This is a genomic window from Shewanella algidipiscicola (genome assembly GCF_003605125.1).
Taxonomy (GTDB): Bacteria; Pseudomonadota; Gammaproteobacteria; order Enterobacterales; family Shewanellaceae; genus Shewanella; species Shewanella algidipiscicola.
The window spans coordinates 1-84,794 of record NZ_QPQT01000020.1 but is presented as its reverse complement, the minus strand read 5'-3'; the positions used below and the strand labels follow the sequence as shown (position 1 = coordinate 84,794).

Sequence of the window (84,794 nt, the reverse complement as noted above, 5' to 3'; positions counted from 1 at the left end):
ACCATAGCATTGTGGTACCACCTGATCCCATCCCGAACTCAGAAGTGAAACGCAATCGCGCCGATGGTAGTGTGGGGTCTCCCCATGTGAGAGTAGGTCATTTCCAGACGCCTAATACGCTCAATAGAGCACGTCTCCTAGCCATGACACGTTAGCGACGATAAAAGAATTTAGACTCAGGTCTAAAGGAGCGGTAGTTCAGTTGGTTAGAATACCGGCCTGTCACGCCGGGGGTCGCGGGTTCGAGTCCCGTCCGCTCCGCCAACATTACGATAAGCCCTTAGCAGCAATGCTAAGGGCTTTTTCGTATTTGTTTTTCAGAGAAATGATAACGATGGTACTAAGTGTAGTGCGTGAGTCGTTGCTAAAGCAGTGGTCACTCTCGAGCATCCATGGTCTATGTGGCATTTATGTACCCATGCTCTTCGTCGTTCAGTTGGACCATCAAGGTTCCTAACATTGTTTGGTATTTACCCACCCCTAGGGGCTGACTCTTTATAAACAGAAATCTGCCTGCATTCTGCCAATAGCCAGTTCGACTCAATATATCCCTATATAAAAGCCAGTTCAGTGTCCTTGTTTCTCATTCGCTCGCATTTGGCTGTCGCCAAGTTGACTCTAGCTCTCGTTCATAAGCTTATTACTAGGTCATATTTTCCCTGTCTATTTCGCTGTCTATATACCCTACTCCATGTTGGTCGAATGTTTTTGTTAAGCGGGTTAGGTGCCCTTGTGACTGCTCGAAGCGGTATCTGCGGATAAGTTGGTGAATATCGAGCCACTATTTAGATAAGTTTAGGGCTGTTTTTAATGCATAGATATGACTGGGTGGCTCAATGCAGATGGGGAGGTGTTTTATGACTGCGTTTATCTGTATGTAGATAAAGCCAATGGAGAGCGGTGAGCGATGTTTACCGCTAGTTTATTGGGATAGCCCTTATTGGGTATGACTACCCCAAAGTGATGGGGTTTAGGCGTATTGCTGGAAAAAGTCAAATAGGCTGTTAAGGGCGTGATTGCGGATGTTGTCGCTCTCAAAAAGTATTTCGTGCCGCGCGCCATGGACAATGACTCGCTGGGCATTCTCCCCTATTGCCCTGTCTTGTGCCGTGTTATCGACTATGGTGTCTTCATCTGCTTGCAGAATTAACATGGGGACAGTACTGTGTTTGACGCTGTTAACGCAGTATTCAGCAGCCTTAATTGACTCGGTTAGCCAGCGATTGGTGGGTGAGCCTAACTGTAATTCGGGGCGCTCGTTATAGAGCTGTTGGTACCGCCGATAGCGTATTTGACAATGAGTAAGCTCATTTTTTTCAAAGGCTACCTGACGATAGTTGCACCCGCCAGGTACATAGTTGGGTTCGCCATCTCGTCTGAATTTGTCTAACCAAGTGGCAAGCCAGAGGATCGCCGGTTTAGGTGCGGGTAGACGTATGCCATACATGGGTGCTGAAAATGCAGCCGCGCTAAAAGTGTGAGGATTACGTGCGACATACAGGCTACTGATGGCACAGCCCATTGAATGCCCCAGCAAAAATAGGGGGCTATCTTGTACTTGTGCGGGTAGGACAACCTGTTCGATAAATTTTTCAAAGTCATCAACATAATCATCAAAATGCTCGACATGTCCCTTATGGGGATTCAATGTCAGCCGACTAGAGAGCCCTTGTCCTCGGTGATCCAGAGCATAAACATTGTAACCTTGTCGATAGCAATCGTAGATCACTTCTTGGTACTTAAGGTAAGACTCGACACGGCCATTACTGAGCACTAGGGTGCGCTTATGGCTGGGATGAGTGACTGCCATATAAGCCAGTGTGATCTCTGGGCTGACGGCCAATTCACCTGTGGTGATTTGTTGCCAAAAGCGCTGTAATTGGGGGGAGGTAAGCGTGTGCTCACTGCTGTAAGGATGAGGTATTAGTGAGCCAATTGTCCGTGTCATAGGGGTTACAGTCATTGAGTGAGCAAGATAAAAGTGGGTGCATTATAAGCTCATGAGTGTAACAGAGATAAGCTTATGATGGCGATCAATCTTGCGTGCTAGCCTTGGGGCTCACCAAGGCTAGCAGTTAGGTTAACCGAGTTGACCTGCGATCATCAGTTCTTTTGTTTCAGGCACTTCGTTATAGGAGAGCACATGTAGTCCCCTGGCAAAAGCCAGTGCATAACGAGCCAGCAGCGGCCTTAGTTGTGGCGATACCAGTAAGATAGGGCTGTGACCTTTCTCTTTAATTTCGCTCAGCAGTTGTGGCATGCGCTGTTGCAGCTGGGCGAGTAAACTCGGTTCTACCGGAAAACTGTCGAGTGCCACTTTGCCCTGTTGCTGTGACTGGTTGAGTGCAGTCATTAGGGTCTGCTCTAATTCCGGCGCCAGGGTCAGTACATTCAATTTCGCACTGGTTCCCACTATCTGCTGTAAGATACTGTTGCGCAACGCGCAGCGAACATCGGCGGCCAGTAGTACGGGATCTTTGGTCTGCTCGCTGCACTCAAGTAACGTGGTGGCGATGGTGCGAATATCTTTTAACGGCACCTGTTCTTTTAGCAGTAAACGAAATACTTTCAGTAATTGCACCGGAGTTAACGCTGTGGTTAAGGCCTCTGCCAGCTTAGGCGCTTGCTTACTGAGGCGATCGCTCAGATGCATAATATCATCGTGTTGCAGTAAGTCGGCCAGCGATTCTCGCAGCTGTTTGCTCACGTGGGTGGCAATGACAGTCGCGTTGTCGACCACCGAGTAGCCTAAGTTCAGCGCCTTGGCCTTAATGTCGGTCTCTATCCATACCGCATCCATTTGATAGGCTGGTTCCACCGTTAAGATACCATCTATTTTGCCGTACACTGGGCCACTTTTAATGGCCATAAGGCGATCGGGCTCTAACTCGGCATAGGCCACCTGAGTACCCATAAAATTGATTTGATAGGCGTTAGGGGCGAGAGTGAGGTTGTCTCGTACCCGCACTTCTGCAAGCAAGAAGCCTGCTTGTTCTGACAAGGTGCGTCTAATCCCCGTGAGGCGTTTTTGCAGTTCGGCGCCCTTGGTTTTTTCCACTAAATGCACTAGACGATAGCCAAGGCGAACCTCGATAATATCTGTGTAGGGCAGGGCGTCCCAGCTCGGTGCAGAGGGCTCAGTGAGGGTGTTCTCAATGGTTTCATCGGCGCTACTCTCGGCAATGGGCGTCACATTACGGCTTTGTCGCCATGAGGCGAAGCCCAGTAACAGTGCAAACGACAGGAACACTGCTGCAGGCATGCCCGGGGTGATGCCTAAGATAAACATCACTACTGCCGCCGTCGCTAAAGTCTTTGGATTGGCCAGTAGTTGTCGGGTTAATTGCGCCGGCATCTCCTCAGCATCAGAGACCCGGGTTACTATGATGGCTGCCGCTGTGGCTAACAGTAGCGAGGGGATCTGCGCAACTAGGCCGTCACCTATGGTGAGTAGCGCGTAAGTTTTAAAGGCATCGGCGGCACTGAGATCGTGCATAAAGATACCGATACTGATACCACCAATAATGTTGATCGCGAGGATCAACAGCCCGGCAATGGCATCACCACGGACAAACTTAGAGGCACCGTCCATCGAGCCATAGAAATCGGCTTCTCTGGCGACATCTTGGCGGCGGATGCGGGCCTGTTCATGGGTGAGGGTGCCAGCATTAAGATCGGCATCAATCGCCATCTGTTTACCGGGCAAGGCATCGAGTGTAAAGCGCGCAGATACCTCAGAAATACGTTCGCCACCTTTAGTGATCACCACAAAGTTGATGATCATTAAGATGAGGAAGATAACCGCACCGACAACATAGTTGCCGCCAATGACCACTTCACCAAAAGCTTGAATGACTCGACCCGCAGCGTCGCCGCCTTCGTGGCCTTCAATTAACACCACTCGGGTGGATGCCACGTTCAGCGTCAAGCGCATCAAGGTGGCTAGCAGTAGGAGCGTTGGGAATACCGAAAACTCCAATGGCCGGCGGATCGACACACTCACCAACAACACCATCACCGCAAGGACGATGTTGAAGGTAAAGAGGACGTCGAGCAACCAAGGTGGCAGCGGCAAAATCACCATGGCCAGAATCGCTAGCAGCATCACAGGGATGCCGATAGCGCTATAGTTTCCTGAAAAGGTGCGTGATAGCCAGTTCATAGGTTAAGCAATCCTTTAATCGTGTCGTAAATGGGGAGGAATGAAGAAATGAGGCAAAGGCTCAGGCTTTTGTTGTTTGCCTTGGCGAGACGCCTTAATCTGCATTACATAGCTAAGTACATGGGCAATCGCGGTAAATAGCGCTGCCGGAATTTGTTGATCGACCTGTGTCGTATGATAGATAGCGCGGGTAAGCGCCGGGATCTCAATCACTTCGATATTATGTTGCTTGGCGAGCTTACGCATATACAGGGCTAACTCTTCGGTGCCCTTAGTGATAACGTAAGGGGCATCGGCCAAGTTGGGGTCATATTTTAAGGCCACCGCATAATGGGTGGGGTTAACCAAGAGCACATCGGCTTTTGGAATCACGGTATCGGCACGAGATCGCGCCATACGTTGTTGTAATTGACGTATTTTCGCCTTAATTTCGGGCTTACCTTCCTGCTGCTTATGTTCATCTTTAAGATCTTGATGAGACATGCGCAGCTCTTTACGGTGATGCCAATATTGATAAGGCACATCAATCAGCGCGATGGCCAGCAGGCCTGTACCTAAATAAAGCATCCCTTCCGATAGCAGAGTCATACCGCGGCTAATCGCCTCATCGATGGGCAGTTGACTGTAGTTCAGCAGCTCTTGTAAATGGCCGCTTAAAAAGGCAAACATGATGCCAATCAACAACACAATTTTAAGCACAGACTTAAGCAGCTCAATCAATGATTGCACCGAGAAGATGCGACCAATGCCAGAGACAGGATCGATGCGGCTATATTTAAATCCCGCATTACTAAAGCTCAATAGGGGGCCACCGGGCAGGGCACCAGCCACGGCAGCTAATAGCGCGACCATAATAAACAGCGGCCCCAGAAGCTCGAGCATATGCATCAGGCTCGCGCCTAAGTGGCGTGTCATCATATCTGGCTGGTTTAGATCGGCCTTGGTCAGGTACATATTGTATTTGAGCAGCTCTTTGACTTTCTCGGCAAACCAGTCGGCACTGCTGGTGAGCAGTAAAGAACAGCTGATGATCAGTGCCGCCGCCGCCAGATCTTTCGATCGCGGAACCTGGCCCTCTTCTCTGGCCTTGCGCAGTTTCTGCTGGGTGGGTTCCTCGGTTTTATCGTGTTTATCGTTCTGACTCATGCGCTGCCACCGATAAACTGATACATAGCGGTGAGCGCATCGAGGCACACATCGCTGTAACGACTGGGGATGCCACTAAAAGAGAGCAATACGCACAGTAGGCCCATCAGCATGGTCATAGGGAAACCCAGTGAAAAAATATTCAATGAGGGCGCGGCGCGGCTTAATACTCCAAAGGTAATGTTAACCATCAGCATGGCTAATACCGCCGGAATCGCCAGCATTAATGACGCCGCAAAGAGCCAGCCAACACGATGGATCAGCCCCATTAACGGCAGATCAAAAATGCCCGTGCCAATCGGCCATAGACGAAAACTGTCGACCAATATGCCAATCGCCACTAAGTGACCGTCTAAGGCCAGAAAGATTAAGGTGCCAAACATTAAGAACCATTGGCTTAAAATCGGATTAGAGTTGCCATTGGCTGGATCATTCATAATGGCCATTGCCAAGCCCATCTGCATCGACATGATAGTGCCCAGCATACTCATGACATGCAGCAAAATACTGAGAAACAACCCCAACATAAATCCAATTAACAGCTGTTCAATCGCCAGTAATAGGGCTCCAGCGGAGACGGCATCCACCTGAGGCACAGGAGGTAGCATAGGGCCCAGCAGCGCAGCTAGGCTGAAAGCCAGTAAAATTCTCACCGTCACAGGCACGAAGGCATTCCCTAGCAAAGGCATCACGATAAATGCCCCCATTAGACGACAAAAAGGCCACCAGAAGCTGCCAATCATGGTGCTTATCTCGATTGAAGTGAGCGAAAGCATGTCAGCCTATGATGTGGGGAATGTTCATAAATAACTGGTCGAAGAAATCCATCAGTTTCTGAATTAACCAATGACCAGCAAAAAGTACCATTAACAGGGTCAAGACCAAGCGGGGTAAGAAGCTCAAGGTTTGTTCATTGACCTGTGTCGCCGCTTGAAATACGGCGATCAACAAGCCGAGCAGTAAGCCAGGGGTCACAAGTACCATCACCATGGCGACCACAAGATACATGGCATCGGCGAATAAAACTGTGAGTTGATTGGTATCCATTATGTTACCCAAAACTCGCAGTCAGGGTACTGACCGTCATAGACCAGCCGTCGACTAAGACAAAGATCATCAGCTTAAACGGCAACGAAATGATCAGTGGCGACAGCATCATCATCCCCATAGACATCAACACACTGGCCACGACCAAGTCGATCACCAAAAAGGGCAAAAAGAGTAAGAAGCCAATTTGAAACGCCGTTTTGAGCTCACTCAACACAAAAGCGGGCATCAGTACAAAAAATGGCACCTCTTCAGCCTTAAGATTGGTAGGTTCACCCGCAATCTTAAGCATCTGCTCTAAGTCGGTTTCTCGGGTTTGTGCCAGCATAAACTGACTCAAGGGGACTTTGGCAATAGCGACAGCTTCGGTTAGTTCAAGCTGACCTTGATCGTAAGGCAGGTAGGCATCTTGATAGATACGATCCCCCACAGGGCGCATGATAAAAATCGTTAGTACTAGCGCGATACCGATAAGTACCTTATTGGGCGGACTTTGCTGTAACCCCAATGCCTGCCTTAAAATCGCCAATACCACGACGATGCGCGTGAAGCTGGTCATCATCATTAGCAGCGCAGGCAACAGGCTTAGCGCCGTCATCAGCGCCAAGATCTCCAGCTTTATGTTGACCGCTTGGCTCTCTTGAGCCCCATCGAGCGTGAGTAATGTGAGGCCATCAGCGGCAAATGCCTGAGGGGCTAAAAGGCAGAGGCTCAGTATCAACGCTCGCAGTAGCATTAGTCGCTTGCTCCGCCTAAACCGATATCTTCTACTTCAAGTAGGCGTACACCATAGCGTCCGCCCACTTCAACGACTTCACCCTTACCTAGCAGCGCACCATTGACTCTGATATCTAAGGGCTCACCCACCATACGGTCTAGGGCTATGACATCGCCTTCACCCATACGTGTCAGCTCGCCAAGACACATCTCTGCGCTGGCCAATTCAAGTGTGACCTGCACCGGAAGTTGTTGAAAGAATGAAATATCTTTCAATGGTTTATTCTGAGCCTTAGGCGTAGAAAAGTTATCTTCGGCGAAAATGTCATCGTCGAGTAAAAACTCGTCATTCGATAGTAAGTCCTGTTCAGCCAATGTTGCTGTCCTCATGTTGAAATATATCTTGGGTCAATTTGGCGACCATTTGGCCTTCATGACTATGCACGGAAGCCTGGAATAAGGGGCGGTTACCCACATTAAGCTGGCCCTTAGGGTTTAAATTCATTGGCAGTATGTCGCCAACATTAAGCTGGTTAAGCGAACGCACTGGCATGGCGTGTTGGCCTAAGGTCATCTGCAACTTAATGGGTAATTGTTGTAACCAAAGCTCGAGCTTTTTCGCCAGATCTTTGTTGGCTACAGATTCCTTGGGTTGTTCAGACATTAGCCCAAGCAAGTGTTCGGCCATGCAAAACAGCATAGGAGCCACGCAACGCTCTTTGCCAAGGTCGATAGACCAGACTGCTGGAGCATCAAGTGACATTGGCGGTTTAACCAACTCTAGCTCAACTTGCTCGGGGTCTATTTTCCCCATCGGTAGTGCGCTTAGGGCTTGGAGTAATAAGTTTTTCACCAATCTAAATTCCGACTGGCTAGGCTCACGCAGCGGTGAACTCAGAGGGGTTGCAAGGCTACCGTAATAGCAACTGGCCAGCTGATCTAAGGTACAACTGTCGATTCGCCACCACCCAAGGGTCTTTTGCTGATAACGACACACAAACCAAGCATGATAACTTTCGGGCTGCAGCGGACTATCCTGCTCTGTCAATGTCACGTTATACACGGCGCCATGACCATTACGGGTTAAGGGGGCCAGTACCGTATTGATGGCATCCAGTAATGGTCGTCTGCTAAGGATGAGTTGCTGCAGCAAGCGTGCCCGAGCAAGTTTTTCCTGTACTAGCATCACTGGCCTAACCTTATGGCCTGAGCCTGCCTTTAGTAGGCGAGATTTTGTCGTTGTTTTCATTTTTTCTCCGCATTGAAAGCAAGATTCGCCTAACTGATCACGCTTAGTATTGATTTATATAAAGGTCGAATACTAAAAAATCACTAACATCTGTCTATAGACATGTCATCTGTTTTGTCTAAAGTAAAAACTGAGCAGTCGATCACATTTTTAAAATAAAGCTCAATTTCGAGTTTGTTTTATTTTTGCTCACTAACATCTATTCATTTGTTAAATAAAGATTGCTAATTATTTATCAGTGAACATTTCATTTTCAATTTGCTATTTTAATTATTGAATTGGCGCCAAATAATTGTCGATAGTTATTTTATTGACTCTTTAGGTGGTATTTTTTTATATTTAAAATGCAGCCAATCTTAATTTGGCGCTAAACATACCAGTCAAGTATGTCGGTTTCAATCTTAAAAGATCACCAATAGTGAACTATTTTTTAATCAGTGTGTAATTGACATACTATCTGTCATACTAGTAAAGTACTTTGCGTTTATATCGAGCTGTCATCGATAAAACGACCTAAATAGATGAAATACCTACTAGCTGAAAAATAAAGTTTTTTACCAACTTCATGATCGTTAGGCTCCCAATGGACTAGGTATTAATTAATGAATCAACTAATTGATTTTCATTGATTGATGATTAGTTTTTTTTGGATGAAAAACTATCAACATATATAGTTTGATTAATCTGAGTTAATCGGTGCTGCTTTATTACTAAGTGTTTGATTAACTATTTTGATGTTTGCGCCAATTCATTTGCGATGGACCGCATTACGAGTTATTAACAAATTGTGTTCCAGAGTAATTATTGCCAAAGATTAAGCTTTAGGAGTGTCGATCACGCCATAAGAATAAAGGCATTGAGGTTGTTTATGCGTGGTTTTGTTAGTTTTTCTTTATTCTTATTGCTTGTGCTGTCGGCTCCTGTGGCATTATCTAACCCTAATGTGACCGTTTATAAAACGCCGCTTGAAAAAGCCCAGTGGCTGTATCAAGGTGATCGCTTTGGTTGTGAGCTGCGCCACCCCGTTACGGGATTCGGCGCTATGGCGTTAGTCGCCCAACCTGGTCAGCCGATCCGCTTGACGCTTAATGCCGATTGGCTTGCACTTGACAGTCTAGAGATCACCGCCAGTATCGAACCTTCTACATGGCAATCCCAGACCAGTATTTTAGCCCGCACGACCTTGCAAGGTCAGGGTAAAAGTGCTGTAAGCACCTCTTCAGCAGACCTCTTTCTCGAAGCATTAGAAAGTAATTATGCGTGGCAAATCTTGCTTGCCGAGCAAGGCGAGTCGCTCTATCGAATAGACTCGAGCGCGGTATCGACCCAAGCCGGAGCGCGTCAGATGAGTCAATGCATAGGTAATCTGCTGCCTCAACCTTTTTCTTATGTTCGCCAGCGTGAATTGTTGTTTGCCAAAGGTTCAGACAGCTTAACTGCGGCACAACTGGCCGATATCCAAGCGATCGCCGCCTACGTCAAGGCCGATAAACAGATTAACCAAATTTTGGTCGATGGCCACGCCGACAGTAACGGTGATCGACTGGCTAACTTGATGTTAAGCAGACAACGCAGTGACGAAGTGGTCGCACGCTTGATTGAGCTGGGCATAAGCCGAGCCATGATACAGGTGCGCAGTCATGGCACCCGCTACCCCAAAAGCAGCAACACGACTGAGGTGGGTCGGCAGGCCAATCGCAGAGTCAGCATACGTTTAGTTAAGCAGACCTCAAAGTGATAGGTTCCGATTGGAGAGCATCGATATGAATTCCCTCAGTATTAGAACCCTAGGTATAGAGCTACCAGATGATATCCAACAACAACTTTTAAGTGCTGGATTTAGTCTATGGCAACAAGGTAACTGCCAGCCTTGGTTGACCTTGGTTAACTTATCACAATGCGAGCCCAACGAGGTTGCAGCGCAATTAACCGAATATCAGGCCGGTAATCTGGTGGCATTGTTGGCACCAGAGCAAAGTGAATTAGCGGCGGCGGCGATGCAAGCTGGCGCGCAGGATTACTTATTACTACCTGTGATCGGCGAGTCACTGTTTGCGCTAGTGAACCGTTTACGCCGTCTCGAGCAACCAGACACGAGTCTAGTGGTCGCCGCGGCAGTGAGCCGCCAACTATTGATGTTAGCCCACCGCGCTGCCGCAACCGAAGCCAGCGTCTTACTTTGTGGTGAAAGCGGCACAGGTAAAGAGCCGCTAGCCCATTATATTCATCGCCACTCATCACGAGCTAATAACGCTTTTGTCGCGATTAACTGTGCGGCCATTCCTGAGAGCATGTTGGAGTCGGTACTGTTCGGTCACGTAAAAGGGGCCTTTACCGGCGCACTGAGCGACAAAGCCGGTAAATTTGAACAGGCTAACGGTGGCACCTTGCTGCTCGATGAAATTGGCGAAATGCCACTATTGCTACAAGCAAAATTACTGCGGGTATTACAAGAGCGTGAAGTTGAACGCTTGGGTGGCAATCAGCTGATCCCGTTAAATATCAGATTAATCGCCTCAACTAATAAAGACTTACGTAAAGCGGTTGAGATGGGCGCCTTCAGAGAAGATCTCTTCTATCGTTTGGATGTGTTACCGCTAACCATTGCTCCCCTGCGTGAGCGCAAGGCCGATATTTTACCCTTAGCCGAACATTTTTTGTGTGTATATGACACGCCCGGTTCGGCTGCGCCGTGTTACTTCAGCGAACCGGCTAAGCAACTGTTAATGGCACACGACTGGCCAGGCAATGTGCGCGAGTTAGAAAACTGCATTCAGCGCGCACTCGTAATGCGCCGCGGACAGGCGATACAAGCGGCAGAGTTAGGCTTAGCCGTAGAGCTGCTGATGTCGCCAGAGCCGGCCGACACGGGTGATGGTCTTAAGGCGTCTAAGCGTCAGGCAGAGTTTCAATATATCGTCGACATCCTCAAACGTTTCAATGGAAATCGTAACAAAAGTGCCGATGCCCTTGGGATGACCACGCGAGCGTTGAGGTACAAGTTGGCACAAATGCGCGAGTCGGGTATCGACGTCGATCAATTACTACAACGTGCCGGTCAAGCGGCATGAAGCAACTAAAGATGAATAGGAATTTTTATGGTTAATGGGACGCACGTCAGCTCGACTGGATTACTCGACACCCTGAGCGTGCATCGTGAGATAGCCAAGGGAGCCATCAATATTAGCGCCAATCCTGCCGATAATGGCATGGCAGTTGGTTCGTTTACCGAGCTGATGAAACACAAAATCTCGGCGATAAACCAAGATCAAAACCACTCATCAATGATGATGAAAGCGGTAGATAGCGGCGCGAGCGACGACTTGGTAGGTGCCATGGTCGCGTCACAAAAGGCTAGCCTATCCTTTTCGGCAATGATGCAAATCCGTAATCGATTGGTGCAAGCCTTCGACGATGTAATGAAGATGCCTTTGTAAGGAAATTGTTGTATGTCTACTTCTGTTATTCAATCTAGCCCGGACATCAATGGAGATGCCCGCACTAGCCCATTGGCGAGTGTGACGCAAAAGTGGCGTCAATTCACCAGTGGTGACCGTCAAGTGATGGTATTGGCACTGCTATCCACTGTGGTGGCTAGCGTGATCGTGCTTATGTTATGGACAGCCAGTCAGGGGTATCGTCCTCTGTATGGTAGCCAGGAAAATGTTGAAACCTCGCAAGTTATCGAAGTGCTGGAGGCCGAAGGCGTTAATTACCGACTCGAAGCCAATACCGGCTTAGTGCTGGTGGCCGAAGACCAACTCGGCATGGCGCGAATGTTACTGGCTGCCCGCGGTGTAAAGGCTAAAGTGCCATCGGGGATGGATCAGCTCGACAATTCAGGCCTAGGCACCAGCCAGTTTATGGAGCAGGCGAAATACCGCCACAGCCTCGAAGGTGAATTATCGCGCACCATTATGGCGCTTAAACCAGTTCGCGCTGCGCGAGTGCATTTAGCCATACCTAAGCGCACCCTGTTTATTCGTCAGCAACCCGAGCTGCCAACGGCGTCGGTGATGGTGCAACTCTATTCAGGTTCGACACTGAACGAAGTTCAAGTCGAATCGATTGTTAACTTAGTCGCGGGCAGTGTCACAGGTATGACGCCAGCGAACGTTAAGGTGGTTGATCAAAACGGTAATTTCTTAAGTGCCGCTATCGCTGATAATCAAGATATTACTCAGGCGCGCGATCGCCAACTGCAGTACACCCGCGAACTAGAGCAGACCTTAATTGCTAATGCGTCGTCAATGTTAGCCCCCGTGCTTGGCGCTGACAATTTCCAAGTCAGAGTCAACGCCAAAGTTAACTTTAACCAAGTGGAAGAGACCAAAGAGTCACTCGATCCCCAGGCGGTGATGACCCAAGAACGCACCAGTTTAGACGACAACAATGCCGCTATTGCAGCGGGGATCCCAGGCGCATTAAGCAATCAACCACCGCAACCTAACGAAGAGGGTGCAGGGACAGATACCAACCGTAATGTACGCCAAGAAGAGAGCCGTCAATATGACGTTGGCCGTTCAGTGCGTCATATCCGTTATCAGCAGATGCAGTTAGAAAACCTCTCGGTGTCGGTATTGGTCAATAGCACCACCATCACAGATGCCGCGCAGGAAGAGGCTCAGCTACTGAAATTAGGCAACATGGTGAAAGATGCCATCGGCTTTTCAGCGCCGCGAGGCGACAGCTTTAGCATTAATGCGTTTGCCTTTGCACCAACGACCGTGGCTGAATTTAGTCCAATGCCCTGGTGGCAAGCAGAGCATTACCAAACATACCTGCGTTACCTGATTGGTGGATTGCTGGGCATAGGCCTTATCTTCTTCGTGTTGCGTCCGCTGGTGACACACTTGACTCGCACCTCGCAGAAGCAAGCCGATGAGGCCGAAAGCCAAGCCGCCGCGCTCCCTGTTGCAGCCACCAGTGAGCCCGCGCCCGCAGCCTTACCGCCCAAAGCCGGCGGTGATAAACAGCTTGCCGACGCCGACTGGTTGGGGAGTCAAGGGCTGCCAGAGCCTGGTTCACCCTTAACGGTGAAGATGGAGCATCTCAGCATGCTTGCAAATAAGGAACCGGCACGGGTTGCCGAAGTGATAGCTCATTGGATAGGTAATAAAGACGGTGAATGATAATAACGATCTCGACATCAAGATGGACAACTATTCGCAAGCGGCCATGTTGCTGCTGAGCATGGGCGAAGAAGGCGCTGCGATGGTGATGGCGCATCTAGACCGTGATGATGTCCAGCACCTGAGCCACAAAATGGCCCGCCTCTCCAGCATTACTCAACATAAAGCGGAAGCGGTATTGAGTCGCTTCTTCGAACGCTATAAAGAGCAGTCGGGTATTGCCAGAGCCTCGCGCTCCTATTTACAAAAAACCCTCGATATCGCCTTGGGCGATCGCGTGGCAAAAAGCCTTATCGACAACATCTATGGCGATGAAATTAAGGTACTGGTGAAGCGCCTCGAATGGGTTGAGCCTAAGCTGCTTGCCAGAGAGATTGCCCACGAGCATAGCCAACTACAGGCGGTGCTGCTGGGCTTGCTGCCGCCAGAAAGTGCGGCCGAAATCTTAAAAATGTTGCCAGGCGCCAGCCAAGACGAGGTGTTAATTCGTATTGCTCAGCTGGGCGATCTCGACCGCCACGTGGTCGATGAACTGCGTCAGCTCGTCGAGCGCTGCATGCTAATGGCGATGGAAAAGAGCCATACTCAAGTGGCCGGTGTTAAGCAAGTGGCCGATATTCTTAACCGCTTTGAAGGCGACCGCGAGCAGTTGATGGAGATGATTAAACTGTTCGATAAGCAGTTGGCCAGCGATGTCACCGATAACATGTTCGACTTTATTATTTTGGGACGTCAAAAGTCAGAGACTTTGCAGACCTTGTTAGGGCAAGTGCCAGGTGAAACCTTAGCCCTAGCCCTAAAAGGGATCGACTTAGAACTTAAAGATGCGCTACTCGAGGCCTTGCCTAAACGTATGTCGTCGGCCATTGAAACTCAGGTCGACGCCCTAGGTGGTGTGCCGGTAAGCCGCGCCAACGGTGCACGTAAAGATATTATGACGCTCGCCAAACAGATGATGGCAGATGGCGAAATTGAGTTGCAGCTATTTGAAGAGCAGGTGGTGAGCTAATGGCGGACAAACCAAACCGCTGGCGCTTAGATGACAAGCTAGCACGGCGCTATCGATTCCCGCCGCTCTCCAGTACAGGCGAGCCGGGAAGTGAAGGCGCTGGCTGGCAAGATTATCAGCAAGCGTTCGAGCAAGGCTACGATGAAGGCATGCAGCAAGGCCGCGATGCCGGCTATGAAGTAGGCTTGCAAGAGGGCACAACCGCTGGTCATGCCGCCGGTTTTTCGCAAGGTAAACTTGAAGGTCAGCAAGCAGGCAAAGCCAGTATCGATGAGCAGCTCAATGAGATAATAGCTCCCCTGGGGGCGCTCAAAGCCTTGTTAGAAGAGGGTCATTGTAAACAGGTCAATGAACAGCAGAGCCTGATTTTAGATCTGGTTCGCCGCGTCTCACAACAGGTGATCCGCTGTGAGTTAACCTTGCAGCCGCAGCAGATCCTTAAGCTAGTGGAAGAGACCTTAAGCGCACTGCCCGATGATCAAAGTGACGTTAAAATTCACCTTGAGCCTTCGGCCGTGACCAAGTTAAAAGAGCTGGCCGAAGATAAAATCCGTGGCTGGAACCTAGTAGCAGACGCCAGTATTTCAGCCGGTAGCTGCCGCATTGTCAGTGATAAATCTGACGCCGACGCCTCGGTAGAAACGCGGCTCGATGCCTGCATGCAGCAGGTAGAAGCCAAATTGAATGAGGCGGATCTTGAAGCCTGAGTTAGCACCGCAGGACTGGCCTAATGTGCCAGTTGCCCGCGTTTATGGGCGGTTGACCCGAGTCAACGGCCTGTTGCTAGAGGCCGTAGGCTGCCAGCTTGGAATGGGCGATCGCTGCCAAATCGAAGGACGTAACGGCCGGCTTATCGAAGCCGAAGTGGTGGGCTTTCATAAGGATGTGCTCTGTCTCATGCCGATTGAAACCACCCAAGGGCTGATGCCCGGCGCCCGCGTGTTACCCATGGTCGAGCAGCAAACGCTAACCATAGGTGAAGGGTTGCTCGGACGGGTGCTCGATGGATTAGGCCAGCCGCTAGACACCTTAGGCGAGTTAACCGGTATCGCCCGTGTGCCACAATCAGATACCAGTTATAACCCCTTGTTGCGCCAACCCATCAAACAAGCGCTGGATGTTGGCGTGAGAGCCATTAACAGCTTATTGCCCATAGGCCGAGGCCAACGCTTAGGTTTGTTTGCCGGCTCTGGTGTGGGTAAGAGTGTGCTCTTGGGTATGATGACCCGCTTCACCGAAGCCGATGTGGTGGTCGTGGGATTGATTGGTGAGCGTGGCCGAGAAGTACGCGAATTTATTGAAGAGACCCTTGGCGAAGCTGGCCGGCGCCGCGCGGTGGTGATTGCCGCGCCTGCCGATACTACCCCCTTGATGCGCCTGCGCGCTATGCGTCTATCCCATGCCATTGCCTGTGGTTTTCGCGATCAGGGCAAGCAAGTATTACTGCTGGTGGATTCGTTAACTCGCTACGCTCAGGCGCAGCGAGAAATCGCCCTCAGCTTGGGGGAGCCGCCAGCCACTAAAGGTTATCCACCCTCGGCATTTGCCCAGCTGCCTCGATTGGTGGAGATGGCCGGTAATGGTCAACATCCACAAGGTACCTTAACCGCCTTCTATACGGTACTAACCGAGGGAGATGACCAGCAAGATCCCGTGGCCGATTCGGCTCGTGCGATCCTCGATGGCCATATTGTGCTGAGTCGTAAACTGGCCGAGCGCGGTCATTTTCCCGCTATCGATGTGAATGCATCAGTGAGCCGTTTAGCCACTCAGATCGCCAGTCCAAGTCAGCTAGAACAAAGTCATATCATGCGTCACCTCTTGAGTCGCTATAATGAGGTGCGTGAGTTATTGCCATTAGGGGGTTATCAGGCGGGGCAAGATCCCGAGATGGACTTGGCTGTGCAAGCGTATCCCGAGATGGCCAAGTTTTTACGGCAAGCGGCCGAGACCAAAATCAGCCGCGCCGATAGTCTGCAACAGTTAGAGCAATTAATGGAAGTGATGGGTTATGCGCCAGCGTCAGCGACAACTGTCTAGATTGTGTCAACAGGAAGAGAAAAAGCTCGCGCAATTAGGGCAAAAGCGTGATGAGGCGCTGCGTCGTATGCTGCAGGCTCAGCAACAACATCAAGCCTTAAGTGAGATGATCAGCGATTATAGCGGCCGCCAATATGGATCGCACCCGCTGTTGTGGCAAAACGCGACCCAGATGGCTCAAGCGTTAGAGCCGATGAAGAGCAAACTGGCTCAACAGCAGACCTTGCTGCAACACGAGCAGGCACGAGTCGACAATTTATGGCGTAAGCAGTTGGGACGGCAGCAAGGGTTGAAGTGGTTACAGCAGCAGACCAAGGAGGCGCTACTGGAGCAAAGCATGCGTCAAGAGCAAGCGACTTTAGATGATATGGCAGGGTTTTATACGCGGGGCAATGTGTCTCGCTAACGCAATTTAAGCTTAACGTTAGCGAGCTAGGTGGTTGCCGTAATCTATCTGTTGATGCTGGCTATCAGGATTGAGCAACCGAGTGAGGGTCTCTTGCTGCAATGCTAATAGGCGGCCATTGACTTCATTGGCCTGCTGGCTCTCTGTCACCAACAATTGTAGGTTGTCCCACAAAATTTTAATTTGCGGACGCAGCTGATTCGGCAAGGCGGCAAGCAGACGCTTCATGCCATTGCTATCACCTTTAAACCCAAGTTGGATTAAGATCTTGCTACGCTGAGCGGCTCGTTGGGCGAGTTTATCGCACAGTGCCGTTTGACGCGTATTATGCAGTGATAGCCCTTGGTTGTCGGTGCGCTGCATTAGCTCTCTTTGATGTTTAAGCATGCTTTTTAGCTGGCCGTAATCATCCACATCTAAGCGAATATCACGTAGCAGCGTCTGCACTAACAAGCGCTTATCAACTTGGGGTTTATCCATGTTGGTTGAGCATCTTATCGGCAATCAGATCTAAATCTAGTGAGAAACTACCGTCTTGCAGCGACTGACGCAGTGCGGCAATTTTGTCGTGATCCACATCGTCAAGTTGCTGTAGTGCCTGCTGAGACTGCTCAAGCGACTGCCAATCCTGGCTGATGGATAGCTGGGCTGGTAAAGGCGTAGCTGCTGATTGAGGCGCTGGCGTGGCTTGAGCATTAACATTGCTCTTCTTGGCACCAATCTCAGCACCAATCGCGCTGTTGATTTTATTGATTTCCATTGTACTCACTCGATAATTCGGCTTGATACTCTATATGAGCGACCGGATTGTGACATCGCTAAAACTTTTTTAGTGATTTTTTCAATCTAATAAGCTTAAAACTGAGTGCGGACTCGGCCTTTGGCCACCACATAGGCGGTGATCACCTTGCCTGAACTGCTATTTTTCACCCGAATAGCATCACCCTCTTTGCCTACATCTAAGGCGACACCGAGCATATTAGCATAAAAGCCCTCACTGCTGGCCTCGATAATCACCTCATCGCCGACATTAATCAGCCGTGGCGCCTCGAGATAGGCGGCGCGGATGGGTTTATTTTTACGCAGTTTGCGGGTCACTTGTTGGCCAAGTAAGTTGGCTTCTTGGGTGATCACATCTTGATCTGAGGCCTTCAGCGGTAACATTTTCCAGTGCAGATCGGCAGATGTCACTATCTCATCTCTTTGCAAGTTCCTGTTGGCGACTGGCAAATAGGCTTGCAGTGTCACTTTTGCCCTGACATACAAAGACCAACCCAGAGAGGGGCAACTCAGTTTGCGCTGCACTCGGCCAAAGGGTAAGCCTTGGGGCGGGTCTATGGTGATTTTTTGCGGGCAAGGCTCAAGGTTATCCGCCCCTGAGGGCACCCGAATCATAATCTTATGTTGTACCTTATCGATAGCCTGTTGCTGTTGCCATTGGCTCAGTTGGGTTTCGATTGAGCGCTGCATCTGTTGCTCAATTTGCGTGGTGGCGGAAGCTGTGTCTGTCTGGCTATACACAGGTAGCGGAAGTAAACCGAATACGCCTAAGAGGAAGAGGGAAGTTAGGCTTCCGATTACGGCAGGCTTCAACATCTAAGTGTTTGTTTAATTTGATTTAAAATACTTGGCATATTAATTGGATACTCAGTGCCATTAACATTGTTGAGCATACATTACTAGGAATTGAGATGGCTATCAACCTCGATACGGCGTTGGGGATCCACCCCCAAACACTGAACTTTAGGGTAGAGAGAAGCAAGGTGCTGGCGGGTAATTTGGTGAACGCCGAAACCCCAGGTTATAAGGCGCGAGATCTAGACTTCAGTAAGGTAATGGCTCGCATTGAATCAGGTGCTAGCAATGCTAATCGCTACGATATTGGTTATCGCGTGCCGTATCAAAGTTCTGCCGATAATAACACGGTTGAACTGGGTAAAGAGCAGGCGAGATATTCACAAAATGCGATGGATTATCAGACCAGCCTGACATTTCTTAACATGAAAATTGCCGGCTTAAAAACGGCTATCGAAGGTCGCTAGGAGTCCCTATGTCATTTGGAGAAATCTATCAAATAGCGGGTGCAGGCATGAATGCCCAAACCATACGCTTAAATACTGTGGCCAGTAATTTGGCTAATGCAGGTACGGCTGCTGAGTCGCCAGAGCAAGCTTACCGTGCGTTAAAGCCGGTATTTGCCACTATCTATAACCAGATGCAAGAAGGCAAAGCCGCCGGTGCCTCGGTGGAAATTAGCGACATAGTGCAAGCCGATGCGCCGCTGGATATGCGTTATGAGCCCAACCATCCGTTTGCGAACGAGCAAGGTTACGTAGCGTATTCGAACGTCAATACCGTTGAAGAGATGGCCGACATGATGGCGGCAAGCCGCTCGTTTGAGACCAGTGTTGAAGTGATGAACCGTGCCCGCTCTATGCAACAGGGCTTACTGCAATTAGGAAACAAGTAAATGGAAGTCGGACGCACTACGGACAACCAAGCGCAGCAGGGCGCTAATGTATTACAAGCACCAGGCAATGATGCTGCCTCGCTCAAAAATGAATTTATGACGTTGATGATTGCTCAGATCCAAAATCAGGATCCGACTAAACCGATCAACAGCGCCGAATATGTCTCGCAATTAGCCCAGTTCTCACAGGTGGAGAGCTTAGAGTATATGCGCGAAAACCAGTCGAACCAGATGGTGATGATGGAGAACTTAGGCATAGTGCAATCGGCATCCTTGATTGGCAAGAGTGCCATGGTGCCAGCCTCTGGGCTTGAACTAGGCAATGAAGCAGTAGAAGGCAAAGTGTTTTTAGAAAACGGTGTCGAAAACCTAGAGATTGAGGTGATCAACGAGCAAGGCGAAGTGGTGCAAACCGTTAAGCTGGGCGCGCAATCTAAGGGCGATATTGCCTTTAACATTGACCCCGAGGCTCTAGGCTTGCCTGAAGGAAAATATGAACTTAAGGCTAACGCCACAATGGGAGAGTCGGTGTTAATGGCACCCACATACATTAAAGCGCCGATCGAAAAAATTCATTTCGCGAGCGCATCAGGGATGATGATGGCCGAGATGGGCCATGGTCTAGGCACCATTTCAGTGCTGAACATTTCTGAAGTTTCATAAATTTATTTTATATTAGGGTATTAGGATGTCATTTAACATAGCACTAAGCGGCTTACAGGCCACGACACAAGATCTCAACACCATCAGTAATAACATTGCTAACTCATCTACCGTGGGTTTTCGTGGTGGACGCAGCGAGTTCGCCGCCATCTATAACGGCGGCCAAGCCGGTGGTGTCAGCGTCATGTCGACCAGCCAAAACTTTTCCAAGGGTGGTAGCTTAACTTACACTGGACGCCAGTTAGATATGGGGATCCAAGGCGAAGGGTTCTTCGTGCTAAAAGGCGTTGATGGCGGCGGTATGTATGCTCGTGCGGGTATGTTCCATCAGGATTCACAAGGGTTTATCGTCGACCCTGTGGGTAACCGCTTACAGGGCTATGCAGTGGGCGCCACAGGTCAAATCCAAACGGGTAACACCACCGACCTGCAAGTGCAAACGGCAGCCTTGGCGGCTAAAGCCACTACCACTGTTGGCTTAGTATCTAACCTTGATGCCCGCGTCGATGTGATTGATCCTGCGTTAGTGCCTTTCGATCCTGCCAACATGGACAGCTACCACTCATCGAGCACCGTCAGTGTGTATGACTCATTAGGTAACGAACACGCACTCACCCAATATCATGTTAAAACCGCTCCTAACGAGTGGAGTGTGCACTACATGATGGAAGGCGTGGATGTGACACCTGCTGGTGGCCACACCATGACCTTTGACTCTAACGGTATCCTAACCGCAGGCAAGACCTTGACCATGAATATCAACGACCCCGCTATCTTAGATGGCGCGACGGCGATGGCATTCGATGTGGGCTTTGATAAGAGCACCCAATATGCGGCGGCGTACAACAACTCTAGCCTGAACCAAGACGGTTATACCTCAGGTGATTTAAAAGGCGTGCGTCTGGATGACAACGGTTTGCTATATGGTACATACACCAACGGCCAAGAGCAGTTACAGGGTCAAGTGGCACTGGCTAACTTTGCTAATCCAAATGGCTTAGAGCCTATCAGTAACAATGCTTGGGTTGCCACAAACGGTGCCGGCCAAGCTATTCTTGGTGCGCCAGCTACAGGCACCATGGGTAACGTTACCGGTGGCTACTTAGAAGGCTCTAACGTCGATACCACCGCAGAGATGGTTAACTTGATGTCGGCGCAGCGTAACTACCAGTCTAACGCTAAAGTGTTGGACGTTAACTCGACCATGCAGCAAGCCTTACTCAACGCTATTTAAGGGCTAACAACATGGACAAGATGCTGTATACAGCCGTTAGCGGTGCTACGCGTATTATGGAAGCACAAACCATTCGCGCGAATAACTTGGCCAACGCCGAGACTACGGGCTTTAAAGCCGATCTGGAGCGAGTGAACGCCATGGCGATCCCTAACACACAAGGTAGCTTTGACACCCGAGTGTTAGCCTTGACCCAAAGCAGCGGCTTTAGCCAGCAGGGCGGCGCAGTGAACCCCACGGGTCGCAAATTGGACATGGCGATTCATGATCAGGGCATGTTCAGTGTCATGGTCGATGGCGGCGAAGCCTATACCCGTGCCGGCGCCATGATCGCCGACGGTGAAGGTCAGTTGACCGTTGACGGTCGCCCCGTGTTGGGTGTCGACGGGCCACTGGTATTGCCTGAACATAAAGACTTGTTTGTCGGTGAAGATGGCACCATCAGCATTTTGCCATCGGAAGGCGGAGTGATTGAGGAAGTCGGGCGACTAAAGCTGGTGAATAGCGATATGGCGCAAATGCAAAAAGGCCCAGATGGTCTCTTGTATCGCCGTGATGGCGCCGATCTACCGCAAGACGAACAGGTACGAGTCAAGAGTGGTTTCCTCGAGGCCAGTAACGTTCAAGCGGTGAGCGAGCTTATCGCCTCAATGGATTTGAGCCGTCAGTTTGAAGTTCAGGTGAAATTAATGAAAAGCGCAGAGAAATTGGCCGAAGTCGGCAACCGTCTACTGCGTAATGTGTAAAGGATAGTTCAGCATGCAATCAGCTTTATGGGTAAGTAAAACCGGCCTGACGGCACAAGATACTAAAATGACCACTATCGCCAACAACTTGGCGAACGTGAATACCACAGGTTTTAAACGTGACCGTGTGGCGTTTAATGATCTGTTTTATCAAGTGCAGCGTCAACCTGGTGGTCAAGTCGATGCCATGAACGAGCTGCCATCGGGTTTGCAACTCGGTGCCGGTACCCGCGTGGTAGGGACACAAAAAATCTTCACCACGGGTGATATGCAAACCACCAATCAACAACTGGATTTAGCCATTGAAGGTAACGGCTTCTTCCAAGTGGAAGAGCCTAATGGTGAATTAGCCTATACCCGTGATGGTCAATTCTATCGCAGCAGCGAAGGGATGATGGTGACCTCTCAGGGGCTCCCGTTAGTGCCTAACATAGTGATCCCAGAAGATGCGCTATCGATTTCCATCGCTACCGATGGGTTAGTGAACGCACAGATGGCAGGCCAAGCGGATCCGCAAGAGCTGGGCCAAATTACCTTGATCAACTTTACCAATCCTGCGGGCCTACAAGCGCGTGGTGATAACCTGTACCGCGAAACCGCGGCTTCGGGTGTGGCGGTTGAAGGGGTGGCTGGCGACCAAGCGTTAGGCGGTTTGCGTCAGGGCGCGTTGGAAGGCGCTAACGTTAACGTAGTTGAAGAGATGGTTGAGATGATCTCGACTCAGCGAGCCTATGAGATGAACGCCAAAGTGGTATCGGCGTCTGACGATATGCTCAAGTTCCTCAACCAGTCGTTATAAGGAAGCATGATGCGTTGGTTTTACTTGCTGATGACCTTGTTTTTATCTGGATGTATTTCACATATACCAGAGCCGTTAACTAAGCCGGGTGGCGCCGAATGGGCACCGCCAGAGATAGATTATAGTTTGCCAGATGCTAAAGATGGCAGCTTGTATCGTCCCGGTTATATGCTGACGTTGTTTAAAGACAAGCGTGCCTTTCGCGAAGGGGATCTATTGACTGTGTCATTAGATGAAAAAACCTATTCCAGCAAGAAAGCCGACACTAAAACCAGCAAAGCGCAAGATATGTCCTTTGGGCTGGCCGCGGGCTCCAGTGGTTCAATTGGCGCCAATAATATGGGCGCCGATGGCGATATGTCTTTAGGACGTGGTTTTAATGGTACTGGGTCAAGTACCCAGCAAAACCAGCTATCAGGCTCGATCACAGTGACCGTTGCCAAGGTATTGCCCAATGGTGCACTGCTGATCCGCGGCGAAAAGTGGCTCAGGCTCAATCAGGGCGACGAATACTTGCGCCTACTAGGGCTTATCCGCGCCGACGATATTGGTAACGACAATACTATCTCGTCACAGCGCATCGCCGATGCACGTATTATTTATGGTGGCCAAGGGGCGATTGCCGACAGTAATGCAATGGGTTGGGCGTCTCGTTATTTCAACAGCCCATGGTTCCCTCTTTAGGCAAGGATTTTTAGCATGCTACGTTTGTGTTTATTACTGTCAGTGTTTATCTGTGCCCAGCTTAACGCTGCTGAGCAGTCGCGCTATTTGATGGATATCGTCGATGTACAAGGTATCCGTGACAACCAGCTGGTAGGCTATGGTGTCGTGGTGGGCCTCAATGGCAGCGGTGACCGTTCGCAGGTGAAATTCACCAGCCAGTCTGTGGTCAACATGCTCAAGCAGTTTGGCGTGCAAATAGATGGTAATAGCGACCCTAAATTGAAAAACGTCGCCGCCGTTGCGGTGCACGCGACCGTGTCGCCTATGTCTAGCCCAGGCCAGACCATAGATGTGACAGTGTCATCATTGGGTGATGCCAAAAGCTTACAAGGCGGCACCCTGTTGATGACGCCACTGCGCGGCGTCGATGGTGAAATTTATGCGGTGGCCCAAGGTAACTTAGTGGTCGGTGGCTTTTCGGCATCGGGACGCAATGGCTCCTCGATCACCGTCAATGTGCCTACCGTGGGCAGTATTCCCAATGGCGCCTTACTTGAGGCCGCCATTGGCAGCAGCTTTAATGATAACGCCGATATCATCCTTAACCTTAAAGATCCCAGCTTTAAGACTGCGCGCAATATCGAGCGCGCGGTTAATGCGCTATTTGGCCCTAATGTAGCAAGAGCAGAAAACCACGGCAAAGTCCTAGTACAGGCGCCAAAGTCGAGCCGTGAGCGGGTGACCTTTATGTCGATGCTCGAAGAGTTACAGATAGAGCAGGGACGCCGCAGCCCACGCATCGTATTTAACAGCCGCACAGGCACGGTTGTGATGGGGGGCAATGTGGTGGTGCGCAAGGCGGCTGTCAGTCATGGCAACCTGACTGTGACCATAGTTGAAGGGCAAAATGTTAGCCAGCCTAATGGTGGCTATTTCGGCAACAATAATGGCGAAACTGTCGTGACCAACGATAGCCAAGTGTCGGTCGAGCAAGGTGATAATCGCATGTTTGTCTGGCCAGAGGGCATTGCTATCGAAGAGATTGTTAAGGCAGTTAACAGTTTAGGTGCTGCGCCTATGGATCTGATGGCCATATTGCAGGCGCTCGATGAAGCTGGCGCCCTAGAAGCTGAGCTAGTGGTGATCTAATGAAACTTGAAAATAATAACGGTTATCTTAACCAGTTAAATGCTGGCGATCTGATTAAAAGCAATGGCGAGCTGGGAGCCCTTAAAGTGGTGAGCCAGCAGTTTGAAGCGCAGTTTTTGCAAACCGTATTAAAGCAGATGCGCTCAGCCTCCGATGCGATGGCCGATGAAGAGAGCCCGTTGTCGTCAAAAAATGATGGTTTATATCGCGATCTACACGATGCCGAACTGGCTAGCCGTTTGAGCCAGATGCAAGGCATGGGCTTGTCTGAGGTGATGACTAAACAATTGTCTGGCGCGCTTAAGTCGAGCGCCGATCCTGTCGCCTATGATCCGCAACAGATGACAACCACAGCGATGCAGCCCGCACTTTTTGTGCCGCCGCACGCTAAGGACAATAAATGAGCATGTTAAACATAGGTAAATCTGGGCTGTTAGCCAGTATGGCGGCGCTCAATGCAACCTCTAATAATGTGGCTAATGCCATGGTGGCGGGTTACTCACGTCAGCAAGTGATGACCAGCTCTGTGGGTGGTGGTGCTTATGGCGGCGGCGCTGGGGTGTTTATCGATGGCATCAGGCGCATTTCAGATCAATATGAAGTGGCGCAGCTGTGGCAGACCACCAGTAATGTGGGCTTTGATAATGTGCGCAGCAGTTATTTAGGCCAAGCTGAGCAAGTCTTTGGCTCAGAAGGCAATAATATCTCTGCCGGATTAGATCAGCTATTTGCGTCGCTTAACTCGGCGATGGAGCAGCCCAATTTGATTGCGCATCGTCAAGGGGTGTTAAACGAGGCGAAAGCCTTAACTCAGATGATTAACGGCATCAACGATAGCTTAGTATCTCAGCGCGATCAGGTGACAGGTCAGCTTGGTACCTCGGCCAAAGAGGTCAATGCGCAGCTGGAGATCATCGCTCGTTTTAACCAAGACATAAAGGCCGCCAGTGCCAGCGGCATAGTGCCGGCCGCATTGCAAGATGGTCGGGATGCGGCTATCGACGAACTGGCAGCCATTGTCGATATACGCGTTATCGAAGATGACAAAGGCATGGTGAACATCTCGCTAGCGCGTGGTGAACCTTTGTTGTCGGGCAATACCGTGGCTAAATTATCAGTTGTGCCCGATCCGGCCAATCCGCTGGTCAGCAATGTCGACATCAATTTTGGCCATAGCCATTTTACCCTTGAAGCTTCGGCTGGTGGCAGCATGGGGGCATTACTCGATTATCGCGATAGTGAGTTAGCCAGCTCGCAAGCGTACCTCGATGAATTAGCCGTTAAATTGGCCGATGAGTTTAATGCTGTGTTGGCAGGCGGTACCGCTTTAAATGGTGCTGCGCCCACTCAAAACCTATTTAGTTTTCAGCCCGGGAACCCCGCTGGCAGCTTGCAGGTGACAGATGGTTTTACCGCGGAAGAGTTGGCTTTTGCTACCGATGGCACCCAAGGTGATAACAGCAACCTAAAAGCGCTGGTGGCCTTGGCCAACAAAGATTTGGCCTTTACCAGCTTAGGTGTGAGCACCAGTTTTTCTGAATCCTTTAGCAGCAAAGTGGGTCAGTTAGGCTCGGCGTCGCGTCAAGCCATTGCTAATGCCAAGACCAGTGTCGAGTTACAAAAAGATGCGCAGTCTCAGTGGGCCAGCACCAGTGGTGTTAACCCCGATGAAGAGGGCGTTAACTTGATCATTTATCAGCAGTCTTATATGGCCAATGCCAAAGTCATATCGACAGCCGATCAACTGTTTCAAACCATGCTAAGCAGCTTTTAAGGGGGCCTAAAAATGCGCGTGACAATGCAAAATTTGTACACTAACAATATTCACAGTCTGCAAAATACGACTATGGATTTGGCTCGCTTGAACCAGATGTTATCTAAGGGAATGTCGATACTGCGTCCCTCTGATGACCCTATTGGTGCGGTGCGCGTCATGGCTAATGAGCGTGATTTAGCCTCGATGGAGCAGTATGTTAACAATATCGACTCACTGAGCACCAGCTTAGGCCGCTCAGAGACTTATCTGTCGGGCATGGTTGAGCTGCAGCAACGGATGCGAGAAATCAGCGTCGCCACCAATAACTCGACCCTATCGCCAGAAGATCGCAGTGCCTATGCTCAAGAGTTAGATGAGTTGCTCGAGGCGATGGTCGATAACGTCAATGCCAAGGATGATGGCGGTAATTATCTGTTTTCGGGTAATCGCACCGAGCAGCAGACCATCATTCAAGATGCCGCCGGGCGTTATGTCTACCAAGGTGATAATAGCCAGCGTGAGGTGCAAACCTCGGGTTCATCATGGATGACGGCCAACGTGACGGCCGAGCAATTCCTGTTCTCTAACGCTAGCCAAGATATTTTAAATCAGACTGCCGATTATATTGCGGTGCTCAACGATCCTGCGCTTGCGCCAGATGATGCTGCCTTTGCAACGGCTGCCGATGCGATGCAAACCTCGCTTAACGATACTTTAGATAGTATTAACAGCGCGATCACCGACATGGGGGGCAAGCAAAACAGCCTGTCGTTGATGAAAACCTCTCACGAGGAGATGGTGCTGTTTAATAAAAAGGTGATTGGTGAAACCCAAGAGCTAGATTATGCCAGCGCTACCGCCGAATTTAATGTTAAACTCACGGCCCTCAAAGTGACTCAGCAAACTTTTGTTCAGGTGAGTCAGTTAACTCTGTTCAATCATTTATAAGGCGTGTGTTAGATGGTTAATGCGATAGGTGATTCGCTCAATGTGTTACGACAGAATCAGACTGTTAGCAGTAGCCATACAGCGCCAGTTGCCCCTGTACAGCAGGGGCCGCAACCCACTCGAGCCCTGCCTAAACATCGACTGGCTTCTTATGGCCGCTGGGCCAGTAGTACCAAAGAGCAGCATCAGGTGAGTGCCTCTCAGGTGGCATTGCAAGCGTTGCAACAGGCATCAAGCTCGTTGAGCCACATTCGCCAGCAGTTATACCGTGTTATTCGCTCAGGCTCTGGGGAGATGAGTCAACAGCCGTTGTTTCAAGCCGAGCAAGAGCGGCAACGTCTGAGCCAAATTCGTCCCCATTATCGTGGCCAACTATTACTCGATCACCATTTTAACCTGCTATCGCAAACCCCTGCTGCACCGCACGCTTTTGTGTTGCGCTCGGTCGACTTAACAGTGCCTAAGCAACGTGACGAGCGCATATTGGTGCAGCTTGGTCAGCGCTCATTACATGTGACCTTAGCGGCCGGCTTGGATCGGCAGCAGCTTAATAAGGTGTTAGCTAATGCGCTCGCCCCTTTAGGGCTTAATGTTGAATTGATCAATGGCGAATGTTTGTTTAAGGCGCCTAGCTCTGTGTGGCAACAAGTGCAAGAAGGCTTGCTCATGATGGGCGAGGGGCAACGTTTGCCCGCTGGCGAACTGCGTAATATCCATTTAGATGAGCGCTTTAGTTTGCAAGATCCCCGCGAGTGGGGTTTTAAGGCCGACAGCAACTTAAAGCAGACCTTAGCTAAAGTAACCAAGACACAACAAAAAATTGATGCCCAGATCCAAGGGATCTTAGCCACCCACGCCGCATTACTGAGCCAGATGCAGACATCGATGGCGACGATTCAGCCACAGGCAGAGTTACAACTACTGGCAAAGTTTATGCAGCCGCAACCCTTTGTATACCAGTTGACGTCATTGATGGCACAGGGCAATGCCAATCGCGATCAAGTGACTGCGCTATTGGGTTAAATTGTGCCCATTTCTGCTGGGATCATTTACTTCAATGAGTGAGCGAGAATATTAAGCCGACCCTAGGGTCGGCTTTTTCATGAAAATGAGGTGACTCTCGCCGTGTCGTTATGCTTTTTCTGTATCGTCTTCTTAGCATCTTTTTATTTGGGAGGGGTTGATAACCACCACAGCGGCTATGGCGATCGGCGCTCGAATGACAGGTTAGATCAATTTATTTAAAAATTTTTAGATTTTTATTTTCAGTTTTCTTTTGCACTGCCGTCTTATCTATTGTGAATCACAATGAAACATTTTAATTTCTTGGAGAATACCCATGCTTTCAGTTCACACTAATTACGCGTCACTGGTTTCACAAAATGCGGTTAATAAGAGCAACGATCTACTGACTAACGCTATGGAGCGTTTATCTACTGGTCTTCGCATCAACAGCGCATCTGACGATGCGGCAGGTCTACAGATTGCTAACCGTATGAATGCCAACATCCGTGGCATGGAAACGGCTGGTCGTAACATTTCTGATGCTACCTCTATGCTACAAACCGCTGACGGCGCCCTAGAAGAGTTGACCAACATCGCTAACCGTCAAAAAGAATTGGCCACTCAAGCCGCCAACGGCGTGAACTCGTCGACTGATATGACGGCACTTAATGCAGAGTTCCAACAACTTATTTTAGAATCTGAGCGTATTATGGGTGAAACCACTTACGCGGGTAACGATCTAATGGCTAAGCTAACTGGTGGTGTTGATTTCCAAATTGGTGCGGGCACTGCTGAAAAGCTATCTGTTACGATGACAGATCCAGTTGTCATAGATAAAGCGGCTGTCGATTTAACTACAACAGCTAAAGCATCAGCAGCCATCACTGCTGTTGATAAGTATATCGATGCCGTGGGTGTTTCCCGTTCTGAGCTAGGTGCTAACATCAACCGTCTAGGTCACACTGCGGCTAACTTAACTAGCATCACAGAAAACACGAAAGCGGCTGCTGGTCGTATCATGGATGCCGATTTCGCCACTGAATCAGCACATATGACTAAGAACCAAATGTTAGTGCAAGCAGGTACTACTATTCTGTCTTCTGCAAACCAAAACACGGGTTTGGTTATGGGTCTATTACGTTAATTGTAAGCACCTTAACCATCAAGGGGCTGCGGCCCCTTTTTTTATCCCCTTAAATTGACTTTTCTCCCCCTGCCTATTTCAGCTCCAGCCCGTTTCGGTCGCCTATTTGAGCTATCCACAACGATTGTTGCTACCCACTGAGCGCATTGGCGCGGAAGCATTACTTCCCTTTGTGTGACAACAACGGAAGCCTCCTAACCTAATAGGATCTCGCTTCTTTTAAAAATAGATTAAAAACAAATAGATAAATCTTGGTACAAGGTTTGCTTTAAGGTTATCAATAAGAGGATTTTTTCATGATTTCAGGTATGAGTGCGGCGCAGTTTTCCGAACAGCTGATTATGGTTGAGCGTGCGGGAAAAGATGCCCTATATAAGAACAACCTTAACACCTATAACGCCAAGTTAGATGCCTATAAATTGCTTGAAAAAAGTATGGACAAACTAACGGCTAAGTTAACCAGTTTCGACACTGAGGCCTTTAAGGGTAAAACCTCGAGTGTCAGTGACGACAAAGCCACTGCGACGGTGACGGCCGATGCCCCTAAGGGAAATTATGAACTGCATATTGAGCAGTTGGCGCAGGCGCAGCAATTAACCAAGACTTATGCCTCAGAAGATGAGTTATTGCCGGCTTCAGGTGTGTTTAGTATTCAGCTGGGTAGCGATCCTAGTCAGCGCCTAGAGATTGATCTTGCGACGGTTAATGGTGGTGCGTCCATGACGGTGGCGCAGTTACGCGATGTGATTAATAAGCACCCAGATAACCCAGGGATGCAAGCCTCTTTGGTACGTACGGGCGGTCAAATTGAGCTAATGATGTCGGCGACCGAGTCAGGGCTGGCTAATAGTTTAACCGTTGAGCTTGATGGGGTTGATTTTGGCATGACTGAGCGCCGCGCGGCGCAAGACGCCAAGTTAACGCTCAATGGTATCGATATCACCAGTAGCAGCAACTACCTCGAAAATGTGGTCGATGGCGTGAGCCTAGAGTTAACCAGTACTCACGGCGCCGGTGAAAGCAGCTGGGTTAAAATCGAAGAAGATTTTGAAGGTACCGAGACAGCGGTGAAAGACTTTGTTGCCGCCTTTAATACCATGTTGCAGCAGATCAATCAGCTGACTCGCTCGATGGGCAGTTCGGTGATTGAGGAAGACAGTAAGAAGGATAAAGACGATAAAGATGACAAAGATGAAGTGGCAACCACGGTAAAAGAGGGCCAAATCGGCGTCTTGAAAGGGGACTCTTCTATTCGTCAACTGCAAAGCCAGATGCGTGACTCGATATTTGCCAGCGCGCCAAACGGCATGCGTTTATCGGATATCGGCATTGAATTAGACCGCTATGGCAAGTTGAAAGTCGATGAAACTAAATTGACCGATGCGCTGAAAGGTGATGCCTCTGCCATCGAAGCCATGTTTACCGATGCCGGCAGTTATGTCGATAGGCTTGAGAAAGTGATGGAGCCCTTTACCGACTTTAAAGGGCTGATGGATCTGAAAAAAGATACCCTCGATGGCCAGATAGACAGAGTCAACGAGAACATGGAACGTCACGATTATCATATGCAGCAACGTTACCAAATTTACTTGGCCCAATTTACGGCCATGGAAGCGACTATAAACCAGCTGAGCGCAGCCAGTGGTTTGTTTTAAAAGGAAAACAGTATAAATGTTAAATGAGCACGATCCCTTTAATGCGTATCAGCAAGCCTCTTTAGATGCCCGCGTTGCCGCTGCGAACCCCCACGATATGGTTCGTATGTTACTGGAGGGCTTGCTTGAGGAGCTAGAGCGCGCCGCAGGCCACATGGAGCGAAAACGTTTTGAGGCTAAGGGTATTAGCATCAATAAGTGTCTCAATATTGTTCATGGTCTTGACTCCATGCTGGATCTCGAAAACGGCGGTGAAATTGCCACTAGCCTAAATCGCCTGTATGACTACTGCAGTCGTCAATTAATCAGTGCCAGTGTCGAGAACAGCGCCGAAGCGCTCCAGCCAGTAACCGAGGTTATTACCAATGTCAGAGAAGGATGGGCCAATCTCAATTGAGCAGTGGCACCGCTTTGGCGTAGCGTTACGTCAGTATGCGGACCAAGGCGATTGGGAGAAGGTGACTCGGGTCAATGCCACGCTAATCAGGGCGTTGACCAAGGCGGGTACGGCGAGCAGCGAGGCACAACGACAAGCCCGTGCAGCTCTAGGGCAGATCCATGCTCAAGTCTTGCGTGAATTGGAGATGGCGCGCGATGAACTCAGTGTAGAGATGCAACGCTTTAAACAGCAACAGCCGGGACTTGCGGCCTATCAATTAACCCTAAGCAGCGGAGCTGTTGATGATATCTGATTTTATAATGGCGCGACCCGTTGCGGCCGAGGCGAGTGGTAAGGCGGCGAGTGTTACGGCTAACACGTCATCGGCTAACATGTCAGAGCGCGAGGAGATGCCGCAGTTTGCCTTATTGCCTACCGATAAGGGTACGCTAGCGCAAGGTGAGCAAACTGACATCGCTTTAACCATGCTTGAGCAGGCATTAGCTCATGAGTTGAGCGACGATCCTATGTTTATGGGCGAGATGAGTTCAGCTAGCATGGCCTCAGAGATCGCGGCGGCAGTTAGCATGAGCTCTGTGAGTATGGCCCCAGCCAGCATGGCTGCAGTGAGCATGACCCCTGTGAATATGGCATCAGCCAATGTGAGCTACAGCGGCCAGCTTAATCCTGAGTTGCTGTCCCCACACAGTGCACCATTGGCCAGTGTTGTCACCACGGCAAGCCCTTATGCGGCGCAGTTGGGATTTTCAACCGCCATGGCTGACGGCGGCAGCGATATGGTAATGCGGTTCGCCGCAGCGGGCAGCGATAGCGCCACACAGGCCAACGCCTTGGCGACTTTGGTCAATCCTATGAAAACGGCAATCAGTATCCCAGTCGGTACGTTGGCCAACCAGAATCAGGCCCACACAGTGACGGCTGTGGACAATGGCGGCGTGGCATTACCGGCGTCGCTGGTTAAAGGTGGTGGCCCTGGGGCCGAGTTTATGCCACTAGCCAACATGAACCTAGCGTCAAACACGAGTGCTTTGCCTGCAACTGGCGTGACTACGCTACGCAGCGACCCCAGTTTGTTGCCTGTAATGGCCGAGCTTCGTCATGGAGAGGCGTTGGATATTGCTAGTCAGGCCACGCAGCAAGCGGGTCGGCAAGGGGCCAATGTGAGTCAGTGGGGGCCTGTATCGGTTAGCCCACAGGCCAGTGTTGCTCAGCAGGCACATGAGATGCTGACCCCGATGCGTGAACAGCTGCGTTTTCAGATTGATCAACGCATTAAACACGCCGAATTACGCCTCGATCCTCCCGAGCTTGGTAAAGTTGAGCTAAATATTCGCCTCGATGGCGATCGTCTTCATATTCAAATGCATGCGGTCAATCCGGCAGTACGTGAGGCGTTATTAACTGGGCTTGAACGACTACGCAATGATTTAGCTCAAGACCATGGCGGTCACATTGAGTTAGATATTGGCCAAAATGGCAGTGGCGGCGAGCAGCAGCGACAACAACAGAGCGCAGGCTTAAACACCCCAAGCATCAATGGGCGTGATTTTGAGCCTAGTACCGAAACTGAGATGTCGGCGCAATTGCACCAGCATCAATTGAATTTATTGGCGTAATGCCGGAGTAATTGCATGGCACTAGCGAAATCGAGTGTAGTTAAAAGTTTAGCCATTATCTGTGTTTTCCTTGGATGGACCGCAGGTGCTTTATGGTTGGGTTGGCAAGGTCCTGAGTTAACTAAACCCTATCTACAACCTGAAGAAGAGCCGGTAAAGGTCGCGAAATACTATCCATTAGAAAAATTTATCATGTCTATCCCGGGCGATAAGTACCCTCACTATATGTTGCTTGAGATGACGGTAAAGAGCCACAACCCGCTACTCGAAAGCGTGTTACTCGAGGCCGATCCAGTGATCCGTAACTCATTAATGAAGATGTTTTCGCGCAAAACATTTCAAGAGTTAAATGATCGAGATCAACTCGAAAGCCTACAGTCTGAAGCCTTAGTGATGATAGTGAAGGTATTGTCTGAAAATGATTTTCAGTCGGATATCGACGAAGTGCTCTTCACCCGTATGGTGCTCCAGTAAAGGGTCGACAATGAATACTGACGGGCAGCTAGCCTACCAACAAGTGTGCGATGAGCCACAGCAGCGCATGAGTGAAGCGCAGCTAATGCGCCAGTATTTACCTTTGGTAAAACGCGCCGTATCTCAGTTACGCAGCCATTGCGGTGCCATGTTGGCCATAGAAGATATGGAGCAGATTGGCATGATGGCGCTGCTGGAGTCGTCTCGGCGTTATCCGGGAGAGTATGACAACGGTTTTATCTCTTTTGCTGGCCAGCGCATCCGTGGTGCGATATTGGATGAGTTGCGCCGTCAAGACTGGCGTCCGCGTCCGGTGAGGCAGCAGGCCCATGAGCTAAATGATGTGGTACGTACGTTGAGCCGTCGTCTTGGACGAGAACCTAAAGATCTGGAAGTGGCCGCCGAGATGGGGTTGAGCCACGAAGCCTATCGTGAACGTCTTTATGCCTCGCAAGCTGAGATCATGAAGAGTCTTGATGAGATGTTGAGTCTAGGTAACGACCCCATTGCTGGGGGTAATAGTGTCGACCAATTTATCCTCAAAAAGACATTAATCAAAGCCATGGCAAAATTAAATGAAAGAGAACAGCTAATCCTGTCGCTTTACTATCAACATGAGCTCAATTTGAAAGAGATTGCCGCGACCTTGGGGTTAACCGAGACCCGTATTTGTCAGCTGCATAAATTAGCCGTGGCACAGCTGAAAGGCGTACTGCAGCAATAAAAGTTATTCGGAGTAAGTAAAGCGTAATGAGTAAATTAATTGGGTTACTGATCATCCTGTTCTCTGTATTTGGCGGCTATTTATGGGCAGGTGGCACGCTGAGATCCTTATGGCAGCCTGCTGAAATTTTGATTATTTTTGGCGCGGGTATCGGTGCGATTGTGATAGCCAACCCTAAGCCCGTCTTAATCGAAATGATTGAGCAAATTAAAGAGCTGTTTACCAAAGAGCAGGAAGACCCTGAGCTGTATCCGCAGCTGTTTGGTTTGATGGGGGTCTTAATGTCTCAAATTCAGATGCAAGGGCTTAAAGTTTTAGACGAGCATATTGAAAATCCGCAGGCCAGTTCGCTATTTTTGATGTATCCCGCCGTGTTAAAGCATCCCGATGTATTGCAATTTCTTATCGATAATTTACGTATACAGTCGATTGGTAAAATATCGCCTCATGATCTCGAGCACCTACTCGAAGAGGAGATCCACCGCATCGAAGAAGACAGGTTACGCCCATCAGAAGCCTTACATAAAGTGGGCGAGGCGATGCCAGGTTTCGGTATCTTGGCCGCGGTACTGGGGATTATCATTACCATGTCGGCCATCGATGGCCCCATTACTATGATTGGTGTGAAAGTCGCCGCCGCCTTGGTGGGTACTTTTATCGGGATTTTTGCCTGTTACTGCTTTTTTGATCCTCTATCAAAAGCGTTGGAGCATCTGGTTGATCGTAAGTCGGCTCAACTGCGATGTGTGGCCGCCATTTTGACCGCTTTTGTCAAGGGTAAACCCCCTATGATGGCGATCGATGCCGGTCGTAAACAGATCCAGAGTGAAAGTCGACCATCATTCATCGAGCTTGAGCGCTGGATGGAGGAGCAGAAAAACTGATGATCCAAAAAAATGAACCAGTCATCATCAACCGCCGTAAGCGTAGTAAACGTGGCGGTGGTCATGGCGGCGCCTGGAAGGTGGCCTTTGCCGACTTTACCTTGGCGATGATGGCCTTGTTTATGGTGCTGTGGATCATGCAGATTGCCGATGAAAGTGAGCGCACCATGATAGTGCAATACCTGCGCGGTGAGATGAATGAAACTGGGCCGATAAATCCGTTTAGTATGAATGACGCCTCATCGATGATCGATTTAGAGGGCTCAATGGCGGTGCAGCAAGCGGTGATCCCAACCCAAGGCACTGGCGCAGAGAAAGCCGGACCTGCGGCGTACAATAACGTGCCTGTGGGAGAAAGTGAGCCTAATGCGGGGTTAGGCCCAGAGCTTAATGCCATGGTCCCTGGACAGTACGAGACCCAAGCACAGTTAACTATGTTAGCCCGAGAGCTGAATCGTGTAGTGCAAAGCTCTGAAATGGCTGATAATATTGCCATTACCTTGGTGCCGCAAGGGATACGGATTTTAATCCATGACAATATTGACCAGTTTATGTTTACCCGTGGCAGCGCCAAGATACAACCCTATTTTGAAGACTTACTGTTGGCATTAGGACCGGTATTGGGTCAAATCACCAATGCTATGGTGATCTCAGGCCATACCGATTCAACGCCCTACGCGGGTACCGTATTTACTAACTGGGAATTATCCAGTAAACGTGCATTGTTAGCGCGGCGAGTGCTTGAATATGGGGGCGTTAAACGCCAGCAAGTGATTCAAGTGACAGGCATGGCCGATCAGGTACCTTATGTCAGTGACGAACCTGCTGCTGCAGCTAACCGCCGTATTGAAGTGCTGATCTTAACCTCATCGACCGAACAGCTGATCCGTGACATGGTCGGGGTGCCTGCAGAAGTATTGGATGCAGGAGTGGACGTACAAGAGGCAAAGCAACAAGCCAAAGCCAATCAACCTAGGGTCCGCTACCAGCAGTAAAGAAAAGGATAGCAGTGTGATTAAGTACGAAGATTTAGTTCATTTTGACGATATACCCAAGGATAGGTATAGCGACTCACAGATATCTGATGAACTAGAGCATGATAATCGCCGTGAGCATAAGCGCTTTAGTCTGCGGCCTAATCCGAGTGCTTCGCTCGTCTTGGCTTGCGACGGTGTTGCCGTCACCCTATTTGAACCGGGTTGGTTGACCGCCAAGTCATTAGGCGCAGCCAGTATTAAAGATTTTAGTTTAAGTGGTGTGGGGCTGCTGGCGAGCATGAATTTAGTGATAGGCCAGCAACTCTATATTCAATTTGAGCAGCAGCGCCTGCTATGTGAAATCACTCGCACTCATCAAGTACAGGGGCGGCTTCGATTTTGGGGAGCTCGTTGGGTTGAGGCCGATAATATGCAGTTGTTATCGCTATTGCAGCAACTCAAACGTCGTTCTGTAAATTAGAGGTTAGCATGACAGCATCTTTTAAGCGTGTAGGTACCAATAAGCTGCAGAAGTTCTTTCTTTATTTAATCCTACTCGACTGGGTGTTGTTGATCGTTACGGCGTTAAAAATGCAGTCGCTCACCTTTGGTTATGGCGCAGTTATTTCGGTGATGTTGTTTGTCTACAGCCTATTTTTAACCAACTTATGCCGTATCAGGGCTAGGCGTGCTAATGACGCTTATATGATCTACCCGGTGATCATAGGTGCCATAGTCTCGTTTCTACTGGTAGTGTATTTTTTCTTTTTAATTTAACCCTATGCGGGGTTAGTTAATGATTAAAGGTGAGCCAGATACAGGCTCACCCTCATGTTCTCAATTATCCCTTTTGCGCGGCAATAAAGTCCTCTATTTGCGCCTCGAGTACCGACATAGGTACTGATCCATTGGCTAAAACAGCATCGTGAAATGCGCGGATATCGAAGTCTTGTCCAAGCGCCGTTTCGGCCTGATGGCGTAAGCGTTTAATGGTCAGTTCCCCCACCTTGTACGACAGTGCCTGCCCAGGCCATGAGATGTAACGGTCGATCTCCGTAGTGACATTGTGCATCGACAGTGCGGTGTTACTGGCCATAAAGTCGAGGGCTTGCTGGCGAGACCAGCCTTTGGCGTGCATGCCTGTGTCGACCACCAGACGCGCCGCGCGCCACATCTCATAGGTTAAGCGGCCAAAGTTACTGTAGGGATCTTGATAAAAGCCTGCCTCTAGACCTAAAAACTCAGCATACAATCCCCACCCCTCGCCAAAGGCTGAAATATAGCTGTAACGGCGAAAATTAGGCAAGGATGTGAGCTCTTGATTGAGCGAGATCTGCAAATGATGTCCCGGCACAGCTTCATGCAAGGTTAAGGCTTCCATCTCATACAGAGGGCGTTTGTCTAAGGCGTAGGTGTTAACCCAGTAGTAACCGGGCTCGTCGTCTCGGCTCGAACCCGAGTAACGCCCTGTGGTGTACTTAGGCGCAATTTCGGCAGGAACCTGTTGAATGCCGTAAGGCATTCTGGGTAATTGGCCAAAATAACGTGGCAATATGGCATCGGCTTGCTTAGCAATATAAGCGGCTTCTTTTAGCAGCTCCTCGGCGGTTTGGGGGTAAAACTGCGGATCGGTGCGCAGGAAATGCAAAAAAGCATCAAAGTCTCCCTCAAAGCCGATATCGTCGATGATGGTTTGCATCTCTGCGCGGATCCGTTTGACCTCTTTAAGGCCAAGCTGATGCACTTCATCGGCGGTCATGGGTAAGGTGGTGTAGTAACGCACGCGGTTTTCATAAAAGTCTTTGCCATTGGGTAGGTCGCTGGCGGCGATGCTGCTGCGGGCACCGGGAATATACTCCTGAGTCATAAAGTCAAAATAGGCGCGGTAGGCGGGTAATACTGAACTGCGGATCAACTCGAGACCTTGGGCTGTGAGCTGCGCTTGTTGCTGTGGGCTAAAGTGTTCCGGATATTGAGTAAAGGGCTTGAAGTAGCCACTTTGTTCAGCTGGTACGATAAACGCGCTGATGCTGTCTTCAAAACCGGTTAACACGACTTTTGCTGGAGTGATACCTGCGGCTAATCCCTGTTTTAACCAATAGGTTTGCTGGACAAAGTAGTTTGGCAGTGCCTGCAATTTAGCTAGGTAATCTTGGTAATCTTGCGCTTGAGCAAAGCGTCCTTTAGCTATCGAGGCGATATAAGCATGAAAACCGCTTTCTGCTGAAATAGGCAGGTAGTGATCGTGATAGCGGTACATGTCGACACTGTTTTGCAGCTGGTACTGCAAGATTTGGGCGTTGATCTGCTCATCTTTAGTAAGCACGGCGCTGTCGAGTTGCTGTAAGCGTGTGAGCAAGGCTTGTTGCCGTTGAGCCTGCAAAGCTAACGCTTGCGGCGACAAGTTAGCCAGTTTGCCCGCTGCGGCGCTATCACCTAATGCGTAAGCTAGTTCAGGATCAAAGTCTAAGCGAACTTGCCAGGCGTCATCGATAATCGATTGTAATTCCTGCGAGGTTGCATTTTTTGTAGCGGGTACGCCAATAGGATGTGCCGCTGATGGTGATGTTGTTGGAGCCGATGGTTGCAACTGGCAGGCACTGAGGCTAACGAGCAAGAGACACGGGGCGAGGCGAGAGTACATGGGAGTCCTTCCATTTATGGTTATTATTAAAGGCTGTTATTAAAAGCAGTTATTGATGCTGCTAACTCATCGGAGTGAGTCGTTAGTGAAACATTATGCACGGGTGTGTGTTGCTTGTCATCGGCGCGGCTTAGGCTCCATGATGTGCCAACAGTACGCAGTGCGATAGCTGAATTAAGTCGTACAGTTGATTAAATAATGCATGTTATAGTGCTAACAACTTCAGACCAGATAAAAAATAATATTGGCTGAGGGGTTTACATAGGGGTTAAATATGATTGATACATCCATTCCGTTGGTGGACCTTCATCGTCACCTTGATGGCAACGTCAGGGTCAATACGATTTGGGAGCTTGGTCATCAACATCACATTGCGTTGCCATCCGATACATTGGAAGGGTTAGCGCCTTTTGTACAAATTCAAGGTAAAGAGTCGAGTCTGGTCGCGTTTTTAAAGAAGCTCGATTGGATGGTGGCCGTGCTTGCCGATCTCGATGCCGTTAAACGCGTAGCTTATGAAAACGTTGTCGATGCTGCCGTGTCAGGCTTAGATTATGCCGAGTTGCGTTTTAGCCCATATTACATGGCGATGAACCACAAATTACCGCTCGAAGGGGTTGTTGAAGCGGTGATCGATGGCGTTAAGGCTGGTGTAAAAGAGCATGACGTTAAAATCAATTTGATTGGTATTATGTCGCGCTCATTTGGCCAGCAAGCCTGTATGCAGGAGCTCGACGCGCTGCTGACCCATAAACAGCACTTAGTGGCGATGGACTTGGCTGGGGATGAGCTTGGCTTCCCTGGCGCACTGTTTAACAGCCATTTTAATAAGGCGCGCGATGCTGGCCTTGCGGTTACGGCTCACGCTGGTGAAGCGGCTGGTGCCGAAAGCATGTGGCAGGCGATTTTGGAGTTGGGTGCGACCCGTATTGGCCATGGCGTTAATGCGGTGCATGATCCTAAGTTGATGGAATACCTAGCTAAACATAAGATAGGTATTGAGTCTTGCCCAACCAGTAACTTGCACACATCGACGGTTGCTGATTATCAACAGCATCCGCTGCGCACTTTTATGGATGCAGGGGTGTTAATTGGGCTCAATACTGACGATCCGGGTGTGAGTGCTATCGATATTGAGCATGAATATCGCGTAGTAAAAGCTGAAATGGGCTTAACCGATGCCGAGTTAGCATTATTGCAACGCAATGGCGTGGAGATGGCCTTTTTATCTGACAGCGAACGCAAAGCGTTATACGCCGCCAAAGCGTAATGACCTGAGCGTGATAAACAAAAAAGCCGATGAATTATCATCGGCTTTTTAATGGGCGGTCATTATCGCTAGCGGTTAACTGCAGCGATTAGATCACACGTGAGAACTGTTGCTGACGTGCCTTATCGCGATAGTAAACATCGAAACAGATGCAGATGTTACGAATAAGCAAGCGTCCAGTATTGCTAACGGTGATCTTTCTGTCGGTAATATCGACCAGTTTATCGTCAACAAAGGTTTGTAGCAGCTTAAGATCTTCTGCAAAATACTCTTCGAAATTAATTCCAAGTTGCTGGTCAATCTTGGCCATGTCCAGATCAAAGTGACAGATGAGCTGTTTAATCACTACGCGGCGGATCTCATCATCACGGTTAAGCTTACAGCCTTTCCATAATGCATGGCCTACGGCGTCGACAGACTCATAATAAGGACGAATGTCTTTTTGGTTTTGTGCGTAACAATCGCCAATCTGGCTAATGGATGACACGCCTAAACCCAGTAGGTCGCACTCTTCTTGAGTCGTGTAGCCTTGGAAATTACGATGCAGTCGACCTTCATTTTGCAGGATAGATAGCTCATCGTCAGGTTTGGCAAAGTGGTCCATACCAATATACTGATAGCCAGCGCCTGTGAGGGTTTCGATGGTCTGATGTAGCATCTCTAGCTTTTGCTGCGGAGAGGCTAAATCTTCATCCTTAATTTTACGCTGCGCAGCAAAGCGTGCTGGCAGGTGCGCATAGTTAAACACAGATAGGCGATCGGGCGATAAGTCTAAGACCCGCTGCATGGTTTCTGCAAAGGTTTCTGGTGTTTGGTGTGGCAGACCATAGATTAAATCGATATTGGTCGATACAAAGCCCATCGCTTTAGCTTTGGCCATAAGGTCAAAGATAAACTGTTCATCTTGTTCACGATTAACCGCGACCTGTACTTTTTTGTTGAAGTCTTGCACGCCAATCGAAATACGGTTAAATCCAGCTTCTTTGAGGGTATCGAGCATAGATAGCTCAATTTCCCGAGGATCGACTTCGATTGAATACTCACCTTCATCGGCAATATTAAAATGCTCGCGCAGTAGCGAAGAGAGTCTAAGGATCTGCTCAGGATTAAGGAAAGTGGGAGTTCCGCCGCCCCAGTGAATTTGCGTCACTAGGTAGTCTTTAAACAGGGGCGCACGCTTAACAATTTCGGCCGCTAAATATTCAATATATTGGTCAGCTTTGTGCTGATGACGAGTGATCACCTTGTTGCAGCCACAGTAATAGCAAAGCTTAGCGCAAAAAGGGATGTGCAGATAAAGCGACAACTTATCGCTTTTACTGTTCTTGATTGAAGTCAGCAGATCGTTTTCAGTAAAAGAGTCATCAAACTCGAGTGCGGTCGGATAAGAGGTGTAACGGGGACCGCTGTAATTATACTTTTCGATCATTGACTGATCCCAATTAATTTGGGTGGGCTGCTTCAAGGCGTGTCCTCCGAAGGTGGTAAATTAGCAACAAGCGAAGTATGCAATGTTATCAGATTAATAACATTGATCTGCGTTGCAAATTAACACTGCAAGTAATAGTAGCCGATGAATATCCTTGAATTTAGACCAAATGTCTGTGGTGCGAAGTAAAATTTGTGCGCCGACTCACGCCGCTATTTTGCGTAAAGGGCGTAATCCTTAATCAGTTGCTGCGCTTCTTGGTTGATATCGGCTTCAAGCGCCGCCTCTGATTTCATTCTGATCAAGTCGAGCTTCATTCGCTGCTGTTTAGCGAGTGCTTGACGCTGCTCCATGATGGGGTGCTGCTCAATAACCTCGAAATGGGCAAACAATGCAGGATAACGGCTGATGACTTGCTCTGTATGACCCAAAATACCAAACAGCTTACCGATGCGCATCACTCCCTCTGAGAGCTCACAGCGCTCCTCTAGCATCGCCGCTGCAATATAATGAATATTGCCGAGCAGCTCTTGCTCTCGAGCCTCGATAGCTTGCTGTTGAGCGGCCTGTTGTGCTTGCTGTTGCCGAGTCTGCTGCTTTAATTTTATCAGTAGGTGGGCGGCGTAGCCTGCAAGCCCAATAATAATTAAGGCACCGATAATCATAAGTGAAGTCGTCATAATCAGGTCCAAATAAGCTGTGTTAGGGGAGTAGATATAGAAATGGCATCGAATTCGATGCCATTAAGTCGTAATGCGAGTGCATTAGTCTTTACGTTGATAGTCTTTTAGCAGATCAGCGCCAGACTCAAACTTCTCAAGCAAATCATCATCAGACGTTGCAGTGGTTTTCATTACGTGCTCTAAATCATCTTCTTCATTGATACCGAGACGCTCCATTAAACGTTCGATTTCAGTCAGCTGTTTATCAAGCCAGCTCTGATCGGCTGCGTTTAATGTTTTGCCCTCTTCTAACATGTCGAGTAGCGAATTTAGACGAGGATCATCTTCTAATTTAAGTAGCTTCTGCTCATCACTCATTTTAGGAGCCGCAGGCTTTTTCTCTACTGGTTTAACGGCTGGTAGATTTAAGGCCACAGGCTTCTTACTGCCGTGACGAGGATCTTTGGCTCTCGCTGCTCCCGATTGTGTTTGCTGGATCTGCTTTTCGTCATGACGACTGCCCGGTTTGTTGCCCGAATTTTGCTTTTTGCCGGCAACTACACGGTCTTGCTTTTTCGTTCGTGGCTGTTTCTTAGGCGCATTCTCATTGATCTTGCGCGATTTGTTACGGGACATAGCAATAATCTCAACTACAAAAAATATCGTGAACTTATCTAATCAAATTAGACAAGAGAACTTGGGTCGCGTGTTATATCAGATTTTGGTGGTTTTTGCACCAAAATGAGATCGTTTGACGCGAATAATAGCTTAAATTCAGCTTGGTATGCTAGGTATTGGAACGTGGCCTGCTGATAAAAACTGACGTGGGTTAAATTATTCTTATGGTGCCATTTAGAAAAGCCAGTTAACTCGGTGAGCAATTGCGTATTTATCGCCATCCATCCGCCCGGTTTTAGCAATGAACAGAGTAAACGCCACTCCCTGTTAGGGAAGCGAAAGTGTTCAAATACTTTATAGCAACAGATAAAGTCGTATTGCTGTTTTAGCACTTTATGTTGTGGTGCAAAAAATGGGTCGTATTGATACAACTGGTGGCCATTAATCGCTAACTCATCGACAAGTGCTGGGGTCACTACACGGCCAAAATTAAGTCCGGTTAAGGGGGCTTTGCTCTCTTGTTCGATTTGACCTACTAGGCTCAATATTAGTTGGCTGGTGGCTTTATGTTTTTGGGTTGCCGTTTGGTATTTATTGAGCTCTGCCTTGGGCGGCAAGTGAGAATTAGCATCGGCAAATAGTAACATGCAGGTTTTACATCGGTATATGCAACGTTTTCTATCTTGATAGAAGGGGGCGGTATTATCGTTATGGCACAGGGGGCATCTTCGCATCGGTAACGAATGACTCTTCTAGGTGATTCCACTAGTGTACATTTTGTCATAAAAAAAGGCGACAGTATGACTGTCGCCTTCCAAAAAAGTACCCTAGGTACTCAATTCTGACTCCAAGTTTCCTTACTTGCTATGCGACTTTCCCAGTCGGATTCCATCTTATTTTTTTGTCTGCTATCCATGCAGTTTTTATCGTTTGCGGTCTTCCAGACACTTTCTTATTCACCTGTTGTCTTCCTGACCACAGTTTCCGTAGATGGTCTCAATGACACATCACAATATTGTTCGTCATCTTTGACGATAACTTAACCATCCTTGTCGGTTTAACGTTGAGTTCAGTAGTAGCATTTCTGAACGAGTAAGGTGAGTGCTAATTAGCGTATTGGCCTTCCTAACCAATAATCCTTACCAAATAGTGTATGACCGGACTTCAAACTCGAAGTGCAACTCTTATTATTTTATTAGTGAGTGGTCTTAGTATTATTATTGTTATTGTTTAGCTTTATTCTTATATCTTAAATGATGTTACATACCGAAATCTGTTTAATGTTATTAGATAAATTTTGGATAAACAGTTGGGTTCACCTCGGTACGGGCACAATTAAACCTAAATCTGTGATCTATGTCAAGCTCGATTTTTGCCAGTTGACGTAAGCGTCAACCTGGTGCGATTAAAAAGGTGGTCATAACCACCTTTTTAATTAAGCTTACTAATTACTTAATACTCGCAACGTATTTTGCTAGTGCTTCGATATCTTCGCTAGTTAATTTCTTCGCGACGTCTTGCATCATGCCATTTAAGTCGTTGTTACGAGTAGAGTCGTGGAACTTAGTTAGCTGAATTTTTATGTAATTAGCGTGTTGCCCTGCAATTGCTGGGAAACCCGCTGCTTCAGAACCTTTACCGTTAGGGCCATGACAAGCGATACAGGCGGTAATTCCACGGACAGTATCACCTCCTTTATAAAGTTGCTCACCTAATGCGGGTACATCTTTTACTTCGGTCATTGTGAGGGATTGTGAAGCATAGAATGCGGATAGATCTTCAATATCTTGGTCGCTTAGTCCGGCAGCCATCGGGCTCATTAGTGGCTCGTTACGGCCCTCTTTACCACCAGTGTGAGCCGCTTGACGTAAATCGTGTAGCTGTTTCTTCAGGTAAGTCTCTTGTTGCCCCGCAATTTTAGGGTACATGTCTATCATGCTGTTACCATCAACACCGTGACAGGCAGAACAAATGATTGCTTTAGTCTTTCCCGCTTCAGCATCACCTGCTGCAATAGCGGGAGTCGATAATGTGGCTAAAATTGATAGCGCAATAGCTAGCTTTTTCATGGCGTTCCAACTTTTAGTTAAATTTTTTGTCCTGAGCTTACGAGAGTGACCTGCAAGCGTGATAAAATATGATTTATGTGATCGGAGTAATATTTTACACGAAATTGTGCAAATGTAAGCAACTCTTCGATATTTAAACTAAAGAATGAACAAATTTTGGAGTGGGTAGTGACTGATTCTCGTATCGATTTTCGGCAGGCAAAATTTTTGATCAGCGCACCTGATATCGCGCATCTCAATGAACATTTGCCTGGAGATGTGGGTGTTGAAATTGCATTTGCTGGCCGGTCTAACGCCGGAAAGTCCAGCGCATTAAACCAGCTTACAGAACAAAAAAGTTTGGCCCGAACCAGTAAAACTCCAGGGCGTACGCAGTTAATTAACGTCTTTGCGCTTGATGAGCACCGCCGTTTAGTGGATTTGCCCGGTTATGGTTTTGCTCAAGTCCCACTAGCGTTAAAGAAAAAGTGGCAACAAGCGTTAGGCCAATATTTACAAGAGCGTGAATGTTTAAGTGGGTTAGTGGTTTTAATGGATATCCGTCATCCGTTAAAAGATCTTGATATGCAGATGATTGAGTGGGCTGTTGATAGTCATATTCCGGTGCTCGCGCTACTGACGAAATGCGATAAGTTAGCTCAAAGCGCTAGAATGAAAACCGTTAATGAAGTTCGCAAGGCGCTAATTGATTTCGGTGATGCGGTCAAAGTTGAGCCTTTCTCGTCATTAAAAGGCACTGGAAAACCTAAGGTATTAAGCATACTGAATGAATGGTGTCACCCTGACTGGTTAGTTGAGGCTTTGGCCGAAGCCGACCAAGAGTAGTATTCAAGGTGCTGTAAAAACGCTTCCTTCGTGGAGGCGTTTTTTTGCTTAAGTTAGTTGAGCTGGTGTTGCTGATAACAAAGGAAGCAGGGAGAAGTAGCCGAATTTTAAGCAAAAAAAAACCGACGGTATAAACCATCGGCGAATAAATTAGCTCTTTTGAGGAGAAGCTAAATTCAACAAGACTCAAGTTCCATTAATCGATGATCAATGGCTCTCAATAAGTTTATGATAGCGCGAATCTCGAACGACTTAAAGTATTTGCTCTAAAATAAATTTCAGGTGAAAAAAAGCCCCAGCAATTAAATTGCTGAGGCGCCATAATTCGGCTATTCACTTAATAAGTGAATTAAAAAAGGTCTGAAAGATAGAACATCTTAACCTCTGTACCCTACGCCGAGAATAATACTGTATTGGACGTAATTAGGGAAACTGTTTTTCGTTAAAAACGACAATAATGTGAGCGATATCTAAAAAATGGCGATAAAAACGCCAGCTTTTTGATCTTAAAATTTCAATTTAGCTCTTTTAAATAAGAGTTTATCGATTTAAATACTCAAAATGAAAATAAATTACTTTTCAGGTTAATGGCTCGTGCTGACTAAAGGTGAGTAGGTTGATCGTCTCTGGTGGATTAGTGTGAGGCTTATACTGCAATAAAAAGCCTCACACTAAATGAGGCTTAATCAATTCAAATGCTGCGCCTTTAGTCAGCTGGCCGTTGGAGATGTGTTGTATTAGTGCGCCTGTTCCCAGTTGTCACCAATACCGGCCTCGGCCAGTAGCTCGACATCAAGACTGGCAGTGCTCGCCATTAATTGACAGACTTTTTCTTTTAAGCTCTCGGCTTTATCGCTATCAACTTCGAAAACTAATTCATCGTGTACCTGCATGATCATGGTGATCTCGCCTTGAGTGTCGCTTGCAATCCAATGTGCCACATCAATCATCGCTTTCTTGATGATATCGGCAGCGGTGCCTTGCATCGGGGCGTTGATTGCGGCGCGTTCAGCTGCTTGGCGTCGCATGGCATTTCTATCTTTGATGGCTGGTAGGTAGAGCCTGCGGCCAAATAGCGTTGATACGTAACCTTGTTCGGCTGCCGCGGCGCGGGTTTCTTCCATATACTTGAGTACACCCGGGTAGCGCTTAAAGTAGATGTCGATATATTTTTGCGCTTCGGAGCGAGGGATATCAAGCTGGCGTGCTAGCCCAAAGGCTGACATGCCATAAATGAGGCCAAAATTGACCGCTTTTGCGCGGCGACGTTGTTCACTGCTCACCTCACTAAAATCGACGCCAAAGACTTCAGCGGCGGTCGCGCTATGAATATCTTTACCCTCGGCAAACGCGCTCAGTAAGCCTGGGTCCTGCGATAGGTGTGCCATGATGCGTAATTCGATTTGCGAGTAATCGGCAGCCAGAATTTTACGCCCTTCACCCGCGATGAAGGCGTGGCGAATGCGGCGACCCTCTTCGGTGCGGATTGGGATATTTTGTAGGTTAGGCTCACTCGACGATAAACGACCGGTTGCAGCATTGGCTTGATGATAACTAGTGTGTACTCTGCCAGTATTTGCGTCGACCATCAAAGGTAGCTTGTCGGTGTAAGTGCTTTTTAACTTTGATAAGCTTCTGTGCTCTAGCAGTATTTTAGGTAACGGATAGTCGAGCGCCAGTTCGACTAACACCTCTTCGGCTGTCGATGGTGCGCCTTTGGGGGTTTTCTTAATCACAGGGTAGCCGAGCTTCTCAAAAAACAGGGCTTGTAACTGTTTAGTTGAGCTGAGATTAAAGGTTTCGCCGGCGATGTCGTAAGCTTTTTGTTCTAGCTCATCAATTTTTCGTGCGAGTTCTTCACTTTGCTGGCCGAGTAACATGCTGTCAATTAGCACGCCTTGGCGTTCAATTTGTGATAGCACGCTTACCAGCGGCAATTCGATATCACTGAACACGCTAGCGAGTGCAGGGGCCTTGGCTAATCTTGGCCACAAATGCTGATGTAATCTTAGGGTGATATCGGCATCTTCAGCGGCGTAAGGTGCTGCTACCTCTAGCGGGATTTGATTGAAGGTCAGTTGCTTGGCGCCTTTACCTGCAATCTCTTCGAAGCCGATAGTCTTATGTCCCAGATATTTAAGGGCTAAGTCGTCCATATTGTGTTTCGAAGCGACCGAATTAAATACATAAGATTCGAGCATGGTATCGAAGGCTATGCCGCGCAGCGTGATCCCAACGTTGGCCAGAATACTCATATCGTACTTTAGGTTTTGGCCAACCTTTTTGATACTAGCATCCTCGAGTAGTGGGGTTAATTTGGCTAAAGCTTGTGCCATGTCCAGTTGTTCTGGCGCGTCGGGATAATCATGTCCAAGTGGCAGATACGCAGCCTGACCCGCTTCAATAGCAAAGGATAAGCCGACTAACTTAGCCTGCATATAGTTAAGGCTGGTGGTTTCGGTATCGACGGCAAAGAGTTCGGCACTAGCGAGTTTTTCAATCCACTCGTCCAGTTGTTGCCAGCTTAAAATGGTGATGTAATTGGCATCGATATCTTGTGGTACAGGCGTGCTATCTTCGCCCTGTGAGTCATTGGTTATACTATTAGCGCCTTTACCATCGAGCACTTCGGCAAGCCAACGCTTGAATTCCATTTCGCCATAGCATTTGATCAACTCTTCGTTATCGGCTGGAGCGATATTCAGCTGATGCCAATCTTGGTCTAATTCAACATCTAACTTAATGGTAGCGAGTTCATATGAGAGTCTTAGCATTTCGCCATGTTCGGCAATTTTGGCTGGCATGGTTTTAGCGCCCCGAAAGCCGAGCTCTGGCATTTTTTCTGGGTGAGCTAAGATCTGCTCAACCCCTCCAACACCATTAAGCATCGCCAGCGCGGTTTTTTCACCCACACCAGGTAAGCCTGGAATGTTATCGGCTTTATCGCCTTGCAGTGCTAATAGGTCGACAATCAATTCTGGGCCAACGCCAAACTTTTCGAGTACTTCTTCAGGCCCTAATATGGTATTGGTCATGGTGTTGATAAGGGTGATATTGTCATCGACTAGCTGCGCCATATCTTTATCGCCAGTGCTGATCAATACCGAGCGTCCCTCTTTGCTCGCTTGAGTCGCAATCGTGCCAATAACATCATCGGCTTCGACACCCGGCACACAGACTAATGGCAGGCCAAGTGCTCGCACAATACGGTGTAGCGGTTCAATTTGCGAACGTAGGTCATCAGGCATCGTTGGGCGATGCGCCTTATATTCTGCATACAAATCATTACGGAACGTTTTCCCCTTGGCATCGAATACAACGGCCATCTGTGTTGGCTTATATTGCTTGAGAAGGCTACGCAGCATATTAATTACGCCATAAACGGCACCAGTGGCTTCGCCTTTCGAGTTCGTTAGGTGAGGGGGGGCATAATAAGCGCGGTAAAGATAAGAAGAACCATCCACAAGTATCAGTGGGTTTTCAGCAATAGTAGGCATAATGTTTATTCATTTATCGGTATTCGATGATGGCGCTAGCATGCCACATTAGGACGATTTCGGCCACGCAAAATTACTCACTAGGCTGTGGATAAGTCTGTGAGCTAAAAAAAAATCAACGAGCAGGTTTTACAACCGCGACGACATGGTGTGATTTTAAGTTATTGATTTTATGTGGTGTTTATTTTTTGTGTGAACTAGGTATTACTTCCAAGTAAAATTTCCTAATGTGTGGACTTTTATTTTTATTCCATTTATCGGCTCTGGCTTGGCGAATTGACAACGGCTTGCTAAAGTCGAGGGACTAACTTAGCACGAAAAATAAACAGATCAAGCGATTTGTTGTTTTATTGTTAAAACTATTGGGTATATAAAAGGAGCTATTAATGAAAAAATTCGCAGTGTTATTGAGTGGTGCGGGTGTGTTTGATGGTAGCGAGCTCCATGAGGCGGTGTTGACCTTGCTATCGGTCACTCAAGCCGGTGCCTGTTATCAGTGTTTTGCCCCCGATATTGCCCAGATGCATGTGGTAAATCACCTGACTGGTGAAGTCGATGTCAAAGATAAGCGTAATGTATTGGTGGAATCTGCACGGATTGCGCGGGGGGAGATAAAGGCCACGACAGATCTGGTTATCGGTGAGTTTGACGGCTTGTTGATCCCCGGTGGCTTTGGCGCCGCCAAGAACCTGTGTAATTTCGCCGTTGCGGGTAGCGAATGTGAGGTTGCGCCTGAGGTTATTGATTTTATTAATGAGTTTATTGAAACGAAAAAGCCAGTGGGCTTTATCTGCATTTCTCCTGTGATGATCCCTAAGTTGTATAATCAGGCTCGTGGCACCATTGGGCACGACACCGAAACTGCACATGCGTTTAATTTGATGGGTGGTCAGCATGTCGAGGCTAATGTGGATCAGATAGTGGTTGATGAAGCCAATAAATTAGTTAGCACGCCAGCTTACATGCTGGCAGAGAATATTGCCCAAGCACAACTTGGTATCGACAAACTGGTGAGAAAGGTGATTGAGCTGGCTGCGTAGGCGGCAATAACAAGCCCTAGGCGCTTGCGCCTAGGTGTGTTTTTTACTATCGATAAAGCCTTGAATCACCCCGACAACCAAGCCGCCAATATGAGCGCCGTTGGCTATCGATAGGCCAAACATATCGGTAAAGCCTAATACCAGCCAAAGAAGCATAAAGCCGATATAAGCGGGTGGCAGGCCTATGCCTGCTTCTGGGCGTTTAACACCCATCACCCAAGTGTAGCCGACCACAGCGTAGACTACGCCAGAGAGGCCGCCAAAGTTAGGCCCGCTGATAAAATACTGCACAATATTGGGCAGTGTGCCGGCGATCAGCAGTAGGATAAACAGGGGGGCAACGCCGAGCTTGTTTTCAATTTTACCGCCTAAATACCACCACCAGAGCAGATTAAATAAGATATGCATGGCTGAAAAATGCATTAGGCTCGGGGTGAAGACGCGCCACACTTGCTCAAAGCCACTATTGGGGACGGCACCAAAGAATGACAGGTGTTCAAATAACACATTAGCAAAGCCAATATTAAAGCCTAAATAGATCACGGCGCAAAGGGCAATAATCCCTAGCGTGAGTGGGCCAGCGCCAGAGATAAATTGGCTCAGCAGTTGTAAGCTAGGTGCACCATAATCTAATTTTGTTGCTGGGTTGCCATTATCCCAAGAGGCTTGCAGGTATTTATCATCATGGGGATGTAGAATAAACCGCTCATATTCGGCGCGGGCAGATGCATAATCTTGTTCGTGCTCAACGGATACAATAACGTCGTGTTCACCATGGGTGAGTTGGCAGCTTACACCTTGACCTTTTAAGTAGTCGATAAGTGCCTGTGCGGCACGCGCGTTGGGTAAGCGACCAATTTCTAGCATTAGCATTTTCTCACTGGAGTTAGTTAGCTTCGCGCCACGCTTGGAAGCCGCCATCTAGGCTATATACGTCATCGAAGCCTTGTTCGTGTAAATATTGTGCGGCATTTTGGCTGCTGATGCCATGATAGCAAACCACCACTAAGGGCTGATCCATATCGGCTTCGGCAATGTAGGCCGCAAGATTGTCGTTAGTCAGGTTAGTAGAGCCTGCAATGTGTCCAGCCTCGAAACTGGCATTGTCACGAATATCGACGATCTGAATCTGACTATCTTCTTGTTGCATTTGCAGCAGTTGATTAACGCTTAAGTGTTGAAAAGCTGACATAGTAAACCTGTAGAAATAAGCAATTATAGGTGAGTGTGCAATAGGGAGCTGTAACTGTACAGCCCCCTTGCTAAAGAATTCTCGGTTAATCCCAGCTAAGGATCACTTTACCAGATTGACCAGAACGCATGGCATCAAAGCCTGCTTGGAAGTCATCGACATTGAAGTGGTGGGTAATAATGGGGGAAATATCTAAACCCGACTGGATCAGGCTGGCCATCTTGTACCAAGTTTCAAACATTTCACGGCCGTAAATGCCTTTGATGATTAACCCTTTAAAGATCACCTTGCTCCAGTCGATAGCCATCTCTCCACCCGGAATGCCTAGCATGGCAACTTTGCCGCCATGGTTCATGGTGTCGAGCATTGAGTGGAACGCTGCAGGCACGCCAGACATCTCCAGTCCCACATCGAAACCTTCGGTCATGCCAAGCTCGTGCATCACATCTTCGAGTTTGTCGGTCGCAACGTTAACGGCGCGAGTGGCGCCCATCTTTTTCGCTAACTCAAGGCGGTATTCGTTAACATCGGTGATCACCACGTGACGCGCACCGACATGGCGACATACCGCAGCAGCCATAATGCCGATAGGGCCGGCTCCGGTGATTAAGACATCTTCACCCACCAGATCAAATGATAATGCGGTATGTACTGCATTACCAAAGGGATCAAAGATAGAGGCTAAGTCATCAGAAATATCATCAGGGATCTTAAAAGCATTAAAAGCGGGGATCACCAGATACTCTGCGAAGGCCCCTTCACGGTTAACCCCAACACCTGAGGTGTTACGGCATAGGTGGGTACGACCTGCGCGGCAATTACGGCAGTGACCACAGGTGATATGGCCTTCACCCGACACCCGATCGCCAATGGCGAAACCACGGACTTCTTGGCCAATCTCAACCACTTCACCTACATATTCATGACCTACCACCATAGGGACTGGAATCGTATTTTGTGACCACTCATCCCAGTTATAAATATGTACGTCGGTGCCGCAGATGGCGGTTTTACGAATTTTAATCAACAGATCGTTATGGCCGACTGCAGGTTTTGGCGCATCGACCATCCAGATGCCTTCTTCAGGCTTTAATTTGCTTAGTGCTTTCATGTTCTACCCTATGACTGACTCACGCTGGCGGTCAGTAAAATGCCATTCAATAAGGGCTACAACACAGTGTAGCCCCTTTGGTTTTATATTAGCCGATAATGCCCATCTCTTTACCGATACGGGTAAAGGCATCGATGGCGCGATCTAACTGTTCACGGCTATGGGCGGCAGACATTTGGGTACGAATACGCGCTTGGCCTTTCGGTACCACAGGGAATGAGAAGCCAACGACGTAAATATGTTCTTCGAGTAATCGGTTGGCAAAATCGCCCGCTAACTTAGCGTCACCAATCATCACTGGGATGATGGCGTGATCGGCGCCGCCCAAGGTAAAGCCGGCAGCGGTCATTTTTTCGCGGAAATAACGACTGTTCTCCCACACCGCTTCACGCAGTGCCTGACCAGATTTGAGCATTTCAAGGACATGAATCGAGGCGCTTACAATGGCCGGTGCCAAAGAGTTAGAAAACAGATAAGGACGTGAACGCTGACGTAACCAGTCGATGACCTCTTTTTTGCCCGCAGTAAATCCGCCCGACGCGCCACCTAATGCCTTACCTAAGGTGCCAGTGATGATGTCCACTCTGTCCATCACATCACAATATTCGTGGGTGCCACGACCATTTTGGCCAATAAAGCCCACGGCATGGGAGTCGTCAACCATGACGAGTGCGCCATGCTGGTCGGCAAGGTCGCACACACTTTTGAGGTTTGCAATAACCCCATCCATGGAAAATACGCCATCGGTGGCGATAAGAATATGGCGCGCCCCAGCTGCTTTTGCAGCCTTAAGTTGTGTTTCTAAATCGGCCATATCATTGTTGGCATAGCGAAAACGCTTGGCTTTACACAAGCGGACACCATCGATAATGGACGCATGGTTAAGCGCATCAGACACAATAGCGTCCTCGGCGCCCAATAGGGTTTCAAACAAGCCGGCGTTAGCGTCGAAGCAAGAAGAGTAAAGAATGGTATCTTCCATGCCGAGGAATTCACTTAGGCTGGCCTCAAGCTGCTTGTGGATATCTTGTGTGCCGCAAATAAAGCGTACCGATGCCATACCAAAACCGTGATCGTTTAATCCTTGCTGCGCCGCAGCGATAAGCTCAGGGTGGTTGGCAAGACCGAGATAGTTGTTGGCGCAGAAATTCATCACTTCGCTGCCATTGACTTCGATTGATGTTTGTTGAGGGGAGACGATTACACGCTCGCTTTTGTATAAGCCTTCGGCTTTGACTTCAACAAGCTGTTGATTAATTTGGTCGTAGAATGAGGTTTTGGTCACAGGAGATCTCCTTCTTGGGGATAATTTTATTGTTATCATTTACGCTTGATTCATCGAGCCGACTTAGGCAATGAATGAGCGAAACCGCATCCGTTAGGAAGCGTTGTTGTTGCCGGAGTCGTGGCGTATATGTTGTTTAAATCCGTCACCCGACCGTCAATATGTTTGGATGAATTTCCCCATATTTACTGCCATAGTGACCGCATTATTGACAAATGAACACGGCGAATAGCAACCACGCTAAGCGATAGGTTGGCCGAATTCTAACCTTAAATGGGCTTGGCGCCACACTCTTTTTTTTGTCATTAACTTAGCTAGTGCAATCACAACTTTTGCATAACAAAAGGTAATGTGAAATGTCACATAGACAACAATGTTAGTTATGGTTCATGTGGGGTCAAACCATTTAGGGTGAGTGACCGCTGTTTGGCGCTTAATCTGCTTGTTGTTCGGTTTGAGCAAGCGTCTGGTAATGTTGCTCCAGTCGCATAAAGGTGGGCTTAGCGTCATCACTGGCGTAGGCTCTAAACAGCATTAATACCCTAAGCAGGCCCTCGTACAGCGAAGTCTTGGTGATTACGGTGGTTTCTGAGTGGGTGAGGCGGTTACTTATCCAGAAGCAAGCGACCATTCTAATGGTGTCAGCCAATGGGGTGATATCCCTATCCTCGATAGTTAGTACACCGTCTTGTTTTAGTTTGTTTAAAATGTTGCTCGATCGTGCTAACACCTGTTTTTGGATTTGGGTGTATTGCTTATTGAGTTCTGGGTCGCGGCCTAAAATGATCACTAAATTAGAATACATAAAGCGGAACTGCCACAGGGTATAAAATAGAGCATCGAAATAGCCAATTAATAGGTCAACATCCACTTTTTTGTCTTGATAGGGCTGAAAGCCTGAATCAAGGTGTTGTTGGTAGAGGGTGAAAATAGAGCGAATAATGTCTTCTTTATTACGAAAGTGGTAATAGAGGTTACCCGGACTGATCCCTAAATGAGTGGCAATATGGTTAGTAGTAATGCTTCTTTCGCCGTGCTCATTAAAGAGTTCTAAGCTGGCATGGACAATTTTATCGCGGGTTTTCATGCAGATCCTAAATGTGGCAGTTAAGAGTTGTGCTCAATCGCTATCTAATGGGCTATTGATCATACATCACACATTAACATGGAAATTGAAAAGGTAAACATGCCCTTAGTAAAAGTCAATTGGTGGCTAATCTGACCAGTGGCTATGCGAGATCATTCTCGTCGTTTGGCTGTCAGCCTAACTAGAATGCTTAGCAGCTTGCAGGCTATGTAGCGTTTGGTAGTGTTCCTCTAAGCGGTTAAAGGTCGCTATAGAGATAGGTGTTGCGTGTGCCTTAAAAATCATGATCACTCTAAGTATGCCTTCATACAGGCAAGTTTTGGTGATTGCAATGGAGGAAGAGTGGGTCTGTTTATAGCCAATCCAGAAACAGGCAACCATTCTCATGGTATCGGCTAGCAGCATGATCTTATCATCGTCAACATCCAGCAGACCATCGCGCTTTAGCTGCCCCAAAATATTACTTGAGCGATCAAGAGCCAATTGCTGAACTTGCAGATAGCGCTGCAGTAATGCCTCGTCGCTGCTCAAGATATAGGTCAAGTTGGTATACATAAATCGGAAACGCCATAGGATGTTAAACATGGTATCGAAATAGCCAATGAGTAGCTCTACGCTGACATGCTTATGTGCATAGGGCTGAAATCCCGCGTGAAGGTGCGCTTCATAAAGGCTGAATATAGAGCGAATGATGTCTTCTTTATTCTTAAAATGATAATAGAGATTACCAGGGCTAATACCTAAATGCGCCGCAATATGGTTAGTGGTAATGCGCCGCTCGCCCTTAGTGTTGAATAATTTTAGGCTAGCATGGACAATTTTTTCACTGGTTTTCATGCAATTACCGCTGTTATGGGAGGGGATTATTTATCTTACCCCAAATAGGAGGCCTATCGAAAATGGGGGTGTTAGCACATGTAAACGTCCTAAATGTCTCTGTTAACAGCGCTTATGTTAGTATTACGGCAACTAAGCAAACAAAATGCAATCAAGCGCACACTTTTATGAATCGAATCTTATATTCAACTCTGTTATATCTGCTTTCTCCTTTACTGCTGCTTTATTTGACGTTTCGCGCTGTAAAAAGTCCCGCTTATCGAGGCCGCTGGGCAGAGCGTTTTGGCTTAAGTCGTTTACAGGCTACCGATCTGTTAGTCCATTCGGTGTCGATGGGAGAAACCCTTGCGGCCATCCCACTGATAAATAAAATACTGACTCAGTATCCGCATCTGACTCTCACCGTCACGACCACCAGTCCTACAGGGTCGGCAGAGGTCATTAAGGCGTTTGGCGACCGAGTGCAACATTGCTACCTCCCTTTTGACCTGCCGCTATGTGTGGCTCGCTTTCTCAGCCAAGTGCAGCCTAAACAGTGCATTATTATGGAAACCGAGTTGTGGCCTAACTTACTGCATCAGGCTAAACAGCGTGGCGTTAAGTTGATGTTGGCCAATGCGCGTTTATCTGCCAAGTCGGCCAAGCAATATCAACAGCGGCGTAAGCTGGTGATCCCCATGTTGCAGGCCTTAGATGTGATAGCGGCGCAGTCGCCGTCAACCGCAGAGCGTTTTATCGCCTTGGGGGTGCCAGCCAGCAAAATTGAGGTGACAGGTAGTTTGAAATTCGATCTCACCATTGGTGAGCAGCATATCGCCAAGGCAAGGCTGCTGCGTAGTGAGTGGCAACGCCTAGAAGTACCTGTGTGGGTGGCTGGCAGCGTGCATCCGGGGGAGTTTGACGCTATGTTATCGGCGCATAAAAATGTATTGATCCGCTTTCCTCATGCGCTGTTGGTCATGGTGCCAAGGCACCCTGAGCAGTTTGAGGCCGCAGCAAGTCGCGTTAAAGCTGCGGGATTAACGCTGGCGCGTCGCAGCCAAGCAGACAAGGTTGATGCCGATACCCAAGTGTTGCTGGGCGATACCATGGGAGAACTACTCAGTTTCTATGGCGCCGCAGACCAAGCTTTTGTCGGGGGCACGCTTATTGAAAATGGTGGCCATAATCCGCTCGAACCTGCTGCCATGGGACTGCCTGTTTACGTGGGGCCCAATTTCAGGGACTTCGCCGAAATAGCGCTCATGCTACAAGAAGCAGGTGCCTTATCCGTGGTGAAATCGGCCGAGGACTTGGCACTACAATTAGTGGATAAATTTGATGACAAAGAGGCGTATCTGCTTGCTAGGGAGGCCGGACTTAAAGTGGTGGAAGACAATAAAGGGGCGCTTGCTGCCCAATTTGCGCTGGTGTGTGATTTGCTCGACCAGTAATGCAGCATCACTGGTCGAGTACCAAGGCGCTTATCGTCATAGCGTTTGTCGCAATCGTCTTGGCTTAAGCTTGTAAATAGCCTGCCATTAACTGCTGCCAATTGTGGTCGTTAAAATGCAGTGTGGCGAGTTTAGTCTTCTCTTTGTTAAATGAGCGTAATAAGCGATCTAGATTAGCCTGTTGCCATTTGGGCGAGGGCGTGCGCAGCTCACCGCGGTCGAAATCAATCAAGGTGAAGTTGTCATTGCCGATTAAAATGTTTTTGGCATTAAGATCGGCGTGGTAAACCCCGCGCTGGTGGAATGTGGCGATAAGCTTACCCAAGGCTTGCCACTGGGCGTCTGTCATGGGAGCATGAGATAGCTGAGCAACTAAGTCTTGTGCCCCTTCGATACGTTCAATAATGATATCACCGCGATAATGCATACCGTGACGCTGAATTTGCGCTGCGACGGGTTTAGGTACCGCAAAGCCCTCGTTAAACAACTGTTCGAGTAAGGTCAATTCGGCGATAGCACGGGTGCGCTTGAGTCCAGTATATAGGTAGCTGTCGTGGCTGAATTTTGCCATCACGCCGCCGCGATAGTAGTGGCGAAGCACCCACTGAGCTTTCTTGTGGCGGGTAATATGTTGTGGGTCGACAAACCAAGTGGTGTAACGGCCAGTTGAAGATCCCGTGATGTCACCCAGATCCTGCCAATAGTCAAAGGTAAACCAATCGGGTGTGATGGGTTTAAGTTCTGGCTCACAAAAGGCGATATAACCGGCGTCGGTACGTTTGATTTGCATAAAATTACAAGCTAACTCTGATGGCATTAAGCGAATGGCTTAATTGTAACTGATCTTCAGTGTCGAGCAGAACTGTTTCACCGACTGTTTAAGTGCTTGAATCACAGTGTTGATATTCTTCTCTCCTAGCTTGGACAAGCGATCACTTGCCTTGATCTCCGTGAGCCAGATTGTGAGCCTGTAGAGAGTGCTATATACGCGGAAAATTGTCAGGTTATATAGGGAATAAAGGGCGCAAGCAAAATACGCCGCCATACTCTTTGGCTGTCTGGGGCGCCTACCAATGCGATCCCTTGGATCTTTTGGCTACAGGGCAAATAGCGCGCTTAAGGCTATTTCCGCTGTTTTAGGGGCTAAACATGGAACCTAGCGGCATTCTACATTAAACTCGTTGCGGATCTTTAACGGCTATTAATCCCAGTGAACCCTGAAATCTTATGAGCTTAAATTTACAGTCCGCCCACTCTTTATGTTTGCTTCGTTTATCGGCCATTGGCGATGTGTGTCATGCCGTAGCCATGGTGCAGGCGATCCAGCGGCAATATCCTCATCTTGAGATCACTTGGGTGATAGGTAAGGTGGAATATCAATTGCTTAAGCATCTACCTGGGGTGCAGTTTGTGGTGTTCGATAAGTCACAAGGCTGGCGAAGTTATCTTAATCTTAAGCGTGCCTTAGCAAGGCAGCATTTTGATGTGTTGTTGCATATGCAGGTGGCGCTGCGGGCAACGATTGCTTCATTGGCCATTAGCGCAACATACCGTTTGGGATTCGATCGCGCTAGGGCTAAAGAGGGCCAATGGTTGGTGACCAATCGGCGGGTTGCGCCGTTAGCGACTCCCCATGTGTTAGACGGTTTTATGGGGTTTGCTAAAGCTGTAGGGGTAACCGATTTACAGCCATCGTGGAATATTCCAGTCCCAGTCTCTGATACTGAATTTGCCCAAAATTTGATCCCCAGCGGCCAAAGCACCTTAGTTATCTGCCCTGCAGCCAGTAAAGCCGAGCGTAATTGGCTACCCGAACGTTATGCCGCGGTTGCCGATTATGCGGTCGCGCAAGGTTATCACGTCATGTTGTGCGGCGGGCCGACAGCGTTAGAGCGAGACTTAGCGAATGCAATTCAAGGCTTTGCCAAGCATGAGTTAGATAATCAAGTCGGGCACACCTCTTTAACGCAATTATTGGCCGTGCTCAAACAGGCCTCTATGGTACTTGCGCCCGACACCGGCCCAGCTCATATGGCTGTCACTCAAGGCACTCCAGTGATCGGTTTGTATGCGCACTCTAATCCTGGACGCACAGGCCCCTATACTTGCTTAGATTTAGTCGTGAGTGTTTATGATGAAGCCGTCAAGGCACAAACATCGGGGGATGTGGCTTGGGGCACTCGCGCAAAAGGTGCCCAGCTGATGCAGATGATTAGTGTCGAGAGCGTGCTTGCCCGCTTTAATCAGCTCTCGCAACGATTAAGTCACTAATGGTAAACTGACGAGCACTGTGCTTACTTAGGCAAGTTGCAGTGGGTCATAATAACTAGGTACCCAGCATCTTAAGGGTTGCTTACGTGGTGAAGCAATAGGGATAGAGTGAATGTCGATAGCGCCAAAATTTCTGTTTGTCCCAGTTTCCTCCGAAGAGGGAATTGGAGAGTATATGCGCTCAAAAATTGTCGCCGATGAGGTGTGTAAACGCTGGCCTAATGCCCGAGTTGAATTTGTGCTCAATAGTCATGCTCCATATGCTCAGTCTTGCCCTTATCGTGCCCATTTAGTCGATGACACACCGACAAAACATATCACCGCCGTCAATCAGCTGATCACGCAATTTAAGCCCGATGTGGTAATTTTTGATGCGTCGGGTCGCAAAGCCCAGCTTAAACACGCCAATTTACATGGGGCAAAGGTGGTGTTTATCAGCCAGCATCGCCGCAAGCGGGCTCGAGGCATGAGGATTGAGCGCGCATTGGTGACCGACAGTCATTGGGTTGTGCAACCTGAATTTGTGATTGGCGATATTAATTGGTTGGATAAGCTCAAGCTAAATTTAATTAAACGTGAGCAGCCTATTTTTACTGGTTCAATCTTCGCTAACCCCACTCAAGCCGAGCAAGCGGCTTTGCAGCAACTCTATCAGGTTAACCCTAAGCAATATCTGCTCTACAGTGCCGGTTCCGGTGGGCATAAGTTGAAAGGTGTGTTAGCCGCCGATCTGTTTGCGCAGGCGGCGCAGGCGGTGTTTAAGCAAACTGGCGTGCCAAGTTTGATGGTGTTTGGTCCGAATTACCCTAAAGCCTTGCCTGAGTTTGAGGGGGTTACCGCCATTAAGCAGCTCAATACTGATGATTTTATTAATTTACTTGATGGCGCTAAGGCGGCGGTATTGAGTGGGGGAGATACGCTGTTGCAGGCGATCGCACTGAACGTGCCTACGCTAGCCGTGGCGGTGTCGAAAGATCAACCTAGCCGTATAAAGCAGTGCACTGCAAAACACTTGGCGCTTGGCTGTGACCCTGAAGTTGGAGCCATGAGTGAGCAGGTCATGCGATTACTGCAAGAGGATACCGCCAAGCAATTAACTCTGCAGATGCAGCAAGTAGCAGAGGCAAAAGGGTTAGATATTTGTATGGCTGAAATTTCCCGCTTACTAGGATATCCCTTGTGCAAATGAAGCGTATTGGCATCGCCATAGACAGTTTAGCGGGTGGCGGAGCAGAAAAAATTGTATTAACTCTCGCGGCTCAGCTCAAAAAACTAGGTCATGAGCCTCACCTCTTAGTGCTAATGCCTAATTGTGACTACCAGTTACCTGATGATATTCCAGTGCATTTTTGTTTCTCGCCAGAGCAGAAACAGATCGATAGTCTATGGCGCCTGCGTCATTCTGTGGCCCAAGTGCAGCAATGGGTAGAGGGGCTTATCGATCAGTTTGGTCAATTCGATCTGTTTTTATCCAATTTAGATAAGACCAATTTATTATTTACCAAGGCCAGCATCACTCCGCTTTACTGCGTGATCCATAACTCGATTGAAGAGGAGTTAACCCGCCAATTAAAGCTAGGTCCCTTGGCTTATTTTAATATGCTACGAGCCAAAAAAGCGCTTAATGGTCAGCACTTGGTGACTGTGTCCAAAGGGATTGAGCGTGAAATTGTGCAATCGAAGCGAGTAAGCCCCGCCTCAATTCGTACCATCTACAATCCGTTTGATATTGCGCAGATCCGTGCGCGAGCCGACGAGGAGAATAGCGACATTCCTCAAGGCGATTATCTTATCCATGTCGGACGAGTGGCTAAGCAGAAACGTCACGATATTTTATTTAAAGCCTTAGCCAAGATGCGCCAGCCATTGCCGTTAGTCCTATTATGTAATAATCCGAAAAAGGCGCTTAAATTGGCTAAAAAGCATGGCGTCGCCGACCGAGTGATCTGCCCCGGTTTTCAGGCCAACCCGTTTCCTTGGATAAAGCAAGCCAAATTGCTGGTGCTGAGCTCTGATTATGAGGGGTTTGGTAATGTGCTGCTCGAAGGGCTTGTTTGTAACACGCCAGTGGTGAGTACCCGCTGCCCTCATGGGCCCGATGAGATCTTAACTCAGGGGTTAGCCCAATATCTGGTGCCGAGACGAGATGCTGTGGCGTTGAGCCAAGCCATGGATAGCGCATTAATGGCTTATCCCGATATTACTCACATTGATATGTTTGATCGTGTGGCAATAGCTGAGATAACTCAGGCTTATTTGACCCTGTGTGATGTGCAATCTGAGTCGGATCAATCAAACTCACTATCCTCTAGCGGCGTGCTTTAATCATTATTACCCCACACGCTAGCTATCAAGAATGGTCAAATAATACATGTGCTTAAGCTCAGTGAGACCGTAGAGTCTCACCTTGGATGGTAACGCTCTACACCTGCGTTTAGTGACCAGTGGGTTAACGGGGCTGATACTTGCCAGTGCCGTTAAAATGAGCTTCAACTTGGCATGAAAACGCCTTACAAACTTGCTCTGGCGTCACAGATTTAGCCTTACCCTTACCCTCTAAAACTAGGCTATCGCCTAAAGGTTGCCACAGCTTAAAATCGCTCGCCATGATAGTCACTTGTGGTTTGCCCATGCAAACGGCTAAATGCGCGGTTGCAGTGTCGACACTGATCACGATATCGCACAGACCAATCAATGCCGGTAGCTCGAAAAAGTTATTAAGTGCTGTGAAGGTGAGTATGGGCAATGGTTTCAAAGCGACATCTTGACTGATCGCCTCTTCGACTGCACGTAGCTGATCTGGCGGAGTATTAATGACAAAGACCAGATTGTTAAATTGGTGATTGAGTTGCAGTAGCAGGGCTTTGACTTGCTCCCAAGGGTAGTCTTTTTTGGTTGCGGTAGAGAGGTGGTTGATAAACACCACTAACTTATCAGCATCGTTATCGGTTAACGCTGTAATAAGTGGTTTTACGCTGTCGCGGTATTGAGGTTTGATATCGATACTAAGCTGGGTTTTGCCATCAAGCAGATCTTTGGTTTCCAATCCCAAGGCGATGTTAAAGCACTGACGGTAAAGATCGGTGACATGTTGGCTATTGCTGGCAAGCTTATCGTAGTTAAAGGTCGCATCTAGCTTTTTAAAGTATTGGTGGCCTTTAATCGTACCGAGAAGGCTGCCACTTTTGGAGGCGACTATGGTGGCGGTTGGCGAAATTTGTCGAGCAATTTTGGCAAATTGCTCGGGTCTATTTTTACCAATAAAGACGATCGTATCGTATTGCTTACCTTGGGCACGCTTGATGGCCGCTTGGCGTTCATCTAGGTTGCTGACAATGGGGTAGGTTTCGTTAAAGTCACCAATGGCGTCAATCCACTCCCCTAAAATCTTATTACGTCCTGTAGCCCAGTCATGGGGTTTGGTACGGCAATCGTCAAACCAAATGTCGATGGTTAAATGTGGGTATTTTGCTTTTAAAGCGCGTAACCACACGCCTTGGTAAACAAAGTCACCAATGGCGAGGTGAGTCATATATAGAAGGCGCTTGGCGCCCTGTAAGGTTGAGTGATTAATTAAAGCAGCCACATAAATCCTTACTTCAGGCTTTTACTAAATAAGCTAAAAGCGTTATCTAATTTGGGTGTAGACACCAGTCGCATAAAGGCACGTTGCCAATTTAAATATAATTTATGCAGACGACGTTGTGGGAGTTTCTCTAGTCCACCCGTCGGGTTAATATCTGATTGTCCTTGTAAATCGACTGAGACACAATAAGGAATTAAACCAAATGGATAGATACCTAGTGACCACCACGATTTTAAATGACCATCGACCGGTTGCACCACATAGGGCATGTGTTGCAATAGTCTAGTTGCCCCCTGATGGCTAATCACCTGCGCTACCGCGCTGAGAGGAAACTTATGGTAGCTAATAAATTGGTGTTGCCGATAAGCAACCGATTGACGAATATTTTTAGGACTTCCCTTGCGTAACGGATACAGTTTAATAAAGTCCCAGTTGGCGTGAGGTAGCCCAGCCATCAGCTCGACTACATCGGCAAAGTTGCTTTCAAGATCGATATCATCTTCTAAAATAAAAGCGAAATCCAATTGGTCATCGACTATCTGTTGCCAGGCTTTTTTATGGCTTAAACTGCAGCCGACTTCGCCCTTATTTAGTGCTCTGTAATAATGTTTTCTGACTAAAGCGGCCGGTGATACGTGTTCAATCTCGGCATCTGAGAGCAAATTACCATCGACTCCTTCGATGCGCTCAAAGGGGACGTTGGCGTCTGCTAACTGCTGGCTTATACGAGCCATACGTTCTGGCGAGCGGGCCAAGTTAATCACAAATACTTTGTATTTCAGCATGATGATCTGTCTTATTCGTTAGATGGTGACGAAGCTTTTAGCTAGCGCATTGATAATTGGTTTGGGCAATTTATAGCGTTTATGCGCTTTATCAATAAACAGCTGCCATCCTGCTTGTTGCAGATCTGCTAGCATTTCGCTATCAAGGTGCTGGTCGAACAGTTCACAGAAGTCATTGATAAACCTTACTTCGCGCTTTAGCGATGAGTTGGTATATCCTCGTCCAGCATAATGAATAAAGCTAGCCTGCTTGTAACCATCGAGACCTAATACATCCATTCTGTTAAATTCGGCAGAAATGCTTTGATGCTTTAAATTATCTCTATGAATAAGGTAGTTAACATAGGTTTGCTCGTAATACTTAATGTGATTACATATTTTTTGTAAATCATCTAACTGTGCAATTTCAAATAAAGGGCACTGCTTTGAGATCAGCATGCAGCCTAAGTTGTAGTACACAGGACGTTGATTAACCTGAGGCCAATTGGGTAGGTCACCCATGATGTGGGTAATTTTATCGATAACTGGTTGGCGTTCGAGTAACTCACCTTCATTAAACAGATACAGGGTTTCGAGGTCATCGTACACCTCAAAAATATTGTTAGCATCTGGGGTTATGATGATGTCGGCATCGACATATAAAACCCGATCATATTCTTTAAGTAGCTCTTTAATATAGAGCTTTTCTGTCCATGCAGGGCTTGCAGTATGTTTAGGCTCGCTAATCGTGATCGGGTAATGCAGCTCTTTTGATACAATGAGATCGGCCCCGACTTTTTTAGCATACAGCTCAAAGCTCAGTAACGCCGCACGATACATCGGATTGTCATCGCCAATAGCAAGAGTGAAAATAGCTTTTTTCATCATTGTGTCCATGTTGCAGAATTAGGTACGGTGAACAGGCAGATCATTGGCCAATGAAATGCTGTGTTTTAAGCCAGTTTAGGTATTCAGGCACGGCCTGCTCAACAGTCTTAAACGCGTCTGTGTAGCCTGCCGCCCGTAGTTGAGTCAAGTCGGCTTGGGTGTAACTCTGGTAGGCGCCTTTTAACTTATCGGGGAAGGGGATGTACTCAATTTGGCCTTTAGCGTGATAGTCGATAACGGCGTTGGCGACATCATTAAAGCTCTGTGCTTGGCCGGTACCGCAGTTGTATACCCCTGAAATACTGGGGTTTTGCCATAACCACAAGTTAACTTTTACCACATCTTCAACATAGACAAAATCACGTAATTGCTCACCATTGTCGTAACCATCGATGCCTTCGAACAGACGACAGATGCCGTTAGCATTGATCTGATTATTAAAATGAAAAGCTACGCTGGCCATGCCACCCTTGTGTTGCTCGCGAGGTCCGTAAACGTTGAAGTAACGCAGGCCAGCGACTTGGGTGTTAACGTTTTGTCTTCTCACATATTGGTCGAATAAAAACTTAGAATAGGCATAAACGTTAAGTGGTTTTTCTAACTCACGCTGCTCGATAAACTTGTCACTGCCGCCATAAACCGATGCCGATGAGGCATAAATAAACTGGCAGTTATTTTGGGTACTAAAGTGCATTAACACCTTAGAATACTCATAATTATTGGTCATCATAAACTTGCCATCCCACTCTGTGGTAGAAGAGCACGCGCCTTGATGAAAAATCACTTCGAGTTGGTTGTCGAACATGCCACTGGTTATTTTGGCAAGAAAATCATCTTTATCGAGATAATCGGCAATTTCACAATCGGCCAGATTGAACATTTTTGTGCCATCGGTCAGATCGTCTACCGCGATAATATCGCTGCGGCCCATGTCGTTGAGGGCCTTGACCAAGTTACTACCAATAAATCCTGCTGCACCTGTCACTACTATCATATTATTCTTCCAAATTTTTTAGCAAATCTAAGGATAAGCGCAATGATGAAGCTCGATTGCTTATTGCTGATCCGCGTAATGAGTATCTAAAAAAGCCGCGATTTCGTTGGCGGCGGCATCAAAATCTATCAGCGCCATATTACGGCCGGTTCGTTTGCCTACCGGTGGGGTAAACGCTAAACGTTTGTGGCTTTGGGTTAACGTTTGCCAGCGTATCTTGGGTGCTGAGCGTCTACCCGCATAAAAGCCCACTGTGGGGACGTCATGTAAGCCGGCTAGATGCAAGGGCCCGGTTGAGCCCGCGATAAACATATCCGCCGCGACGATGGACTCTGCAAAGTCGGCTAAGCTGGGCAGTGGCTTAGCCAGCACCACTTTAATATCATCTTGGCGTAAGTTGTCATAAATTGCTTGCGCCAGCACCTCTTCGTCACCACTAAAGGTGAGAACAAACTTGCAATCTCGTTGAGTCTGCTGATTTATCTTCCGCAGCAGGGCAGCAAAATCTGCTGGCGCTAAAGCACCAGAAGAGCCTCCAGTACCAGCATGAGCAAAAATTAATAACTCATTACCTTGTTGACCATAATATTGCTGCCATTGCTGTCTGTGTTGACTCATATCCCAATATTGTTTGGGCAATGCAGGGATAGGATAGCCGTGATGACGTAAAAAGTGCTCAACAAGCATGCAGCTGCCACGCCAGCAGGGCTCATCTTTACGGTAGGTGACATTGGCTCTATGACGATAAAGATACTGAAACCAAGCGTGCTTAGGAGCCAGCTTGTAAGGCACATCTAAATGGCGGATAAGCTTATAGGTGCGCCACTCAGATAATGAAACTAAAATCGCATCATATTGGCGCTCGGCAAATTGTTGGCTGATGGCGGCGTCGTCGCCATTATCGACGATGACATGGTCAATATAAGGGCACGCTTGGGCAAAGGTTTTGACTGCTGGAGAGACAAATACTTCAATGCTGGCTTGGGGTAATGCCATTTTGAGCAGATACAAAGACGGCCAAGTGAGGACAAAGTCCCCTATCTTGTCGTGTTTTATCAGTAATACTCTTTTTATCATATAAAAATCAACCAACTACAGTTTATTACGTCAAGCGAACCCCTGTCTTGTTCGTGATTATCACTCTCGAACCGCCTGAGACAGGATAAAATTTGCAGCAGTATAACAATTATAACGGCTTTGATCTGCGTTTTAAGCACTAGATATGCTGGCGTGATCTAAGTTTATTCAGGGAAATTGATTAAGTTAGCTTAATCTGTTTGGTATGGATATCGGGATTTTAAGTCAGTGATAGCAGTAGTAACCAAGCGCGGGGTGAGGTCTCCATTTGCTGGAGATGCAGCTCAAAAAGATTGGTTCATTCTAGCGGATAAAATCGTTACACTATGCGCCATTACGGTGTGAGCTAAAGTGAGTTCATTATGCACACGAAAGCGATTTACCCAGGAACATTTGACCCTATCACCAATGGCCATGCCGATCTCATAGAGCGGGCCGCTAAGCTATTTAAACATGTGGTTATCGGTATTGCCGCGAACCCCTCGAAGCAACCGCGTTTTACTTTGGCAGAGCGTGTTGAGCTGGTTAAGTTAGTTACCGCTCACTTAGATAATGTCGAAGTTGTTGGCTTTAGTGGGTTATTGGTCGACTTTGCCAAAGCACAGCGTGCCAGTGTCTTGGTGCGTGGCTTGAGAGCCGTATCCGATTTTGAATATGAATTTCAGCTGGCCAATATGAATCGACGCCTAAGTGGTGATTTAGAAAGTGTGTTTTTAACCCCCGCCGAGGAGAATTCATTCATCTCATCGACATTAGTAAAAGAGGTGGCATTGCATGGTGGCGATGTCAGTCAGTTTGTTCACCCCGCAGTGAGCAAAGCGCTTGAAACAAAGGATTAAATCATTCGTTATGATAATCGATAAACTCAAAGCTTATTTCGCCGCGTCCGCGGTTGCGACCAGCCTGCTATTTGCCTCCGTTGTGCACAGTGCGCCTTGGGTGGATGTGTCGGATATTTACCTGCGTGCCGATATTCAGGCGCTGGCCGATGCTGGGGTGATAACGGTACCGGTTAATACTTATCCGCTTATGTGGTCAGGGATTGGCGTCGATTTGAAGAAAATCGAACCCTCTAAGTTGAGTCCTGCCTTAGCGGATGCATTTACGCGGGTTAATTTTTATTACAATAACGCCGTAGGTAACCGGGGTAACACCAGCATCAAAGCGATGGCAGCCACTGATGCCGCTAGGTTCCAACACTTTGGCTCTGATTATCGTGAAGAGGCTGAGTTACAGGCGAGCCATGAATATATGGGCGAGCGTTTTGCCTTTAAACTTGCCGCAACCGCCACTCTTGATCCACTCGATGAAGAGGAGTTTCGTCTCGATGGTAGTTATGCTGCTATGGCGTTTGGCAACTGGATGGTCACCGTCGGTGCCCTAGGGCAGTGGTGGGGACCAGGGTTTGACTCGGCGTTGCACAAGTCAAACAATGCTCGCCCCGTCCCTTCGGTGATGATCAGTCGTAATAACGCCGCGGCATTTGAAACGCCTTGGTTATCATGGATTGGCCCATGGACTTTCACGACCGGCATTAGTGAGCTCGAAGAGGAGCGGGCGATTGCTAACCCCTTATTATGGAATCTACGCGGAACCATTAGGCCGCTGCGCCAACTCGAGATGGGCCTGTCGTGGACGACCATGTTTTGTGGTGAGGGGCAAGAGTGTGGTTTGTCCACCCTATGGGATACGATTGCCGGCAATACCACCTGTATCAATGGTGAATCAAGTTGCGATCCTGCGTTGCAGTCTAAAGCAGGCAACCAAATGGCTGGTTTCGATATTCGTTATGCCGACACCTGGTTTGATATTCCCGTGGGCATCTATTTAGAGCGTACCTGCGAAGATTCTAGCGGCCCGATGCCGTGGGACTTAGCCGATTGTGCCAAGCTACTGGGTGTCGATAGCCGCCTCGATTTCGACCATCAGCAATATAAGCTGTTTTTTGAGTATTCAGATACCATGGTCGCCTGCGGGGAAAATCAAAATGCATTTAACTGCTTTTATGAACATAGCACTTACCAAAGTGGCTCACGTTACTACGGCCGTTCATTAGGCAGTACTTATGATAGCGATGCCAAGGTTTATGTACTTGGCTTGATTGGTCAATTTGCCAATAGTCATGGTTTAACGTCGGTAGTACGTTACGCTCAGCTTAACAATGACGGTGTTAACCGTGGTGGTGAGTGGGCGCCGCAGCCGCCCAAAGAAGATCTACTCATGCTGGAGTTAAGCTATCGTTTACCCCTTTGGCAAGGCATGATGAGTGTCGGGGGGACAGTATCACAGTCGAAGTTTGAGAGCGCCGACAACGACACCAATGCGACTTTATTTGGCACCTATGAGTATCGTTTTTAATCTAGGTTGCTGGTGGTAATAAAAAGGCTGACAGTGTGTCAGCCTTTTTTGTGTTTCGTCCTAACGGCGCTGGCACAAACCACAAAAGACCGTGGCTCTTTGGCCTAATTTAATCTCGCTTAACAGGTTACCGCATTGGGTACAGGTATCACCCCCGCGACCATACACATGCAATTTTTGGGCGAAATAACCGGGTTTACCCTCGGCATTGGTAAAATCTTTGAGTGTGGTGCCACCCTGTTTAATGGCATTGGCGAGGATCTGTTTCACCTCAGCTACCAGCAGTGTCAGGCGTTCATTATCGATTCGCCCAGCTTCGGTTTGCGGATGAATACCAGCGGCAAATAGGGCTTCATTGGCATAAATATTACCGACTCCCACCACGATATGATTATCCATTAGGCACAGTTTTATCGCCTTTTTCTTACCCGCCAAGGCGTGCGCTAAATAATCGACATTAAATTCGCTTTGTAGTGGCTCGGGGCCAAGTTTGGACAATAAAGGGTGCGCAGCTTCAGGCAGCTCACACCATAGCCAAGCGCCGAAACGCCTTGGATCGTTAAAACGTAATATTTTGCCGCTGGCCATGACTAAGTCGATATGATCATGTTTTTCAACCTTGGTCGAGCGAGATACGATCCTTAAGCTGCCAGACATCCCTAAGTGCACAATCGTGGTGCCAGCGTCGGTGTCGATTAGCAGGTATTTGGCGCGGCGACGGATATGGCGTATGGTCTGCCCCACAATTTGCTGGGCAATATCTGGCACGGGCCAACGTAGCGACGGGTTACGTACAATGAGTGCGGTAACCTGCTGGTCGATAAGGTGCGGCGTAATGCCTTGGCGAGTCACTTCCACTTCGGGTAATTCAGGCATGGTATTCTCTATTTTGGGCTAGCGTTGATGATGGGCACCAGTGCGCCACGTAAACTGGGAGGAATCTGATACCAATTGCCCGCGGGCGATTTTAACAGGCCCTCTTCGGGATAGATGATCCACACCTGCGGCGTGGCAATATTGGTAATTTGAATCACCAGTTCATGGGGGGGCGATTCTGGCGGGATCAGTTTGTTGATAGGTGAGACTAAAATCGTGCTCCAGGCATCGCTCCACTGACTGCAATTGAGGATCTGCGGTGCACATTGCCATGAAAATCCACCTTGGCTCAACCACACATCATCATATTGCAATTGATGTAACGGCGCGGCTTTATCAAATAGCGGCTGAGCGTCATCGGGGAGTGAAGGGGTCTCACGGTCTAAAAAGGTGAGAATTGCCACCATAGCCACCGAGGCGAAGATAATGATGTTATTCCACTTTTTACGAGATAATGCCATCGTTGCTTTAACTCAATAGTTATCGATACTGATAATGAGTTTATCATCGAAAAAGCGCTAGGGCATTATCTTAAGCGGGTCATTAGCCGCCGGTGGTATTCATAAAACGCAGGATTTGCGTCTCATCCTCGCCGCCAAAATGATGTTCTTTAGGTTTGAGCTTAATGGCAGCGATAATCGCCTGCTTTAGCCGGCTTATATCTCCAGGGTATTGACGTACTATCGCCTTGAGGTCGACCGAGTTTTCATTGCCTAAACACAGCAGTAAACGCCCCTCAACCGTCACCCTCACTCGGTTACACTCATGGCAAAAGTTATTGCTGTGTGGTGAGATAAAGCCCACATGGATAGCACTGCCTGCCATGGTGTAATAGCGCGCCGGCCCGCCGGTACGTTTGTTAGACAGCATCAGCGGGTAACGCTGCTCTATGATGGCTTTCACCTCGTCACTGCTGCAATGACGGCTCTGTTTACGTTCGTCGATAATGCCCAAAGGCATCTCTTCGATAAAGGCGATATCCAGTTCGCGCGCGCGGCAAAACTCGATTAAGTCGAGCACCTCATCATCATTTTGGCCTCGCAGGATCACCGCATTGACCTTGATTCGCTTAAAGCCTGCCGCCTTAGCCGCATCGATGCCCGCGATCACCCGATCCAGTTTTCCCTTGCGCGTCAGCTCAGTAAAACGTTCAGGTTTAAGGGTGTCGAGGCTGATATTGAGTCGATTTAAGCCAGATTGATGCATCTTGTCGGCAAACTTAGTCAGCCTTGAGCCATTGGTGGTCATCGACAGCTCTTGCAGGCCGGGTAATTTACCCAGCAGGCTCACCAACTGATCGCAATCGCTTCTCACTAAAGGCTCGCCGCCCGTGAGACGAATTTTTTTGACCCCAAGTTCGGTAAAGGCTTGGCCAATCCAGGCCAACTCTTCGAGGCTCAGCACCTGCTCTCTATCGAGAAAGCAGGGATCTTCGCTCATGCAGTAGACGCAGCGAAAATCACATCTGTCCGTGACTGAAAGGCGTAAATATTCAACGGTGCGGCCAAAGGTATCGACAATCAAACTCATACAAGCTCACCTACAACGGCCAGTGGTGTGGTGGATAGCCACTGGCCCGGCTAAAATAATGACCGCTTATAACAGGTCGGCAAAAGGCTGAATATACACAGTGTCGCCTGGGACGAGTTGTTCATCCTGTTCGCCGATGACGATAAGGCAGTTGCCCTTGAGCATAGAGCTGAGCATCCCTGAGCCTTGAGCTCCCGTGCTGCTGACATGCAGTTTGCCGTCGGCGCCCAAGTGATACACGCCGCGGCTAAATTCGGTGCGTCCGATACGGCTGCGAAGCTGACAATCGGCGATGGCGGGTAGCAGTGTGGGGGCCCATGCGGACTCGCCGGCTAATTTGCGCAGTGCAGGTTGGACAAACTGCATGAAAGAGACCATCACGGCCACCGGATTGCCGGGTAACCCAAAGAATAGGCAGTCGCCAATTTGACCAAAGGCCAGTGGTCGACCTGGGCGCATATTGATACGCCAAAAATTAATTTGGCCTACTTTGGCTAAGGCTAATTTGATAAAGTCCGCATCTCCGACTGACACGCCGCCAGAGCTTATCACGGCATCGGCCTGTTGCGCCGCGCCTTGCAGCGCTTCCACCAAGGCCGCTTCTGAATCGTGAATGATCCCGAGGTCTATCACCTCACAGCCTAGCTGTTTCAGCATAGATTTAATGGTGAAGCGGTTAGCGTCGTAGATGCAATTGGGCTTTAGTGGCTCACCAGGCTGGCAGACCTCATCTCCGGTAGAAAAAACCGCGACTCGGGGTTTGCGGTGCACTGCCAGCTGGCCAAAACCTAATGACGCTAGCATGCCTTGATGGGCCGCTTGTAGGCGGTGCCCAGCGGCCAGAGCCGTGCGACCCTTGGCAATATCTTCACCAGCTTGACGTACGTGTTGCCCTAAGGTGATATTACCGCTAAAGCTTACCTTATCACCTTGATCATCGGCCAACTCTTTCATCTGTACAGTGTCAGCGCCCTCTGGTACAGGGGCTCCAGTCATAATACGCACAGCTTCACCGTCATTTAAGCGGCCTTGATAACTGTGTCCTGCCATCACATCGGCGACAATCTGATATTGGCTCAACATAGGGTCGCTATATTTAAAAGCGTAACCGTCCATTGCCGAGTTGGTCTGCTGCGGTACATCCACCGGCGAAATGGCATCTTCGGCCAATACCCGATTGCTGCAATCATCGAGGGCTACAGACTCGATTTGCGTCACGGGCTTAACGAAAGAGAGGATATTATCCACGCCTTGTCTGACGGATAAGCTGTTGCTGCTGTCCATTTCGCAGCCACACTCTGGCGCGGCTTGAAGCGGAACCTGGGTGGTTGACGGTGTCCAGTTTTTTGCATACTGGATAACAAAATCGGCGATCTGTGCGACATTATTGATATCGAGTCGCCGCAGTTCTGACGGCAGCTGAGTGTCATCACAACAGGCGATCGCTTGAATGTTAGTGTCGTGGGTATGGATAAAGGGTTTACCGTGAGCGGCGCGGTGCAGCTCAATTTTAGGTAAGGTTAATTTTTTAAAGCCTTCGACCAAGACGATATCTATCTTATCTTGTTCAATCTGCTTAAGCAGGTGCGGTAATTCGGGGGCGTCATCCACTAAATCTTCAGTCATCAAGGCCCAGCGTACGTGAGAGGCCACCAGCATTTGCCGCGCCCCGGCCTTGCGCATTTCGTAACTGTCTTTACCGGGAGTATCGATGTCGAAATCGTGATGAGCGTGCTTAATTACCGCTAGACGGATCCCGCGACGATTAAGTTCAGGGATCAGCTTTTTCAGCAAGGTGGTTTTCCCTGTACCGCTATAGGCACAAAATCCGAGAACGGGGATCGACAGGGGATTATTAAACGCTATGCTCATGTAGACCTCTAAATTGATTGGGCAATTGCCTCTGACAACAGTTGTTTTTGTTCTGGTGTGTTGACGTTGACGAAGGCACTGGGTTGGTCAGAAAAATCGCAAACCGCGCAGTTGTGTTGGGCGTACCAGACATCAATTTTACGCTCGCCAGCATCTAAAAACGCCTTCATCGAGCTTCGCAGCTCTGGTTTGATCAGTAACACCACGGGTTGTTCTCGTTTACCGTCACTGGCCACTGCCATGTCGGCCTGCTGGGCGTCGATCGCCGCTAGCATTCTCGCCACTAAATCCCTAGGTAATAAAGGACAATCGCAAGGCACCACTAATAGGTAATCTGCTAGAGTATGGCCGAGGGCAGTGATCATGCCTGCCAAGGGGCCAAGATACCCAGAGTCTTCATCGCTCAATACCTTGTAACCAAATTCAGCATAACGATTTTGGTTACGATTTGCGTTGATCACGATCTCCTTAACTTGAGGTTTTATCCTGTCAATGGCGTGTTTAATCATAGGTTGGCCATTAAGTTCAACTAGGCCCTTATCATTACCACCCATGCGTCTTGCCATTCCGCCGGCAAGGATCACCGCATCAATTTGCTGTGACATAGTGTAATTCTCGCTTATGTTGGTTGAGTCTCGCAATGGGCGATGCTGCATCGGTAGCCATAATTTGTTGCTGTTCTATCTGCCAGCTTTGTTCACACAGGCTGGTGAGTGAACAGCTTTGGTGACTGCTGATCAGCATTCCCGTTCCCTGTGTTTTGAGGTCGCTTATCATAGTGAGCACTAATTGTTGTGACAGTATGTCCATGTTAGAGGTGGGTTCATCTAACATCAATAATTTAGGCCGCATGACCCAGGCGCGTGCTATTGCCAAACGTTGACGCTCGCCACCCGACAGGCTTGCAGCTTGCTGCTGCATGAGTGGCCCCAGTTGCGCCATCTCAATAGCGCTACTTGTACGTTGCCGTATCTCTTGGGTTGAGAGCTCGCAAAAGGGCTGTACATAGTTAAGATTGTAGGCAACGCTGCCATCAAATAGGTAAGGATGTTGATGTAAATATACGGCTTTGCCTAGTAAAGGATTGCGGCGCCACCAAGGCGATGATGAAAACCCATGGGCCTGTATGCGGCCACTGGTTGGGGTTTGTAAGCCGGCAAACAGTTTCATCAAGGTGGTTTTACCTGAGCCATTATCACCTTGCAGATGCACGGTTTGCTGCTGGGCGATACTAAGGCTGTCAAAGCGATATAATAGGCGTGAGCCAAAACGCATTTCGATATTATTCGCCGTCACTTTTACCATAATTAGTGGCTCCTTGGCTCGGCTTTGCCTCTTAATGTCCCCAGGGTAAAGTTGAGTACTAATGAGAGGATAAGTAATACCAGTCCCAAGGCGATGGCTTGAGCGAAATCACCTTTACTGGTTTCCAGCGCGATAGCGGTGGGGATATTACGCGTCACACCGGCAATGTTGCCGCCCACCATCATAGAGCAACCTACTTCGGTCAAAATGCGACTAAATGCAGCGACAATAGCCATTAACAATGGCACTTTCAATTCTCGGCAAATTTGCCATACCGAGCGTAACCATGAGGCGCCTAAGGTGCGCGAGGTTTCCCATGCGCGTTTATCTACACTGGTAAAAGCGGCTTGGCTCATGGCGATTAATACCGGAGCACAAATCATCATCTGTCCAAGGATCATCCCAGGTTGGGTAAACAGCCACCTGAGATCGCCTAGTGGCCCCATGCGAGTCAGCAACAAGTACACCAGTAAACCGATAACGACGGTGGGAATTGACTGAATCGTTTGAATTAAATTGGTGGCAAACCAACGGCCTGGAAAGGGCACAAAAGCCAGCAGAAAGCCTAAGATCAGTGATGGCAGCAGGGTGAATGCCAGTGCTGCAAAAGAAACTGAAAAAGAGACGCTTACAATGGCCCAAACATCAGGATCCAATGAAAACAGCAGGCTTAATGCCTGCTGTATAAGGGCTAACCAGCCTTCACTCATTCGCTATATGTTGCCTTAAATAGTTGCTCACCGTTTACGGTGTAGCTGTTAATCATATTTTGTGCTTCTTCGCTGATTAACCAATCACTTAATGCCTTAGCACCTTGGTGATTAAGATCGGGGTATTTTGCCGGATTAATCAGTACGATTTGATATGGATTGGCTAATGCAGCGCCGCCATCATAATCAATCGCTAGGTCAAGCTTGGCCTTATAGGCGACGTAAGTGCCGCGGTCAGATAAGGTGTACGCCTGAAGTTCATTAGCCATAAGCAAGGTTTTACCCATGCCTTGACCAACTGAGCGATAACCACTGAAGTTAGGCTCAACGTTTGCGGCTTTCCATACGATAAGCTCTTTCATGTTGGTGCCAGAGTTATCACCACGAGACACGAACGTTGCACCAGACTCGGCTATTTTAGCAAAGGCTTCAGCTGCTGTCTTACTGCTGCGGATCTTTGCAGGGTCATTTTTAGGGCCCAAGATCACAAAATCGTTTTCCATTATGCCACGAGGCATAATGCCATAGCCTTCTTCAACAAATTTAGCTTCGGCAGCAGGGGCGTGGGTCATCACGACATCAACATCACCTTGGCGGGCTAGTTTTAATGCTTTACCTGTACCCGTGGCGATAACCTGTACTTTATAGCCTGATTCAGCCTCAAATTTTGGCAGCAAGTTTTTTAACAGGCCTGAGTTTTCGGTGCTGGTAGTGGTCGCCAGTTTAATCACTTCTTGTGCTTGTAGTGGCGAAATGGTTAAGGCACTGGCGATGATGGCCAGACTGAAGATTGATTTTAGGTTTAACATTAGTACTCCTTGGCATAGTAATAAGATGTGACTTGCCGCTTTCACATGTATTTGTTTACAGAACAGTGATTCGTCAGCAAAAAAGGTGCCAATACCTAATTTGAATTAAATTTGTCGCAACCTCGCCGTAAAGTGTGAGACAGATCCCAAGGTCGATAAAATTCTACCAGACATAATGTCCCAAAGTCATATAACCCTGGTTCATGGTGACCAATTTGCTGGCCTTTGGTGCTAGAATCCATTTAATGTGTGTCAAAATGTCCAAAAGAAGACAATATGAGCCAACCAAATAAAGAGATGAAACCGTTACCGTCTGCCGTATCTGTGCTAATCGTTGATGATGAGCCTGGAATGCGCAGTTTTTTAAAAAAAGCCCTGTCGAAGAAATTTGCCTTAGTAGAGACCGCGGGCAGTGTTGAAGATGCGGAGCAATTACGCAGTCGTTGTCATTTTGATCTATTAATTGTTGATATCCGTTTGCCTGGACGTTCGGGGATCGAATGGGATGAAGCCTTAAACGATAATGAGCGTCGGTCTGACATTATCTTTATGACAGGCTACGCCGATATGGATGTGGCGATAAAGGCACTGCGCGCTGGCGCCTCCGATTTTATTATGAAGCCGTTTCATCTGGAGCAGATGATGAAGGCGGTAGATCGCTGTATCGAGCGTCGTTTGCTCAAGCGTGAAAACCTGATGCTGCGCCGCGAAGTCTCTATCGGTCAGTCATCAACCATTATTGGCAGCAGTGATGCCATGATGGAGGTGAAGCATGTGATTGAGCGCGTTGCGCCGACCAATGCGGTGATCTTAATTGAAGGTGAGTCGGGTACAGGTAAAGAGCTGGTGGCCAGACAGCTACACCTCTTAAGTGGTCGTCAAGGGCCGTTTGTACCCGTAAACTGTGGTGCCATCGCCCCAGAACTGCTCGAGAGCGAACTATTTGGCCACGCTGCAGGCTCATTTACCGGGGCTAAAGGCAACCGTGAAGGGCTGTTTAGTTTTGCCTCTGGCGGCACCATCTTCTTAGATGAGATAGGCGAGATGCCGCTGAAAATGCAGACCGCGTTATTGCGGGTGCTCGAACAGCGCACGATCCGTCCGGTAGGCAGTGAAAAAGAGATTAAGATTGATGTGCGAGTGCTGGCGGCGACCAACCGAAAACTGGCCGATGAGGTTGAGGCAGGCAATTTTAGGCGCGATCTATTTTATCGCCTCAATGTGCTCGATATCGTTATCCCCCCATTACGTTCGCGCCCCGAAGATGTGGTCGAGTTGACACACCATTTTACTCGTCAGCTGGCCGCCGAGCTTGGGGTAAAAGAGGTGGTGTGGAGCCATGAGGATATGCTGAAATTACAGCAGCATGAGTGGCCAGGAAACATTCGTGAGCTGCGTAACATGATTGAGCGTTGTATTTTACTGGGTAAGCCACCGGCAGAATATTGGAAGCAGCAACCTAAGTCTGAAATGTTAAACGAGGCGGGTTATCCGCTGAGCTGGAGCTTAAAAGAAGTAGAAAAACATCACGTTACATCGGTGGTGGATCTACATCAAGGCAATAAATCGGCCGCCGCCCGCGATTTAGGCGTCTCAAGAAAAACTTTAGATCGCAAATATAAAGAGTGGTTTGAGCCAGATCAGAGTGAGGCGGAGAGCTAACGTGGCGTTTTTTCCTCGATTGTTTGGTGTTAACTGGCAACAACTGCAAGCCAAAGTACGCTACCGCATTTTAGTGTTAACCTTGCTGCCGATTTTATTGACCTTGGTCAGTCTGGTGTTTATTACCATTTATTGGAACATTAGCTATACAGGTAAGCAGCTGTTTATGAAGGTCAAAGCCGACCTAACCGTGGCGCGCAATACCTTGGTAGCGGTGCAGGCTAAACAAGAAGATCAGCTCAAACAGGTGATGGTGTCGTGGGAGTTTCAAAACGCCTTCCGTCAACTCGAATCAAAATCTCCCATGGTGGCTGATGAGATTAGCGCCTTGTTGGGGCAACAAAAGGCAGCGTTGCATCTCGATTTTTTGCGGCTTATTAGCGTTGCTGAGGCCGCGGCCGATCCTGACTTGCGGATGATGTTATCCAAAACCAATAATGCTGAAGCCGTTTCTGGGCTCATGGTCCTTCCGCCTCAGCGCTTAGCGCGCTTGGGCGAACAGCTTGAGGCGGCAGCAGTGCTCCCGCTCGTTGATACGCCACGCTCACAAAAGCCCAGTAAGGTGGTGGAAAAGCGCGGGATGCTCAGTCGTAGCTTGTTACCCATTGTTGGTGGCGATGGCACCGTTGGCTGGTATCTCGATGGCGGTATTTTACTTAACCAAGATATGCGTATTGTCGACCATATTCGTGATTTGGTGTACGACAAAGGCACGCTGCCAGAGCGCTCTATCGGTACCGTGACGATTTTTTTAGATAACACTCGCATCAGCACCAATGTGCCATTGCATTTTTCGCCGCAAAACAGTGAGAAACAGGGGCGCGCACTCGGTAGCTTGGTGTCTGAAGAGGTGCGCCAAAAAGTCTTGGTTAATGGCCAGCTCTGGGTCGACAGAGCCTTTGTTTATAACGACTGGTTTATTTCGGCTTATGCGCCGCTGACCGATATTCGTGGCAAACGTATCGGCATGATCTACACCGGATTTTCTGAGTCGCCCTTTATTCATAATTACCTGCTTAACATTATCGAGCTAGGCACCATCTTAATGTTGGTATTACTGGTGTCAGGTTTGCTGGTATACCGCGGCGCCTATAGCTTATTACTGCCGATAGAGCGGATCCATCACGTGGTCAAAGCGGTGCAGTCTGGGCGTAATTTACGTATCGGTTCACTCGGGCTGGAGCAAGATAATGAGCTGTCGAATTTGGCAGAGCAATTTGATCGCATGCTCGATCTGCTACAGCGGCGTAATAATCAAATTCAAGCGGCGGCCGAGCAGTTAGAAGTTAAAGTCGAAGAGCGCACCCGCAGCCTGCAAGAAAAAACCGAAGAGCTACAGCGTAACGTGGCCCTGCTAAACGAAACGCGCCAACAATTGGTAACCAATGAGAAGTTAACCGCGCTCGGTGAGCTGACTGCCGGTATTGCCCATGAGATTAATAATCCGACAGCGGTGATCTTAGGCAATATGGAGTTGCTTAAGTATGAACTGGGCGAGCAGGCGGCAGACGTTGAAGAAGAGATTGAGATAGTGATCCAACAGGTTGGGCGCATCAGCACCATTATTCGTAGCCTGTTGCAGTACAGTCGTCCCGGTGAATTTAACGCGCCACTGGAGATGCATCAGCTGACGCCCATTATCGAAGAGATGTTGATTTTGGTGCGTCATTCGGTGCAGCAGCAGGAGGTGGTGTTGATCCAAGAGCTTAACGCTAGCTATCCCATTGAGGTGAATCGACCTCAGTTGCTGCAGGTGTTGATCAACATGGTGGTTAACGCCGCCCATGCGATGGACGGTCGTGGCCGTATCAAGATCCGCACCTACGACTGGTTGCAACGGGGTGAGCCTATAGGGGTTAAAATTGAGATTGAAGATGAGGGTAAAGGGATCCCCGAGGAGCAGCTCGGACGGATTTTTGATCCCTTCTATACCACACGTAAAGATGGCACCGGCTTAGGGTTGTCGCTCAGTTACGGTATTATTAAACGGATCGGTGGCACCATCGAGGTCAGTTCAATCTTAGGTAAGGGAACCATCTTTACCATTGGCTTGTACCATAAGGCTAAAGATGATCAATTAAACCCTCCTTATGGCGGGTTACATTTTTCCAGCAATATTAATAATAAAAACAGATCTTAAACTCTATCGATACCAAAAACGGCAGCCCAAGGGCTGCCGTTTTTATGACTTAAGGATAAAGGCCGATAAGGCTTATCGCTTAAGTGAAATATTGAGGGCGCCTCATTGCAGGCAAAAAAAAGCCGGAATAAGAATATTCCGGCGAAAAAGTACGTGAGCAATGTTAAGCATATAACTCAATCATTAAGCAGAGATGAAGTGCTAATTAAACTGAGCTTTGGAACACATGCAAATGATAGTCATTATCATTTAGATTGGCAAGTTATTTACGTGTAAAGAACAATCTTATTGTGTTTAATTTAATAACTTGTTTAAAAACAATTTATTATTATCCACTTGTTCCTTGTCTGTCTGCAGGCCAACCACTTTATAACCTTGCTTAATCAGCATCTGTAGCATGCTGGTAAACTGGTTGTAGGTGTTAACGGCGATGAGATCAAATCCTTGTGCTTTTGCCCAAGCCTCTTGATCGGCCAGTAAGGTTTTGGCCAGTCCCAGTTGTCTAAATTCGGGCATTACGGCACCCAGCCAGCTATAAAACTGGCCTGGTTGTTCGCTGTAACCTATTTTAAAGCCCGCCAATTCGCCCTCAACACTCACCAGCTGTACCAACATAGGTTTATTGGTTAAGCGGCTGCGATAATCTTCAATGGTATAACGACCATCAAATTCAGGCACTTGCCGCGCTAGGGTGATTAGGGTTTGCAATAAGTCATCGGTTAGTTCGCTATGACGGGCAATCGTCGTGGTGTACATCTTAAGCTCTCCAGACAACAATGCCACCAAAGCGGCACTTGGAATTGATTAAAAAAGTGCCGCGATAATAGCCCAAAATAACTGGTCAGGCCAGTTTGCTGTGTGGTTTTGAGGCCAAAATCCGATCTTGCAATACCTTAAGCAGTACGCCGTAGGCTGGCAGGAACAGGCCTAAACTGACTATCAATTTAAAGCCGTAATCTACGGTCGCAATTTCTGGCCAGTGGCTAGCCATGAAAGTATCGCTAGAGGCATAAAAAGCCACACTAAAAAACACTAAAGTATCAATGAGATTACCTATAACAGTGGATGCCGCTGGTGCCATCCACCATGATTTTGCGCTTCTGAGTTTGGCAAATACGGTAATATCCATAAGCTGTCCCACCAAATAAGCGGCAAAGCTGGCAAAGGCGATACGAAAGACAAAGCTATTGAATTCGGCTAACGACTGCGCTCCTTGAAAGCTACCTTGATGAAACAATACTCCAATAAAATAGGAGATAGCTAATGCCGGTAACATGGCTTTAAGGATGATTTGACGTGCATGCTGCTGACCGAAAATCCGCACAGTTAAATCGGTCGCAAGATACACAAACGGAAAGCTAAACGCACCCCAAGTGGTGTGAAAGCCAAATAGTTGAAAAGGAAGTTGAACTAAGTAGTTACTGGCTGAAATGATCAGAATATGAAAACTGACTAACAGTAATAGAGCACGCTGCAGTTGCGTGCGAGATAGCATTAACATCTTGTGGCCTTTTTAGTGGTTAATGCGGGGTGAGGGAACCCGCTATAGTAAAAATTATTCATTGTGTATCGCCTTAAGCTTATCGCTTATGACGACACCTTGCTCACGCACTCTACCGACTCTTACTTAAGCCTTAAGTTACCAAAGAGTGGTCAGCTGCAATGAAGTCTATCGATTTGGGCGGCAAATTATAGAGAATTAGCTCCAATGAGCAAGCACAATTGACGCTTTTATCTGCATTAAGCCAGATAATCTGCGTCCGTTGGAGGGGTAATCTGTCTATTTTACTAGGCAAAAACCAGCATTAAGTGCACTTTGTGTCAGCGATTTTTACACTTCGGTGAGTATCGAAAGTATCGTCGCCAATTTATTTTCGAGTTCGCCCCATTCTGCGTCGGCTTCGGAGCCTGCCACAATACCAGCTCCAGCAAAAAGATTGATTCTGCCCGGTTCAATCAGTGCGCTGCGAATGGCCACGGCAAATTCACTCTCATACTTGTTGAAGTATCCACAGGCACCTGCATACCAACCGCGTGTGTAGCCCTCACGCTGGCGAATAAAATTAATCGCCGAGTCTCTGGGTAAACCGCCAACGGCTGGGGTGGGATGCAGGGCCAATAAAATCTGAAAATCGTTCACCCCTGGTTTGAGCTCGGCTCTGATAGCCCGGTGCAGATGTTGAATATGGCTAAGTTTAAATACCTTAGCGAGCTCATCGGCGCCGACATAGTTACTCAATGGGGTAAGTGCATCAACAATATGTTGGCGTACCAGTTGGTTTTCATGGCTGTTTTTACAGTCATCGAGTAGCGCTTTAGCAAGTTGTGCATCTTCCTCTTCATTGAGGCCACGAGTGGTAGTACCGGCTAAGGCCTCGGTAAACAACTCGCGTTGACGTCGGCGGTATAAACGTTCAGGCGTGCAAGAGATATAGGCGCTGTCAGGGCTAAATTGAAAACCAAATTGAAAACTGTTTTGATTGCGTCCTTGCCAGCTGGCGAGCAACATCCATGGGTCAACCTTTTCGTTCACTTCCAGTTGAGTAAGTCGTGATAGCACTACTTTTGGGGTGTCTTGAATAAATTTATCTTGGGTGACCTGATTAACCAGTTCACGCCAGCGGCGCTGATTAGGGCGATCGCTGCGGCTGAGCAGGTGAATTTTATTGGGCGCCGACAAGGGCACTGGTGGCGATAATTGCTGCAGTGCATCGAGCGCTATCTGGCGCTCACATTCGATGTCATTGATCTCTATATTAAGATTAATCAATAGGCTGTAGTTATTACCGCTGCGACGTAATTCGATACGAGGCAAGATAAAGTGCGCCCGGCCATATTCTGGCCAGCAATCGGTATTGCGGTCGAACGCCACGCCGCCGTAGTAGCGGATCTCTGGATTACTCGACAGGGCACGTTGCTGCTGATATGCGGCGCACAGCTGGTTGTCATCGACAGCATCTTCAAACGCAAAGTCTTTGCATGATCCAACGGCCGCGACCTCTTCTTGGGTATCACGCCCGCGCCAATACACCTTGGGGTAACAAGACTGGCTTGCTAACCATGCAATAGAGGGTAAGGGAGCCACAGGCACAGAGAGCTGAATAATCGGCTCACCATACTGATGGATCTCGAGTTGCTTAAGTGTGCTAGTTAAGGATGCTATAGCTTGGGATAGCGAGAAAACGCTCAATAAATACTCCAGCTTTATCGAAAAGTATCTTTGTTTGATGGCAACAGTAGCGCCAAATATGCAATGCAGAAACTTATTGTGTATTGCTAATAAGAATCTTTCCCACAACCTAATGTGCCGGTAAAAGACTGTCAAGTTACAGGGGGTTAAGCTGTGAACTTGTCCAAATATTATGTATTACCATGCGACTTTAAATGATGACAAAACATTGCGTACTTTTGTCTTAAGTCGGTTTTACATTGGACAAAATGTCCCTTGGTGAATGGCTAAAGTGCAGACAAAGCACGAATTAGTCGATCTAGGTTGGTTTTTGTTTTTTGAATGCTTGAGACTACTGGCGTTAGATTGAACAATAGCACTATTGGTTTACCCAGAGTATTAATTAAAAAATGTATAAAAATCAAAAAATAATCAAATTGTCATTGATTGCTCTTGCCGTCGGAACGAGCCCCATGGTGTTGGCCGATACTGTAAACAGAGCCCCTATTTTAGATGTGTCGGACGTGATTGTGGTCACCGGAGATAAGCCGACGGCACAGCAACAGAGTACGACCACTTGGCACATCGGCGCCGATGAAATCCAAGCCCTAGGCGTGCAAAGTCTCGATCAGGTGCTGAAAAATGCACCGGGTGTTTTTGTGCGTGTCGGTGGTCAAGGTACACCTCGTGTCGATATTCGTGGTTTTAAATCGCGTCATGTTATTTACCTTATTAATGGGGTACCCGCTAATGGCGCCGAAGATGGTCAATTTGACCCCAGCGTGATCCCCGCGAGTCAAATCGCCTCGGTGACGGTATCGGTAGGTCCAACTTCAGTGCTGTACGGCCCAGGTGGGGCGGGCGGCGTGATCAACATTCGTACTAAAGAGGGCGATAATGCGCCTTTACTGTCGGGACACCTCGAGGGGGCCGACAATGATACTTTTGCTGGCGATGTAACCATGGCAGGTTCAGGGGCGCAGTGGCAAGGGTTGGTTTCGTTATCGAGACAGCAAACCGATGGTTGGCCTGTGTCTGGCGATCAACCTGATACGGCATTGCAACACGGTGATACACGTTTAAACTCAGATAAAACGGTTAATAACCTGTTCGCTCAAGGCACCTATTGGTTATCGGATCGTACCGAGCTGATGGCGAACGTTAATTTGAGTGATGGTGACTGGGGCAAGCCAGCGGTGGATGGTTCTACGAGTCGTAATCCTAAATTTGAGCGGGTCGATGATTACGAGGCGCATACCGTTCAATTGGGCATGGCACATCAATTTAATGATAGATATACCCTACGTGGCTTTGTTTATCAAAATCAATCGGACGTGTTAGAAAATCGCTACGCCGATGACAGCTATCATTTAGTCGAACAACGCTTAGATGGCCGCTCTACGGTGAGTGGCGCTAACCTACAGTTTATTGCCGATTTTAATGATGGCCAGCTGTTGACGGGCTCCATATTAGCCGAGCGCCAAAGTTGGGAGTCAAGCAGCGAAAGCTTCGATACCAGCGGCTCAGGTACGGGCGGCGGTAACGGCTCAGGCACGGGCGGCGGTA

The 84,794-nt window shown here is 48.3% G+C and carries 84 protein-coding genes, 1 tRNA gene and 1 rRNA gene; 45 read left to right on the top strand and 41 right to left on the bottom strand.

Going from position 1 to position 84,794, the window contains the following annotated elements:
• Both rrf and DVO77_RS17955 read left to right on the top strand, forming a co-directional pair.
• A 5S ribosomal RNA gene (rrf, locus tag DVO77_RS17960) occupies positions 1-109 on the top strand; the annotation flags it as partial.
• Positions 110-187: 78 nt separating this feature from the next.
• Positions 188-264, top strand: a tRNA-Asp gene (locus tag DVO77_RS17955).
• A 706-nt stretch (positions 265-970) separates the two neighbouring features.
• Here the strand turns inward: DVO77_RS17955 and DVO77_RS17950 are convergent.
• From DVO77_RS17950 to DVO77_RS17915, 8 genes are all read right to left on the bottom strand, one after another.
• On the bottom strand, positions 971-1,948 hold the full coding sequence (locus tag DVO77_RS17950; protein WP_249038209.1) for an alpha/beta fold hydrolase: 978 nt from the start codon (positions 1,946-1,948) through the stop codon (positions 971-973).
• A 132-nt stretch (positions 1,949-2,080) separates the two neighbouring features.
• Entirely contained in the window at positions 2,081-4,162 is a 2,082-nt protein-coding gene (gene flhA, locus DVO77_RS17945; protein WP_119979265.1) for a flagellar biosynthesis protein FlhA, read from the bottom strand.
• A 15-nt stretch (positions 4,163-4,177) separates the two neighbouring features.
• The gene (gene flhB, locus DVO77_RS17940) at positions 4,178-5,308 is read right to left on the bottom strand and encodes a flagellar biosynthesis protein FlhB (protein ID WP_110458451.1); all 1,131 of its coding nucleotides are present in this window, start codon (positions 5,306-5,308) and stop codon (positions 4,178-4,180) included.
• On the bottom strand, positions 5,305-6,084 hold the full coding sequence (gene fliR / locus DVO77_RS17935) for a flagellar biosynthetic protein FliR (RefSeq protein ID WP_119979264.1): 780 nt from the start codon (positions 6,082-6,084) through the stop codon (positions 5,305-5,307). The genes flhB and fliR overlap by 4 nt, the downstream gene beginning before the upstream one ends.
• Position 6,085: 1 nt before the next feature.
• Positions 6,086-6,355, bottom strand: a complete 270-nt coding sequence (locus tag DVO77_RS17930; RefSeq protein ID WP_110458449.1) for a flagellar biosynthetic protein FliQ — start codon at positions 6,353-6,355, stop codon at positions 6,086-6,088.
• 4 nt (positions 6,356-6,359) lie between these two features.
• Positions 6,360-7,091, bottom strand: a complete 732-nt coding sequence (gene fliP, locus DVO77_RS17925) for a flagellar type III secretion system pore protein FliP (protein WP_110458448.1) — start codon at positions 7,089-7,091, stop codon at positions 6,360-6,362.
• Positions 7,091-7,447 carry a flagellar motor switch protein FliN gene (gene fliN / locus DVO77_RS17920; RefSeq protein WP_110458447.1) on the bottom strand — a complete coding sequence of 119 codons (357 nt, stop codon included), beginning with the start codon at positions 7,445-7,447 and terminating at the stop codon, positions 7,091-7,093. The genes fliP and fliN overlap by 1 nt, the downstream gene beginning before the upstream one ends.
• Positions 7,440-8,321, bottom strand: coding sequence for a FliM/FliN family flagellar motor switch protein (locus DVO77_RS17915; RefSeq protein ID WP_110458446.1), 882 nt, complete (start codon positions 8,319-8,321; stop codon positions 7,440-7,442). The genes fliN and DVO77_RS17915 overlap by 8 nt, the downstream gene beginning before the upstream one ends.
• An 868-nt stretch (positions 8,322-9,189) precedes the next feature.
• Between DVO77_RS17915 and DVO77_RS17910 the strand changes: the two genes are divergently transcribed.
• From DVO77_RS17910 to DVO77_RS17875, 8 genes are read left to right on the top strand one after another with little or no spacing between them, the layout of a single operon-like run.
• Positions 9,190-10,059: an OmpA family protein gene (locus DVO77_RS17910; RefSeq protein ID WP_119979263.1), complete on the top strand. Its 870-nt coding sequence runs from the start codon at positions 9,190-9,192 to the stop codon at positions 10,057-10,059.
• A gap of 25 nt (positions 10,060-10,084) precedes the next feature.
• Positions 10,085-11,392 carry a sigma-54 interaction domain-containing protein gene (locus DVO77_RS17905; protein WP_119979262.1) on the top strand — a complete coding sequence of 436 codons (1,308 nt, stop codon included), beginning with the start codon at positions 10,085-10,087 and terminating at the stop codon, positions 11,390-11,392.
• 27 nt (positions 11,393-11,419) lie between these two features.
• Complete coding sequence (gene fliE / locus DVO77_RS17900) at positions 11,420-11,758, top strand: flagellar hook-basal body complex protein FliE (RefSeq protein WP_110458443.1); 339 nt, start codon at positions 11,420-11,422, stop codon at positions 11,756-11,758.
• A 12-nt stretch (positions 11,759-11,770) separates the two neighbouring features.
• Positions 11,771-13,453, top strand: coding sequence for a flagellar basal-body MS-ring/collar protein FliF (gene fliF / locus DVO77_RS17895; RefSeq protein WP_119979261.1), 1,683 nt, complete (start codon positions 11,771-11,773; stop codon positions 13,451-13,453).
• 22 nt (positions 13,454-13,475) lie between these two features.
• Positions 13,476-14,462 (top strand): flagellar motor switch protein FliG, encoded by a 987-nt coding sequence (locus DVO77_RS17890; RefSeq protein ID WP_110458478.1) that lies wholly within the window; start codon positions 13,476-13,478, stop codon positions 14,460-14,462.
• Positions 14,462-15,169: a flagellar assembly protein FliH gene (gene fliH / locus DVO77_RS17885; RefSeq protein WP_119979260.1), complete on the top strand. Its 708-nt coding sequence runs from the start codon at positions 14,462-14,464 to the stop codon at positions 15,167-15,169. Before DVO77_RS17890 ends, fliH begins: the two co-directional genes overlap by 1 nt.
• Positions 15,147-16,502, top strand: a complete 1,356-nt coding sequence (locus tag DVO77_RS17880; protein WP_119979259.1) for a FliI/YscN family ATPase — start codon at positions 15,147-15,149, stop codon at positions 16,500-16,502. Before fliH ends, DVO77_RS17880 begins: the two co-directional genes overlap by 23 nt.
• Positions 16,474-16,908, top strand: a complete 435-nt coding sequence (locus DVO77_RS17875; RefSeq protein ID WP_119979258.1) for a flagellar FliJ family protein — start codon at positions 16,474-16,476, stop codon at positions 16,906-16,908. The genes DVO77_RS17880 and DVO77_RS17875 overlap by 29 nt, the downstream gene beginning before the upstream one ends.
• A gap of 18 nt (positions 16,909-16,926) precedes the next feature.
• Here the strand turns inward: DVO77_RS17875 and DVO77_RS17870 are convergent, their stop codons facing one another.
• From DVO77_RS17870 to flgA, 3 genes are all read right to left on the bottom strand, one after another.
• Entirely contained in the window at positions 16,927-17,388 is a 462-nt protein-coding gene (locus DVO77_RS17870; protein WP_110458438.1) for a flagellar protein FlgN, read from the bottom strand.
• Positions 17,381-17,668: a flagellar biosynthesis anti-sigma factor FlgM gene (gene flgM / locus DVO77_RS17865; protein WP_110458437.1), complete on the bottom strand. Its 288-nt coding sequence runs from the start codon at positions 17,666-17,668 to the stop codon at positions 17,381-17,383. Before flgM ends, DVO77_RS17870 begins: the two co-directional genes overlap by 8 nt.
• 95 nt (positions 17,669-17,763) lie before the next feature.
• Positions 17,764-18,504: a flagellar basal body P-ring formation chaperone FlgA gene (gene flgA / locus DVO77_RS17860; RefSeq protein WP_119979257.1), complete on the bottom strand. Its 741-nt coding sequence runs from the start codon at positions 18,502-18,504 to the stop codon at positions 17,764-17,766.
• 95 nt (positions 18,505-18,599) lie between these two features.
• Here flgA and flgB point away from each other — a divergent pair, with 95 nt between their 5' ends.
• From flgB to DVO77_RS17745, 23 genes are all read left to right on the top strand, one after another.
• On the top strand, positions 18,600-18,950 hold the full coding sequence (flgB, locus tag DVO77_RS17855) for a flagellar basal body rod protein FlgB (protein WP_110458435.1): 351 nt from the start codon (positions 18,600-18,602) through the stop codon (positions 18,948-18,950).
• Positions 18,951-18,958: 8 nt separating this feature from the next.
• Positions 18,959-19,378, top strand: a complete 420-nt coding sequence (gene flgC, locus DVO77_RS17850) for a flagellar basal body rod protein FlgC (protein ID WP_110458434.1) — start codon at positions 18,959-18,961, stop codon at positions 19,376-19,378.
• Positions 19,379-20,041 (top strand): flagellar hook assembly protein FlgD, encoded by a 663-nt coding sequence (locus DVO77_RS17845; RefSeq protein ID WP_119979256.1) that lies wholly within the window; start codon positions 19,379-19,381, stop codon positions 20,039-20,041.
• A gap of 25 nt (positions 20,042-20,066) precedes the next feature.
• Positions 20,067-21,275: a flagellar hook protein FlgE gene (gene flgE / locus DVO77_RS17840; RefSeq protein ID WP_119979255.1), complete on the top strand. Its 1,209-nt coding sequence runs from the start codon at positions 20,067-20,069 to the stop codon at positions 21,273-21,275.
• 11 nt (positions 21,276-21,286) lie between these two features.
• Positions 21,287-22,021 (top strand): flagellar basal body rod protein FlgF, encoded by a 735-nt coding sequence (locus DVO77_RS17835; protein ID WP_119979254.1) that lies wholly within the window; start codon positions 21,287-21,289, stop codon positions 22,019-22,021.
• Positions 22,022-22,034: 13 nt separating this feature from the next.
• Positions 22,035-22,820, top strand: coding sequence for a flagellar basal-body rod protein FlgG (flgG, locus tag DVO77_RS17830; protein ID WP_119979253.1), 786 nt, complete (start codon positions 22,035-22,037; stop codon positions 22,818-22,820).
• A 9-nt stretch (positions 22,821-22,829) separates the two neighbouring features.
• Positions 22,830-23,504, top strand: coding sequence for a flagellar basal body L-ring protein FlgH (gene flgH / locus DVO77_RS17825; RefSeq protein WP_110458429.1), 675 nt, complete (start codon positions 22,830-22,832; stop codon positions 23,502-23,504).
• A 15-nt stretch (positions 23,505-23,519) separates the two neighbouring features.
• A complete protein-coding gene (locus tag DVO77_RS17820; RefSeq protein ID WP_119979252.1) occupies positions 23,520-24,635 on the top strand; it encodes a flagellar basal body P-ring protein FlgI in 1,116 nt (371 codons plus the stop codon).
• On the top strand, positions 24,635-25,039 hold the full coding sequence (locus DVO77_RS17815) for a rod-binding protein (protein WP_110458427.1): 405 nt from the start codon (positions 24,635-24,637) through the stop codon (positions 25,037-25,039). Before DVO77_RS17820 ends, DVO77_RS17815 begins: the two co-directional genes overlap by 1 nt.
• Positions 25,036-26,409, top strand: a complete 1,374-nt coding sequence (gene flgK / locus DVO77_RS17810) for a flagellar hook-associated protein FlgK (RefSeq protein WP_119979251.1) — start codon at positions 25,036-25,038, stop codon at positions 26,407-26,409. The genes DVO77_RS17815 and flgK overlap by 4 nt, the downstream gene beginning before the upstream one ends.
• A 24-nt stretch (positions 26,410-26,433) precedes the next feature.
• Entirely contained in the window at positions 26,434-27,339 is a 906-nt protein-coding gene (gene flgL, locus DVO77_RS17805) for a flagellar hook-associated protein FlgL (protein ID WP_249038208.1), read from the top strand.
• Between the two features lie 12 nt (positions 27,340-27,351).
• Positions 27,352-28,362, top strand: coding sequence for a hypothetical protein (locus tag DVO77_RS17800; RefSeq protein ID WP_119979249.1), 1,011 nt, complete (start codon positions 27,352-27,354; stop codon positions 28,360-28,362).
• Between the two features lie 316 nt (positions 28,363-28,678).
• Positions 28,679-29,488, top strand: coding sequence for a flagellin N-terminal helical domain-containing protein (locus DVO77_RS17795; RefSeq protein ID WP_119979248.1), 810 nt, complete (start codon positions 28,679-28,681; stop codon positions 29,486-29,488).
• A 296-nt stretch (positions 29,489-29,784) separates the two neighbouring features.
• Positions 29,785-31,143, top strand: a complete 1,359-nt coding sequence (gene fliD / locus DVO77_RS17790) for a flagellar filament capping protein FliD (protein WP_119979247.1) — start codon at positions 29,785-29,787, stop codon at positions 31,141-31,143.
• A gap of 16 nt (positions 31,144-31,159) precedes the next feature.
• Positions 31,160-31,540 (top strand): flagellar export chaperone FliS, encoded by a 381-nt coding sequence (gene fliS, locus DVO77_RS17785; RefSeq protein ID WP_119979246.1) that lies wholly within the window; start codon positions 31,160-31,162, stop codon positions 31,538-31,540.
• Entirely contained in the window at positions 31,509-31,835 is a 327-nt protein-coding gene (gene fliT, locus DVO77_RS17780) for a flagellar protein FliT (protein ID WP_110458420.1), read from the top strand. The genes fliS and fliT overlap by 32 nt, the downstream gene beginning before the upstream one ends.
• The gene (locus DVO77_RS17775) at positions 31,825-33,159 is read left to right on the top strand and encodes a flagellar hook-length control protein FliK (RefSeq protein ID WP_249038207.1); all 1,335 of its coding nucleotides are present in this window, start codon (positions 31,825-31,827) and stop codon (positions 33,157-33,159) included. Before fliT ends, DVO77_RS17775 begins: the two co-directional genes overlap by 11 nt.
• Before the next feature lie 15 nt (positions 33,160-33,174).
• Entirely contained in the window at positions 33,175-33,633 is a 459-nt protein-coding gene (locus DVO77_RS17770; protein ID WP_119979245.1) for a flagellar basal body-associated FliL family protein, read from the top strand.
• Positions 33,634-33,643: 10 nt separating this feature from the next.
• Positions 33,644-34,357 carry an RNA polymerase sigma factor FliA gene (locus DVO77_RS17765; RefSeq protein ID WP_119979244.1) on the top strand — a complete coding sequence of 238 codons (714 nt, stop codon included), beginning with the start codon at positions 33,644-33,646 and terminating at the stop codon, positions 34,355-34,357.
• Between the two features lie 26 nt (positions 34,358-34,383).
• Positions 34,384-35,241 carry a flagellar motor stator protein MotA gene (gene motA, locus DVO77_RS17760; RefSeq protein ID WP_110458417.1) on the top strand — a complete coding sequence of 286 codons (858 nt, stop codon included), beginning with the start codon at positions 34,384-34,386 and terminating at the stop codon, positions 35,239-35,241.
• The gene (locus DVO77_RS17755; protein ID WP_119979243.1) at positions 35,241-36,236 is read left to right on the top strand and encodes a flagellar motor protein MotB; all 996 of its coding nucleotides are present in this window, start codon (positions 35,241-35,243) and stop codon (positions 36,234-36,236) included. The genes motA and DVO77_RS17755 overlap by 1 nt, the downstream gene beginning before the upstream one ends.
• 16 nt (positions 36,237-36,252) lie before the next feature.
• Positions 36,253-36,699, top strand: a complete 447-nt coding sequence (locus tag DVO77_RS17750; protein WP_119979242.1) for a PilZ domain-containing protein — start codon at positions 36,253-36,255, stop codon at positions 36,697-36,699.
• An 8-nt stretch (positions 36,700-36,707) separates the two neighbouring features.
• On the top strand, positions 36,708-36,995 hold the full coding sequence (locus tag DVO77_RS17745) for a hypothetical protein (protein WP_119979241.1): 288 nt from the start codon (positions 36,708-36,710) through the stop codon (positions 36,993-36,995).
• Between the two features lie 64 nt (positions 36,996-37,059).
• Here the strand turns inward: DVO77_RS17745 and DVO77_RS17740 are convergent, their stop codons facing one another.
• The gene (locus tag DVO77_RS17740) at positions 37,060-38,862 is read right to left on the bottom strand and encodes a DUF885 domain-containing protein (protein WP_119979240.1); all 1,803 of its coding nucleotides are present in this window, start codon (positions 38,860-38,862) and stop codon (positions 37,060-37,062) included.
• Positions 38,863-39,136: 274 nt separating this feature from the next.
• Here DVO77_RS17740 and add point away from each other — a divergent pair, with 274 nt between their 5' ends.
• Complete coding sequence (add, locus tag DVO77_RS17735) at positions 39,137-40,132, top strand: adenosine deaminase (RefSeq protein ID WP_119979239.1); 996 nt, start codon at positions 39,137-39,139, stop codon at positions 40,130-40,132.
• Positions 40,133-40,220: 88 nt separating this feature from the next.
• Here the strand turns inward: add and hemN are convergent, their stop codons facing one another.
• From hemN to DVO77_RS17710, 5 genes are all read right to left on the bottom strand, one after another.
• Positions 40,221-41,597 (bottom strand): oxygen-independent coproporphyrinogen III oxidase, encoded by a 1,377-nt coding sequence (gene hemN, locus DVO77_RS17730; protein WP_110458411.1) that lies wholly within the window; start codon positions 41,595-41,597, stop codon positions 40,221-40,223.
• Positions 41,598-41,773: 176 nt separating this feature from the next.
• Positions 41,774-42,241, bottom strand: coding sequence for a DUF2489 domain-containing protein (locus DVO77_RS17725; protein WP_119979238.1), 468 nt, complete (start codon positions 42,239-42,241; stop codon positions 41,774-41,776).
• A gap of 84 nt (positions 42,242-42,325) precedes the next feature.
• Positions 42,326-42,859 carry a Der GTPase-activating protein YihI gene (gene yihI, locus DVO77_RS17720; RefSeq protein ID WP_119979237.1) on the bottom strand — a complete coding sequence of 178 codons (534 nt, stop codon included), beginning with the start codon at positions 42,857-42,859 and terminating at the stop codon, positions 42,326-42,328.
• 47 nt (positions 42,860-42,906) lie between these two features.
• Positions 42,907-43,575, bottom strand: coding sequence for a methyltransferase domain-containing protein (locus DVO77_RS17715; RefSeq protein WP_119979236.1), 669 nt, complete (start codon positions 43,573-43,575; stop codon positions 42,907-42,909).
• 714 nt (positions 43,576-44,289) lie between these two features.
• Positions 44,290-44,910, bottom strand: a complete 621-nt coding sequence (locus DVO77_RS17710) for a c-type cytochrome (protein WP_119979235.1) — start codon at positions 44,908-44,910, stop codon at positions 44,290-44,292.
• 168 nt (positions 44,911-45,078) lie between these two features.
• Between DVO77_RS17710 and yihA the strand changes: the two genes are divergently transcribed.
• The gene (gene yihA, locus DVO77_RS17705) at positions 45,079-45,735 is read left to right on the top strand and encodes a ribosome biogenesis GTP-binding protein YihA/YsxC (protein ID WP_110458406.1); all 657 of its coding nucleotides are present in this window, start codon (positions 45,079-45,081) and stop codon (positions 45,733-45,735) included.
• A 737-nt stretch (positions 45,736-46,472) separates the two neighbouring features.
• Here the strand turns inward: yihA and polA are convergent.
• Positions 46,473-49,232 (bottom strand): DNA polymerase I, encoded by a 2,760-nt coding sequence (gene polA / locus DVO77_RS17700; protein WP_119979234.1) that lies wholly within the window; start codon positions 49,230-49,232, stop codon positions 46,473-46,475.
• A gap of 386 nt (positions 49,233-49,618) precedes the next feature.
• On the opposite strand from polA, the gene elbB reads away from it, so the two are divergent.
• On the top strand, positions 49,619-50,272 hold the full coding sequence (gene elbB, locus DVO77_RS17695; protein WP_119979233.1) for an isoprenoid biosynthesis glyoxalase ElbB: 654 nt from the start codon (positions 49,619-49,621) through the stop codon (positions 50,270-50,272).
• A 30-nt stretch (positions 50,273-50,302) separates the two neighbouring features.
• On the opposite strand, the gene glpG is transcribed toward elbB, so the two are convergent.
• The 6 genes from glpG to DVO77_RS17665 form a co-directional block, all read right to left on the bottom strand.
• Positions 50,303-51,139: a rhomboid family intramembrane serine protease GlpG gene (gene glpG / locus DVO77_RS17690; RefSeq protein ID WP_110458476.1), complete on the bottom strand. Its 837-nt coding sequence runs from the start codon at positions 51,137-51,139 to the stop codon at positions 50,303-50,305.
• A gap of 19 nt (positions 51,140-51,158) precedes the next feature.
• Positions 51,159-51,464, bottom strand: a complete 306-nt coding sequence (glpE, locus tag DVO77_RS17685; RefSeq protein ID WP_110458402.1) for a thiosulfate sulfurtransferase GlpE — start codon at positions 51,462-51,464, stop codon at positions 51,159-51,161.
• An 85-nt stretch (positions 51,465-51,549) separates the two neighbouring features.
• The gene (tdh, locus tag DVO77_RS17680; protein WP_110458401.1) at positions 51,550-52,575 is read right to left on the bottom strand and encodes an L-threonine 3-dehydrogenase; all 1,026 of its coding nucleotides are present in this window, start codon (positions 52,573-52,575) and stop codon (positions 51,550-51,552) included.
• A gap of 88 nt (positions 52,576-52,663) precedes the next feature.
• Positions 52,664-53,860, bottom strand: coding sequence for a glycine C-acetyltransferase (locus DVO77_RS17675; protein WP_119979232.1), 1,197 nt, complete (start codon positions 53,858-53,860; stop codon positions 52,664-52,666).
• A gap of 433 nt (positions 53,861-54,293) precedes the next feature.
• Entirely contained in the window at positions 54,294-54,947 is a 654-nt protein-coding gene (locus DVO77_RS17670; protein ID WP_119979231.1) for a TetR/AcrR family transcriptional regulator, read from the bottom strand.
• Positions 54,948-55,124: 177 nt separating this feature from the next.
• Positions 55,125-55,784, bottom strand: a complete 660-nt coding sequence (locus DVO77_RS17665; protein ID WP_110458398.1) for a TetR/AcrR family transcriptional regulator — start codon at positions 55,782-55,784, stop codon at positions 55,125-55,127.
• 167 nt (positions 55,785-55,951) lie between these two features.
• Between DVO77_RS17665 and waaA the strand changes: the two genes are divergently transcribed.
• Positions 55,952-57,217, top strand: coding sequence for a lipid IV(A) 3-deoxy-D-manno-octulosonic acid transferase (gene waaA / locus DVO77_RS17660; protein ID WP_119979268.1), 1,266 nt, complete (start codon positions 55,952-55,954; stop codon positions 57,215-57,217).
• Between the two features lie 64 nt (positions 57,218-57,281).
• On the opposite strand, the gene DVO77_RS17655 is transcribed toward waaA, so the two are convergent.
• Positions 57,282-58,007 (bottom strand): 3-deoxy-D-manno-octulosonic acid kinase, encoded by a 726-nt coding sequence (locus tag DVO77_RS17655; protein ID WP_119979267.1) that lies wholly within the window; start codon positions 58,005-58,007, stop codon positions 57,282-57,284.
• 437 nt (positions 58,008-58,444) lie between these two features.
• Here DVO77_RS17655 and DVO77_RS17645 point away from each other — a divergent pair, with 437 nt between their 5' ends.
• From DVO77_RS17645 to DVO77_RS17635, 3 genes are all read left to right on the top strand, one after another.
• The gene (locus DVO77_RS17645; RefSeq protein ID WP_119979229.1) at positions 58,445-59,488 is read left to right on the top strand and encodes a glycosyltransferase family 9 protein; all 1,044 of its coding nucleotides are present in this window, start codon (positions 58,445-58,447) and stop codon (positions 59,486-59,488) included.
• A gap of 112 nt (positions 59,489-59,600) precedes the next feature.
• The gene (locus tag DVO77_RS17640) at positions 59,601-60,677 is read left to right on the top strand and encodes a glycosyltransferase family 9 protein (protein WP_119979228.1); all 1,077 of its coding nucleotides are present in this window, start codon (positions 59,601-59,603) and stop codon (positions 60,675-60,677) included.
• Positions 60,674-61,813 carry a glycosyltransferase gene (locus tag DVO77_RS17635; RefSeq protein WP_162924219.1) on the top strand — a complete coding sequence of 380 codons (1,140 nt, stop codon included), beginning with the start codon at positions 60,674-60,676 and terminating at the stop codon, positions 61,811-61,813. The genes DVO77_RS17640 and DVO77_RS17635 overlap by 4 nt, the downstream gene beginning before the upstream one ends.
• 124 nt (positions 61,814-61,937) lie before the next feature.
• On the opposite strand, the gene DVO77_RS17630 is transcribed toward DVO77_RS17635, so the two are convergent.
• From DVO77_RS17630 to DVO77_RS17610, 5 genes are read right to left on the bottom strand one after another with little or no spacing between them, the layout of a single operon-like run.
• Positions 61,938-63,074, bottom strand: a complete 1,137-nt coding sequence (locus tag DVO77_RS17630) for a glycosyltransferase family 9 protein (RefSeq protein ID WP_119979226.1) — start codon at positions 63,072-63,074, stop codon at positions 61,938-61,940.
• Positions 63,075-63,082: 8 nt separating this feature from the next.
• Entirely contained in the window at positions 63,083-63,859 is a 777-nt protein-coding gene (locus DVO77_RS17625) for a glycosyltransferase family 25 protein (protein WP_119979225.1), read from the bottom strand.
• Positions 63,860-63,877: 18 nt separating this feature from the next.
• Positions 63,878-64,723, bottom strand: a complete 846-nt coding sequence (locus tag DVO77_RS17620) for a glycosyltransferase family protein (protein WP_110458391.1) — start codon at positions 64,721-64,723, stop codon at positions 63,878-63,880.
• Positions 64,724-64,766: 43 nt separating this feature from the next.
• A complete protein-coding gene (gene rfaD / locus DVO77_RS17615; RefSeq protein ID WP_110458390.1) occupies positions 64,767-65,720 on the bottom strand; it encodes an ADP-glyceromanno-heptose 6-epimerase in 954 nt (317 codons plus the stop codon).
• 60 nt (positions 65,721-65,780) lie between these two features.
• Positions 65,781-66,797 (bottom strand): glycosyltransferase family 9 protein, encoded by a 1,017-nt coding sequence (locus DVO77_RS17610; protein WP_110458389.1) that lies wholly within the window; start codon positions 66,795-66,797, stop codon positions 65,781-65,783.
• A 362-nt stretch (positions 66,798-67,159) separates the two neighbouring features.
• On the opposite strand from DVO77_RS17610, the gene coaD reads away from it, so the two are divergent.
• Both coaD and DVO77_RS17600 read left to right on the top strand, forming a co-directional pair.
• Positions 67,160-67,636, top strand: coding sequence for a pantetheine-phosphate adenylyltransferase (gene coaD, locus DVO77_RS17605; protein WP_110458388.1), 477 nt, complete (start codon positions 67,160-67,162; stop codon positions 67,634-67,636).
• A 10-nt stretch (positions 67,637-67,646) separates the two neighbouring features.
• A complete protein-coding gene (locus DVO77_RS17600; RefSeq protein WP_110458387.1) occupies positions 67,647-69,155 on the top strand; it encodes a capsule assembly Wzi family protein in 1,509 nt (502 codons plus the stop codon).
• Between the two features lie 60 nt (positions 69,156-69,215).
• Here the strand turns inward: DVO77_RS17600 and mutM are convergent, their stop codons facing one another.
• The 8 genes from mutM to DVO77_RS17560 all read right to left on the bottom strand — a co-directional run bounded on the left by mutM (position 69,216) and on the right by DVO77_RS17560 (position 76,257).
• A complete protein-coding gene (gene mutM, locus DVO77_RS17595) occupies positions 69,216-70,031 on the bottom strand; it encodes a bifunctional DNA-formamidopyrimidine glycosylase/DNA-(apurinic or apyrimidinic site) lyase (RefSeq protein ID WP_119979224.1) in 816 nt (271 codons plus the stop codon).
• 8 nt (positions 70,032-70,039) lie between these two features.
• A complete protein-coding gene (locus tag DVO77_RS17590) occupies positions 70,040-70,492 on the bottom strand; it encodes a hypothetical protein (protein ID WP_119979223.1) in 453 nt (150 codons plus the stop codon).
• 82 nt (positions 70,493-70,574) lie between these two features.
• Positions 70,575-71,561: a GTP 3',8-cyclase MoaA gene (gene moaA, locus DVO77_RS17585; protein ID WP_119979222.1), complete on the bottom strand. Its 987-nt coding sequence runs from the start codon at positions 71,559-71,561 to the stop codon at positions 70,575-70,577.
• 66 nt (positions 71,562-71,627) lie between these two features.
• A complete protein-coding gene (locus tag DVO77_RS17580) occupies positions 71,628-73,433 on the bottom strand; it encodes a bifunctional molybdopterin-guanine dinucleotide biosynthesis adaptor protein MobB/molybdopterin molybdotransferase MoeA (RefSeq protein WP_119979221.1) in 1,806 nt (601 codons plus the stop codon).
• 8 nt (positions 73,434-73,441) lie between these two features.
• The gene (mobA, locus tag DVO77_RS17575; protein ID WP_110458382.1) at positions 73,442-74,038 is read right to left on the bottom strand and encodes a molybdenum cofactor guanylyltransferase MobA; all 597 of its coding nucleotides are present in this window, start codon (positions 74,036-74,038) and stop codon (positions 73,442-73,444) included.
• On the bottom strand, positions 74,022-74,738 hold the full coding sequence (locus DVO77_RS17570) for an ATP-binding cassette domain-containing protein (protein WP_119979220.1): 717 nt from the start codon (positions 74,736-74,738) through the stop codon (positions 74,022-74,024). Before DVO77_RS17570 ends, mobA begins: the two co-directional genes overlap by 17 nt.
• Positions 74,739-74,740: 2 nt before the next feature.
• The gene (locus tag DVO77_RS17565; protein ID WP_110458380.1) at positions 74,741-75,448 is read right to left on the bottom strand and encodes an ABC transporter permease; all 708 of its coding nucleotides are present in this window, start codon (positions 75,446-75,448) and stop codon (positions 74,741-74,743) included.
• Positions 75,445-76,257, bottom strand: coding sequence for an ABC transporter substrate-binding protein (locus DVO77_RS17560; protein ID WP_110458379.1), 813 nt, complete (start codon positions 76,255-76,257; stop codon positions 75,445-75,447). The genes DVO77_RS17565 and DVO77_RS17560 overlap by 4 nt, the downstream gene beginning before the upstream one ends.
• Positions 76,258-76,533: 276 nt before the next feature.
• On the opposite strand from DVO77_RS17560, the gene DVO77_RS17555 reads away from it, so the two are divergent.
• Both DVO77_RS17555 and DVO77_RS17550 read left to right on the top strand, forming a co-directional pair.
• Positions 76,534-77,919: a sigma-54-dependent transcriptional regulator gene (locus DVO77_RS17555; protein ID WP_119979219.1), complete on the top strand. Its 1,386-nt coding sequence runs from the start codon at positions 76,534-76,536 to the stop codon at positions 77,917-77,919.
• Position 77,920: 1 nt separating this feature from the next.
• Positions 77,921-80,059 carry a sensor histidine kinase gene (locus tag DVO77_RS17550; RefSeq protein WP_119979218.1) on the top strand — a complete coding sequence of 713 codons (2,139 nt, stop codon included), beginning with the start codon at positions 77,921-77,923 and terminating at the stop codon, positions 80,057-80,059.
• A 294-nt stretch (positions 80,060-80,353) separates the two neighbouring features.
• Here DVO77_RS17550 and DVO77_RS17545 read toward each other — a convergent pair whose 3' ends face one another.
• The 3 genes from DVO77_RS17545 to DVO77_RS17535 form a co-directional block, all read right to left on the bottom strand.
• A complete protein-coding gene (locus DVO77_RS17545; RefSeq protein ID WP_119979217.1) occupies positions 80,354-80,815 on the bottom strand; it encodes a GNAT family N-acetyltransferase in 462 nt (153 codons plus the stop codon).
• Between the two features lie 85 nt (positions 80,816-80,900).
• A complete protein-coding gene (locus DVO77_RS17540) occupies positions 80,901-81,560 on the bottom strand; it encodes a 7-cyano-7-deazaguanine/7-aminomethyl-7-deazaguanine transporter (protein WP_119979216.1) in 660 nt (219 codons plus the stop codon).
• Positions 81,561-81,890: 330 nt separating this feature from the next.
• Positions 81,891-83,249 carry an isochorismate synthase gene (locus DVO77_RS17535; protein WP_119979215.1) on the bottom strand — a complete coding sequence of 453 codons (1,359 nt, stop codon included), beginning with the start codon at positions 83,247-83,249 and terminating at the stop codon, positions 81,891-81,893.
• 389 nt (positions 83,250-83,638) lie between these two features.
• Here DVO77_RS17535 and DVO77_RS17530 point away from each other — a divergent pair.
• Positions 83,639-84,794: TonB-dependent receptor (locus DVO77_RS17530; protein ID WP_162924218.1), on the top strand; the 1,156-nt coding region annotated here is incomplete at its 3' end.

Coding starts and splice junctions, on each gene's coding strand:
- DVO77_RS17765 (WP_119979244.1), top strand. CDS start 33,644: ATGAATACTGACGGGCAGCTAGCCTACCAACAAGTGTGCGATGAGCCA.
- flgA (WP_119979257.1), bottom strand. CDS start 18,504: ATGTTGAAGCCTGCCGTAATCGGAAGCCTAACTTCCCTCTTCCTCTTA.
- DVO77_RS17775 (WP_249038207.1), top strand. CDS start 31,825: ATGATATCTGATTTTATAATGGCGCGACCCGTTGCGGCCGAGGCGAGT.
- flgH (WP_110458429.1), top strand. CDS start 22,830: ATGCGTTGGTTTTACTTGCTGATGACCTTGTTTTTATCTGGATGTATT.
- DVO77_RS17715 (WP_119979236.1), bottom strand. CDS start 43,575: ATGCGAAGATGCCCCCTGTGCCATAACGATAATACCGCCCCCTTCTAT.
- fliR (WP_119979264.1), bottom strand. CDS start 6,084: ATGCTTTCGCTCACTTCAATCGAGATAAGCACCATGATTGGCAGCTTC.
- DVO77_RS17880 (WP_119979259.1), top strand. CDS start 15,147: ATGAGGCGGATCTTGAAGCCTGAGTTAGCACCGCAGGACTGGCCTAAT.
- fliH (WP_119979260.1), top strand. CDS start 14,462: ATGGCGGACAAACCAAACCGCTGGCGCTTAGATGACAAGCTAGCACGG.
- DVO77_RS17560 (WP_110458379.1), bottom strand. CDS start 76,257: ATGTTAAACCTAAAATCAATCTTCAGTCTGGCCATCATCGCCAGTGCC.
- DVO77_RS17640 (WP_119979228.1), top strand. CDS start 59,601: ATGTCGATAGCGCCAAAATTTCTGTTTGTCCCAGTTTCCTCCGAAGAG.
- fliS (WP_119979246.1), top strand. CDS start 31,160: ATGTTAAATGAGCACGATCCCTTTAATGCGTATCAGCAAGCCTCTTTA.
- DVO77_RS17950 (WP_249038209.1), bottom strand. CDS start 1,948: ATGACACGGACAATTGGCTCACTAATACCTCATCCTTACAGCAGTGAG.
- add (WP_119979239.1), top strand. CDS start 39,137: ATGATTGATACATCCATTCCGTTGGTGGACCTTCATCGTCACCTTGAT.
- fliT (WP_110458420.1), top strand. CDS start 31,509: ATGTCAGAGAAGGATGGGCCAATCTCAATTGAGCAGTGGCACCGCTTT.
- motA (WP_110458417.1), top strand. CDS start 34,384: ATGAGTAAATTAATTGGGTTACTGATCATCCTGTTCTCTGTATTTGGC.
- DVO77_RS17740 (WP_119979240.1), bottom strand. CDS start 38,862: ATGTACTCTCGCCTCGCCCCGTGTCTCTTGCTCGTTAGCCTCAGTGCC.
- DVO77_RS17915 (WP_110458446.1), bottom strand. CDS start 8,321: ATGAAAACAACGACAAAATCTCGCCTACTAAAGGCAGGCTCAGGCCAT.
- mutM (WP_119979224.1), bottom strand. CDS start 70,031: ATGCCTGAATTACCCGAAGTGGAAGTGACTCGCCAAGGCATTACGCCG.
- DVO77_RS17870 (WP_110458438.1), bottom strand. CDS start 17,388: ATGGATAAACCCCAAGTTGATAAGCGCTTGTTAGTGCAGACGCTGCTA.
- flhB (WP_110458451.1), bottom strand. CDS start 5,308: ATGAGTCAGAACGATAAACACGATAAAACCGAGGAACCCACCCAGCAG.
- fliP (WP_110458448.1), bottom strand. CDS start 7,091: ATGCTACTGCGAGCGTTGATACTGAGCCTCTGCCTTTTAGCCCCTCAG.
- DVO77_RS17815 (WP_110458427.1), top strand. CDS start 24,635: ATGAAACTTGAAAATAATAACGGTTATCTTAACCAGTTAAATGCTGGC.
- DVO77_RS17540 (WP_119979216.1), bottom strand. CDS start 81,560: ATGTTAATGCTATCTCGCACGCAACTGCAGCGTGCTCTATTACTGTTA.
- elbB (WP_119979233.1), top strand. CDS start 49,619: ATGAAAAAATTCGCAGTGTTATTGAGTGGTGCGGGTGTGTTTGATGGT.
- DVO77_RS17800 (WP_119979249.1), top strand. CDS start 27,352: ATGGTTAATGCGATAGGTGATTCGCTCAATGTGTTACGACAGAATCAG.
- DVO77_RS17600 (WP_110458387.1), top strand. CDS start 67,647: ATGATAATCGATAAACTCAAAGCTTATTTCGCCGCGTCCGCGGTTGCG.
- flgM (WP_110458437.1), bottom strand. CDS start 17,668: ATGGAAATCAATAAAATCAACAGCGCGATTGGTGCTGAGATTGGTGCC.
- DVO77_RS17795 (WP_119979248.1), top strand. CDS start 28,679: ATGCTTTCAGTTCACACTAATTACGCGTCACTGGTTTCACAAAATGCG.
- DVO77_RS17590 (WP_119979223.1), bottom strand. CDS start 70,492: ATGGCATTATCTCGTAAAAAGTGGAATAACATCATTATCTTCGCCTCG.
- flgC (WP_110458434.1), top strand. CDS start 18,959: ATGTCATTTGGAGAAATCTATCAAATAGCGGGTGCAGGCATGAATGCC.
- flhA (WP_119979265.1), bottom strand. CDS start 4,162: ATGAACTGGCTATCACGCACCTTTTCAGGAAACTATAGCGCTATCGGC.
- DVO77_RS17580 (WP_119979221.1), bottom strand. CDS start 73,433: ATGAGCATAGCGTTTAATAATCCCCTGTCGATCCCCGTTCTCGGATTT.
- DVO77_RS17725 (WP_119979238.1), bottom strand. CDS start 42,241: ATGACGACTTCACTTATGATTATCGGTGCCTTAATTATTATTGGGCTT.
- DVO77_RS17635 (WP_162924219.1), top strand. CDS start 60,674: ATGAAGCGTATTGGCATCGCCATAGACAGTTTAGCGGGTGGCGGAGCA.
- DVO77_RS17905 (WP_119979262.1), top strand. CDS start 10,085: ATGAATTCCCTCAGTATTAGAACCCTAGGTATAGAGCTACCAGATGAT.
- glpG (WP_110458476.1), bottom strand. CDS start 51,139: ATGCTAGAAATTGGTCGCTTACCCAACGCGCGTGCCGCACAGGCACTT.
- DVO77_RS17835 (WP_119979254.1), top strand. CDS start 21,287: ATGGACAAGATGCTGTATACAGCCGTTAGCGGTGCTACGCGTATTATG.
- DVO77_RS17645 (WP_119979229.1), top strand. CDS start 58,445: ATGAGCTTAAATTTACAGTCCGCCCACTCTTTATGTTTGCTTCGTTTA.
- DVO77_RS17910 (WP_119979263.1), top strand. CDS start 9,190: ATGCGTGGTTTTGTTAGTTTTTCTTTATTCTTATTGCTTGTGCTGTCG.
- flgK (WP_119979251.1), top strand. CDS start 25,036: ATGAGCATGTTAAACATAGGTAAATCTGGGCTGTTAGCCAGTATGGCG.
- DVO77_RS17620 (WP_110458391.1), bottom strand. CDS start 64,723: ATGAAAAAAGCTATTTTCACTCTTGCTATTGGCGATGACAATCCGATG.
- DVO77_RS17845 (WP_119979256.1), top strand. CDS start 19,379: ATGGAAGTCGGACGCACTACGGACAACCAAGCGCAGCAGGGCGCTAAT.
- DVO77_RS17770 (WP_119979245.1), top strand. CDS start 33,175: ATGGCACTAGCGAAATCGAGTGTAGTTAAAAGTTTAGCCATTATCTGT.
- DVO77_RS17890 (WP_110458478.1), top strand. CDS start 13,476: ATGGACAACTATTCGCAAGCGGCCATGTTGCTGCTGAGCATGGGCGAA.
- DVO77_RS17670 (WP_119979231.1), bottom strand. CDS start 54,947: ATGAAAACCCGCGATAAAATTGTCCATGCCAGCTTAGAACTCTTTAAT.
- moaA (WP_119979222.1), bottom strand. CDS start 71,561: ATGAGTTTGATTGTCGATACCTTTGGCCGCACCGTTGAATATTTACGC.
- DVO77_RS17820 (WP_119979252.1), top strand. CDS start 23,520: ATGCTACGTTTGTGTTTATTACTGTCAGTGTTTATCTGTGCCCAGCTT.
- DVO77_RS17610 (WP_110458389.1), bottom strand. CDS start 66,797: ATGATAAAAAGAGTATTACTGATAAAACACGACAAGATAGGGGACTTT.
- DVO77_RS17545 (WP_119979217.1), bottom strand. CDS start 80,815: ATGTACACCACGACGATTGCCCGTCATAGCGAACTAACCGATGACTTA.
- flgL (WP_249038208.1), top strand. CDS start 26,434: ATGCAAAATTTGTACACTAACAATATTCACAGTCTGCAAAATACGACT.
- fliF (WP_119979261.1), top strand. CDS start 11,771: ATGTCTACTTCTGTTATTCAATCTAGCCCGGACATCAATGGAGATGCC.
- flgG (WP_119979253.1), top strand. CDS start 22,035: ATGCAATCAGCTTTATGGGTAAGTAAAACCGGCCTGACGGCACAAGAT.
- flgB (WP_110458435.1), top strand. CDS start 18,600: ATGGCTATCAACCTCGATACGGCGTTGGGGATCCACCCCCAAACACTG.
- DVO77_RS17570 (WP_119979220.1), bottom strand. CDS start 74,738: ATGGTAAAAGTGACGGCGAATAATATCGAAATGCGTTTTGGCTCACGC.
- DVO77_RS17755 (WP_119979243.1), top strand. CDS start 35,241: ATGATCCAAAAAAATGAACCAGTCATCATCAACCGCCGTAAGCGTAGT.
- coaD (WP_110458388.1), top strand. CDS start 67,160: ATGCACACGAAAGCGATTTACCCAGGAACATTTGACCCTATCACCAAT.
- polA (WP_119979234.1), bottom strand. CDS start 49,232: ATGCCTACTATTGCTGAAAACCCACTGATACTTGTGGATGGTTCTTCT.
- DVO77_RS17565 (WP_110458380.1), bottom strand. CDS start 75,448: ATGAGTGAAGGCTGGTTAGCCCTTATACAGCAGGCATTAAGCCTGCTG.
- waaA (WP_119979268.1), top strand. CDS start 55,952: ATGAATCGAATCTTATATTCAACTCTGTTATATCTGCTTTCTCCTTTA.
- DVO77_RS17655 (WP_119979267.1), bottom strand. CDS start 58,007: ATGCAAATCAAACGTACCGACGCCGGTTATATCGCCTTTTGTGAGCCA.
- tdh (WP_110458401.1), bottom strand. CDS start 52,575: ATGAAAGCACTAAGCAAATTAAAGCCTGAAGAAGGCATCTGGATGGTC.
- DVO77_RS17875 (WP_119979258.1), top strand. CDS start 16,474: ATGCGCCAGCGTCAGCGACAACTGTCTAGATTGTGTCAACAGGAAGAG.
- flgE (WP_119979255.1), top strand. CDS start 20,067: ATGTCATTTAACATAGCACTAAGCGGCTTACAGGCCACGACACAAGAT.
- DVO77_RS17710 (WP_119979235.1), bottom strand. CDS start 44,910: ATGAAAAAGCTAGCTATTGCGCTATCAATTTTAGCCACATTATCGACT.
- DVO77_RS17625 (WP_119979225.1), bottom strand. CDS start 63,859: ATGCTGAAATACAAAGTATTTGTGATTAACTTGGCCCGCTCGCCAGAA.
- DVO77_RS17665 (WP_110458398.1), bottom strand. CDS start 55,784: ATGAAAACCAGTGAAAAAATTGTCCATGCTAGCCTAAAATTATTCAAC.
- glpE (WP_110458402.1), bottom strand. CDS start 51,464: ATGTCAGCTTTTCAACACTTAAGCGTTAATCAACTGCTGCAAATGCAA.
- DVO77_RS17745 (WP_119979241.1), top strand. CDS start 36,708: ATGACAGCATCTTTTAAGCGTGTAGGTACCAATAAGCTGCAGAAGTTC.
- yihI (WP_119979237.1), bottom strand. CDS start 42,859: ATGTCCCGTAACAAATCGCGCAAGATCAATGAGAATGCGCCTAAGAAA.
- DVO77_RS17555 (WP_119979219.1), top strand. CDS start 76,534: ATGAGCCAACCAAATAAAGAGATGAAACCGTTACCGTCTGCCGTATCT.
- fliD (WP_119979247.1), top strand. CDS start 29,785: ATGATTTCAGGTATGAGTGCGGCGCAGTTTTCCGAACAGCTGATTATG.
- rfaD (WP_110458390.1), bottom strand. CDS start 65,720: ATGATAGTAGTGACAGGTGCAGCAGGATTTATTGGTAGTAACTTGGTC.
- mobA (WP_110458382.1), bottom strand. CDS start 74,038: ATGTCACAGCAAATTGATGCGGTGATCCTTGCCGGCGGAATGGCAAGA.
- fliE (WP_110458443.1), top strand. CDS start 11,420: ATGGTTAATGGGACGCACGTCAGCTCGACTGGATTACTCGACACCCTG.
- DVO77_RS17930 (WP_110458449.1), bottom strand. CDS start 6,355: ATGGATACCAATCAACTCACAGTTTTATTCGCCGATGCCATGTATCTT.